This is a genomic window from Curtobacterium sp. 9128 (genome assembly GCF_007673775.1).
Classification (GTDB): Bacteria; Actinomycetota; Actinomycetes; order Actinomycetales; family Microbacteriaceae; genus Curtobacterium.
The window spans coordinates 36,529-148,530 of the sequence record NZ_VEAF01000009.1 but is presented as its reverse complement, the minus strand read 5'-3'; the positions used below and the strand labels follow the sequence as shown (position 1 = coordinate 148,530).

The following is a 112,002-nucleotide window of genomic DNA, read 5'->3' as shown; positions in this document are numbered from 1 at the left end:
GGATCGCCGAGGCCGGCGGCGGCGCCACCGCGGCAGCGGCCGCCGCCAGCCGGCCCGCGGCCGGCCCGCGGCCGGTCAGACCGTGCGGATCAGAACCACTTCTCGGCGCGGTGGTCCGCCTGGATGCGCCGGATGGTGTTCGAGCGCGACCGGAGCACGATCGAGTCCGTGTGGATGACACCACGCGAGCGACGGACACCGTCCACGAGGACACCGTCGGTGACACCCGTCGCGACGAAGAAGGTGTTGTCGCCGGTGACCAGGTCGTCCTGGTCGAGGACCTTGTCGAGGTCGTGCCCCGCCGCGAGCGCCCGCTCGCGCTCCTCTGCGTCCTTCGGCTGCAGCTTGCCGAGGATCACACCGCCGAGCGCCTTGATCGCACAGGCGGTGATGATGCCCTCCGGGGTCCCGCCGACACCGACGCACATGTCGATCTTCGACCCGGGCAGCGCCGCCGAGATGCCACCGGCGACGTCGCCGTCGAGCAGCAGACGCGTCCCGGCTCCGGTGGCACGGATCGCTCGGATGAGCTCGTCGTGGCGGGGACGGTCGAGGACGGCGATCTGCATGTCCTCGATGTCCTTGTGCTTCGCCTTGGCGAGCGCGCGGATGTTCTCCCCGATCGGCTTCTCCAGGTCGAGCACCCCGCGGCCGTCGGGCCCCGCGGCGATCTTGTCCATGTAGAACACCGCGGACGGGTCGTACATCGAGCCGCGGTCCGACACGGCCATGACCGAGATGGCGTTCTGGCGTCCGGCGGCGGTCAGCGAAGTGCCGTCGATCGGGTCGACCGCGATGTCGCACGCGGGACCGTGACCGTTGCCGACGTGCTCACCGTTGTAGAGCATCGGGGCGTTGTCCTTCTCGCCCTCACCGATGACGACCACACCGTCGAAGTTCACCGTGCCGAGGAACTTGCGCATCGCGTCGACCGCGGCGCCGTCGGCGAGGTTCTTCTCACCGCGGCCGATCCACGGCTGCGCGCGGATCGCGGCGGCCTCCGTCGCGCGCACGAGTTCGAGCGCGAGGTTGCGGTCGGGCTGCAGGAAGAGGGAACCGGTCTCAGTCGTGGGAGTCACACCTGCGAGCCTACCCAGCACGCACACCGCTGCCCCGCCGCGCGGACGGATGTGCACGCCAGGTCACACTCCGGTGTGGCTGACTACGATCGGACCGGACGCCACCGAGTCGAAGGAGATCCACGTGCCCATCGCAACGCCGGAACAGTACGCCGAGATGCTCGAACGAGCGAAGGCCGGCAAGTTCGCCTACCCCGCGGTGAACGTGTCCTCGTCGCAGACCATCAACGCGGTCCTGCAGGGCCTGACCGAGGCCGGTTCCGACGGCATCCTGCAGGTCACGACGGGCGGCGCCGACTACTTCGCCGGCCACACGGTGAAGAACCGTGCCGCCGGGGCGCTCGCCATGGCGAAGTTCGCGCACGAGGTCGCCAAGAACTACCCCATCACGGTCGCGCTGCACACCGACCACTGCCCGAAGGACGCCCTCGACGGCTTCGTGCTCCCGCTCATCGCGGCGAGCGAGGAAGAGGTCCGCCAGGGTCGCCACCCGATCTTCCAGTCGCACATGTGGGACGGCTCGGCCGTGCCGCTCGACGAGAACATCGAGATCGCGCGCACCATGATCGAGAAGACCCGCAACATCAACGCCGTCCTCGAGGTCGAGATCGGCGTCGTCGGTGGCGAGGAGGACGGCGTCCAGCACGAGGGCACGAACGACGCCCTCTACACGACGCCGAACGACGTCGAGAAGGTCGTCGAGGCCCTCGGCCTGGGCGACCGGGGCCGCTGGATCGCCGCGCTGACCTTCGGTAACGTGCACGGCGTCTACAAGCCGGGCAACGTCAAGCTCCGCCCGGAACTGCTCGGCGAGATCCAGGACGCGATCGCCGCGAAGCACGGCACCGGCGAGAACCCCCTCGACCTCGTCTTCCACGGCGGCTCCGGCTCGACCGACGACGAGATCCACGAGGCGGTCCGCAACGGCGTCATCAAGATGAACATCGACACGGACACGCAGTACGCGTTCACGCGCTCGATCGCCGGCTCGATGTTCACGGGCTACGAGGGCGTCCTGAAGATCGACGGCGAGGTCGGCAACAAGAAGCAGTACGACCCGCGCGCCTGGGGCAAGGTCGCCGAGACCGCCATGGCGGCGCGCGTCGGCGAGGCCGCGAAGGTCCTCGGGTCCGCCGGGCACAGCCAGAGCTGACCGCACCGCACACCGCCTGGAGGCTCGTGGCGGCGCCGCCACGAGCCTCCCGTGCAACGATGGTCGGGTGACCGCCGACGCCATCGCCTCCGAGTTCGCCCAGTTCGTCTCCGCCTCGCCGACGGCGTTCCACGCCGCCGCCGTGACCCGCGACCGCCTGGTGGCGGCGGGGTTCACCGAGCTCGCGGAGCGCGACGCCTGGCCGTCAGAACCGGGTGCGTACGTGGTCGTCCGCGACGGCGCCGTCATCGCGTGGCGCACCCCGGCCCACGCGACGGCCACCACGCCCTTCCGGATCCTCGGCGCACACACCGACTCCCCCGGGTTCCGGGTCAAGCCGAACCCCACCGTGCGGGTCGGCGGCTGGGAGCAGCTCAACGTCGAGGTCTACGGCGGCCCGATCCTGTCGACCTGGTTCGACCGCGACCTCCGGATCGCCGGCCGCGTCGTGCACACGGACGGCTCCGTGACGCTCGTCGACACCGGCGCGGTCGCACGGATCCCGAACCTGGCCATCCACCTCGACCGCGGTGTCAACAACGGGAACGAGATCGACCGGCAGCGACACACCCTGCCGATCGTCGGGACGGACGGGTCCGAGGCCGGCGGCGTCGACGCCCTGACCTGGATCCAGGGCCGCGTCGGCGAGACCGCCGTGTCGTGGGACCTGTTCCTCGCCGACACGCAGGCGCCGGCGCGGGTCGGGATCGACGGGTCCTTCCTGGCCGCCGGCCGGATGGACAACCTGACGAGCGTGCACGCCGGACTCCGCGGGATCGTCGATGCACCGACGGATGCGGACCACATCCCGGTGTTCGCGGCGTTCGACCACGAGGAGGTCGGTTCCGCGACCCCGTCGGGAGCCGGTGGCCCGTTCCTCGAGGACGTCCTCGCCCGCGTGCAGGAGGGCCTCGGGGCGACCCGGTCGGAGGCGGCGAGGGCTTTCCGCGGCTCGTGGCTGCTGTCGAGCGACGCCGGACACCTGGTGCACCCGAACTTCGCGGAGAAGCACGACCCGACCAACCGGCCGCGACCGGGCGGTGGACCGCTGCTGAAGATCAGCGCGAACCAGCGCTACATGACCGAGGCGAAGGGCGAGGCCGTCTTCGCCGCCGCCTGCACCGCAGCCGGCGTGGCGTTCCAGCCGTTCGTGAACGTCAACACGATCCCCGGTGGTTCGACGATCGGTCCGATCGCGGCGACCCGCCTCGGCATCCCCACCGTCGACATCGGGGTCGGGCTGCTCTCGATGCACTCGGTGCGGGAGCTCGTCCACGTCGACGACCTCGCCGCGCTGCACGGCGCGGTCGCCGCCTTCCTGGCCGGCTGAGGTCGGGCGGGCGCCTGTCGACGTCGGCAACGCGCGGACAGCCGCGTCGCCGTCGCCGACGGCGCCGCCGCCGCCGTCAGAGCGTCACGACCACCTTCTGGGCGGACACCCCGCGGCGCTGGAGGTCGAGCGCACCCTGCACCGCCTCGAGCCCGGAACCGGCGACCATCGGCTCGGGGACCGGTCGGATCGTGCCGTCGGCCAGGCCGGTCGGCAGGAACGCACCCCAGAGGCGCGGCCCGACCTCGTCGTCGCGGAGGCTGCTCCCCCAGATGAAGCCCGTGCGGACGCCGGCGAGCCGCGCGCGGACGGTCAGCGCGACCATGGAGAGCCCGATGCGGGTGAAGACGGGGAGCATCGCCGGGAACAGCCGCCGGCGACCGGCGAGCCGGTCGAGGGAGACCGCGGTGCTCGCCATCGCGAGGGCCGTCCCGCCGGTCCGTCGGAGGACGCGCAGGCACGCGTCGGCCGACCCCGAGCCGAACGCGATCGCCCCGACCACCGGGCGCCCGGCGATGCCGGCGACCAGGGCGTCGACGGCCCCGCGGTCGTGGTGGTCCACCACGACGTCGGCTCCGAGCGACCGCACGAACGCCGCGTTCTTCGGCGAGGCGGTGCTCACCACGTCGTAGCCGGCGGCGTGCGCGAGCTGCACCGCGTTCGCTCCGACGCTCGTCGAGCCGCCCCACACCACGACGACCCCGCCGGCCGCGGGGTCGGGCACGCCGTCGGCACCCGGCATCCGGAGCCCGAGGTGTCGCTGCTGGAACAGGCCGCACGCGGCGGTGGACACGGCGAGGGGCAGCACCGCGGCCCGCTCGTCGGACATGCCCTCCGGGACCGGCGCGGTCAGTCGCTCGAGCAGCGCGGTGTACTGCTGGAAGGCGCCCTCGTGGCGGCTGTCCCGTCCGCGGTCGGTGCCCGTCGCGAGCCCCACCACGCGGTCCCCCACCGCGAAGCGGGTGACCTCGGTGCCGACGGCGACGACCTCACCGGCGACGTCGGAGCCGAGCACGGCGGGGGTCGTGAGCCAGCGGTACGTCACGGAGCCGGTCCCCTGGATGATCCAGTCGACCGGGTTCACCGCGACGGCACCGACCCGGACGACCACCTCGTCCGCGGCGGGCGAGGGGACGTCGGCGTCCTCGACGACGAGCGCGGACCGGGGAGCGCGGAGGACGGCGGCGGAGTTCTCGGACATGGTGACCCTTCGTGAGATGCCACCATCGTGATGACATGCAGTGTCGTCAGACTACGCCCTGACGACACCCGGTGTCATCATCTATGCTGACGTCATGCCTCGATGGACCCCCGGCGCGCGGGAGCGCCTGCGCACCGCTGCGCTGGAGCTCTTCGCCGAGCGCGGGTTCTCCGCCACGACCGTGCCCGACATCGTCGACCGCGCCGGGCTCACCCGACGGACGTTCTTCCGGCACTTCAGCGACAAACGCGAGGTCTTCTTCGGGGACGACGAGGTGCCGGCGATCGCCACGCGCCTGCTCGCCGAGGCCCCGGCCGACCTCCCACCGATGGTCATCGTGCAGGAGGGGCTCCGGACGCTCGGGGAACGGCGGTTCGACCCGCGCCGCGCGGAGATCCGGGCGGCGCGACGGGTCATCGACGCCGAGCCCGCGCTGCTCGAACGTGACCTCCGCAAGCAGGCGGACCTGCGTCGGGCGGTCCGCGACGGCTTCGTCCTCCGTGGGGCGGACCCCGTCACGGCCGAGACGATCGCGGCGGTCACCGCCGAGGTGTTCCAGACCGCACTCCTGACCTGGCTCGACGACACACGAGACGCCCCCTTGGCCGAGCACGTCGACGCCGCCGTCGACCGGATGCGGACCGTGCTCGGGGTCAGCCGCCCGCGTTCTGCATCATCCACGCCACGAACTGACCGTCCTGCATCAGCACCGTGACGAACGCGACCATGGTCACCACCGACGCGACGACCCCGCCGAGCAGCGGGACCCACACGGTCCGCTTGCGCTGACGGAGCCGGACGATGGACCACCACACGACGAGCACGAACACGACGATCCCGCCGACGGCGCTGACGATCGCGGCCGTGGTGAGCGCGCCGGGGTCGGCGAGCGTGGTCGACCGGCGCTCGATCTCCCGACGGAACTGCGATGCGACCGTCCCGACGGCGAGCGACTGGACGACCGAGACGAGTCCGAACGCCAGCAGCAGCACGGTGAGCAGGAAGTCACCCGGTGTCCTGCCGAAGCGGGCCAGCGCCGGCGTGGACGCGTCGACGCCCGGGCGACCGGGGCCGACGCTCCCGGGGCCGGTGCTGCCGGAACGGGCAGTGCCAGCACGGGTGCTGCCGGGGCGGTCGCTGCCGACGGCCGCGGCGGACCGTGCGGCGACCGCGGCCTCGTGCGACTGCCGCTCGCGCTCCTGCCGCTCCTGTTCGACGAGGACCGGGTTCACCCAGCCCTCGGGCGCGTACTCGCCGTACTGCGGTGCGGGGCGGCCGTGGACCCGACCGTCTGCGTCACCGGCACCGGTCGTGGCGGACGCGGGTCGGGCCTCCAGGACGGCGGGGTCGGGGTCGGCTCCGCGATCACGGGACGGCACCGACGACCAGTCACGCGCGCTCACCGGCGGCGCCCGCCGAGCGCACGCGTCGGGTTGCCCGACGCGTCGGTGCGGAGCTCCTTCGGGAGCGAGAACATCAGGTCTTCGTGGGCGGTGACGACCTCTTCGACGGAGCCGTAGCCGGCGTCGGCGAGCTGGTCGAGGACCTCGCGCACCAGTTCTTCCGGCACGGACGCGCCGCTCGTCACGCCGACGGTCGCGACGCCGTCGAGCCACTGCTGCTCGATCTCCTCCGCGTAGTCGACGCGGTGCGCAGCCCGGGCACCGTGTTCGAGGGCGACCTCGACCAGACGGACGCTGTTCGACGAGTTCGCCGAGCCGACGACGATCACGAGGTCCGCCTGCGGGGCGACCTTCTTGATCGCGACCTGGCGGTTCTGCGTGGCGTAGCAGATGTCGTCCGAGGGTGGGTCCTCGATCGTGGGGAACCGCTCGCGCAGCCGCCGGACGGTCTCCATCGTCTCGTCGACGCTCAGCGTGGTCTGGGACAACCAGACGAGGTTGTCGGGGTCGTCGACGACGAGGTCGGTGACGTCCTCGGGGCCGTTCACGAGGATCGTGCGTTCCGGGGCGTGCCCCATCGTCCCCTCGACCTCTTCGTGGCCGGCGTGGCCGATGAGGATGATCGTGCGCTCGGCACGGGCGAAGCGGGTGGCTTCGCGGTGCACCTTCGTGACGAGCGGGCAGGTGGCGTCGATGGCGTGCAGGTCGCGGTCGGCGGCGCCGGCCACCACGGCCGGGGACACGCCGTGCGCGCTGAAGACGACGTGCGACCCACGGGGGACTTCGTCGACGTCGTCGACGAAGACGGCTCCGCGCTGCTCGAGCGTCGACACGACGTGCACGTTGTGGACGATCTGCTTGCGGACGTAGACCGGCTCGCCGTACTGCTCGAGGGCCTTCTCGACGGCGACGACCGCACGGTCCACGCCGGCGCAGTACCCGCGCGGGGCGGCGAGCAGGACCTTCTTCGTGCCGGTCACGGGGTCGTTCCGCAGCCGGCCGCGCGGCGCGGGCATGCGCGGCGGCGCGAGTGGGACCGAGTGGCCGTTGGTGATCGTCACGTCCCCGATGATAGGTGAGCGGGACCGACGCGGGCTGGGTACGGACGAGCCGGTGGAGAACCCGGTGTCGGCGGTGTCCGGCCGGGCGGCGGACGCCGCGCACCCGTACCGTCGGCGGTGTCCGGCGGAGTGGCGGACACCGCGCACCCGTACCGTCGGCGGTGTCCGGCGGACGCCGCACACCCGTACCGTCGGCGGTTTCCGGCACGATGGGACCCGCACCACCAGGAGGAGCAGATGGCGATCGAACAGGGACCCCCGACGGCCGACAACCCGTGGCCCGTCGCGCTGCTCGGCGCGAAGCTGCGCGACTGGATCGACCGCCTCGGCACCGCGTGGGTCGAGGGCGAGATCACGCAGTGGAACGTGGCGGGCGGCAACGTCTACGGCAAGCTCAAGGACGTCGAGGTGGACGCCACCGTGTCGTTCTCCATCTGGTCGAGCGTCCGCTCCCGGGTGCCGGCGGACCTGAAGCAGGGCGCCCGGGTGGTCGCCGCCGTCAAGCCGAACTACTGGGTCAAGGGCGGCTCGCTCACGATGCAGGTCGTCGAGATGAAGCACGTCGGCCTCGGGGACCTCCTGGAACGACTCGAACGCCTGCGCAGGACCCTCGCCGCGGAGGGCCTGTTCGACGTCTCCCGCAAGAAGCGTCTGCCCTTCCTGCCGCACCGGATCGGGCTCGTCACCGGCAAGGACTCCGATGCCGAGAAGGACGTCAAGCGCAACGCGCAGCTCCGCTGGCCGCAGGTGGAGTTCCGCACGGTGCACACCGCCGTGCAGGGTGAACGTGCGGTGCCCGAGGTGACCGCCGCCATCCTCGAGCTCGACGCCGACCCCGAGGTCGACGTCATCGTCATCGCCCGCGGCGGCGGCGACTTCCAGAACCTCCTCGGCTTCAGCGACGAGGGACTCGTCCGGGCCGCGGCAGCCGCGACGACCCCGATCGTCTCGGCCATCGGCCACGAGGCGGACCGGCCGATCCTCGACGAGGTGGCGGACCTCCGGGCGTCGACCCCCACGGACGCGGCGAAGCGGGTCGTCCCCGACGTCGCCGAGGAGCTCGCGAACGTGCGCCAGGCCCGCGCCCGACTCGGCCTCCGGCTGTCCCACACGCTCTCGGTCGAGGCCGACCGCATCGCGGCCCTGCGTTCGCGCCCGGCACTGGCGTCGACCGCGTGGCTCGTCGACACCCGTGCCGAGGAGGTGGCGCGGGACCTGTCCCGCGCCCGCGAGCTCCTCGACCGCCGCATCGAGCGTTCGCACGCCGACGTCGGCCACCTGACCGGGCGGCTCCGGACGCTCTCACCGCGGGACACCCTGCGGCGCGGGTACGCGATCGTCCAGACCGGGGACGGCGGTGTCGTGCGGGCGGCGGCCGACCTCGACGGCGCCACCGACGTGCGCGTGACGCTCGGCGCCGGCACGGCCACCGGCACGCTGGAGCCGGACGGCCCCGGCCCGGACGGCGAGGGCTGAGCGCCGGTCCTCCACAAACCGCAGCCTCCGGTGGCGTCTGCACCGGTCGCAGTGCCCGGCCTGCTGGTCGGTGCGCCTCGGTACAATCGAGGCGTGTCATCCGAGGAACAGCCCGCGACCACGCCGACCGGGCAGGCAGACGTCCGGTCCCTGAGCTACGAGGCCGCGCGCGATGAACTCGTGCGCGTCGTCACCGAGCTCGAGCAGGGCTCCGCGACGCTCGAACGGTCGCTGTCCCTCTGGGAGCGTGGCGAGGCCCTCGCCGCACGGTGCGAGGAGTGGCTCGTGGGCGCCCGTGCAAGGCTCGACGCCGCGCGCGCCGCGACCGACGACAGCGCTGCCGAGGCCTCCCGATGACCGATCCGGACACCGGCCGGCCGATCGTCGCCGAGCTCGGCCGCCCCGAGACGGCGGAGGAGACCTGGGCGCGGAAGGACACCGCTCGCCGCGCCCGCCGGCAGCACCAGACGGCGTTCAACCTCGTCCTCGCGCTCATCGCCTCGTTCGGCATCGTGCTGTTCCTGGTCGCGGTGGTCGCCCGCCCGGAGAGCACGGTGGACCGCGACGTCGACTACCGGCAGGTCGCGTCCCAGGCCGACGTCGCCGGCGTCACCCTCGCAGCCCCGCCACTGCCCCGCACCTACAGCGCGAACCGTGCCGACTTCACGGACAAGACCGCCGACGGCGTGCGTATCTGGACGGTGGGCTTCCTGACCCCGGACAAGCAGTACGTCGGCCTCCACCAGGGCATCGACGCCAACCCGACCTGGGTCGCGAACCAGCTCGACCAGCACGCCGCGACCGGCACCAGGTCGATCGGCGGCACGAAGTGGACCGTGTACGACCGCCGCGACGAGGGCCGCGACGCCGGCAACCAGGCCTACTCCCTCGTCGCCACCTTCGGCCGGAGCACCGTGGTCCTGGCCGGGACCGCCGACGACGCCTCGTTCCGCACGATCGCCTCCGGCGTGGCGGAACAGCTCGCGACCAGCTAGCACCGTCCCACCACCCGCCGCGCCACCCCGGGCCTCGTGCCGGCGCGACGGGGCACCAACCCGAAGCAGCACCGAGGAGCCGAACCCATGACCGACCGCGCAGCGAGCACCCCCGCCGACGCCCTCCGACTCCTCGTCGAGGGCAATGCTCGGTTCGCCGCCGACAAGCGCCGCACCGGCCGGATCGACCCCGACCGTCGCAACGAGCTCGCCGGCTCACAGGCTCCGTTCGCCACCGTCCTGGGCTGCTCCGACTCCCGCGTGCCGTTCGAGCACGTGTTCGACGCCGGCATCGGCGACGTCTTCGCGATCCGGAACGCCGGACAGATCGTCGACGACGTCGTGCTCGGGTCGATCGAGTTCGCCGTCGTCGCGCTCGGCACGCCGCTCGTCGTCGTCCTCCGGCACACCAAGTGCGGCGCGGTCGCCGCCGCACGCTCCGGTGAGCCGGTCCCGGCGCCGCACCTGCAGGCGCTCGTCGACGCGATCGCGCCGAGCGTCGAGCGGGTCCGTGCCACCGACGCCGACCTGCCGCAGGAAGCCATCGGGGCGGCGCACCTCGAGTCGACGCTCGGGGCGATCCTCGAGCGTTCCGGCGCGGTCTCCGACGCGATCGCCGAGGGTAGATTGGCCGTGGTCGGGGCGACCTACGACCTCACCACGGGCGAAGTGTCCATCGACACCGTCGTCGGCGCCGCCTGACCACACCGGGCACCGCCGCCTCGGCACGACCCCGCCACGACCACCACCCGGCCGCGACCGCGACGGGCGCACCACCAGGAAGGACCACGACGACGTGACCGACACCACCGCGACGACCCCGACCGAGACCGACGGCAGCACCGACGGGTTCCGGATCGAACACGACACCATGGGCGAGGTCCGCGTGCCCGCCTCGGCGCTGTACCGGGCCCAGACCCAGCGCGCGGTGGAGAACTTCCCGATCTCCGGGACCGGCCTCGAGTCGGCGCAGATCGTCGCCCTCGCGCGGATCAAGCGCGCGGCGGCGATCGTCAACGGACAGCTCGGCATCGTGGACCAGGCCGTCGCCGACGCCATCGTGGGTGCGGCGGACGTCGTGATCGCGGGAGCGCACCACGACCAGTTCCCGGTCGACGTCTACCAGACCGGCAGCGGGACCTCGTCGAACATGAACATGAACGAGGTCCTGGCCACGCTGGCGTCCCGGACCGGCACGGCCGTGCACCCGAACGACCACGTCAACGCCTCGCAGTCCTCGAACGACGTCTTCCCGACCTCGGTGCACGTCGCCGTGACGGACGCCCTGATCCGGTCCCTCGTGCCATCGCTCGAGCACCTCGCCGAGGCGTTCGAGGCGAAGGCGACGCTGTGGGCCGACGCCGTCAAGTCCGGTCGGACCCACCTGATGGACGCCACCCCGGTCACGCTCGGGCAGGAGTTCGGCGGGTACGCCCGGCAGATCCGCCTGGGGATCGAGCGCGTGACCGCGACGCTCCCCCGCGTCGCCGAGGTCCCGCTCGGTGGCACCGCGGTGGGCACCGGGATCAACACGCCGACGGGCTTCCCGCAGCGGGTCATCGCGCAGCTCGCCGAGGACACCGGCCTGCCGATCACCGAGGCACTCGACCACTTCGAGGCCCAGGGCGCGCGCGATGCCCTGGTCGAGGCGTCCGGAGCGCTCAAGGTCCTCGCGGTCAGCCTGACGAAGATCAACAACGACCTGCGGTGGATGGGGTCGGGTCCGAACACGGGGCTCGGCGAGCTCCACATCCCCGACCTGCAGCCGGGCTCGTCGATCATGCCCGGCAAGGTGAACCCCGTCATCCCCGAGGCCACGCTGATGGTCGCGGCACGGGTGATCGGCAACGACGCGACGATCGCCTGGGCCGGTGCGTCCGGCGCGTTCGAGCTCAACGTCGCGATCCCGGTGATGGGCACCGCCCTGCTCGAGTCCATCCGCCTGCTCGCGAACAGCTCGCGCGTGCTCGCCGACAAGACGGTCGACGGGCTGGAGGCGAACCTCGACCGCGCCCGCGCGTTCGCCGAGTCGTCGCCGTCGATCGTCACGCCGCTCAACCGCGTCATCGGGTACGAAGCCGCCGCGAAGGTCGCCAAGCACGCGGTCGCCGAGGGCATCACGGTGCGCGAGGCCGTCGTGGCACTCGGCTTCGTCGAGCGCGGCGAGGTCACCGAGGAGCAGCTCGACCAGGCCCTCGACGTGCTGAGCATGACGCACCCGAGCTGACGGCGCGCACGCCACACGACGGACGGGAGGCCCGGTGCCAGCTGGCACCGGGCCTCCCGTCCGTCGTGGCGGTCCCGTTCCGCTACACCAGGTCGGGCGAGTCGAGCATCTCGGTCACCAGTGCGGCGATCGCCGAGCGCTCGGAGCGCGTCAGCGTGACGTGCGCGAACAGCGGGTGCCCCTTGAGCCGTTCGATCACCGAGGCGACGCCGTCGTGCCGACCGACGCGCAGGTTGTCCCGCTGTGCGACGTCGTGGGTCAACACGACGCGGGAGTTCTGCCCGATGCGCGAGAGCATCGTCAGCAGCACGTTGCGCTCGAGCGACTGGGCCTCGTCCACGATGACGAACGCGTCGTGCAGCGAGCGCCCGCGGATGTGGGTGAGCGGGAGCACCTCGAGCATGCCCCGCTCGACGACCTCGTCGAGGACGTTGTCGGACACCAGGGCACCGAGCGTGTCGAAGACCGCTTGCGCCCACGGGTTCATCTTCTCGTTGGCGTCACCCGGCAGGTACCCGAGCTCCTGACCGCCCACGGCGTAGAGGGGCCGGAACACCATGATCTTCTTGTGCTGCTGTCGTTCGAGCACGGCCTCGAGCCCGGCGCAGAGCGCGAGCGCGGACTTGCCCGTGCCGGCGCTGCCGCCGAGGGAGACGATGCCGATCTCCGGGTCGAGGAGGGCGTCGATCGCCAGACGCTGCTCGGCGGACCGGCCACGGAGCCCGAAGACCTCGCGGTCGCCGCGGACCAGGGCGACGGATCCGATGGTGTGCACACGGCCGAGGCCCGAGCCGCGCTCGGAGTGGATCACGACACCGGTGTTGACCGGGACGCCGTCGAGTTGCGCGGAGCGGATCTCCTCCTTCTCGTACAGGTCCGACATCTGCTCGCCGGACACCTGGAGCTCGGTGATGCCCGTGTAGCCGGAGTCGACGGCGAGTTCGGCGCGGTACTCCTCGGCGGCGAGGCCGATCGACGCCGCCTTCACCCGGAGCGGGAGGTCCTTCGACACCACCACGACGTCGAGCCCGTCGCCGGCGAGGTTCGACGCGACCGCCAGGATCCGCGAGTCGTTGTCGCCGAGCTGGAGCCCGGACGGCAGGACGGACTGGTTCGAGTGGTTCAGCTCGACGCGGAGTGACCCGCCGGCGCCGACGGCCACCGGGAAGTCGAGGCGCTCGTGCTCGATGCGGAGTTCGTCGAGGATCCGGAGTGCCTGCCGGGCGAAGTACCCGATCTCCGGGTCGTTCCGCTTGGACTCGAGCTCGCTGATGACCACGACGGGCAGCACGACCGCGTGCTCGTCGAAGCGGAACAGGGCCCGCGGATCACTCAGCAGCACCGAGGTGTCCAGCACGTAGGTGCGCTGGTCCGTGCCGGTCGACCGTGCGGCCGGAGCCGAGGTCGACGCTGCTGACGAGGTTCCGTGGGAGACGTTCTGGGAGGTCACGACCACTCCATCCCCGGGCCGCGCTCGGCCCGGTCCTTGTCCTCGACACGGCCACGGAGCTGGTCCCGAAGCACCGTCTGTGGCCGCTTCGATCGGGCGCGGTGCCCGATGCCGCCAAGCTACGTCGGACCTCCGACAGGACGCCAGCGACACGCGCATCCCTCGGTTACGGTTCCGTGAACGCGACCTGAGCGTCGCGCGGCACCCCCGGCGACAGAAGCGCGGTAGCCCGGGCGACAGGAGCGCGGCGGCCCCGGCGTCAGAAGGACGTGGCGGTGGAGATGCAGGCGTCCCGGAACATGTCGAGCGTCTCGTCCGTCGTCGACGCGAAGACCGACACGCGGACGGTCCCCAGCCGGGTGGACGCCGTGACCCCGTGGTTGTGCAGCGCCGCGACGAGGGCGGTGAGGCGGCCCTCGGCAGGTCGGAGCACCACGATCCCGGCACGTTCGGCGGGGTCGCGGCTCGACTCGACCTCGATCCCGAACTCGTCGACGATCGCGAGGACCCGCTCGACACGGTCGGCCACCCGCGCCTCCACGGCGGCGACTCCGACGGCCGTCAGCCGTTCGAGCGCCACCGCGAGCCGGGCCTGGGCGACGGGGTCGATCCGCGTCATGCTGAAGCCGGCGGCCCCTGGACGCACCGAGGGCACCTCGACGGGCCAACCGGTCGTCCCGTGCGGACCGGAGAGCGCCGGCTGCAGCCGATCGAGCGCACGGTCGGTGAACGACACGAAGCCCGTCCCCCAGCCGGCGTGGAGCCACTTCTGCCCACCGGTGGCGACGACGTCGGCGGCCTCGTACGCCGCGTCGACGACGCCGAACCCCTGGATGGCGTCGACGATGAGCAGGCGGTCCCCGACGACGTCGCGGAGCGCGGCGAGGTCGGCGCGGTACCCGGTCCGCCAGTCGACGAGCGACACCGCCACGGCCGTGACGTCGTCGGGCGCGGAGTCCAGTCGGGCCGCGACGAGCTCGGGCGTCATCCAGCCGGCGCCGGACTCGATGACGACGGGACGGACCCGGCCGCCCGTCGAGGACGCCGCGCTCGCCAGTGCGAGCGGCATCGCGGGGTAGTCGTCGGCGGACACCAGCACGCCGCCGGTCAGGCCGAACGCCGTCTGCAGCAGGCCCGGGGTGGTGGCGGTCTGCGAGGCGACCTGGTCCGCACGGACGCGGACGAGCCGGGCGGCGACGGCACGGACGCGGGCGTCCTGCTCGTCGAGCGTCTCCATCGCACCGAAGCGCATGTGCTCCTGGATGGTCCCGAGGACGCGCTGCTCCTCGAGCACGGCGGTCTGCACCGGCCCGAATGCGGCGTGGTCGAGGTACCCGGGCTCCTCCGCGAAGCCGGCGGCGTACTCGTCGATCGTGGTCACAGGGGCACCTTTCAGAGGAACAGAACCCTGTGAGTGTACTGGGACCGCGGCCAGCGCCGGAATCGACCGGTCCGCAGCGCGGGAATCGACCCGGTTCAGCCCCCGAAGCGCCGCGAGCGGCGCCCGAAGTCGCGCACCGCCCGGAGGAAGTCGACCTCGCGCAGGTCCGGGTAGAACGCCTCGACGAAGTAGAACTCACTGTGCGCGCTCTGCCACAGCATGAAGTCGGACAACCGCTGCTCGCCGGATGTACGGATCATCAGGTCCGGGTCGGGCTGCCCCTGCGTGTACAGGTGGTCGCCGATCAGCTCCGGCGTGAGCACCTCGGCGAGGGTGTCGAGCGTGCCCCCGCCCTCTCCGTGCGCCCGGACGATGCTCCGCATGGCGTCCGCGATCTCGCGCCGTCCGCCGTACCCGACCGCCAGGTTGATGTGCAGCCCGGTGTTGTCCGCGCTGCGGGCCTCGGCCTCCGTCAGTTCCCGGACGAGTTCGTCGGGCAGACCGTCGTTCGACCCGACGTGCTGCACACGCCAGGACCCCTGCCGGGACAGGCGGTCGGCGAGGGCACCGATGATGGCGATGAGCTCCTCGAGCTCCTCGCCCCCGCGGCCCTTGAGGTTGTCCGCCGAGAGCAGGTAGAGGGTCACCACCTGGACGTCGAGGTCCTCGCACCAGGTCAGGAACTCGGGGATCTTCGCCGCACCCGCCCGGTGTCCGTGGGCTGCGGTCTCGAGGCCGAGCTGCTTCGCCCAGCGGCGGTTGCCGTCCACGATCATCGCGACGTGCTTCGGCGTCGGGGCTCCGTCGATCTGCCTGCGGATGCGCTGCTGGTAGGCGCGGTAGAGGATCCCGCGTCCTTCCCGTCCCAGCCTGCCGGTCACGCAACGACTGTAGTGCACGGTCGCTCGGTGCCGACTCCCAGCCGTCGGTGTGCTGCGCCGTCCTATCGTCGGGGCATGGACCACCCCCGGGACACCGACACCATCCCCCACGTCCCGTTCACGGAAGAGGCCGCGACGACCGTCGAGGCACGTCCGGCATGGCGGGGCTGGATCCACCTGGGCACGTTCCCGTTCGCCATCGCGATGGGCATCGTGCTCGTCACCCTGGCGGCGACCCCGGCCGCGAAGGCCGCGTGCGCCGTGTTCATGGCGACGTCACTGATCATGTTCGGCGTCTCCGCGACCTACCACCGCTTCCCGTGGGGGCCGGTGGTCAAGCGGGTCCTCAAGCGGATCGACCACACGAACATCTTCCTGCTCATCGCCGGCACGTACACGCCCGTGGCGGTCTGCGCGCTGCCGCACCAGGTGATGGTCTGGGTGCTCTGGGTGATGTGGGGCGGCGCGCTCCTCGGCATCGCCTTCCGGGTGTTCTGGATCGGGGCCCCGCGGTGGCTGTACGTCCCGCTGTACCTCGCGCTCGGGTGCGCGGCGCTCGGGATCCTGCCGCAGCTCTTCGCCGCGAGCGTGCCGATGACCGTGCTCGTGCTGTCCGGCGGCCTCGCCTACGTCGTCGGGGCGCTCGTGTACGGCTTCAAGCGACCGAACCCGTCCCCGACGTTCTTCGGCTTCCACGAGGTCTTCCACGCCCTCACCGTCGCCGCGTTCGCGGCGCAGTGGGCGGGCATCCTGCTGGTGGCCCTGCACCCGGTCCGCTGACGGACACCGGACTGGAGGCCCGTGGCGGGGTCCGGCAGGAGCCTCCAGTGCGCTCGGTCGGTGACCGGCGTCAGAGCCGCCCGGTGCCGTCCCCGACGTCGTCACGGCCCGGCTCGGCCGGGTCGTCCGGGTCGTCCGGCGTCTCGCCGCGGGCCTCGGCCTCGAGGCGCTCCCGGATCTCCGCACGGTAGCGGGTGCGCCGGATGCGCCGGGTCATGTCGATGATGAGCAGGATCGTCAGGACGGCGACCGCCGCGATCGCGATGAACCCGGCCACGCCCGGCGTGACGTCCACGTCGGGGACGGCCGATGTCGGGCTGGGACTCGGGGTGGCGGCGAGCACTGCCGCGAGGGTGATCACGCGTTGAGGTCCTGTTCCGGTGGGATCCCCGCGAAGAGGTCGGACTCCGGCAGGTCGGTGGGCACACGTGCCTCGACGAGCTGGTAGTCCTCGGTCGGCCACACCGTCGCGAGGAGGTCGTTCGGCCAGTAGAAGAAGGCGCTGTCCGGGGGCACCTGGCTGGCGTGGGCGCGGAGTGCCGCGTCCCGCGCGTCGAACCACTCGTGCACGTCCACGTGCGTCGTGGCGAGGTCCGGACGGTCGGCGAACCGCTCGACCCACTCGCGGAGCTGCTCGACCGCCGGGCTGTCCGGGTCGCGTTCCTGCAGGGCCTCGAAGACGGTGCGGAAGCGACGCGGGTTCATCGTGCGCTCGTAGTAGAGCTTCGCGATCTCCCACGGTTCCCCGGCGTCCGGGTACTTCGTCGGGTCACCGGCGTCACGCCACGCGGCCATCGAGACCTCGTGCGTGCGGATGTGGTCGGGGTGCGGGTAGCCGCCGTTCTCGTCGTAGGTGACGAGCACGTGCGGGCGGAACCGGCGGACCACGCGCACGAGCGCCTCGGTCGAGTACTCCAGCGGCACGGTCGAGAACGTGCCAGGGCGGACGCTCTCGCCCTTCTCCGCGTCGGGCAGGCCGGAGTCGTGGTACCCGAGCCAGACGTGGTCGATGCCCAGCGCGGCCTGCGCCGCGGCCATCTCGCTGCGGCGGAACCCGGCCATGTCACGGTGGGCACGGCTCGTCGCCGGTTCGCCGAGCTGCTCGTTGAGGATGTCACCCGCCTCACCACCGGTGCAGGAGACCACGAGGACCTCGTTGCCCTCGGCCACGTACTTCGCCGCGGTGGCCGCGCCCTTGCTCGACTCGTCGTCGGGGTGCGCGTGGACGGCCATCAGGCGGTACGGCACAGGTGTTCCTCACTGCTGGCGATCCAGGGACGCGGGTGGCGCACGGCACACGTGAACTACCCTGGGATCAGGATAATCACCCCGGGAGCCCCGAACTGTCCGAACAGCTGAACCCGACCCCCACCGGAGCCACCGCGACGGCGACCCTCGACGACCGCTACGGCCGCACGCCCGGCCGGAAGCGTCGCGCGCGCCTGCTCGCCGTCGCCGCGGCGGCCGCGATCGTGGTCGTGTTCGGCGCGTGGGTCATCTGGGCGGGTCCGGGGCAGACGTCGCACGGCCTGGACACCGAGGACGTCGGGTACGAGATCGTGTCCGAGCACCACGCGGTCGTGCACTCGCAGGTGTCGGTCGACCCGGGGACGCGGACCGAGTGCACCGTGCAGGTGCTCGACAAGTCGTACACGATCGTCGGCTGGAAGACCGTGACGCTGCCCCCGGTCCCCGAGCGCACCCGGACGATCACGACGGACGTCAACACGACCACGCGTGGCGTGACCGGCTTGATCCACACCTGCTGGGTTCCCTAGACTGCCGTGATTCGCCTGACGAGACCGACCGCTCCGGTCGGTCTCGTTCTTTCATGGCCGAAGGGAATGACGTACATGAGCAACGACACGCAGGCCACCTGGCTCACGCAGGAGGCGTACGACCGCCTCAAGGCGGAGCTCGAGGAGCTGAGCGGCGAGGGCCGTGCCGAGATCGCCCGCCGCATCGAGGCCGCGCGCGAGGAAGGCGACCTCAAGGAGAACGGCGGCTACCACGCCGCCAAGGACGAGCAGGGCAAGATCGAGGCCCGCATCCGCGTCCTCACGAACCTGCTCAAGACCGCCACGGTGCGCGAGGCCGAGTTCGACGGCACCGTCGAGCCCGGCACCGTCGTCACGGCCACGATCGCCGGGGACCCATCGACCTTCCTCGTCGGCAGCCGCGAGATCGTCGCGGAGGGGTCGGACCTCACCGTGTACAGCCCGGTCAGCCCGGTCGGTGCGGCGATCGTGGGCCTCCGTGCCGGCGATGCGACGACCTACACGGCGCCGAACGGCAAGGAGATCGCCGTCGAGGTGACGAAGGTCGAGCGCTACGAGCCGTAGCCGCACGCGCACGGCGGGCACGCGCACGCGGGCACGCCACAGCCCCCCGGAACGGACACAGCACCGCGGAACACCGCGGTGCTGTGTCCGTGTCGGGGTGTCGTGCACGACGGGTCCGCCCCGGGCGTCGTGCACCGCGGGTCCGCCCCGCGGTGTCGTGCACGACCGTGGGGGTCAGCGCAGGAGCTGCTCCGGGCGGAACCCCGCCTCGTGGAGCCGCTGGATGACCTCTTCGGCGTGCTCGGGACCGCGGGCCTCGATCGACAGGTCGAGCGCGACCTCGTTGATCACCAGCCCCTGCCCGTGCCGGGTGTGCAGCACCTCGACCACGTTCGCGCCCGCGTCGGAGATGACCTGGGCGACGCGCGCGAGCTGCCCGGGACGGTCCGGCAGCATGATCCGGATGCCGATGTACCGCGAGGCGGCGACGAGGCCGCGGGTGATCACCCGCTCCATCATGAGCGGGTCGATGTTGCCGCCGCTCAGGAGCACCACGGTCCGCCCGGTGTCGCGCACCGAGCCGGCCATGATCGCGGCGACGCCGACCGCGCCCGCCGCCTCGACGACGAGCTTCGCCCGCTCGAGCAGCACCAGGAGCGCGCGGGCGACGTCGTCGTCGGACACCGTCACGACCTCGTCGACCAGGTCGCGGATGATCGGGAAGTTCAGCTCGCCGGGCCGTGCGACGGCGATGCCGTCCGCGATGGTCGGCGTCGTCTGGATCGTCACCGGCTCTCCGGCGTCGAGCGAGTCCGGGTAGGCGGCGGCGTTCTCCGCCTGCACGCCGATCACGCGGATCGGACGACCGAGCCGCTCCGCGAGGCCCTTCACGGCGATGGCGATGCCGGAGATCACGCCGCCGCCGCCGATCGGCACGACGACGGTGTCGACGTCGGGTACCTGGTCGAGGATCTCGAGGCCGAGGGTCCCCTGCCCGGCGATCACGTCGGGGTGGTCGAACGGCGGGATGAACACGGCGCCCGTCCGGGCACCGAAGTCCTTCGCCGCGGACAGCGCCTCCTCCACCGAGTGGCCGTGGAGGACCACCTCGGCGCCGTAGTGCCGGGTCGCCTGCAGCTTCGGCAGCGCCACCCCGACCGGCGTGAAGATCGTCGCCGGGATGCCGAGCTCGCGCGCGGCGAGGGCGACGCCCTGGGCGTGGTTGCCGGCGCTCGCGGCGACGACGCCCGCCGCGCGCTGCTCCGGGGTCAGGGCGGCGAGCCGGTTGTACGCGCCGCGGACCTTGTACGCCCCGGTGCGCTGCAGGTTCTCGCACTTCAGGTGCACCGGGGAGCCGAGGACCTGGGCGAGGAACTGCGACGTCTCCATGGGCGTCACCCGGGCGACCCCCGCGATGGTCACCCGTGCCGCCTCGATGTCGGCGAGCGTCGGGGCCTGGGGAGGAGCGCTGGTGTCGGTCACTCCCCCATCATCGTCGGTCAGGGGCCCGACCCGCGAACCGATGACGTCGGCGCTGCCGCTAGTTCGTGCTGGCGGTGCCCTCGGCGGCGGTGGGTTCCTGGTCGCTCCCCGGAGCCGGCACGTCGTCACGGGTGGTGTGCCGACGCCGACGCATGAGCTGGAGCTCCCCGTGCTGCCCGCGCTTCGGTGTCGCCTCGAGCACGTGGTCGGAGTCGAGTCGACGCCAGCGACCGCTCGCGATGGTGGTGACCATGGCGTTGAGGGTCGCGATGAGCGGCACCGCGAAGAACGCTCCGGCGATGCCGGCCAGGCCGGATGCCGCGGTGACGCCGAGGACGACGGCCAGCGGGTGGACCTTCACCGCGTTGCCCATGACGAGCGGCTGGAGGATGTGCCCCTCGATCTGCTGCACGAGCAGGACGACCGCCAGGACGAGCACGGCGGCGACCGGCCCGTTGAAGATGAGCGCGACGAAGACGGCGAGGAAGCCGGTGACGATCGCACCGACCACCGGGATGAACGCGCCGAGGAACACGAACGCGGCGATCGGGATGACCAGCGGCATGCCGCCGAAGAACAGCCCGACGATCCAGGCGCCGAGGCCGATGCCGACCGCGTCGACGAACGCGACGAAGATCTGCACGCGGATGAAGCTCGTGAGGGTGATCCAGCCAGCGACACCGGCACCGTCGACGGCGGCACGGGCCTTGCGCGGGAACAGCCGGACCGTCCAGCGCCAGACGTTCTTGCCGTCGATGAGCAGGAAGATCGTCGTGAACAGGATGATGAACAGCGCCTCGAACACGTGGGTCGCGCTCGACCCGGCGCTCGCGACGCCGGAGAGGATCGACCCGGAGTTGTCCTGCAGCCACTTCGTCGCGTCGTTCAGCCAGCCGTTGACGTCCTTCTGGGTGATGCCCAGGCCGGAGTTGAGGACGAAGTCGCGGATGGTGGCGTACTGCGAGACCGTGCGGTCCCGGAGCGACGGGTAGGACGCGATGATCTGGTCGACGACGAGCCAGATGAGTCCACCGAGGGCGGCGATCCCCGCGAGCAGACTGACGATGACGGCGATCCACTTCGGCACGTGGTGGCGCTGCATCCAGTTCGAGAACGGGACGAGCAGCGCCGAGATGACGATGCCGATGAGGAACGGGATGAGGATCTCGCTGAAGATCGTCATCAGCCAGATGAAGAGCGCGATCACGCCGACGACGACGAGCACCCGCCAGGACCACGCGCCCGCGATCCGCATGCCGACCGGGACCGTGTCGTCGACCACGGGGTCCGGAGGTGTCTGCTTTTGTCCCCATGCCATGCAGGGAAGTGTATCCGCGGCGGACGCATTGCGTTCCAGATGCGGCATATGGGCTCGTCACCTCGGGTCCGACGTCGTCGGTGGGCGTCGGTAGGGTCGTCGGCATGGTCAGGACGTCGCTCTCCGCTGTGGAGTCCCGCCGCGTCGCCCTCGCCGCGCAGGGCTTCGGTCGCGCGCCGGCCGAGGTGGTCGGCACCCGTGCCCTCCGTGCGGGCATCGACCGGCTCGGCCTGCTGCAGATCGACTCGGTGAACGTGTTCGACCGCAGTCACTACCTGCCGCTGTTCGCGCGCCTCGGCGCATACGACCGCACCGCGCTCGACCGGTTGACCTTCGCCGCGCGTGGGCCCTACCGGGAGTACTGGGCGCACGAGGCGGCGTTCATCGCGCAGGACGACCTCCGGCTCTTCCGCTGGAAGATGGACGCGATGCGCGAGCGCGACGCCGCTCCCGCCCGGGTGGAGCACGTCACGAGGACCGAGTCCGTCCGCCGCGAACTGCACGCCATGCTCCGTGCCGAGGGGCCGATGCCGGCGAGCGCCGTCGAGCACGAGTCCAACGTCCGGCGCGGTCCGTGGTGGGGGTGGAGCGACGTCAAGCTCGGCCTCGAGCTCATGTTCCGCTGGGGCGACGTCGTCAGCGCCGGGCGATCGGGCTTCGAGCGGGTCTACGCCCTGCCGTCGCAGGTGCTGCCCGACGGGTTCCTCGAGACGGCACCGGCGCGGCCGGACGCGATCCGGCAGCTCGTCGCGCGGGCGTCCCGGGCGCTCGGCGTCGGCACCCGCGCGGACATCGCCGACTACTGGCGGCTGCGCTCCGACGACACCGCCGCCGCGATCGCCGACCTCGAGGACGCCGGCGAGCTCGTGCCGGTCCGGGTCGAGGGCTGGCGGGAGCGGGCGTGGATGCACGCGGAGGCACGGGTCCCCCGCGCGATGACGGCGAGCGCGGTGCTCAGCCCGTTCGACCCGGTCGTGTGGTTCCGGCGGCGTGCCGAGCGGATGTTCGGCTTCCACTACCGGATCGAGATCTACACACCGGCGCCGAAGCGGGTCTTCGGGTACTACGTGCTCCCGGTCCTGCAGGACGACACCCTGGTCGGACGGGTCGACCTGAAGAGCGATCGGCAGCGCGGGGTGCTCCGTGTCCGGACGGCGTGGCAGCAGGACGGCGCCGAGCTCGACGCCGGACGCCTGGCCGACACCCTGCTCCGCGCTGCGGCCTGGCAGGGACTCGACGGCATCGAGGTGACGGACCGCGGCACGGCTGCGGCGTCCCTCGCGGGTGCACTCGGTGTCCCGCTCGTGGCGCACGTCGCAGCGGACGACGCCGATGCACCGGCAGCGGCGAGACCCGGAGCGGACGCGACCGCCTGAGCGTCAGAACTGGACCCGGGGCGGCTCGGCGATCGCCGATGCCTCGTTCGTCTCGAAGAAGCTCGCCTCGTGGAAGCCGCGGCTCTTCGCGAACGACGAGTTCGGGAAGACCTTGATCTTCGTGTTCAGCTCGCGGACACCGCCGTTGTAGGAGCGGCGGGCGGACTGGATCTTGTCCTCGGCGTCGACGAGCTCCGTCTGCAGCTGCAGGAACTCCTGGCTCGACTGCAGCTGGGGGTACCCCTCGGCCACCGAGAAGACGCTCTTCAGCGCCTTCTGCATGTGTCCCTCGGCGACGGACGCCTGGGTCGCGTCGTCGGCTCTCAGGGTCTCGGTGCGGGCCTTCGCCACGGCTTCGAAGACGGACTTCTCGTGGGTGGCGTAGCGGTGCACCGTGTCGACGATGGTCGGGACCAGGTCGGCGCGACGCTGCAGCTGGACCGCGATGTCGCTCCAGGCCGAGTCCACGCGGCCCTTGAGCGTCACGAGTGCGTTGTACGTGACCCACAGGTAGATCCCGATGACGACGAGCACCACGACCACCACGCCGATGACGATGAGGGTGGTGGTGAGTCCGGTGTCCATACGGGAGTGCTCCTTGTCGCGTCGGGGTGCTCGCGGTCGTCGCCCGACGCGTGCTGCGGGGCCGGACAGACCACAGGAGATTCTATCGACGCCCCGTGGGACGTTCCGAGCGAGCCTCGGGGTTCTCGGGTGATTCCCCAGCCACGCACACCCCGCGTTCGGGCCGGCGTCCGATCCGTGGATCATCCGCGAGGTGTATTGACCGATCGGCCTCCATCACATGGGATGGAGGGACATGAACACGCGCGGGGAGTACGTGGACACGAGGGTCGTCGGGGGCGACGGCCCGGTTCGTCGAACCCGACGGCGGGGACGTCCGGCCACCCGGAGGGGCGCACAGACGGGTGCCAGGAGGCCCGCGCGGGCGACGGTCGTGGCGACCGCGGCCGCCGCCCTGGTGGCCGCGCTGCTCGCCCTCGCGGCGGCCCCGGCCGCGGCGGACGCCACCGGCCGCGCCCAATCGGCGGACGTCCCCGCCGCCGCGACCACCGCAGCCGCCACCACCGCCGAGGACGTCCCCGCTGCCGACAGCCGGACCGACGTCGCCGGCACCGAGCGCGCCGCACCCACCGCCGCACCCACCGCGACCCCCACGCCGCCCCCCGGCCTGCCGCAGTCCGGGCTGTCCCCGGCCCCGACCCCCTCCCCCGCGCCCTCGGACCCGCCGACGTCCGCTCCCGCGGTCGACCCGACCATCGCCGACCCCGGGGACGTCACGAGCGCCACCGGGCGGTTCTCGGGCACCGCGACGCCCGGACACGGCGTCCGCGTGATGGACCCCGCCGTCGCGAGCCGCTCGGTCTGCACGGCGACGGCGGACGCGAACGGCGCGTGGTCGTGCCTCGGCCGGGTCCGCACCGGTCCGCACCAGGTGTTCACCGTCCAGGACACCTCCGACCCCGCGCGGCACACGGCCGACGCCCCCGCCGCCGACGTCGTCGTCCCCCCGACGATCCGCCCCGACGGCCCGACCGCGGGCAACGTGTCCGGCACCGGCGACGCGGGCATGACGGTCACGGTGTCGGTCACGGGGAGCGCCGCGCAGGGATCCGCCACCGACCGCACCGCCGTGGTGGGCCCGGACGGGCGCTGGATCGTCTCCTGGTCGACCGGCGCCTCCCCGCGGCCGGACGGCACCGTGTCGATGACCGCCACGCAGACGGCCAGCACCGCCCTCGGCTTCAGGTCCGATCTCCGGAGCGCGGCGTCACAGCCGGTCGCGGTCACGATCGACCGGACGGCGCCGGACGCGCCGCGCGTCACCGACCCGCGCGCCGGGTCGCGCGTGACGTCGCAGCCGCTGACGATCCGCGGGCAGGGTGAGCCCGGCGCGACGCTGACCGCCTACGTCGACCGTGCGCCGGTGTGCGGCGCGACGGTGCGGCAGGACGGCTCGTGGTCGTGCACCGCCGAGCGCACGACCCTCACACCGGGTCGGCACAGCGTGAGCGCGCTGCAGCACGACGCCGCTGGCAACCACTCGCGGCCCTCGGACCCCGTGCCGGTCACGGTGTCGGCGACGGCGACGAGCACACCCGGGTCCGCGTCACCGACACCGGGCAGCGGCGCGACGGGTGGCGCGTCCGGCACCGGCATGCCCGGCCCGGGCGGTGCGAGCGGCAGCGGGACGCCTGGCACCGGCGCACCCGGCAGCGGGACGGACGGCACCGGGACCGGTGGCAGCGGTGCGGACGGCGGAGCGTCGGGAACGACCGGGTTCCCCGGCGGCCGCGACTGGTCCGGGCCCGCCGGCGACTGGTCGGCCGCCACCGCCTTCGACCAGACCGTGCCGACGATCCAGTCCTCGTTCTCCTGGCGCACGCTGGTCGTCGCCGTGGCCGTCGTCGCGGGTTTCCTGCTCCTGGTGGCCGGCCCCGCCCGGCTCGTCGCACGGTCCCTCCGCGGTCGGACACCGTTCCGCCTCGGCTCGGTCACCGGGCGCAACCGTCCCCGTGGTGAACGCAGCAGAGGCGACGACGCCCTGCCGTCGTGGGCCTCCGTCGCGCTCGCGGTGCCCCTCGCCGCCCTGCTGACCCTGCTCGGCGTCGGTGTCGAGCTCGAGGCCCGCTACGTCCGCCTCGCGATCGCGGTCCTCGTCGGAGCCGCCGTGCTGGCCGCAGCGGTCGTGCTCGCGACCCGGTGGGCGGCCGGGGCCGATCGGCACACCGTGCGGTTCCGGGTCTCGCCGTGGCTCGTCCTCGCCGCGCTCGTGGCCTGCGGCGTGACGCGTTCGGCCGACCTCTCGCCGGCCCTGGTGGTCGGGGCGCTCATCGTGCCGGCGGGACGTGTCGACGTGGACACCGCGGCGATGCGCCTCGGCAGCGACGTCGCCGCGTGCGCTCGCAGCGCCACCTGGCGGTCGCTCGCACTGCTCGTCGTCGCCGTCGCCGGGTGGGTCCTGCACAGCCTCACGCCGGGGAGCGGGTTCTGGGTGTCGCTCGCCTCCGAGTTCGCGATCACGCTCTGCGTCGGTGGGCTCGGATCGCTCGTCGTCACGCTGCTGCCCCTGACGCGGTCCGCCGGCAGCGCCCTCTGGTCGCACTCCCGCGTCCGCTACGCGTCGATCGCAGCCGTCGGCGTCGCCCTCGCCGCCGCGGTCTACTCGGGCTCCGCGGGGACGCACCTGCCGCCCGTCGCGGTCGGTGTCGCAGCGGTCGCGTGCGCCGCGACCGCGGTGGCCGCGTGGCTCTGGGTGCGGGTGGCGGGCCGGGACGCGCGCGCCTGAGCCGAGCCGAGCCTCCCGTCCGGTGCTCCGGTCTGGAGGCCCGCCCCGCCCCCGCCGACGCTGTCCGGTCCGCGACGGCGTGCGTCGGAGCGCGCGGCGCGCGTCCGCCGGATCGGCTCGCCGATTACGCTGACGAGCGGTGCGTCGGAGCACCGCACGAGCACATGGGAGCACTGATGACGGAGACCCGATCCGACTACGACCCGACCCGTTTCCGCGAGGTCTTCGAGGGCAGCTACACGTACGCGAACGGCTTCGCCCGCAACACGCACCGCTTCGCGAACCGCCCCGCGCTCCGCGACCCGGACGGCGACCGGTCGTGGACCTACGCGGAACTCGGCGCGGTCGTCGACCGGGTCGGCGGCTGGCTGGTCCGTCACGGCGTCGGTCGGGGGTCGGTCGTGATGGTCGAGCTGTTCAACTCCCCGGAGTTCGCGATGCTGTACCTGGCGTGCCACCGGATCGGCGCGGTGTTCTCCCCGACGAACTTCCGGCTCGCCCCGGACGAGGTCGCGTTCATCGTGGACGACTCCGCTCCGGTCGTGCTCGTCCACGACACGGACCGCACCACCGAGGTCGCCGCGGCGCTCGCCTCCGCGACGCACGCTCCCGCGCACGTCGTCGCGGTCGGGGACGGGCCCGGCGTCGACGGTGCGCTGCCCTTCGCCGACCTGACCGCCGCCGACGCCGTCACCGCCGCCGAGCTGGCCGTGTCCGAGCCGCGGAGCACGTACGACGAGACCACGCGCCTGTACACGTCCGGCACGACCGGTCGGCCGAAGCCGGTGCCGCTGCCGAGCCTGGTGGAGGTCCTCAGCGCGCACGACGTGATCATGCACTTCCCGCTGAGCCCGTTCGACAAGACACTCAACATGTCCCCGCTGTTCCACCGCGGCGGCCTGTACTCCGGCGGCCCGAACCCGGTGTTCTACGTCGGCGCCGAGCTCACCACGCTCCGGCACTTCGACGCCGAGCGGGTGCTCGACCTGGTCGAGTCGGAACAGCTGACGTTCCTCATCGGTGCGCCGCCGAACCTCGTGGCCCTCGCCAATGCCCAGGAACGTCGACCGCGTGACCTGTCGTCGCTGCACGGCATCGTCACGATGGGCGCACCGCTCGACCGGGCCGCGGCACTCCGGTACCAGGAGCTCCTCACGCCGCGCATCTTCAACGGCTACGGCACGACCGAGACGTTCTGGAACACGTTCCTGCGGCCGGAGGACCTGCCGGACGGCGCCGGGTCCACCGGCCGCGCCTCCACCGACGACGACGTCGCCGTGGTCCGGGTGTACGCGGACGAGCTCGCGGACCCGACGGACACCGTCGCGAAGGACGGCTCCGAGATCGGCGAGTTCGCCGTCCGCACCGTGAAGTCCGGCTACTCGTACCGCAACCCGGGGCTCGAGGCGGAGAAGTTCGCGAACGGCTGGTTCTACCCCGGCGACCTCGCGACCTGGGACGAGCACGAGCGGGTCACGATCGTCGGGCGCAAGGACGACATGATCATCTCCGGCGGCGAGAACGTGCACCCCGTGCAGGTCGAGGCGGTCCTACAGGAGCACCCGGGCGTCGCGGACTCGATCGTGACCGGGGTCCCCGACGAGCGCTGGGGCGAGGTCGTCACCGCCTACGTCGTCCGCGCCGAGGGCGGCCTGCCGGAGTCGGAAGCAGAGGCTGCTGCCGCGCTCGAGGAGTGGACCGGCGCGCACCCGGGCCTCGCCCGCTACAAGCGGCCGCGGCGCTACCGCTTCGTCACCGAGCTCCCGTACAACGCGACCGGCAAGAAGGTGCACTACCTGGCGAAGGCGACCGCCGCCGAGGACGACCAGGCGGGGCGGCTCCTCGAGCCGTAACCACTGCGGGCCGGACGTGGGACCGCCGGACGGGAGGCACGGGTCGGGCCCGGCCCCAGCCTCCCGTCCGGTGCCGGCCGCGTTGCGCCGCTGGTCAGTGTGTCGGGCCCGTCAGTGTGTCGGGCCCGTCAATGCGACGCGCCGGTCAGTGCGACGCGCCGGTCAGTGCGTCGGGGCGTTCCGCGCGAACAGGCCGGGCAGGAGGCCGCCGATCTTCGTCCCGACGCACAGGCTGACGAAGGTCGCCAGCGGCGTCGCGAGGGACTCCGGGTCGAAGGTGGCGACCGCGACGAGCCCGACCGTGCCCGGCACGAGCAGCAGGAACGCCGGCAGGAACGACACCGTGGCGGGGATGACCGGCACCAGCCGCTCGAGGAGCCGCGTCGCGACGAACAGCACCGCCGCCGCGATGCCCGTGCCGACGACGCTCCCCACCAGCGGCGCGAGCCCGGACACCAGCGCGTAGGCACCGATCATGACGACGATCGAGGCCACGGTGAGTCGCCAGCCGGCACCGAAGACCAGTCCGATCCCCACCGCGAGCACGGCCACCGCGACCCACGACACCCAGTAGGCGGGCACCGCCTCCCAGCCGCCGCGGTCGGTGCCGACGCCGGCGACCTCGCCGACGAGCGCGGCCGACCTCGGGTCGACCCGCAGTCCGGTCAGGGCGCTGCCGGACGCGATGCCCGCCGCCATGAAGCCGAGCATGATGAGCCCCTGCATGAGCCGGGCGGAGCCGGTGACGATGTCCGCCGCGGTCAGCTCGAGGAGCGCGTTCGTGATGAGCGCGCCGGGGACGAACACCGCGACGGGCGCGCACACGGCGTAGAGCGGCACGTGGTCGAACCCGGTGGACGCGGCGACGAGGCCGACGACGGCGGTGGAGACGAAGGCGGCGAGGAACGGCACGACGGCGACGGCCTCGCGGAAGCGACGGAGCAGCAGCCCGATGACGCCGACGACCGCGCCGACGCCGAGCACCACGAGGACCGCCCACCACGGGCAGCGGAACACGACGGCGAGACCCGCGGCGGTGAGGGCGTTGCCGAGCACCCACGGCAGCGGGGCCGGAGGTCTGGTGCCCGCACGGATCGCCCGGACGCGCGCGGGGATCTCGGCGAGGGCGATCGAGCCGCTCTCGAGGCCGAGGACCAGGCGGTTCGCCCGCGCGGCCTGCCGGAAGGACAGTTCGATGCCCTCGGCGTTGACGATCGTCGCGGAACCCGTGGCGGTCTCGCTCACGATGACGAGCGCCGGCAGCACGCCGACGGCGAGGTCCGGTCCGATGCCGGCGGCCTCCCGGGCCTTCTCGAGCGCCGACCGGACGTCCGTCACCGAGCTCCCGGCGTCGAGCAGCAGGGCCCCGAGGGTCCCGAGCAGCATGCCGACCGGGACGGTCTCGCCGTCGACGGTCTCGACGTGCGACTCCGGCTGCCGGAGGACGCCTCGGAGGTTCGCGAGCGCACTGCCGAATCCCACCACCGGAGCATGCTAACGGTCGGACAGCCGGTCGTCGTGCGCGGTGGTGCTCGGCGGTGCTCGACCGTGTTGCTCGTGCGCGGGCGCGCTCGTGGTTCGCGGCGGGGCCCGGTGTCAGTGCTCGGTCTGCACCGCGCGGGTGCGCCAGCGGATCTCGTTCGTGAACCCGTCCGTCTCGGGGTGGAGTTCGTCGTCCGGCGCCGACTGCACGAGGACGCCGATCGCCGGGGCGAGCATGAGGCTCGCCGTCGTCGCCATCCCCCACCGGTCGACAGTGGGGACGTGCACGGTGTCGGCGAGCCCGGCCTGCGCCAGTGCCGCTGCGTACTCGAGCACGGCGTACGCCGCGTCGTCCGTGGTCAGGACGGAGGCCAATCCGTAGATGATGTGCTTCACGGTCGGGGACCTCCGGGCCCTCCAATCGCCACAGAACGGGGGACGACCTCCGCCCGAACGGTACGCGCCTCCCACGGTGTGCGCTCAGGTTCGCCCCTTAGGTTCCATGCAACCGCATTCGCGGGAACTCTGAGTACGGCCGAAGGGCTGTTCCTGATGGAAGCAGCCTCCATGCCGTCTTCATCGACCCTCTACCGCCCCACCACCCCCCGGGTCGCCGGTGCCGCGACGCCGACCTCGACGTACAAGGACCTCCTCGAGGAGGTCCGCGCAGCCGGGCTCCTCGAGCGCCGCGTCGGGTTCTACTGGGCCGTCTTCGGCTCGCTCGTCGCCCTGGTCGCCGTGTGCTTCGTCGCCGTCGCGATGCTCGGTGGCTCCTGGTTCCAGCTCATCCCGGCCGCTGTGCTCGGTGCGCTCTTCACGCAGTTCGCGTTCCTGTCGCACGAGGCGGCGCACCGCCAGGTGTTCGCCTCGCGGAAGTGGAACGACAACGCCGGCCGCATCCTCGGCACCTTCATCGTCGGCCTGTCCTACACGTGGTGGATGAACAAGCACAACCGCCACCACGGCAACCCGAACACCATCGGCAAGGACCCCGACATCGCGCAGGACACCGTGTCCTTCATCGAGGAGGACGCCGCCGAGCGGAAGGGTCTGCTCCGCGCCCTCACCCGCGTGCAGGGCTGGGCGTTCTTCCCGCTGCTGACGATGGAGGGTGCGAACCTGCACTTCCTGGGCGTCAAGGCGCTCGTCACCGGCCAGCACATCAAGGGCTCCGGTCGTGACCGCGTGATCGAGGGCATCCTGCTCGTCGCGCGCTTCGGCCTGTACTTCTGGGCAGTGTTCGCGTTCATGCCGTTCCCCGTCGCCGCCGCCTTCATCGGTGTGCAGATGGCCGTCTTCGGGGTGATGATGGGCGGCTCGTTCGCCCCGAACCACAAGGGCATGCCGATCATCGCCGAGGGTGCCCGCATCGACTTCCTCTCCCGCCAGGTGCGCACGTCGCGCAACATCACCGGCGGGCTCTGGGCAGACCACCTCTTCGGCGGCCTGAACCACCAGGCGGAGCACCACCTGTTCCCGAGCATGGCGCGCCCGAACCTGCGTCTGGCGAAGCCGATGGTGAAGGCGCACTGCGCCAAGCACGGCATCCCCTACACGGAGGCCAGCATCGGCAAGTCCTACGCGATCGTGGTGGCGTACCTGAACCGCGTCGGGCTCGCAGCTCGCGATCCGTTCACCTGCCCGATGGTCGCCTCGTACCGACTGCACTGAGCACGGTCCGTCCCCGGACGACGAAGCGGCGCGGCCCCTCGGGGTTGCGCCGCTTCGTCGTGCGGGGGGGGTGTTCGGGGGCGCGGCGGCGGGCGGTGGCGGGGCCTGCGCCGCACGGTGCGCCGTTCGCGGCTGGTGCGGCGTTGGCCGCCCCGCACGGAGCGCCGTTCGCGGCTGGTGCGGCGTTGGCCGCCCCGTGCCCCGCTACAGCCCCGCACCACGCGGCTGAACCGGCACCGGGCCACGCGGCGGCACCGGACGGTGCGCCGCTCGCGGCGTCCGGCCCGCCCCGCACCGTGCGCCGTTCGCGACTGGTTCGGCGTTGGCCGCCCCGTGCCCCGCTACAACACCGCACAACGCGGCCAAACCCGCACCGGGCCATGCGGCGGCACCATCACCGGACGGGAGGCTCGCCCCGCGACGCACGCAGCGCCTCCCGTCCGCCGCACCGTGCGCCGTTCGCCGCCGCGCCCCCCGCGCCGCACGGTGCGCCGTTCGCGGCTGGTGCGGCCTTGGCCGCCCCGTGCCCCGCTACAACCCCGCACCACGCGCCTGAACCGGCACCGAACTAGGCGGCGGCGCACCGGACGGGAGGCGCGCCCCGCGACGCGCGCAGCGCCTCCCGTCCGCCGCACGGTGCGCCGTTCGCCGCGGCCGCCCGCCCCGCACGGTGCGCCGTTCGCGGCTGGTGCGGCCGTGGCCGCCCCGTGCCCCGCTACAACCCCGCACCACGCGCCTGAACCGGCACCGGGCCGGGCGACCGCGGCGGCACCACCGGACGTGAGGCTCGCCCCGCACGGTGCGCCGTTCGCGGATGGTGCGGCAATGGCCGACTGGTGCGGCGCCACAACCCCGCACCACGCCGCCGAACCCGCACCAGGCCGCCACCGCGCCGCGCACCCCGCGCCAGTACCCCCGGTGGGACTCGAACCCACAACTCAGCGATTTTAAGTCGCGTGCCTCTACCGATTGGGCCACGGGGGCGGGCCGGACCAGCCTACCGACGACGACGGCGGCCACCCGGAAGGGCGGCCGCCGTCGTGCTGCGGAGCGAGAGGACTACTTCGAGTCGGCCTTCACCGGCTCGGCGTCCTTCGAGACGTCCGCGGCCGGCTCGCCGTAGACCGGACCGGCGGCACCGGCGGCCTTGCCCTCCTCGGGCGACGGCGCCACGGCCTTCGGCTCCTCGGACGCGGCCGGCTTCGGGCGCGATGCCCACGCCTCGAACGCCGCACGAGGGGTCTCGCGGTCGTCGAGCGACGCGATGTCACGGCCCAGGAAGAAGCCGCCCACCCAGTCGCCGATGACGCGCCACTTGCGCTCCCACGACGGCATCGCCATGCCGTGGTACCCGCGGTGCGCGCCCCACGCGAGGAAGCCCTTCATCGCGAACTTGCCCGACTGGAAGACTCCGATGCCGACGCCGAGGCCCGCGACGGCGCCGAGGTTGTCGTGCTTGTAGTCGACCGCGGCCTCGTTGCGCATCGTGGCGACGAGGTTCTTCGCCAGCCGCTTGGCCTGACGGACGGCGTGCTGCGCGTTCGGGACACACATGCCGCCGACACCGCCACCCGTGAGGTCCGGGACGGCTGCGACGTCACCGCAGGCCCAAGCGTCGGCGACGACCTCGTCCTCGTTCACGACGCGGAGGTCGGGCTGCACGGTGATGCGGCCGCGGGGCTCGAGCGGGAAGTCGGTGCCCTTGACCATCGGGTTCGCCATGACGCCGGCGGTCCAGATGATGAGGTCGGACTCGATGGTCTCGATCGACTCGTCCTTGGCCTTGAGCTGGCACACGCCACCGACCGCCGACGCGAGCTGCGTCTCGAGGTGCACCGTGGCCCCGCGCTGTGCGAGGTTCTGCAGCACCCAGTGCGAGGTCTCGAGCGACACCTCGGGCATGATGCGCCCCATCGCCTCGACCAGGTGGAAGTGCGTGTCGTCGAAGGACAGCTCCGGGTAGCTCTTCAGCAGGTCGGAGACGAAGGAACGGAGCTCCGCGAACACCTCGATGCCGGCGAAGCCGCCACCGACGACGACGACGGTGAGCAGGCGGTCGCGCTCGGGGCCGGCCGGGAGGTTCGACGCCTTCGCGAAGTTCGTGAGGATCTTGTCGCGGATCGCCGCGGCCTCCTCGATGGTCTTCAGACCGATCGCCTCGTCGGCGACGCCCGGGATCGGGAACGTGCGCGAGACGGCACCGGCGGTCATCACGATCTGGTCGTAGGTCTCTTCCCACGCGTCACCGACGGCCGGGGTGATCGTCGCGGTCTTCGTCGCGTGGTCGACCTTCGTGACCTTGGCCGTGACGACCCGGGTCTTCTTGAGGTGCCGACGGTGGGAGACGATCGCGTGGCGCGGCTCGATGGAGCCGGCGGCGACCTCGGGGAGGAACGGCTGGTACGTCATGTACGGCAGCGGGTCCACCATCACGACATCGGCTTCGCCCGGGCGAAGGTGCTTCTCGAGCTTCCAGGCGGTGTAGAAGCCGGCGTAACCGCCGCCGACGACGAGGATCTTGGGCACGGGGGATGATCTCCTTGGAGTGGGGGTGGTAGCCGAACGGCTGGTCAGAGTTCGCCGCCACCCGCCCCGACTCCGGCGTCTGCTCCTTCATCATACGCCCGGCATGTGCACCGGTCGGGCGACCAGTCCACGCGCTCGAGCGCGAGGTCGCCGATGGGGTTGACGCCGGGTCCGGCGGCGAGTGTGTGACCGACGAGGGCGTGCAGGCACTTCACGCGGGTGGGCATCCCACCGGCGCTGATGCCGTCGATCTCGTCGACGTGCTCGATGGACTCGCGGTCTGCGAGGTAGGCCTCGTGGGCCGCGCGGTAGCGTTCGGCGACGTCGGGGTCGTCGAGCAGTGCGGCGAGCTCCGGCATGACCTGGTTCGCCTCGAGGGTGCTGATGGCGGCGGTGGCCGCCGGGTCGCACAGGTAGTACAGCGTGGGGAACGGGGTGCCGTTCGACAGTCGCGGCTTCGTGGCGACCACCGTCGGGTTCCCGCAGACGCACCGTGCGGCGATGCCGATCACGTCCCGAGCGGGGCGGCCGAGCTGGGCCGAGACCACCTGGATGTCGCGGTCGGTCGGCGGGTCGAACGGAGGGGTCGTCACGGGTACAAGAGGCTACCGGAGTTCCGCGGTCGCCCGCACCGGTGTGACGACCACGACGGCCGCGGTGTCACTTCGCGGCGGAGCCGGTCCCCGACACGTCCGGCGCGACGAGCTCCTGCTCGGTCTTGTCGGTCAGACCCGACTGCAGCACGGACGACAGCATCGCCTGCACCCAGTCGACCTTCGGGGTCTGCACCTTCGCGCTCACCGGGGTGCCGGAGTCCGTCTTCGGCGTGGCCTGCGCGGTGGAGGACCCCTCCCCCATCACGAGGAAGCTCTGCTCGCCCGGGTAGACGTAGAGCAGCCGGTCACGTGCCTGCGCCTCGATGTACGCGGGGTCGTCCCAGCGCGCGACGTCCTTCTTCTTCTGCGCGACGTCGGCCTTCTGCTCGGCCACCTGGTGCTGCTTCTGCGAGATCTGCTCCTGCTGCTGGATGAGGGTCCGCAGGGACGGCGCGAGCACCACCACGAAGAGGACGATGATCGCGAGCATGAGGAGGCTGAATCCGGAGAACCGGAGCGAGCGGTACCACGGCTGCTCGGCACGGGCGCCGTCAGGCATCGCCACGGGGACGCGGCGGACGCGGGGCTTCTCGCTGGGCACGACACGACGATAACCCGGGGCCGTGCGCGTCGGACGCCGCCGCGCTGCGGTTCGGGACCCTCTCAGCGAGCGAGGGGAACGCAGGACGCGCCCCGGGCCTCCTGGACGGGAGGCTCGGGGCGCGTCACCGGAACCGGTCAGGCCCCGCAGGTGGTGCGGTTCAGAGCGATGCGGAGCGCGGGAACGCGCTCCGGCCGGCGTAGACCGCGGCGTCGCCGAGCTCTTCCTCGATGCGGAGGAGCTGGTTGTACTTCGCGACGCGGTCCGAACGGGCCGGAGCGCCGGTCTTGATCTGGCCGCCGTCGACCGCCACCGCGATGTCGGCGATGGTGGTGTCCTCGGTCTCGCCGGAGCGGTGCGAGAGGATCGCGGTCATGCCGTGGCGCTGCGCGAGCGAGACGGCGTCGAGGGTCTCGGTGAGCGTGCCGATCTGGTTCACCTTGACCAGGATCGAGTTGCCGGCCTTCTCGTCGATGCCGCGCTGCAGCCGCTTCGGGTTCGTGACGAAGAGGTCGTCGCCGACGATCTGGAGCTTGTCGCCGAGCTCGGCGGTCAGGTGGGTCCAGCCCTCCCAGTCGTCCTCGGCCAGCGGGTCCTCGATCGTGGCGAGCGGGTAGTCGCGGGCCAGGTCGACGAAGTACTGCGTGAACTCCTGGCTCGAGAGCTGCTTGCCCTCGAACGCGTACTTGCCCTCGGCGAAGAACTCGGTCGACGCGACGTCGAGCCCCAGCGCGATGTCCTTGCCCGGGGTGAACCCGGCCTTCTCGATGGCGGCGAGCAGGAAGTCCAGCGCTGCGCGGTTCGACGCGAGCTCCGGCGCGAAGCCGCCCTCGTCGCCGAGGCCGGTCGCGAGGCCCTGCTTCTTCAGCTCGCCCTTGAGGGCATGGTAGGTCTCGACACCCCAGCGGAGGGCCTCCGAGAAGCTCTCGGCACCGTAGGGCACCAGGAAGAACTCCTGGATGTCGACGTTGGTGTCGGCGTGCGCGCCACCGTTGACGACGTTCATCAGCGGGACGGGCAGCGTGTGCGCGTTCGGGCCGCCGAGGTAGCGGAAGAGCGGCAGGTCGGCCGAGTCGGCGGCCGCGCGGGCGGTGGCGAGCGATGCACCGAGGATGGCGTTCGCGCCGAGGCGGGACTTGTTCTCCGTGCCGTCGAGCTCGATGAGCGCGGCGTCGACCAGGCGCTGGTCGGTGGCGTCGAAGCCCTCGAGCGCCGGACCGATCTCGTCGAGGACGGCTTCGACGGCCTTGAGCACGCCCTTGCCGCCGTAGCGGGCCTTGTCCCCGTCGCGCAGCTCGTACGCTTCGAAGGCGCCGGTGGAGGCGCCGGACGGGACGAGCGCTCGCGAGACGACGCCGTCGTCGAGGAGGACCTCGACCTCGACCGTCGGGTTGCCTCGGGAATCGAGGACTTCGCGTGCTCCTACGGCATCGATCACGGCCACGGGGTACTCCCTACACGTTGCGGTTGTGGTTCTTGCGGGATCGATCCTACCGACGCCCGCGTCCACGTTCCGCGCGCCGGGATGAACCGGTGGAGAACTCAGGAGAGCGGGCGGAACTCCACACCCTCGAGCGACTCGGTGTCCGCACCGACGGTCGCGAACGAGCCGAAGCCCTGCGCGGCCAGGCCGGCGAGGAGGTTCTTCGTGTTCTTGGTCCGCTTCTCGAGGCGCACGCGCTGGTGCCGGTCGAGCGCCTCGGCCTTGAGCGCTGCCAGGCGGACCGGGTCGACGTCCCTGTCGTAGACGAGCACGACCGCGTCCGACTCGGCGGACTCCGGCAGGGTGACGAGGTCGACGAGCCGCTCGAAGCCGAGCGAGAAGCCGACGGCGGGGACGTCCTGCCCGAGGAACCGGCCGATCATGCCGTCGTAGCGCCCACCGCCGCCGAGGCTGTACCCGAAGTCGGGGTGGGCCACCTCGAAGATCGTGCCCGTGTAGTAGCCCATGCCGCGCACGAGGGTCGGGTCGAACCGGAGGTCCACGCCGGGCAGGGCCTCGCGCAACCGGAGCAGGTCGGCGAATGCGTCCTGGTCGAGCCACGCCGAATCCCGGACGCTGTCCCAGTCGGCGCGCTCGAGTGCACCGATGGTCGACGCCAGGTCCGGCAGGTCGAGCCCGAGCACCTCGCCGAGTTCGCGGGCCACACCGTCGGCACCGATCTTGTCGAGCTTGTCGATCGTGATGAGGGCGCGGTCGGCGGCAGCGGGGTCGGTGACGCCCCACGACGCCAGCAGCGCGACGAGGATGCGGCGGTCGTTGATGCGGATCGACGTCCCCGTCACGCCGAGGGCGTCGAGCGCGGCCGTCGTCGCGGTGATGAGCTCGATCTCGGCGAGCTGCCCCGGCTCACCGAGCACGTCGATGTCGCACTGCACGAACTGCCGGTAGCGGCCCTTCTGCGGGCGCTCAGCTCGCCACACCGGGGCGATCTGCACGGCACGGAAGACCGTGGGAAGCTCGGCTCGGTGTGTGGCGTAGAAGCGCGCGAGCGGGACGGTGAGGTCGAACCGGAGCCCGAGGTCGGCGAGGTCGAGCGGGGCCTCGGCGCTGCGGAGGTCCTCAACGGAGAGGCCACGTCGGAGCACCCCGAAGGCGAGCTTCTCGTTGTCGCCACCGAGGCCGGAGTGGAGCCGCTCGGCGTCCTCGACCACGGGGGTCTCGATCTCGTCGAAGCCGTGCCGGGCGTAGACCCCCCGGATCACCCCGAGGACGTGCTCGCGACGAGCCTTGTCCGCGGGGAGGAAGTCACGCATGCCACGGGGTGCCGTCACGGTCGTCGCCATGGCTCAATCCTGTCAGATCGAGGATCGGACTTGCGGAGCAGCCGATCTACCCATATTCTAGATCCAGAACCTCGGTCCGACGGGTGCCTGATCCACCCGACGGGCCGTTCGCGGGGGCACCGTGCTGCAGAGTGCCCCGCGGTTCGAGCGGGCGTCCCTGCCGGCGTGACCACCCCTGGGTGCGCCGTCTGCCCGCTCTGCGGGCGTCCTCGTTTTTCGGGTTACGAGGACGCCCGCTCTCTCATGTCCGGTCGCCCGGCCCGCGCTCGGCCCCCGTCGCTCAGGGGGCTGCGCGGCCCGCAGCAGCTCGGTCGTCGTGTGCTCGGTCCTCGACAGCCCTCCCGGCGGACTCGAGCCGAGCGACCGCCGCGCGGAGACCCGCGACCGGATCGATCCCGTCAGCGAGTGCCCCGGCGACCGAGCCGAGGACGGCGAGTCCCCACGCCGTCTCGGGGTCCGTCGTGTCGGAGCCCGCTCGCGCCCCCGGCGCTGCCGCCGACCCCGTGACGGACGCGACCACCGTGTCGGCGTCGCCCCGTTCCTCCAGACGTTCGAGCAGCTTCACGGCGCGCTCCAGCGGCGGCATCGCACGCGGTACCCCGTCGAACACGCTGGTGCGGTCCGCCTTCTCGGCGGCCTTGGCCGCACGCCACACCCGGACGACGTCCTCGACGGTGTCCGCGTGCTCGTCGCCGAAGACGTGCGGGTGCCGTCGCACCATCTTGTCGCGCACCCCGGCGGCGACGTCCTCCAGGGCGAACCGCCCGTCGCGCTCGGCGATCCCGGCATGGAGCACGACCTGGTAGAGCACGTCCCCGAGCTCCTCGCGGAGGTCGTCGTCGTCCCCGTCCTCGACGGCGTCGACGAGCTCGTACGACTCCTCCACCGCGTAGCGCGCGAGCGTCCGGTGGGTCTGTTCCCGGTTCCAGACGCAGCCGCCCTCGGGTGCGAGCAGACGGTCGACGACGGCACTGAGGTCCTGCATGGCGCTCATGTCGCACATGGTCGCACGGCAGCACTCCGGTACCATGGTCGAGGCGTGTCGGGAAGTCTGGTCGACGACCTGTTCCCCGACCCCTCACGGAGATCCATGCCGGCATTCGTCCGTTCCCCCCGTTTCAGCGCCGTCGCCCTCCTGGCTGCCGCGGTCCTCGGCCTCGTCCTCGCGAACACCGCGATCGGTCCCGGCCTCGAGCACGTGCTCGACGCGCACTCGCCGTGGGGTGCCGTCGGGCTCGACCTGTCCGTGGCGCACTGGATCAGTGACGGGCTCCTCGCGGTGTTCTTCCTGCTCGTCGCCATCGAGCTCAAGCACGAGCTCGTCGCCGGGGAGCTGTCGAACCCGAAGACCGCGGTCGTGCCCGCCGTCGCCGCGGTCGGCGGTGTCGTCGTCCCGGCCGGGATCTACCTCGCCGTGACTGCGGGGACGCAGTACACCCACGGCTGGCCGATCCCGACGGCGACCGACATCGCGTTCGCGCTGGGGGTGCTCGCCGTGTTCGGCCGCGGCCTGCCGTCGACGCTGCGGGTGTTCCTGCTGGCGCTCGCGGTGCTCGACGACCTGATCGCCATCGTCATCATCGCGGTGGTGTTCGCCCACGACACCGACTTCCTGGCGCTCGGCGGGGCCGTCGTCCTGCTGGTCCTCTTCTGGCTGCTCGGTCGGATGCTGCGTCCAGGGCGTACCGGGCAGACGACGATCATCGTTGCGATGGTGGTCGTCGGCCTGCTGGTGTGGTGGCTCGTCCTGCAGTCGGGCGTGCACGCGACCATCGCGGGCGTCGCGCTCGGCCTGGTGCTCCCCCGGCGTCCGGGGCACACCCTGCACGGCAACGTCGAACCGTGGTCGAACGCGATCGTGCTGCCCGTCTTCGCCTTCGCGTCAGCGGCGGTCGTGGTCCCGGCCGTCGGCATCGGCGAGCTCTCCCCCACGTTCTGGGCCGTCGTGCTGGCGCTCCCGGTCGGCAAGGTCGTCGGGATCACCCTGTTCGGCGCTGCGGCGACGCGGGTCTTCCGCGGGCAGGGGCGGCCGTCACTGTCGTTCTCGTCGATCGTCACGGTCGGGGTACTCGGCGGCATCGGGTTCACCGTGTCGCTGCTCATGAACGAGCTGGCGTTCGCCGGGAGCGGGGAGGTGGTCGACGAGGGCGTCCTCGCCGTGCTCGTCGGGTCGGGCATCGCGATGGTGGCCTCGGCCGTGGTCGTGAGCGTCAAGGCACGTCGGCACCGTGCGCGTCGTGCGCTGTCGGAGGCGGAGTAGGCGGAGTAGGCGGGGGGCGCGAGCCGGGTCGGGCCCCGGGTCGGTTCGGGTCGTGCGTGCGGGGTCGAGGGCGGTCGACTCAGAACGACACGGTCGACGTCGCACGACAGCGACGATGTCGCTCCTTGCACGCGCAACGACCCGCCGCCGCCCGAGTCGACTCCGAACGACACGGTCGATGTCGTACGACAGCGACGTCGTCGTTCGGGGTCGACCGGGCAGCGGGGGCCCGGCAGCGCGGGCAGCGGGCAGCGCGGCAGCGCGGGCAGCGCGGCAGCGCGGGCAGCGCGGCAGCGCAGCCCGCGCAGCGCCCGCCCCGTCAGACCGCGGGCGCCTCCGCGGGCGTCGTCGCGCCGTACACCGCGGTGAGGATGCTCTCCACCCACTGGATCAGCGCGTCGTCGGGCAGTGCCTCGCCGTGGGGCCGCGGCATCGGGATGCTCGACGCGTTCTGCTGCGGGAACCACCGTGCCCCGGGGAACATCCGCTTCAGCCGCACCTGCGACGAGTCCGCGAGCTCCTTGCCCGCGACCCGCAGGTTCGACCCCATGACGACGACGTCCGACAGCCCGACCTGCTGGGCCATCCGGCGGAGCCTGGAGACCTCGACGAGTGTCTGCACGGCCTGCGGCGGCTGCCCGTAGCGGTCGGTGAGCTCCTCGATCACCATGTCGATCGCGTCGTGCTGCGCCGTGGGCGCCGAGGCCGCGGACAGCTTCTGGTAGGCCTCGAGCCGGAGCCGCTCGGACTCGACGTAGTCCTCGGGGATGTGGGCGTCGACCGGGATCTCCAGCCGGAGCTCGGTCTGCCCCTCGGCGACGTCCCCGCGGAACTGCGACACGGCCTCGCCGATCATGCGGAGGTACAGGTCGAAGCCGACCCCGGCGATGTGGCCGGACTGCTCGCCGCCGAGCAGGTTGCCCGCGCCGCGGATCTCGAGGTCCTTCATCGCGACCTGCATGCCCGCGCCGAGCTCGTTGTTCGCCGCGATGGTCTCGAGGCGGTCCTGCGCGGTCTCGGACAGGGGCTTGTCGGCGTCGTAGAGGAAGTAGGCGTACCCGCGTTCCCGTCCGCGTCCGACACGGCCGCGGAGCTGGTGCAGCTGCGAGAGCCCGTACTTGTCGGCCCGGTCGATGATGAGCGTGTTCGCGTTCGCGATGTCGAGACCGGTCTCGATGATGGTCGTCGACACGAGCACGTCGAAGCGGCGTTCCCAGAAGTCGACCATGACCTGCTCGAGGGTCTGTTCCGACATCTGCCCGTGCGCGACGGCGATACGGGCGTCCGGGACGATCTCGGCCAGGTGTGCCGCGACCGACTGGATGTCCTTCACCCGGTTGTGCACGTAGAACACCTGACCCTCGCGGAGCATCTCGCGCCGGATGGCCGCGGCGACCTGCAGGTCCGACTGCGGCCCGACGAACGTCAGGATGGGGTGCCGGTCCTCCGGCGGGGTGGCGAGCGTGGACATCTCCCGGATGCCCGTGACGGCCATCTCGAGCGAGCGCGGGATCGGCGTCGCGGACATCGCCAGGACGTCCACGTTGGTCTTGAGCTTCTTCAGCTGGTCCTTGTGCTCGACGCCGAAGCGCTGTTCCTCGTCGATGATCACCAGACCGACGTCCTTGAACTGCACGCCCTGCGACAGGATCCGGTGGGTGCCGATGACGATGTCGACGGTGCCGTCGGCGAGGCCCGCCATCGTCTCCTTCGACTCCTTCTCGGTCTGGAACCGGCTGAGCGCGCGGAGGTGCACCGGGAACCCGGCGAAGCGTTCCTGGAACGTCTCCATGTGCTGGCGGACCAGGAGGGTCGTGGGGACGAGCATCGCGACCTGCTTGCCGTCCTGCACGGCCTTGAACGCGGCGCGGATCGCGACCTCGGTCTTGCCGTAGCCGACGTCGCCGGAGAGCAGACGGTCCATCGGGATCGGGCGCTCCATGTCGCGCTTGATCTCGTCGATGGTGGTCAGCTGGTCGGCGGTCTCGGCGAACGGGAACGCCTCTTCGAGCTCGCGCTGCCACGGGGTGTCCGGGCCGAACGCATGCCCCTTCGACGCCATGCGCGCGGAGTACAGCTTCACGAGGTCGACGGCGATGTCGCGGACGGCCTTGCGTGCCTTCGACTTCGCCGACGCCCAGTCCGAGCCGCCCATCTTCGACAGGGTCGGCGACTCGCCGCCGACGTAGCGGGAGAGCTGGTCGAGCTGGTCGGTCGGCACGAAGAGCTTGTCGCCGGGGTAGCCGCGCTTCGACGGCGCGTACTCGAGCACGAGGTACTCGCGCTGCGTCTTGACGGCGTTGCGCCCGCCGCTGGACACCTCGCGCGAGACGAGCTCGACGAACTTGCCGATGCCGTGCGTGGCGTGCACGACGACGTCGCCCGGCTTCAGCTGCAGCGGGTCGACGACGTTCTTCCGCCGACTCGCGAGCTTCTTGACGGTGCGGGCACCCTGCTGCGCGGTCCGTCCGTAGAACTCGGCCTCGGACAGCACCGCGATGCGGGGGTCCGGGATCGAGAAGCCGTTCTCGACGGCGGCGGTCGTGACGATGGCGACGCCGGGCTGCGGCGGCGCGGTGACGGCCTCGGCGCGGGCGGCGACACCGGCGTCGGCGAGGACCTGCACGGCACGCTCGACGAGCCCCTGCCCCTGCGCGGTGACGACGACGGCCCAACCGTCCTCGGTGAGGGCCTTGACGTGGGCGACGGCCCCGTCGGCACTGCCGGCGAAGCTCGGCACGGCGTCGGCGCGGACGCGGACGTACTCCCCCGCCTCGGCCGCGGCGTCGGCGTCGCTGAGCGGCTCGTCGGCGCCGCTGTCGAACGGGGAGATCGTCCACCAGGTGCGCTGCCCGCGGGTCTGCTTCAGCTGCGGCACGGTGAGGAAGTTGCCGGCGTCGAGGTCGATCGGGGCCTGGGCACCGGCGACGGCGGCACTCCATGCGGCCTGCAGGAACTCCTGGTTCGTCTCGGCCAGGCTGTGCGCGCGGGCGGTGACCCGCTCGGGCGAGAACACCGCGATCGTCGCGTCGTCCGGCAGGTACGTGGTCATCGGCACGAGTTCCGGCACGAGCGCCGGCGCCAGGGACTCCATGCCCTCGACCGGGATGCCCTCGGCGACCTTGGCGAGCATCTGCGACAGGTTCGGGAACTCGTGGAGCATCTCGCGGGCACGCTGTCGGACGTCCTCGCTCAGCAGCAGCTCGCGCGACGCGGTGAGCTCCACCGCACCGAGGTCGTCCTCGGTCGTGCGCTGGTCGGCGACGGAGAAGGCCTTGATCGCCTCGATCTCGTCGCCGAAGAAGTCGACCCGCACCGGGTGGTCGGCGGTCGGCGGGAAGACGTCGAGGATGCCACCGCGGACGGCGAACTCCCCGCGGCGGGTGACGAGGTCGACCCGGGCGTACGCGAGGTCGACGAGCTGTGCGGCGATGGCGGCGAGGTCGTTGCCGCGCGAGTCCGTGCGGAGCACGATCGGTTCGAGTGACGTCAGGTTGCCGGCGATCGGCTGCAGGGCCGCCCGCACGCTCGCGACGACGACGGTGGTGGCGCGGTCGGCGGCCGGAGCGGCCTGCCACTGCTGCAGCGCCCGGAGCGTCGCGATGCGGGTACCGACGGTCTGGGCACTCGGCGACAGGCGCTCGTGCGGCAGGGTCTCCCACGCCGGGAACTCGAGCACCCGGGCATCCGGCAGGTAGCTCGTCAGGGCACCGCGCACCGCCTCGGCTTCACGACCGGTGGCGGTGATCACCAGGACGCACTGCGCACCCTTCCGCTCCGCCATCAGGGCGGCGAGCAGCGGGACGCGCAGGCCGTCCACGACGGAGAAGTCGGCGTCGCGCGGGGCCGCGCGCAGGACGCGATCGAACGCGGAGGCGCGCGAGAGCGCAGGGATGATGCCCGAGATCGTCACTCAGGACATGGTACCGGCGACGCCCGACACCCACCGGGATGTGCGCGGGCTGCGAACACCGGGACAGCGGGCGACGAACACCGGGACAGCGGGCCGCGAACGGCGCAGCCCGTGGACACGACCCCGTCAGGAGGGCGCGTGCACCCGCTGCTGCGCGGCGAGCAGCCCGAGGTCCGCGATCGCCTCGACCGCGTCGGCGGCGTCGGCGAGCAGGTTCGGCAGGGTCTTCTTCTCGGTCGGCGAGAAGTCGCGCAGCACGTAGTCGGCCGGGTCCTGGCGTCCGGGCGGGCGGCCGATGCCGACGCGCACCCGGGCGAACTCGTGCGTGCCGGTGGCCTTGATGATGTCGCGCAGCCCGTTGTGACCGCCGTGACCGCCGTTGCCCTTGAGCCGGATCGTGTCGAACGGCAGGTCGAGTTCGTCGTGCACGACGACGAGGTCGGCGGGGGTCGCGCTGTAGAAGCCGAGGACCGAGGAGACCGGTCCGCCGGAGGTGTTCATGAACGACCCCGGCTTGGCGAGCACCAGGCGGGGCCCCCCCGGCACCAGGCGCCCCTCGGCGACCTGGTTCGGGGTCTTGTGCTTCTTGAACGCCGCGCCCATGCGGGCGGCGAGTTCGTCGAGGACCATCTGGCCGACGTTGTGACGGTTCCCCGCGTAGTCGGGCCCGGGGTTCCCGAGCCCGACCACGACGAGGAGACGATCCGCCATCAGCGTCGACCAGACGTCCGCGACCAGGTGTTACTCGGAGACCGGCTCGGAGCCGCCCTCGGCACCGGCTTCGGCGCCCGCCTCGGCCGAGGCCTCGTCGGCGGCGTCGTCGTCGGCGGTGCCACGCGGGGTGACGATCGACACGACGAGGGTGTCGCCTTCGGTCTCGAGCTCGGCGCCGGCCGGCAGCTCGATGTCGCTCGCGCGGATCTGCGCGCCGTCCTCGAGGCCCTCGACGCTCACGACGACGTGCTCGGGGATGTCGGTCGCCTCGACCAGGAGCGACAGGGTCGACTCGTCCTGGACGTGGATGGTGCCGGAGAAGGACTCGCCCTCGACGACGACGGGCACGGAGACCGTGACCTTCTCGCCGCGGCGCACGACCACGAGGTCGATGTGCTCGATGACCTGGCGCACCGGGTCACGCTGGACGTCCTTGACGAGGACGAGCTGCGCGGCACCGTCGATGTCGAGGTCGACGATCGCGTTCGCGTGACGGACGAGCAGCATCGTCTCGTGGCCGGGCAGCGTGACGTGCTGCGGCTCGGTGCCGTGGCCGTAGACGACCGCCGGGATCTTGTCGTTCGCACGGATCTTGCGGGCAGCGCCCTTGCCGAACTTGGTGCGGAGCTCCGCCTGGAGCTTGGTGTGGTCGGCCATGGTGCCTCCTGGTCTCGGGGACGACACCGGTTCGCCGGCGTCGTGGGGTCTGTGGTGTTGCAACTCGAACGCGTGCACGCGTGAGGAACGCTCCCAGAGTGTGGCCGGGTTCTCCCACTGCGTCGATCACGGCCGCGCATGCGCGGCCCTCGCCGAAGTCGTGCACAACTCTACCAGCACCTGTCCGGGCGTGTCGCCACCGATCCGGACGTCGCGCAGACGGACGGGAGGCCCGTGGCGGGGTCGCCACGGGCCTCCCGTCCGTCACTGGACCGGTCAGTGTCCGGCGGCCACGGCCTCCTCCGGCACCTTCAGGAAGCTCAGGACCACGAAGGCGGCGACGTACAGGCCGACGAAGGTCCAGACCACCCCACCGGCGCCGCCCCACGGCAGCACGACGCTGACGACGGCGTTGCCGAGGAAGGTCGCCCCGCCGGCCGCCGTGGCGTACATCGCCATCGCGGCGCCGCGACGCTCCTCGCCGGCGAAGGCGGGGACGATCGCGCCCATCGGCGTGAAGCCGGCGAGCATGATGCCGAACAGGGTGCCGGCGGCGGTGGCGAGCCAGAAGCCCCACTCGGAGCCGGCAGGCACGAGGTGCGGGACGTACCACCAGGCGAGCAGGCCGATCGCCGAGGCACCGATGCCGAACCACTTCACGGTGCGGATCCAGCCGATGCGGTCGCCGAGCGCCCCGAAGAACGCGTTGAACAGGATGTTGCCCGCGTACACGATCACGGTCATGGTGAGCCACTTCGACTGCCCCCAACCGAGTTCGGTGCCGATGATCGCGGGCATGATCACGAACATGCCGAACTCCGGCGCGGTGTTCACGAGCCGGATGAGCACGGCGAGCAGGACCTTCGGTCGGCGGATGCAGACCTCGATGCCGCTGGCGATCACCCGCGCTGCGGAGTGCTCCCGCGGGGCGATGCGCCCGAGGCCGGTGCGCTCGTGCACACCGAACCGGACGACCGCCCAGCCGGCCACGACGAAGAGCAGCGACAGCGCCATCGACCGGGTCTCCCCGAGCTGGCCGCCGCCGAACGCGGGGATGGTGCCGATGGCGATGAGGGACCCGAGGGTCGGCAGGCCGCCGGTGAACACGACGTAGAACCAGCCGACGGCGGTGGCGTTCCGCTCGCGGGCGACGGTGTGGTTCACCCAGCAGAGGAACGAGAACGCGAAGAGCGGGAAGCCCAGTCCGCGGAGGAAGTACGTCAGGGCGATGAGCCCCACCGACCCCGTGGGCAGTGCGGCGAGGAAGGTGATCTGGAAGACGACCCAGATCGCGGCACCGATCGTCATCACCCGGCGCGGCCCCCAGAGCTCGGAGAGGACGCCGGCGAAGTAGGACGCCACGAGGACCGCGACGCCGTAGATCCCGATCACCATCGCGGCACTGTCGGTGCCACCGGACCCGAGGGCCGCGCCGATGTGCGGGGAGATGAAGTTCGACTCGATCCCGTCGCCGGTCATGAAGACGAGGACGCCGAGGAAGCCCCAGCGGAGCGGGTGCGGGATGCCGAGGCGGGCGACGAGTCCCTCGCGGGCGGGCTCGGTGTCGGCGGTGCCGACCGGGTCCGGTGCGGTGTGTGGGGCGGGGACCCCGTTCGGTGGGGTGAGGGTGGTGCTGTGGTTCCGGTTGACGTCCGACATGCGTCGTCTCTCCTGAAAGCGGGCCCCCGGAGTGCTCGACCCGGCATCGCGGCATGTCTCCGGGGTGCGCCGCGCACCGGTCCCGACGTGCCTGCGCTGTGGCTGCGGGCGTCGTCGGAGGTCGGCGATGATGCGAGTCCTGTACCCGGGTCCGCACCGTGCTGCTGTGGGGCGCGTGCCCGGCGGGCCATCGCCGGCCCGAAGCATGGTGCCCGAGATTAGACCGCTCCAACGACATCCGTCAAGAACGACAACTGTTGTGTAACGATCCGGACTGGAGGCGCGGTTCGATCCTGCGACGAGCGGTGCGTCCGCGTGCGCCGCACCGGACGGGAGGCGCGATGCGCGTCCTGCACCGAGCCTGGCGTCCATGGTCAGCGCGCCGGGCGCGGGGCGCTCCCCCCACGGCAGCTCCCCACGCCGGCGCGGGTCGGTGGCGGCGCGCCGGGTGTCCGCGGCCGCCGTCGCTCACGCGACGCCGTCGGGCGCCGCCGGCGCGAGGCGCGCGATCGTGGCGTCGAGGCGGGCGTCCAGCTGCGGCTGCCGGGTCGAGCCCCGCCGGAGCGCAGCGGCGTCGGACGCGGTGACGTGCAGCAGGCGCTGCCACTCCGCGTCGTAGAGCGCAGCGCGGTACCCCGAGGACTCCTGGCAGGCGACGTCGCGCTCGGCGACGGCGACCTCGCGCTTGCTGATCTCCTCCTGCAGCACGACCACCGCGGAACCGTCGTGCCCGAGGACGCGCATCGACGTCGTCGGCATCCCCTCCGGGGCATCCGGCAGGTCGGTCACGCCGGCGGGCCGCATGCACGTGCGCCACTTCGCCGCGGCGCGCACCACGGACTCGTCCGAGCGAGCGTCGACCGCGGCGAGGTGGGTCAGGCGCTGGGCGAGGTCGGACGCGGTCTGCTCGGCTCCGCTCTCGCCCGACCCGAGTGCCTTCCGGGCGTCGTGCCAGCACCGGTCCACCGCCGCCTGCTGCGAGGGCGACAGCGCCGCGAACGCCGCGTTCCGGTCCGGGTCGAACGCCCAGGCACGCATCCCCTCACGGTTGGCTCCGTCGGTCGACGGTCCGTGGTACCCCCGGGTCTCGGCGAGCGCTGCGGTCAGCGGCCTCGTCGTCGCGAGGGCCGGCGAGGGGTTCGCCCGGGCCGCGGTGTCGCTGGCGTCGTCGTCGGCCTGGAGCCCGGCGGCGGTGGCCCACGGGGGCGGGTCGTCGATGCCGACCTCCCGCAGGCACGGTTCGACGACGAGGTCCTCCGCGTAGCTGGTCTTCGCCCCGGCGGGGACGGCGTAGGCGTCGAGCGGCATCGACCAGGCGCCCGGGTCGCGTTCGACGGTCGGTTCGATCGTGACGTCCGCGGGTTCCGGCAGCCCGTGGACGACGCCGGCGGCGAGCCCGATGACGACGAGTGCGAGTGTGCCGGTCTTCGCGGCGCGGGTGGTGATCTGCATGAGTCCCCCTGTGACCTGTGGGTTCGTGGCTCGGCGCCGGTGGATCAGGCGCGGACGAGACCGCGCTCGTGGGCGGTGATGACGACCTGGATGCGGTTGCGGAGTCCGAGCTTCATGAGCACGGCGCGGACGTGCGTCTTGACGGTGGCCTCGCTGAGGTGGATGCCCTCGGCGATCTCGGCGTTGCTGAGCCCCTTCGCGGCGAGCAGGAACACCTCGCGCTCCCGGGCGGTCAGGGCGTCGAGGACCTCGTCGCGTCGGGTGCTCTCGACGCGGATGCCCTGGGCGCGGAGGAGGTCGAGCGCCTCGGCCTCGGTCGGTGCCGGGCGGCCCTCGTGCACGTCGCGGATCGTGCCGGTGACGACGTCGGGCAGCGCGTCCTTCGTGAGGAACGCGGCAGCGCCGGCGCGCAGTGCGGCGAGCACCGCGTCGTCGTGCCGGATGGTCGTGAGGGCGACGACGCGGGGTCGGTCGTCGGCCGGCGGCTCGTCCCCGGTCCGTGCGGGTCCGGCGGCGCTCAGTCGTGCGAGGGTCTCGATGCCGTTCATCACCGGCATCCGGAGGTCGAGGAGCAGCACGTCCGGGCGCTCGGCGGCGCAGAGGTCGAGTGCCTCGGCCCCGTTGCCGGCCGTGCCGACGCAGGTCATGTCGGGTTGCGCGTCGACGAGCATCTGCATGCCGGATGCGAAGAGCCGCTGGTCGTCGACGACCGCGACGCGGATGGCGCTCACCGTGCGACCTCGAGGTCCGCCGTGGCCGGGACGGGGAGCCATCCGGTGACGACGAACTCGTGTTCCTCGTCGCCGGCTCCCGCTCGGAGCCATCCGCCGGCGAGCCGGGCACGCTCCTGCATGCCGACGATCCCCGAGCCGGTCCCGTCGAGTTCGACGAGGGGTGTCGCACCCCGTGAGGACACGACGACGCCGAGACCGGGTCCACGCCAGTCGAGGACGACCCGGGCACCGGCCGTGCGGCCCTGGTGCTTGAGGACGTTGGTCAGGCTCTCCTGCACGATGCGGTGGACGGCGCCCCCGACCTCCGGCGGGACGGCGACGGGCGTGCCGTGCTCGTCGAAGCCGGCGTCCATGCCGAGCTCGCGCATGTCCGTGACGAGCTGCGGGACGTCGGCGAGCCCGTGGTCGGCGGCCGGGCCGGCCCCCTGGATCCGCTCGACCAGTGCGCGCACGTCGCCGAGCGCCGAGCGACTCACCTCGGCGATGTCCTGCAGTGCCCGCGCCGCGTGCTCGTCGCGGACCGCGATGGCCGCAGCGCCCTGCGCCTGCGACACGACGACCGCCAGGGAGTGCGCCAGGGAGTCGTGCACGTCGCGGGCGATCCGGGCGCGTTCCTGTTCGGCGCGGAGCTCGGTCGTGGTCGTCTCGGTCCGCCGCTGCGCCTCGACCATGCGGACCCGTGCCAGACCGATCCGCCACGTGGCACCGATCGCGACGCCCACGGCCCAGGCGATCCCGCTGATGCCGACGAACGCGAGCGTGATGGTGACGAGGCTCGACCGTGTCCCGCCCGTCGACCCGACCCAGTTCGCCCAGACGTCCTGGTCGGCTGCCGTCGGGACGACCATCGCCCACGCCGCGGCCGCACTCGCCACGCCGATCGCCGGGATCGCGAGCCAGCGGAGGAGGTCCGACCGTCCCGCTCCGACGATGCCGACGACGATCGCGATGGCGAGGTAGGCCGGCCAGGTGGTGTCGGTCGGGCGGTGCAGCAGCCGGAGGGCCTGCAGCAGCGGGACGACGACGACCAGCGCGAGGGCGGTCGACGGCATCCAGCTCGCCAGACCGATCGCGACCGCGAACGCCGAGACGATGATCACGTGCTCGACGAGTCCGGAACGACCCGCCTCGGCCACGATCCAGAGCACGAGGTAGACGGCACCGGCGGCGGGGGCCAGCAGGTGCCGGAACCGGCGGAGGGTGGAGGTCATGACGCCGAGCGTAGGGGGACGCTCGTCGCCGCAGCGAGCGGTCGGGCCCGTTCTCATCCGAGGTGATGAGTCCCCCGTTCGTCGACGCCGGTCGGCTCAGCGCCCGAGGGAGCGCCGGTGCTGCTGGGCCGCAGCGAGGACCTCGCGGGCGCGGTCGCTCGCGGTCTCGGCGTCGTCGCGGACCCGTTCGAGACGTTCGAGGTGCGCGGTCGCGTCCTCGAGGTCCGTGGCGGCGCGCTCGAGCTCCGCCCGCAGCCGCTCGACCGTGTGCTGACGGTCGGCACGGCGCTCCTCCGCGGCCTCGAGCTCCGACGTCGCAGCGTCGAGGGCGGCGTCCGCATCGCGGGACTCGGTCCGCGCCGTCGTCTCCGCCTGGCGCGCGGCCCGGCGAGCGGCAGGCGGGTCGGCGGCGGGGGCCGGTTCGGAGTCCGCCTGGTCGGCGGCCGTGGCCGGATCGGCGGCGGTCCGATCGGCGGCGGTCGGGTCGGGCCGGGAGGCTCGGCTCGGCTTCCGGGGTCGTCGCGCCCGTTCGATGGGGATCGGCGGCGCGTCGCTGCCGGACCACGCGTCGGGTACCGCGTCCTGGACGGCGAGGGCACCGTCGAGGTCGACGTCGTCGAAGCCGGCGCTCTCGAGGGGCCGGACGAGGAGCCCGGAGCGGGCGGCGGCACCCGCGTGCGGATCCGCCATCGCCGCCTCGATCGTCGCGCGGACCTGGTCGAGCACGGTCGGCGTCACGGGGTGGCCGGCGTCCTCGGCGAGGGCGGCCCCGGCCTGCACGAGCGCACGGACGACACTCGACCGTCGTCGCCGGAGGGTCGCGATCTCCCGCGGGTCGGCGTCCGCCTGCGCCTGCCGGAGTGCCGGACCCATCTCGACCGCCTCGTCGAGTGCGCCGTCGTGGGCGAGGAGGTCGACCACCCACGCTGCCGGTGCCGGCTTCCGGATCGCTCCGATCGCGGTGGCGAGCTCGCGGTCGTCCTCCCGACGCTCCCGCTGCCGCGCGGTGCGCTCCCGGACGAAGTCAACCGGCGGCTGCAGCAGCAGGGCGCGGGCGTCGTCGGCGAGCGTGTCGATGTCCACGCTCGCCGACGCTACCCGCGCACCCGTCGCGTCACGCCGGTGTCACCAGTCGTGGACGGTGCCGTCGGCAAGGCGGTTGAACGGCAGGTAGGCCTGCTCGTACGGGTACTTGCCCGCCTCGTCGACGTCGAGCGTCACGCCGAGGCCCGGCTCGTCCCCCGGGTGCAGGTACCCGTCGGTGAACGTGAACGTCTGCCGGAACACCTGGTTCGTGCGGGCGCCGTGCTGCATGTACTCCTGGATGCCGAAGTTGTGGATGGCGAGCCCGAGGTGCATCTGCGCGGCGAGGCCCACCGGCGAGATGTCGGTCGGCCCGTGGAAGCCGGACTTGATCTGGTACATCGCCGCGTAGTCCATCGTCTTCTTCAGCGGTGTGACCCCGCCCATGTGGGTGACGGCTCCGCGGACGTAGTCGATCAGCTGGTCGCGGATGATGTCCTTGAAGTCCCAGATGGTGTTGAAGACCTCGCCGATCGCGAGCGGGGTCGTGGTGTGCTGACGGACGAGCTTCAGCGCCTCCTGGTTCTCGGCCGGGGTGCAGTCCTCGAGCCAGAACAGGTCGTACGGTTCGAGGCTCTTGCCGAGCTTGGCCGCCTGCAGGGGCGTCATCCGGTGGTGTCCGTCGTGCAGCAGGGGGAGCTCCGGCCCGAACTCGTTCCGGACGGCCTCGAACACCGTCGGCACGTGCCGCAGGTACGCCCGGGTGTCCCAGTCCTCCATCGCCGGGAACGCCCCCCGCTGCGCCGGCTCGAAGTCGTACCGGACGCCGGCGTTGCCCTCGGTGGTCCGGTTCGACGCGATGCCGTAGATGGACTCGAGTCCGGGGACGCCGGTCTGCACGCGGATCGACCGGTAGCCCTCGTCCTGGTGCGCCCGGATCGAGTCGAACAGCTCCGGCAGCTCCTTGCCGGAGGCGTGCCCGTACGCCATCAGCCCCGTCCGGGAGGCGCCGCCGAGCAGCTGGTACAGCGGCATCCCGGCGACCTTGGCCTTGACGTCCCAGAGCGCCATGTCGACGGCCGCGATCGCGGCCATCGTCACCGGGCCACGACGCCAGTAGGACGAGCGGTACAGGAACTGCCAGGCGTCCTCGATGCGACTGGCGTCCCGGCCGACCAGCAGCGGCACGACGTGCTCGGCGAGGTACGCGGCGACGGCGAGCTCCCGCCCGTTCAGGGTGGCGTCGCCGAGGCCGGTCACGCCGTCGGCGGTCGTGATCTTCAGCGTGACGAAGTTCCGGTCGGGGCTCGTCACGATGACCTCGGCGCGGTCGATCAGCTGCCCGCGGTCGGCGCTCGCCCAGGTGTCGGGTCGCCCGCTGGTGGCTCCGTCTGCGCCACGGTCGTCCGTCGCGCCGGGGACGGGCGCCGCCGGGTTCGTCGTGGCGGTCTGGTCGTCGGTCATGCTGGTACTCCTTCGGGGGAACGGCTGCGGGCCGCTCGGATGCGTTCGGCCGCGGCCGTGACGGCTGCGACCACCGGGGTGGTGTCGAGGTCGGGGGCGATCACGGCGAGGACGTCGTGCACGTCCGAGCCTGCTCCCGGTGCGCCCTGGTCGTGCACGAGGTCCGGCTGGGTGCTGACGTGCAACCACCACGCGGCGATCAGGGTCGCGGCACCGGGGCCGATCCCGGCGTCCGGGTCCCGCGCCAGACGCCGTCGGAGCACGTCGACCACGCGCACGGGCAGCTTCTCGGAGCCGCCCGCGGCGATCTGCACGAGCGTGTGACGGATGCGCGGGTTCGCGAAGCGCTCCACCAGCGCCGCCCGGGCCGCGGTGACCTCGGCCCCGGGCAGCGGCAGCTCGGTCGCGGCTTCGTCCCAGAGCTGCTCGACGGCGGCGCGGCACACCGGGTCGGCCATCGCGTCGGCGACGGTCGCGTACCCGAGCTGGAGCCCGAGGTACGCGAGCAGGGAGTGCGCCCCGTTGAGCAGCCAGAGCTTCCGCTGCTCGTACGGGGTGACGTCGTCGACGATGCGGACGCCGGCACTGGCCCAGTCCGGGCGGTCGATGCCGTCGAAGCGGTCCTCGACGACCCACTCGGCGAAGGGCTCGGTGACGACGGGCACGCGGTCCCCGGGGAGCGCCCCGTCGAGGTCGGCGAGCGCCGCGACGTCGGCGTCGGTCGTGGCCGGGGTGATGCGGTCGACCATCGAGCTCGGGAACGCCACGTGGTCGGCGATCCAGCCGCGGAGCGCGTCGTCGGCCGCGGCGTCGAGGACCGCGTCGCGCAGCACCGTGCCGTTGTGGGTGAGGTTGTCGAGGCTCAGCAGGGCGATGCGCCCCGCACCGGCGGCACGACGGGCGGCCAGCCCGGCGACGAGTCGCGCCGGCACGTCCGACCCGGCGCGGTACCCGTTCTCGGTGACGGTGAGCGTGACGATGCTCGTCGCCGGCGACGCGACCGCGGCACGGAAGGCGGCGTCGTCGCTGCCGGGGTGCGCCGCCACGATCGTGTCGATCACCGACGCGACGTCGCCGTCCGCCGCGCGGGTGACGAGCGTGTACCGGCAGTCCTGCGCCGACAGGGCGTCGGCGACCGCGGGCGACCTGCCGGTGAACGCGGTGATCCCCCACGGCTCGCCGTCCGAGCGCTGGGTGTACCACGCGAGGTGGGCACGCGCGAACGCCCCCACCCCGACGTGGACGATGCCGGCGCGGCGACCGGTCATGCGGACACCGGGACGAGCGAGCGGAGGTAGGCCAGGTTGTCCGCCGTGCGGGCCTCGAGCGGGAGGTCGGTGGAGAAGTCCTCGATGGTGACCCAGCCGTCGTACCCGTGGGTCCGGAGGGCGTCGAAGTAGTCGGACACCGAGGCCTGACCGGTACGGAGCGGCGCCCACACGTTCTGCCAGATCGCGCTGCCGTCGGCACGGGTGTCGCCGGTGTCGACCCAGCGGGCGTTCTTCACGTGCACGTGCGCCAGGTACGGGCCGAGGAGCTCGAAGGCGGCGAGGTGGTCCTCGTGTCCCTCGATCACGAGGTTGCCGAGGTCGTGGATGACGCCGACGTGCTCGGGGTCGAGCCCGTCGACGAGGCGGAGCGCTGCCGAGGCGGACGGCGTGATCGTCATGTGGTGGAGCTCGACGAGCGCCTTCACGCCGAGCTCGGTCGCCCGGGAGACGGCCCACTCCAGGTCGGCCCGGGTGCGGTCGAACAGCTCGGGGTAGGTCTCGCCCGTACGGTCCCGCTCCTGCCGGTAGTTCGGCATCGCGACCCGGACCTGCCGAGCCCCGAGCTCGCTCGTGACGCGGAGCATCGTGTCGACGCCGTCGTGGTCCGCCGCCTGCTGGTAGCCGCCGATGCCGGAGTACTCCAGCCCGGCCTGGTCGGTGACCCGGGCGATGTCCCCGACGCGGTCCTGGATGCCGGTGAACTGCCACGTCGAGCGGTTGCCGACCCAGAACGACCGGTCGGCGGGCACGGTGGTGCCCTCGGTCGGCAGGTCGTCGACGACACGCCACTCGATGCCGTCCCAGCCCTGCTCCGCGAGCGTGGTCGCGGCCTGCTCCGGGGTCCAGTCGGGGGTGGACGCGGTGAACACGGAGAACTTCATCGGGTGGCTCCTCCTGCTGCGGCGACGACCGGCACGACGTCGTCGTACCGGCCCTCGATGACGTCGTCGATCCGGACGGGTTGCCCGAGCGTGGCGCTGATGTAGAGGCCGCGGACGGTGGCGAGCGACACCAGGGCGGCGTCGACGGTGACCCCCGGCTCACGGCCGTCGCGGATGGCGGCGACGACGTCCGCGTACTGGCGACCGTGGCCGGCGAGGAAGTGCTCCGGCTCCTGCGGGCCGCCGACCACGTGCTCGGGGGCGACCACCTCGGACTTCTGGTCGACGGCGTCGGCGACGGCGGTGGTGTTCGCCGTGGTGGACGCGGACTCGAGCGTCGCCGCGTCGGGCGCGACGTGGAAGTACGCGAGCCGGTCGTCGTCGACGATCGCGGAGCCGTGCGTGCCGTAGACGGCGTAGCGGGCCGACAGCCCCGGGTACGCGGCGGTGGTGCAGTGGATGACGCCGAGCGCGCCGGTGTCGAACCGGACGGTCGCGACGGCGGTGTCCTCGACCTCGATCCGGTCGTGTGCCAGGAGACCGATCTGGGCGGAGATCTCGACCGGACGGCCGAGTGTCCACACGAGCAGGTCGACCGTGTGCACGCCCTGGTTCATCACCGCGCCGCCGCCGTCGAGCTCCCAGGTGCCGCGCCAGTCACCGGAGTCGTAGTAGCCCTGTGAGCGGTACCACGCGACGCTCGCCACGCCGGAGGTGACGCGACCGAACCGGCCGTCGTGCGCCGCGGACGCGACGGCCTGGGACGCCGGGTCGAACCGGTGCTGGCTGATGACGCTGACGACGAGCCCGCGCTCGCGGGCGTCGGCGGCGAGCCGGGCGATCTCGCGGGCCCTCGGCATCGTCGTGTCGAGGGGCTTCTCGATCACGACGTGCTTGCCCGCGGTGAGCGCTGCCCGTGCCAGGTCCACGTGCATGCCGGACGGCGAGCAGATGGCGACGACGTCGACGTCGGTCTGGGCGATGGCCTGCTCGATGGTCTCCGTGGTCAACGGCCGCGGCGCACCCGACGACTCGATCTCGTCGGCCGCGCTCGTGGCCGCGGCGGGGACGGCGTCGACGAGCGCGACGACGTCGAGGTCCGGGTTCGCGAGGGCGACCCGGGCGTGGTGGCGCCCGATCACGCCGGCGCCGACGACTGCCAGCTTCAGTGGGGTGGTCATCGCAGGGTGACTCCGATCTGGTCGGTGAGGCTCCGGAGGGCTCGTCCGGCGCGGCCGAACGCGGCGGGCCCGGAGAACCCGCCGAGGGAGGTGAAGTCGCTGAGGTGCGGTTCGAGGGAGGCGTACCCGGAGTACCCTGCGTCGCGCAGGGCCGTGAGCGTGCGCAGGAGTTCGCCGTCGCCCTCGCCCGCGGGCACGACGGAGTGGTCGGCCGCCAGGGCGTCCTTGACCTGCAGGTAGTCGACGTAGGGCGCGAGCTGCGCCCAGCCGTCGGTGAACGGCCGGACGCCGCACTGCACGTAGTTCGCGTTGTCCCAGGCGAGCCGGAGCGCCGGTGAAGCGACGCTCTCGACGATGTCGAGCACCCGGGACGGCACGTCGCCGTAGATGTCCTTCTCGTTCTCGTGCAGCAGCGTCACGCCCTCGCGCTCGGCGAGGTCGGCGAGCTCCCGCATCCGGACCAGCACGTCGTCGCGGACGGCGTCGGGGGTACGCCCTTCGAAGTAGAAGGAGAAGATCCGGATGTTCGTCGTGCCGAGTGCGTGCGCCGCGGCGATCGCCCGGCCCAGTCGCTCCACCTCGTGCTCGACGGGTTCGTCCACGGACACCTTGCCGATCGGCGAGGCGATCGCGGAGACGGTCTGGCCGCGCTCCTGGAACAGCCGGTGGAGCCCGGCGAGCTGGTCCTCGTCGAGGTCGACGACGTTCACCCCCCACGCGCTCCGGACCTCGATCGCACTCGCGCCGAGCGCCTGGAGGACCGCGACCTGGATCGCGGGGTCGGCGTCGATCTCGTCGCCGAAGCCGCTGAGCTCCCAACTGGGCTGTGCGGACGTGGGCTGGGTCATCTCGTTCCCTTCATGGTGACCAGGGTGACCGACGCGGCGGACGCGCGCCGGGCCTCCAGTCGGATCTGTGGACAACGCGCGCTACTTCACCGAGCCGGCGGTGAGACCACCGACGAGGTAGCGCTGGAAGATCAGGTACAGCGCGACCACCGGAGCCGCACACACGATCGAGGCAGCCATCATCTGGCCGTAGATCGGGACCGCGCCGCCCTCCTGCGCGGTGCCGAGCACCTGCAGCACCACGGCGACGGTGCGCGTGTTCGGGGTCGTCATGATCGTGGAGAACAGGACGTCGTTCCAGCCGAGCAGGAAGGCGAAGATCGCGGAGACGACGATGCCCGGCCAGGACAGCGGCAGGACGATCCTCGTGAGGATGGTCGTCGAGGATGCGCCGTCGATGCGGGCGGCCTCCTCGAGTTCCTTCGGCAGGCCGCGCAGGTAGGTGACCATCACCCACGTCGAGAACGGCAGGGCGAACGTCAGGTAGGTGACGAAGAGCCCCCAGCGGGTGCCGATGATCTGGACGCCGGTCGCGCTCGCGATGTTCGAGAAGACGACGAACACCGGCAGCAGCAGGAGCGTGCCCGGGATCGACTGGAGCGCGAGCAGGCCTCGGAGGAACGTCAGGCGACCGAGGAACCGGAAGCGGACGAGCACGTAGGCGGTGCAGACGGCGAGCGCCGCGCTCGCGACGGCGACCGCACCGGCGGTGAGGATGCTGTTGAGCAGGCCGGTGCCGAGGGCGACGGTCGACCAGATGTCCGCGTAGTTGGCGAGCGTGAACTCGGTCGGGAAGTACTCGCCCCGTGCGACGGCGACGTCCGAGTTCACCGAGCCGAACACGATGTAGAGCACCGGGACGGCGATGAACGCGATGATGACGGCGATCACGACGACGAGCAGCCAGCGCGGCAGCAGCCGGGTGACGTCGGTGTCGTAGGGGCGCTTGTGCCGCTTCGTGCTCCCCTGGCTCGTGATGCTCTCGGTGAGGGTCGCCGTGGCACGGGTCCTGGTGGCGCTGTAGCCGCTCATGCGCGGGCCCCTTCGATGTCGGCGGCCGCGGGCGCTGCCACGGCTGCGGTGTCGAGCGTGGCGCGGTCGGCGCGACGCTGCTTGCGGCTCGGGCCGGCGTCGTCCCCGGTGTCGAGCTGGACCGCGCGCAGGTAGACGAACAGCGGGATCGCGACGATCACGAGGGAGCAGATCGCCATCGCCGCGGACAGGCCGAAGCGGAACGACTGGAAGCTGGCGATGTAGGTCAGGACCGGCATCACCTCGACGCTCGAGGGCAGCGGGATGCCGAACAGCACGAACGGCAGCGTGAAGTTGTTGATGTTGTGCAGGATCGCGATGATCACCGCCAGGCTGAGCGGCCCCCGCAGGTAGGGGAAGACCACGTAGCGCAGCTTGATCCACCAGGTCGCACCGTCGAGCGACGCGGCTTCGTGGACCTCCAGGTCCACTGCCTGGAGGCCCGCCAGGCTGAGCAGGTACACGAACGGCCACGACGTCCAGACCATGACCGCGGCGAGCGCCCAGTAGGAGGCGCTCCCGTTGAGCCAGAGCACGTCGGTGTGGAAGACCGCGTTGACGACGCCCTGCGGCTGCAGCATGGTGCGGAAGAACGTGCCGACGACGAACGCGGGGAGCACGTACGGGATCAGGTAGATCGAGCGGACGAGGCCACGGCCCGGGAACCGGTTCTGCGTGGAGATCGCCGCCGCCACCCCGATCGGCACGGTCACGGCGGTGACGAGCACGGCGAGGGAGGACGAGATCCAGATCGAGTGCAGCAGCGGCGAGTCCGTGACGGCCTCGGCGAAGTTCGCGAACCCGACGAACGGGGCGCTGAACCACTGGCGCAGGGTGTACTGGTCGAGGTCGAGCATCGCGATGTACACGCCGACGAGCAGCGGCACCACGATGATGGCGATCATGAGCACGCCGCCGGGGATGAGCATCCAGAGCGGACGCTCCTTGCGGTACAGCGGGGTCGTGCCGTGCGGTCGCACGGTGTGTTCCTGCGCGGCGGCCGGTCTGGTCTGCGTGTCGGTCATCACAGACCTCCGTTCTTCTGACGGTTCAGGGTGGACTGGGCGTCCTTCTGCGCGTCCTGGAGACGCTTCCGGAGCTGGTCGTCGGTGACCTCGCCGCTCTTCAGCGACGGGATCGACTGCACGACGACGTCGACGAGCGACAGCTGGATGTCCGACCACGCGCCGGTGAAGGCGGTGGGCTTCGAGAGCTTCCCGGCGTCGATGATCGGTTTCAGGGTGGGTTCCTGCGCGGCGAGCTCGGCCGCGGCGGCGGCGTTCGTCGGCAGCTGGCCGAACAGCCGGTAGTACTCGAGCTGGGCCTGCTTCGAGGTCGTCTGCTTGACGAACTGGAACGACAGGTCCTGCTTCGTGCCGTAGTCGGCGACGACGAAGTTGTCGCCGGACAGGATGCTCGCGGCGTCGATGCCGTCGGCCGGTCGGGTGGTCGCACCCGGGGGGACGGTCGGCAGCAGGGCGAACGCGTACTTGCCGTCCACCGCGGTGTCCTTGAACGAGTTGATGGCCGTGGTCGTGGTCATCGGGAAGAACGCGGCCTTGCCGTCGGCGAACTGCGCCAGGGCCTGTGCGTTGTTCCAGCCGATGGCCGCCTTGTCGACGACGCCGTCCTTCGTCACCCAGTCGAAGTAGGTGCGGTAGGCGTTCTGCACGGCCTCGGCGTCGATCTCGGCCTTCGTGCCGTCGACGATCGTGTTGCCGGCGTTCTCGGCCATGCCCCAGACGAACTTCCACGGGTCGAACCCGTCGGCGTAGGCGATCGCCATGCCGTAGTGCCCGTCGCCGGTGGTGGCCTTCGCGTCCGCGGTCAGCTGGTCCCAGGTCGTCGGCATCGCGGTGATGCCGGCCTGGGCGAGGAGGTCCTTGTTCACTGCCATCACGAAGGGGCGGCTGGCGAGCGGGATGCCGATCTGCTTCGTGGCGCTCGGGCCGGAGATGCCGAGCGACGCCGGGTCGAAGCGGTCCTTCCCGCCGACGGCGTCCCACTCCTTCTTGCCCATCTCGACGAAGGCGCCGGTGGCGTAGGCGGTGGGGGTGAACGTGGTGCCGATGGCGTAGACGTCGGGGCCCTGCCCGGAGATGACGCTGGTCTGGATGGCGGTGAGCTCCTCCTGCGCGGACGAGTAGGTCTCCCACTGGATGTCCGCGCCGGTGGTCCGCTTGAACTCCGCGGCGGTGTCCTGCTGCCACTGCTTGCGCTGCTGGGGGTAGGTGGTGTCCGCGCCCATCATCACGCGGAGGGTGTTCGGGTCGTCGCCGCTGCCGTTCACGACCGCACAGCCCTGCAGGGACAGTGCGGCGAGGGCGACCACGACCGCGGAACCGATCAGGGTCCGTCGCTTCATGGGGGTTTCCTCCTCGAGACCTCCCCCGGGCGGCACTGCCCGGGTGACCCGGACCTCGCGGCCCGGATGACCACCACTGTCCCGCCCGTGGCAACAGGCGGCAACCGGTTGCCACTTGTTGCCAGAGCCGAATAGCGTCGGCCGCATCGGCGCTCCGACGCGTCGGGTCCATCGGCGCACCGACGCGTCGAGTCCGAGTCGGGCCGGGGAGGTACCGTGAGCGAGATCGACACCACACGCCGGGTCACGATCCGGGACGTCGCGGACGCCACCGGGGTCGCCCCGTCGACGGTCTCGCGCGCACTCTCGCTCCCGGACCGGGTCAACCGCGCCACGCAGCAGCGCATCCAGCAGGCGGCTCGCGAGCTCGGCTACGTCCCGAACTCCCAGGCCCGGGCACTCACGTCCGGGCGGACCCGGGCGGTCGCCGTCCTGGTGTCCGACATCACGAACCCGTTCTACTTCGACGTCATCCGTGGCACGCAGCACCAGCTCGCTGCCGCCGGGTGGACGCAGCTCCTCGTCGACACCCAGGAGTCCGCCGAGGCCGAGATCGCCGCGCTCACCGCCGTCTCCGCGAAGGCCGACGGCGTCGTCCTCACGGCGTCGCGCCTGTCGGACACGCAGATCGCCCGGTACGCGGAACGGATCCCGCTCGTCGTCGTCAACCGCCGACCGAACGGTGTCCCCTCGGTCCTCATCGACACCCCGGGAGGCGTCGAACAGGCCGTGCAGCACCTCACGTCCCTCGGACACCGGGACGTGCTGTACGTCGCCGGCCCGGACAGCTCGTGGTCGAACGAGCGGCGCTGGCGGGCCCTGGTCCGGGTCGCGCGACGTCTCGACGTCCGGGTCGCCCGGATCGGCCCGCACGCCCCGTTCGTCGACTCCGGTGCCGCCGCCGCCGACGCCGCCGTGAACGCCGGCGCGACCGCGTGCATCGCGTTCAACGACCTCATCGCGATCGGGATGCTCGGCCGCCTGCGGGAACGGGGCGTGCGGGTGCCCGAGGACATGAGCATCGTCGGCTGTGACGACATCTTCGGCGCCGACTTCTGCAACCCGCCGCTCACCACGATGTCGTCGCCGATCGAGCGCGCGGGACGGGTCGCGATCACCATGCTCCTCGGTCGCCTCGGCGCGACCGGGGCGGACGAGGTCCCGGGCGGTCGGACCGGCGCGGTCGCGCTGCCGACGCATCTGCGGGTCCGCGAGTCCACCGGGCCGGCGCCCGCCGGGCCGCCGCCCGTCGGGCAAATGTCCGCCGGGCCGGCGCCGACCGGGCCAGCGTCCGCCGGGCCGGGGTCCGTCGGGCCAGCGCCGACGTCGGCGGCGTCAGCACGGCCTCCACGGGATGCACCGCCACCGCGATCCACGCAGCGTCCAGGTCCCCCGGCAACGCAGCCCCCGTCAACGCAGCCTCCGTCCACGCAGTCCCCGTCCATGCAGTCCCCGTCCGCGCGAAGGAGCCGACCATGACCGCCACCGAGATCGCCGCCGCCCCGCTCGCGCCGCACCCCGATCGGCTGTTCCCCGCCGACCCCGCGACGACCGCGGTCGCCCGCACCGTCTACGAGGCGGTGCGGGACGCACCGATCATCTCCCCGCACGGACACGTCGACGCGTCGATGATCGCCGCGGACGAGCCGTTCCCCGACCCCGCGGCGCTCCTGATCACGCCCGACCACTACGTGCTCCGCCTGCTGCACGCGAACGGCGTCCCGCTCGAGGCACTCGGCCGTGACCGCGACCACATGCCGTCGGGTCGGTCGATCTGGGGGCAGCTCGCCGCGCACTGGGACGACTTCCTCGGCACGCCCGTCCGCTCCTGGTTCGAGACCGAGCTGCACGACGTCTTCGGGCTCACCGAGGCCCCGTCCGCCGCGAACGCGGACGCGCAGTACGACCAACTCGCCGCGGCGCTGCAGGAGCCGGCGTTCCGACCACGCGCCCTCTTCGACGCGTTCGGCATCGAGGTGCTCGCCACCACCGACGGCCCCGCCGACGACCTCGCCGCACACGCCCGGCTCGCCGCGGACCCCGGCTTCACCGGGCGGGTGCTCCCGACGTTCCGCGCCGACGCCGTGTTCGACCCGTCCCGGTCGGACTGGAGGCTCGTGGTCGCGTCCATCGGCGAGGCCGCCGGGATCGACACGGGAACCCACGACGGGCTGCTCGCCGCGCTCCGCGCTCGACGTCGCTACTTCATCGAGCACGGGGCGACCGCCACGGACACCGGGGTCCTCGACGCGGGCTCGACACCGCTGCCCGCTGCCGACCGCGAGCGCATCCACGCGGATGCGCTCCGCGGCGAGGTCTCGGCCGCCGACGCCGTGGCCTACCGGCACGACATGCTCTTCCGGTGGGCGGAGATGAGCGTCGACGACGGCCTCGTCATGCAGCTCCACCCGGGAGTGATCCGGAACCACCACACGCCGACACTCGAGCGGTTCGGTCCCGACACCGGGCACGACCTGCCAGCGGTGGGCGCCTTCACCGAGCCGCTGCGTCCGCTCCTCGAGGCGTTCGGCACGGCACCGGGGTTCCACCTCGTGCTGTTCACCGTCGACGAGACCGTGTTCTCCCGCGAGATCGGTCCGCTCGCGGGCTTCTACCCCGCGGTGTACGCCGGTGCTCCCTGGTGGTTCATCGACACCCCTGCCGCGATCGGTCGGTACCGCGCGGCCGTCACCGACTCCGCGTCGTTCACGAAGACCTCGGGGTTCATCGACGACACCCGGGCCTACTGCTCCATCCCGGCGCGTCACGACATGGCCCGTCGCGCCGACGCCGCGTACCTGGCGTCTCTCGTGGTGACGCACCAGATCTCGGAGGAGGACGCCGTCCGCACCGCCCACCGCATCGTGTCCGACATCCCGAGGGCGACCTTCAAGCTCTGATCGTCAGGCGGGGGTGACCCCGGTGCCGAGCCGCGCGGCGATCGCTCCGACGTCGTCGAGTTCGCCCTCGGCGATCGCGACGATGAGGTCGTACGCCTCGTCGTTCGACAGCGTCAGAGTCCTGCCGTTGACGCCGAGGAACACGACCAGGAGCATCAGTCCGAGCCGCTCGTCCCCATCGACGAGTGCGTGGTTCGGGACGACGGAGTGGACCAGGGCCGACGCCTTGTCGACCAGCGTCGGGTAGGCGTCCTGACCGTCGACGGTCGTGGCCGCCCTGGCGAGTGCGGCCTCGAGCAGGCCGGCATCCCGCACGAGCACCTCGGGTCCGATCGTCCGGCGCGCGACGTGGAGCGCCTCGGCCAGGGTGAGGTGGATCATCGCGCCAGTCGGTCGAGCGCTTCCGCGTACCGGGGCAGCTCGCGGTCGAGGATCCCGTCGATGAGGTCGCCACGACTGTGGCGCTCGATGTACTCCCGGACGGCTTCACGAGCGACGTCCTGCATGGAGCGTGACTCGAGGTCGGCCCGCCGGCGGAGGGCGGCCGATTCGTCGTCGTCGAGTCGGAGTGTCATCGCCATGGACGTGATGGTATCAAGAGCGGTATCAGTGCGGAGGAGGACGGTCATGCCTGCCACCCGGGCGTGGCGAGGCCGGTCTCGTAGGCGAAGACGACGAGCTGCGCGCGGTCACGGGCGCCGAGCTTGATCATCGCCCGGGAGACGTGGGTCTTCGCGGTGGCGGAGCTCACGAACAGCCGCTCCGCGATCTCGGTGTTCGTGCACCCCGCCGCGACGAGGCGCATGACCTCACGCTCGCGGTCGGTGAGGACGTCGAGCTCCGGGGACAGTGCGGTCGGTTTCGCGTGGGTGGCGAACGCCTCGACCAGGGAGCGGGTGGCCCGCGGCGAGAGCAGGGACTCCCCCACCACGACGGTCCGGATCGCTCGGAGGAGCTCAGCGGGCTCGGTGTCCTTCACGAGGAAGCCGGCCGCGCCGCCGCGGATCGCCTCGAAGACGTAGTCGTCCTCCTCGAAGGTGGTGAGGACCACGACGTGGACGTCGGCGAGCGCCGCGTCGGCGGAGATGCGCCTGGTGGCGTCGAGCCCGTCGCTGCCGGGCATCCGGATGTCCATGAGGACGACGTCCGGACGTTCGCGGGTGACGACCGCGACGGCGGCGTCCCCGTCGCCCGCCTCACCGACGACCGTCATGCCGGGCTCGGCATCGACGAGTGCCCGGAGCCCGGCACGGACGAGCACCTGGTCGTCGACGAGCACCACCCGGATGTCCGACACGGTCGGTGATTCGTTCATCCTCGGTGCTCCGGATCGGTCTCGGGGTGTGCTGCGGCCGCCACGGGGTGGTCCGCTCCTGGGCTCGCTCCGGCGGCCGGCGCCGGTGCCACGACACCGAGCTCGGGTTCGCCGATCGGCAGGCGGGCCCGGACGGACCATCCGCCGTCCGGTGTGGGCCCGGCGCGCAGCGTGCCGCCGACCGCCGTCGCCCGCTCCCGCATGCCGATGATGCCGTTCCCGGTGGCACCGACCCCGGCGCTCGAGGGCGCCGCACCCGTGGGGACGTCCGGTGCTGCCGGTGCGTCCGACACCGTCACCTCCACCACCTCGGCACCGACGTCGACCAGCACGCGCGCCCGGTGGTCCTGGGCGTGTTTCATGACGTTCGTCACCGACTCCTGGACGATGCGGAAGGCGTTGCGGTCGACGATGCCCCCGACGGCGTCGAGGTCGCCCCTGACGTCGAGGTCGACGTCGATGCCGGCCGCCCGTGCACGGTCGACCAGGTCGGCGACGCGGTCGAGACCAGGGGTCGGGTTCCGTTCGGACGCACCCGCGGCACCGTCGACCGACCGGAGCACGCCGAGGATCGTCCGGAGCTCGACGAGCGCCTGTCTGCTGGAGTCGCGGATGTTCGTCAACGACGCACGGGTCTGCTCGGGCAGTTCGTTCCCCAGGTGCAACGCCACGCCGGCCTGCAGGTTGATCAGGGACATGCTGTGTGCCACCGAGTCGTGGAGCTCGCGGGCGATGCGGACCCGTTCGTCGTCCGCCCTGGCTCGCTCCGCTGCCGCCCGGGCACGACGTGCCTCCGCCGCGCGGGCGACGCGGACGCGCACGAGTTCGGTGAGCGCGATGGTCGCGGTGAGCCAGGCGAGACACAGGGTCAGCGTGGTCACGGACGTGAACGGCGCTCGGCCGGTGAGCGTGTCGGCCGACGGCAGCACGACCTGCGCGATCCCGGCAGCGACGTAGACCGGCACCCGGTGTCCGCGGAACCACGCGTTCGCGATCGCCATCGTCAGCGCCGCGACGAACGGCCCCCGTGGGGTGACCACGAGCGCGTACCCGATCGTTGTTGCGAGGGTCACCGCGAGGACGACGGTCGGCCAGCGGTACCGGAACGGCAGGGCGAGGACACCGGCGACGAGCAGTGCCAGTGCCAGCGGTCCCAGCACGATCGGGTCAGGCGTCGCCCCGTCCATGCCGTGTCGGGCCCACGGCGGCCCGGTGCCGTCGGCGAAGCCGCCCGACCACCGGGAGACCACCAGCGTGCCGACGACCTGGACGAGGGCGATCGGCAGCACCCGTCCGACCCGTGCGAACCGCCGGTGGGGCGGTCGGTGCGGGTCGGTGTCGGAGATCGCGGAGTCCATGGGCTCGAGCCTAGGGTCGGGCCCGACGCCGGTCATCCCGCTCGCGCAGGAGCTGTGGACTACTCCCCGGGGAGTAGCCGGCTGTGGAGGAGAACCCGCCCTACGACTGCGGGAGCAGGCGGAAGTGGGGCTCGCCGGCGGACGCGTGAGGAGCCTCCAGACCGGAGCCTTGGAGGGTCGCAACCGCGGCACCGCAACCCACCCAGGAGGTCCCCATGCTCACCACCCTCGCGACGGCCGCACCCTACTTCCACGGCGGCGGCTTCCCGTTCTTCGTCTTCCCCGCGTTCTCCTTCCTGTTCCTCGTCCCCCTCGTCGTCTTCGCGGTGTCCCGCCGCGGCGGCTGGCGGGCGGTCGCCGACGCACGCGCGGTCCTCGCCGACCGGTTCGCCCGCGGCGACATCAGCGCCGAGGAGTACCGCGCACGCCTGTCGGAGCTGAGCCGGAAGTAGGACAGTCCTCCACCGCTCGGGTGTGGGTGAACAGTGCCCACAGGTTGCACCCACACCCGTGCGGATCCAGGCACCGGATCGTAGGTTGGGGTCGGAACGGCAGGACAAAGGAGACCCACGTGCCAGACAGCAACGAACAGGCGAACATCGGCGTCATCGGCCTCGCGGTCATGGGATCGAACCTCGCGCGCAACCTCGCCTCGCGAGAGGGCAACACGGTCGCGGTCTACAACCGCACCTACGCCCGTACCGAAGAGCTCATGCAGGAACACGGCGACGCCGGGTTCATCGCGTCCGAGGACATCGACGGCTTCGTCGCGTCCCTGTCGAAGCCCCGGACCGCGATCATCATGGTCCAGGCGGGCAAGGGCACCGACGCCGTCATCGGGCAGCTCGCCGAACGCTTCGAGCCGGGCGACATCATCGTCGACGGCGGCAACGCGAACTTCCACGACACCATCCGGCGCGAGCACGACCTGCGTGAGAAGGGCCTGAACTTCGTCGGCACCGGCATCTCCGGCGGCGAGGAGGGCGCGCTGAAGGGACCGTCGATCATGCCCGGCGGGTCGGACGAGGCCTGGGAGACACTCGGCCCGATCCTGAAGTCCATCGCCGCCGTCGCCGAGGGCGAGCCGTGCGTCACGCACATCGGCACCGACGGCGCCGGACACTTCGTCAAGATGGTGCACAACGGCATCGAGTACGCCGACATGCAGCTCATCGCCGAGTCGTACGACCTCCTCCGACGTGCCGGTGGGCACAGCGTCGACGAGCTCGTCCAGATCTACGAGCAGTGGAACGAGGGTGACCTCGAGTCCTACCTCATCGAGATCACCGGTGAGGTCCTCAAGCAGCAGGACGCCGACACGGGCAAGCCGCTCGTCGACGTCATCCGCGACGAAGCCGGATCGAAGGGCACCGGCGTCTGGACCGTGCAGAACGCGGTCGGGCTCGGCATCCCGGTGTCCGGCATCGGCGAGGCCGTCTTCGCCCGAGCGGTGTCGTCGAAGCCCGCGCAGCGTGCAGCCGTCCAGCAGTCCGTGCAGCACCGACCCGACGTCGTGCAGGTCCCCGACACCTTCGAGGACGACGTCCGCGCAGCGCTCTACGCGTCGAAGGTCGTCGCGTATGCGCAGGGCTTCGACCTGATCATCGCCGGGGCCAAGGAGTACGGCTGGGACATCAACCTCGGCAACATCGCGAAGATCTGGCGCGGCGGCTGCATCATCCGCGCTCAGTTCCTGAACCGCATCGTCGAGGCCTACGACAATGACCCGGAACTCGCGTCGCTGCTCGTCGATCCGTACTTCGCCAAGGCCGTCGCCGAGGGTGAAGCGGCGTGGCGACGCATCGTCGGCATCGCTGCCGCGTCGGGCATCCCCGCTCCCGGGTTCTCCTCGGCGCTGTCGTACTTCGACTCGCTCGCGTCGGACCGGCTGCCTGCGGCGCTCATCCAGGGGCAGCGCGACTTCTTCGGGGCGCACACCTACCAGCGGGTCGACAAGGACGGCACGTTCCACACGCTGTGGTCCGACGACGACCGCCGCGAGGTCGAACAGGAGCCGTCGACGCACTGACGCTTCCACGACCACGACGAGCGGGTCCCGCCACGCCGGCGGGGCCCGCTCTCGTGCGCGCGGGGTGCGGTCAGGCACGCAGATGCGCGCAGGCGCAGAGGCGCGCCCGGCGCGCTCAGGCGACGAGGTGCGCTCAGGCGACGATGCGCTCCCGCGCGAGCTCCGCGAGCAGCCGCTCGAGTTTCGGCCCCCGCCCGAGCAGTCGTCGCGAACCAGGGGCCGTCCGGACGTGGAAGGACGCGACCGCGATCGAGTCGTCCGGACGGACGTAGTGCAGCACGACGGCGCAGGCTCCTCGGTCGCGCGGTGCCGGGACGTCCTCGAGCCCGACGTGCATCACCCGACTCCACCGGATCACGAGCAGCCGGGTCGCCCGGCGGTCGTCGAGTTCCCACAGCGAGGCCTCCGTCGCACCGAACGCCCAGGTCACCCGCGGCCCGAGCTCGACGTCGGAGCGGTCGCCCTCGACCATGGCGCGGAGCTCGGCGGTGGGTGCCGCCGGCACGAGCCACACGGTCGGGTCGATGCGGCGGATCGCCAGTGCGAGCGACTCGTCCTCGCGTCGTCGGCGGAGACCCTGCATGCGCAGCATCCCACCGAGGATGACGCCGACGCCACACGCGATCACGGCGATCTCCGCGATGCCGAACACGGTGAGGTCGGCCTGCGGGCTCCGCGCGACGACGATGATCCGGGCGACGAGGAGCGCGGCCCACACCCCGACCACGACCCAGCGCACCACGGCGAGGCGTCGCGCCGGGGACATCGGCCGTCGCGCACGACCGTGGTGCGGAACGCGGTCGGGTCGGGTCGGCACCCTCCGATCCTCGCACGGCCCGACGAGCAACTCCCCCGCAGGAGGTGAACGCACGGCAAGCCCCCGAGCGGGCACCCCGAGCGGGCCCCCGAGCGAGGCCCCATGCGCGCGCCCCAGGAGTGAGCGCCACGCGGGCCCACCACCCATCCCCGCGGGTACGGCGACCGCGCTCACAGCCCACGCACCTACCATCGGCACGTGCCCTCCAGCGGATCCCCGTCGCGGCCGAGACTGCTGGCCGCATCGGCCGGCGTCGTCGCCGCCCTCGCCTTCCTCGCCGCAGCCGAACTCGCCGCGCTCGTGCTCGGCGGTGCCGGCAGTCCCCTCGTCGCCGTCGGCTCGGCCGTCATCGACCTGGCACCCGCCGGGGCGAAGGACCTCATGGTCAGCCTGTTCGGCACCGGCGACAAGGTCGCCCTCTTCGTGCTCATGGGCGTGCTCATGCTCGCCGTCTCCGCCGGTGCCGGGATCCTCGAACGTGCCCGACCGCCGTTCGGTGCCCTCGTCTTCGCCGCTGGCGGTGCGCTCTCCCTGCTGGCCGTCACGACCCGCTCGGACTCGGGGATGCTCGACGGGGCCCCGAGCGTCGTCGGTGTCGCCGCCGCGATCATCGTGCTCCGACTCGTCACCGCCCGGCTGCGTCGGTGGGAGGCCGTGGCCGCCACCCCCACCCGCTCCGAGGCGCCGCTGCCGGAACGGCGCGCGTTCCTCGGGTGGACCGCCACGGCCGGCGCGCTCGCCCTCGTCGTCGGCACCGGTTCCCGGCTCGGGTCCGCCGCCGTGCAGCGCGCGGCCGCGGTCCGGCGCGCGGTGCACCTGCCGAAGCCGGTGAACACGCCGCCGACGGTGCCCGCCGGTGCGTCGCTCGACGTCGCGGGCATCACGCCGTACGTCACCCCCAACGCCGACTTCTACCGGATCGACACCGCGCTCCGCGTGCCGTCGATCGACCCCGCCGACTGGAGCATCCGCATCCACGGTGCCGTCGAGCACGAGGTCACGCTCACCTGGGACGAGCTGCTCGCCCTCCCCCTCGAGGAACATCTGGCGACGCTCAGCTGCGTGTCGAACGAGGTCGGCGGTGACCTCATCGGCAACGCCCGCTGGCTCGGCTACCCGATCCGCGAGCTCCTGGCCCGCGCGGTGCCGAAGGCGGGCGCCGACATGGTGCTGTCGCGGAGCATCGACGGGTTCACCGCCGGCACACCCCTCGACGTGCTGCAGGACGACGGCACGGACGCGATGCTCGCCGTCGGGATGAACGGCGAGCCGCTGCCCGCTGAGCACGGGTTCCCGGTGCGCATGGTCGTCCCCGGCCTGTTCGGGTACGTCTCGGCGACCAAGTGGGTCACCGAGATGGAGGTCACCCGCTTCGCCGACGCGCAGGGGTACTGGACGCCGCGCGGCTGGTCGGAGCGCGGCCCGGTGAAGCTCGAGTCCCGCATCGACACCCCGGCGAGCGGCAGCAGCGCCATGGTCGGCGACCGGGTCGCGATCGCGGGCGTCGCCTGGCAGCCGCACACCGGGGTGAAGGCCGTGCAGGTGCAGATCGGCGATGCCGCGTGGCAGGACGCTGAGCTCGCCGACTCCGTCTCCGCGGACACCTGGCGCCAGTGGGTGTTCCGCTGGACCGCGACGGCGGGCGAACACCAGGTCCGGGTCCGCGCCGTCAGCGCCGACGGCGAGGTGCAGACGAGCGTCGAACGGCCGCCGGCACCGAACGGTGCGACGGGCTGGGACACGATCACGATCTCGGTGCGCTGACCGCACGGACACCGCGGCCAGACGCGGACCGGAGGCCCGGCGCGCGTCAGTCGCGACGGGTCGCCACCACGCAGGTGCCGTCCACCGCGTCGTCCCGCTCGACGCGGGCGTCGAAGCCCGCCTCGTGGAACGCCGCCGCCGAGGCGTCGGCCTGCCCCGTCGAGACCTCGATGACGACGGCCCCGCCCGGACGGAGCCACGCCCCCGCCTCCGCGGCGATGCGGCGGTGCAGGTCGAGCCCGTCGGCGCCGCCGTCGAGCGCGACGCGGTGCTCGTGGTCGCGGGCCTCGGACGGCATCGTCGCGACGGCGTCGGTCGGCACGTAGGGGGCGTTCACCGCGATGACGTCCACCGCGCCGCGGAACCGGGCCGGCAGCGCGGCGAAGAGGTCACCCGCGACGACGATGCCGCGGTCGCCGATGTTCTCCGCGGCCACGTCGACGGCGTCCTGGTCGATGTCCGACGCCACGAGGTCGAGCGCGCCGACCCGTTCGAGGAGCGCGACCGCGATCGCCCCGGCACCGCAGCACAGGTCGACGACCCGGTCGTACCGGTGCAACAGCCGCGCTGCCTGCTCGACCACGATCGTCGTCCTGGTACGTGGGACGAACACGCCGGGGGTGACGCGGATCCGGTGCCCGTCGAACGCGGCCCAGCCGAGCACGTACTCCAGCGGTTCGCCCGCGAGCCGACGCTGCACGAGCGTCCGCAACCGCACCGGATCGCCGTCACCGGCGTCGAGCAGCAGGTCGGCCTCGTCCTCGGCGAAGACGCTCCCCGCCGCCCGGAGTCGACCGGCGAGGGCGTCCCGTGCGGGGTGGATCAGGCCGCCCCGTCGAACATCGAGGTGACGGAGCCGTCGTCGAAGACCTCGTGGATGGCGCGGGCGAGGAGCGGGGCGATCGGCAGGATCTCGAGCCGGTCCCAGCGCTTCTCGACGGGCACCGGCAGCGTGTCGGTGACGACCACCCGGTCGATGAACTCGCTCTGCAGGAGTTCGGTCGCCGGGTCGGAGAACACCGCGTGCGTGGCCGCGACGACGACGCCGATCGCACCGGCGGCCTTGAGGGCCTCCGCCGCCTTGGCGATCGTGCGGCCCGTGTCGATGAGGTCGTCGACGAGCAGGCACCAGCGTCCGGAGACGTCACCGACGATCTCGTGCACGGTGACCTGGTTCGGCACGAGCGGGTCGCGCCGCTTGTGGATGATCGCGAGCGGCGCCCCGAGCTTCTCGGACCAGATGTCGGCGACGCGCACACGGCCCATGTCCGGCGAGACGACCGTCAGCGTCGACGGGTCGAGCGTCTCCTTGAAGCGCTCGAGGAGCACCGGCATCGCGAACAGGTGGTCGACGGGGCCGTCGAAGAAGCCCTGGATCTGCGCCGCGTGCAGGTCGACGCTCATGATGCGGTGCGCACCGGCCGCCTTGAACAGGTCGGCGACGAGGCGGGCCGAGATCGGCTCACGCCCGCGGCCCTTCTTGTCCTGGCGGGCGTACGGGTAGAAGGGAGCCACGACGGTGATGCGCTTCGCCGACGCACGCTTGAGGGCGTCGACGATGACGAGCTGCTCCATGAGCCACTCGTTGATCGGCGCCGTGTGCGACTGCACGACGAACGCGTCGCAGCCGCGGACCGACTCGTCGAAGCGGACGTAGAGCTCACCGTTGGCGAAGGTGCGAGCATCGGTGGGGACCAGATCGACGCCGAGCTCCTCGGCGATCTCCGCGGAGAGCTGCGGGTGTGCGCGCCCCGAGACGAGGACGAGTCGTTTCTGGCCGGTTGCCTTGATTCCGGACAAGTGCCGTGCTCACTCCCTGACCCCGTGGGGCCGTGTGTGTCGAGAGCCCGAGTCCGAGCCCTCTGCTGACGACCGAGGGCCGTCGAGAAGGTGTCATTCGCCTCGCGCGCGCCGAGCTGCCTCGGCCGCCGGCGTACCGGGCCGGTGTTCGTCGACCCATCCGTCGGTGTTGCGCTGTGGGGCGTAGCTGATCGCGAGCGACCCGGCCGGCACGTCCTTGCGGACCGTCGTGCCTGCACCGGTGTACGCCCCGTCACCAATCCTAACCGGGGCGACGAACACGTTGTGCGAGCCTGTACGCACGTGCGACCCCACTTCGGTCCGGTGCTTGTGCACGCCGTCGTAGTTCGCGGTGATGGTGTTCGCCCCGATGTTGGAGTCCTCCCCCACCTCGGCGTCGCCGATGTAGGACAGGTGCGGCACCTTGCTGCCCCGACCGATCACGGCGTTCTTCGTCTCGACGAAGGTGCCGATCTTGCCGTGGTCGCCGAGCACCGTGCCCGGACGGAGGTACGCGAAGGGACCGACCGACGCGCCGTCGCCGATCACCGCGAGGGTGGCGTCGACCCGGTTCACCGTCGCCCCGGCGCCCACCTCGGTGTCGCGGAGCGTCGTCCCCGGCCCGACGACGGCTCCGGCGGCGATCGCGGTCGCCCCGACGAGCTGGGTGTCCGGCAGGATCTCGGCGTCCGGCTCGATCGTCACGTCGAGGTCGATCCACGTCGAGGCGGCGTCCTGGATCGTGACGCCGGCACGCTGGTGGGCGCGGACGATGCGGGCGTTGAGCTCCCGACCCGCGTCGGCGAGCTGTGCGCGGTCGTTGATCCCCGCGACGAGCCACGGGTCGGCGAGGGTGACCACATCGATGTGGCCGCCCCGTGCCGCGATGAGTGCCGGGGCGTCGGTGATGTACTTCTCCCCCTGCGCGTTGTCGGTCGTCAGGGCCGGCAGCACGGCGCGCAGGTGCGCGACGTCGAACGCGTAGATGCCGGCGTTCGTCTCGGTGATGCCGAGCTGGGTCTCGTCGGCGTCCTTGTGCTCGACGACGCCCACGAAGGCACCGGCGTCGTCGCGCACGATGCGGCCGAGCCCGGTGGGGTCCGGGGCGATCGCACTGACGAACGTGACGGCGTTGCCGGCGGCGCCGTGCACCTCGGCGAGCTGCCGGAGGGACACCGCGTCGAGCAGCGGCACGTCGCCCGAGAGCACCACCACGGCACCGTCGAAGTCGGCGGGCAGCGCCTGCACGGCGACCTCGACGGCGCGCCCGGTGCCCGGGACGTCGTCCTGGTCCACCACGAGGGCGTCCGGCACGCGCTCGGTCACCTCGGCCGCGACCAGGTCGCGCTCGTGGCGGACCACGACGGCGATGTGCTCCGGCGCCAGCGACTCCGCCGTCCGCAGCACGTGTGCGATGAGGGGCAGGCCGGCGAGCCGGTGCAGCACCTTCGGGGTGGACGACTTCATACGCGTGCCCTGCCCGGCGGCGAGGACGACGACGGCGATGCGCTGCTCGGTCATGTCCCCATCCTGGCACCCGCCACCGCGGCGCCGACGCACGCGGTGGACAGCGGGCCGCCGGGAACGACCGGTGGAGGAACGAGGCGACCGCCGGTGGGACCGAGCCACCCCCGGAGGCACGGTGCGCGCCCGACGCGCACCGCGCCTCCCGGCAGGTGGTCGGTCAGCCGGCCTGCGGGGCCGGGCGGTCCTCGCGCCGCACGAAGGCCATCAGGACGAGTCCGACGACGAGGACGGCCACGATGCCGATGATCCCGAACCGGGTCGACCCGGTGACCGTGACCGCGATGCCGAACATCGCCGGCGCGATGAACGCGGCGGCGCGCCCGGTCGTGGCGTAGAGGCCGAAGAGCTCGCCCTCGCGGCCCGGGGTCGCGACGCGCGCGAGGTAGGCCCTGGACGATGCCTGCACCGGGCCGACGAACACGCAGAGTGCGAGCCCGAGCACCCAGAAGCCGATCTGCGCCGTACCGACGACGAGCACCGCCGTGCCGCAGACCACGAGCCCGACGAGCGAGGTCACGATGACCGCGCGGGACCCGAACCGGTCGTCGAGCCGACCGGAGAGCGCCGTCGCGACGCCGGCGACGACGTTGGCGACGATCGCGAACAGGATCACGCCGGAGGCACTGAAGCCGAAGACCTGCGCGGCGATGATCCCGCCGAAGGTGAAGACCGCGCCGACGCCGTCACGGAAGACGGCGCTGGCGACGAGGAACGCCAGGACGTTCCGACGCTCCCGCCAGAGCCGGGCCACGTCGCGGCCGAGGTCGCGGTAGGCGGAGAGCAGTGTGCCGCGCTGTCCCGGGACCGGTTCGGCCTCGGGGACGACGAGGAACAGCGGGATCGAACTGACGGTGAGCCAGATCGCCGCGATGCCGATGGCGACACGGACGTCCCACTGCCCGCTCGCGACGGTGGCCGGCAGGTGCAGGAGCCCGCCGGTGTCGCCGCCGCCGAAGTCCTGGATGCAGAGCACGAGCAGCACCACGAGCAGCACGATGCCGCCGAAGTACCCGGCCGCCCACCCGATCGCGGAGACCCGACCGGTCCGCTGGCCCGGCGCGACCTGGCCGAGCATCGCGTTGTAGCCGACGGTGGCGATCTCGTACGCGACGGTCCCGATGCCGATCAGGGCGGCGCCGAGCACGAGGAACGGCTGACTCGGGGCGACGAAGACCATCGCCCCGATCGACAGCGCGACACCGATCGTCGCGACGAGCACGGAACGACGACGGTGCCCCGACGAGTCCGCGAGCCGCCCGACCGCCGGCGCCACCAGGGCGACGACGACGCCGGCGATCGTCAGCGCGGTCGACACCACCGCGGCGTTGTGCGCGAGCTCCCGCTCGACCGCCGCGGCGGCCGCCGCGGTGGTGTCCTCGGCCCGGACCAGGGCCGGGTCGACGAAGGCACGACTGGCGAGGTACGTGCTGAACACGAACGTCGTGACGACGGCGTTGAACGCCGCGGAGCCCCAGTCCCACAGCGCCCACGAGACGAGGGCGCGGCGGTCGGTGCGCTGCGGCGACGGAGCGACGGTCATGGGCGAACCGTAGCGCGTCCGGGTGACGCGCCGGTGCCCGCGGACCGCGTCACGACGCCTCTGGTACGCCGTTCGGGTAGACGACCGACTTCAGCGACTCCGGGTCGGTGTCGCTCTCGAGCGCCTCGCGGACCTCGTCGAGGCCGTACCGACCGGTGACGAGCGAATCGAGGTCCACCTGGCCGGACGCGACGAGCCCGATCGCGACGGGCCACGTGTTCGTGTACCGGAAGATCCCGGTCACGGTGACCTCGAGGTTCTGGATGTGCTCGACCGGCAGCGTCATCTCGGCGTTGCCGAGCCCGACGAGCACGGCTGCGCCGGCCGGGCCGACCGCGCGGATCCCGTCGGCGACCGCCCGCGGCGCACCACTGGCGTCGATGAAGGCGTCGACCGGGGCGATGTCCGACGCGACGGACACCACGGTGGGGTCGACGACCTCGGTGGCGCCGTACTCCAGGGCCCGCGTGCGACGCTCCGGCACGAGGTCGCTGACGACGATCCGGGTCGCGCCGAACGCCCGGGCGGCCTGCGCGCAGATGATCCCGATCGGCCCCGCACCGGCGACGAGCACCGAGGAGCCCGGCACGATGCCGGCCTTGCGCACGGCCGCGATCCCGACCGACAGCGGCTCGAGGAGCGCACCGGCCTCGAACGACACCGAGTCGGGCAGGGTGTGGGCGAACTCGGCCTCGATGGTCACGAAGCCCGCGAAGGCACCGTCGACGGGCGGCGTCGCGTAGAAGCGCATGTGCGGGCACAGGTTGTACCGGCCGGCGAGGCACTGGGCGCAGCGGTGGCAGGGGCGCTGCGGCTCGACGGCGACGCGCTCCCCCACGCGGGCGGGGTCGACACCGTCGCCGACCGCCACCACCGTGCCGGAGAGCTCGTGCCCGAGGACGAGCGGCGACTCGACGACGAAGTCGCCGATGCGTCCGTGGCGGAAGTAGTGCACGTCGGAGCCGCACACGCCGACGGCGGCGACGCGGACGAGCACGTCCCCCGGGTCGACGGCGGGGATCGGACGGTCCTCGACGACGAGGTCGTCCTGGCCGAGGAGGACGCTCACGCGCTGGGTCTGCTGGTCCGTGGTCACGGAGTACTCGCTCTCTGTCGTTCGGATGGTCGGGCGGCCGCGGTGCGGGCCCGGGTCGGGTGGTCGAGCAGCGTGCGGAAGCCGATCTCGGCGGCACCGCGGAGCAGGACGTCCGCGCCGAGCTCGGCGGGGACGATGCGGACGCGGTCCACCATCGCGGACATCGACTGCGCGCGGACGGCGTCGAGCACGCGGTCCCCGACGTGCCCGAGGAGCACGCCGAGGAACCCGCCGAGCACGACCACCTCCGGGTTCACGGTGTGGATGGCGTTCCGGAGCCCGGTCGCCAGCGCGGCCACCTGCCGGTCCACCACGCGCTCGACGTCGGGACCGCCGTCCGCCAGTGCCGCGGCGAGCGCCGGCAGGTCGTCCGCGGCCACCCCCGTGACGGCGACGAGTGCGGCGCGGGAGGCCTCGGTCTCCAGGCACCCGACCGCGCCGCAGTGGCAGCGGATGCCGTTGTCGGCGACGAAGGTGTGTCCGAGCTCCCCGGCGTACCCGTCGGCCCCGCTGAGCGGTCGTCCGGCGCTGATCACCCCGCCGCCGATGCCGCTCGCGCCACCGTTGAGGTAGACGAGGTCGGTCACGCCGCGGCCGGAGCCGTAGAGCCGTTCCGCCCAGGCGCCGAGGTTCGCGTCGTTCGCCACGCGGACCGGCAGACCGGTGGCCGCGGCGAGGGGCTCGGCGAAGGCCTCGTCGTGCCAGCCGAGGTGCGGGGCGTACCGCACGAGCCCGTCCTCGACCCGGACGGTGCCGGGGATCGCGACGCCGATGCCCACCGGCACTGCCGCAGACGGTCGGTCCGCGAGCTCCTCGAGGAGCCGCGCCACGATCCGGACCGCGTCCTGGGCGGACGGTCGGTCGTCGGTGTGCTCGGTGACCCGGTGCCGGATGCTGCCGTCCAGCCCGACGAGCGCGGCCGTCACGGCGTCGATCTCCACCGTCACCGCCGCGGCGACCACGTCGGCGGCGGCGCGCACCACCGGGCTCGGTCGGCCGACGCGGTTGGCGCTGCCGTCGTCGGTCTCCGACGCCAGGCCCAGGTCGACGAGTTCCCCGACGAGTGCGAGCGTGGTCGAGCGGTTGAGCCCGGTGGCGCGGGTCAGCTCGGCGCGGGTGAGCGGCCCGTCCTCGTGCACCAGGCGGAGCACGCGCACGAGGTTCCGGTTGCCACCGGTCGGCGTGACGCTCACCACGAGTCCGGCCGGGCTCCTGCCGGGACGAGTTCCGGCCGCTCCACACGCGAGCCGACCTCGACGACGGCGTGGGCGTGGGCGGCGGTGGTGATGGCCTCCATCACCTCGAGGACGTGGAACGCGAGGCTGCCGCTCGCCCGGTGGGGACGGTCGGTGGCGATCGCGTGGGCCATGTCGGCCAGCCCGTACCCGCGACCGGCGTCGGCGTACCCGGCGGTGACCGGCAGCTCGCGGAAGGTCCGGTCCGCGGCGGTGGCGACCTCGACGGTGTCCGAGAACCGGTTCGGGTCCGGCACGGCCAGGGTCCCCGCGGTGCCGGTCACCTCGAACAGCGGCGCCCGCGTCGCCCACACCTCGAACGACACCGTCACCGTCGACACCACCCCGGAGACGTGTTCCAGGACCGCGGTGACGTGGGTGTCCACGTCGACCGGGATCGGCGTGCCCGCGGCCGGACCGGTCGCGATGGTGCGCTGGCGGGTGGACCGGGTCGCGGCGCCGCTGACCCGGGCGACGGGACCGAAGAAGGTGACCAGGCTGGTGAGGTAGTACGGGCCCATGTCCAGCAGCGGGCCACCACCTGGCTGGTAGTAGAACGCCGGCGCGGGGTGCCACAGCTCGTGCCCTGGCGCACTCCACGACACCGCCGCGGCCACCGGCTCCCCGATCAGGCCGTCGTCCAGCGCGGCGCGGGCGGTCTGGATCCCGGTGCCGAGGACCGTGTCCGGGGCGCTGCCCACGCGGAGGCCCGACCGGTCGGCGAGCTCGAGCACCGGCCGCGCCTCGGCGATGGTCAGGGCGAGGGGTTTCTCGCCGTAGACGTGTTTGCCCGCGGTCAGGGCTCGGGTGGCGACCTCGGCGTGTGCGGCCGGGATCGTCAGGTTCACCACCACGTCCACGTCCTCCGCGGCGAGGAGCTCGTCCACGCCGACCCCGCGGACCCCGTGTGCCGCACCGACCGACTCGGCGCGGGCCACGTCGATGTCGGCCACCGCCGTCAGGGCCAGGTTCGGCAGCGCCGGCAGGTGGTCGAAGTACTGCTGGCTGATGTTCCCGACCCCGACCACTCCCACCCGGAGCGGGCGCTCGCTCACCGCGCTGCCCACAGCAGCCCCCGTTCGATGACGGTGCGCAGCGGCTGGGACTCCACGACCTCGAGCCGGTGGCCAGGTGCGGACACGAACACCCGGCCCTGGCCCCACTGCCGCGTCCAGATCGCCGGCGCGGTCACTGGTCGGTTCCATGCGTCGAAGTCACGGGCCTCCTGCGTGGTGGTCGCGAGGACGTCGTTGTACTCGTCCGAGAGCACCCAGTACTGCTCGGTGACGAGGTCGAAGTCCTCGATCCCCCGGGTGATCTCGTGCTCCCGACCGAGGTCGGTGATGTGCACGGTGTACGGGATGTAGTTGTCGGACTGCTCGCCCGTCCGTTCCGCCGGGGCCTTGCCCGCGTGGTGGGCGAACTGGCCGCCGATCATGTGCAGGTAGTCCGCGGAGTTCCGGAACGCGTCGGCGATCCCGCCGTGCCACCCCGCGAGGCCCGTCCCCGAGCGCACGGCCCGCGAGAGTCCCGCGAACTCGTCGTCGGCGATGGTGGACATCGTGACGATCTGCACGATCAGGTCCAGGTCCGCCATCGCCTCGGCGTCCGCGTAGACCGCGGTGCCCTCCTCGACACGGACCGTGAACCCCTGCTCGCGCAGGAACGGGATGAACAGGTCGGTGGTCTCGACGGGCATGTGCCCGTCCCAGCCACCGCGGACGACGAGCGCCTGACGCATGGGTTCCTCTCGGTTGTCGTGCTGGTCCGTTTCGGTCGGTCCGGCGGTCACGGGATCGCCGTCCAGCTGCTGCCGTCGGCGGCGCTGCGTTCGACGGCGTCGAGCACGCGCTGCACGTGCAGCCCCTCGGTGAAGGACGGTTCGGGATCCGCACCGTCGGTGATGGCCGTGACGAAGTCCGCGACCTCGTGGGTGAACGTGTGCTCGTACCCGATGAGGTGCCCGGTGGGCCACCACGCCGCCATGTACGGGTGCTCCGGCTCGGTGACGAGCACGCGCGTGAAGCCCTGCTCGCCGGCCGGAGCCGTGGCGTCGTGCACCTGGAGCTCGTTCATCGCCTCGAGGTCGAACCGGATCGCGCCGCGGGAGCCGCTCAGCTCGATCGTCAGACCGTTCTTCCGACCGGTGGCGTACCGGGTCGCCTCGAACGAGCCGACGGCGCCGTCCGCGGTGCCACCGGTGAGCCGGCCGAGGAACCAGGCGGCGTCGTCGACGGTGACCTGACCACGCTCGGTCGAAGCGGTGCCGGACAGCCCGACGCCCTCCGCCAGGAGCGGCCGCTCACGGACGAAGGTCTCGAGCGTGCCGGAGACGCTCGTGAGGGTCGCCCCGGTGATGTGTTCGACGAGGTCGACGGCGTGCGCGCCGATGTCCCCGAGCGAACCGGAACCGGCCTGCTCGCGGTCGAGGCGCCAGGTCATCGGGCCGTCCTCGTCGGCGAGCCAGTCCTGCAGGTAGAGCGCGCGCACCTGCCGCACGGTGCCGATCCGGCCCGCCTGCACGAGCGCCCGCGCCTGCGCGATCGCGGGCACCCGGCGGTAGCTGAAGCCGACCATCGCCCGGACGCCGTGCGTGGCGGCCTCGGCTGCGGCCGCGGTCATCGCCTCGGCGTCGGCGACCGAGTTCGCGAGCGGCTTCTCGCAGAGCACGTGCTTGCCGGCCCGGAGCGCGGCGATCGCGATCTCGACGTGCGAGGAGCCCGGTGCGCAGACGTCGACGACGTCGATGTCGGGGTCCTCGACGACGGCGCGCCAGTCGGTGGCGGCGCGCTCCCAGCCGAGGTGCTGGCGGGCGGCCTCGGTCCGCGCTGCATCCCGGCCGACGACCACCGCCATCTCCGGCTCGACCGCCAGGGGGAAGAACCGGGCGACGGTGCGCCACGCCTGGGAGTGCGCGGCCCCCATGAAGCCGTGTCCCACCATCGCGACCCGGAGTCGCTGTGCTGCCATGTGTCCGCTCCCTTGCGAAGACCACTTGCCGGTACCACCTTGCCATGACCAACCCTACCGTTTATGTTGGGCGCGGCAACATTTTGTTTCGACGACGAACGGTGATTCCCATGGCAGCGACGCCCACCCGTGCAGACAAGTTCTCCTTCGGTCTCTGGACCATCGGCTACAACGGCTCGGACCCCTTCGGTGGCCCCACCCGCCCCCAGCTCGACGTGGTCGAGGCGGTCGAGAAGCTCGACGAGCTCGGCGCCTACGGCCTGACCTTCCACGACGACGACCTCTTCGCGTTCGGCTCGACCGACGCGGAGCGACAGACCCAGATCGACCGCCTCAAGGGCGCCCTCGAGTCGACGGGCATCGTCGTGCCGATGGTCACGACGAACCTGTTCTCCGCCCCGGTCTTCAAGGACGGCGGCTTCACCTCGAACGACCGCCAGGTGCGCCGGTTCGCCCTCCGCAAGGTCTTCCGCAACGTCGACCTCGCCGCCGAGCTCGGCGCGAAGACGTTCGTCATGTGGGGTGGCCGCGAGGGCGCCGAGTACGACGCCGCCAAGGACGTGCAGGCGGCGCTCTCCCGCTACAAGGAGTCCGTCGACCTGCTCGCGCAGTACGTCACGGACAAGGGCTACGACATCCGCTTCGCCATCGAGCCGAAGCCGAACGAGCCCCGCGGCGACATCCTGCTGCCGACGCTCGGCCACGCGATCGCCTTCATCGACACGCTCGAGCGTCCCGAGCTGTTCGGCGTGAACCCCGAGGTCGGCCACGAGCAGATGGCCGGGCTGAACTTCACCGCCGGCATCGCGCAGGCGCTGTACTCCGGCAAGCTCTTCCACATCGACCTCAACGGGCAGCGCGGCATCAAGTACGACCAGGACCTGGTGTTCGGTCACGGCGACCTGCAGAACGCATTCTCCCTCGTCGACCTGCTCGAGCACGGTGCGCCGCAGGGTGGCGTCGCGTACGACGGTCCCCGGCACTTCGACTACAAGCCGAGCCGCACCGAGGACATCTCCGGCGTCTGGGACTCGGCCGCGGCGAACATGCGCATGTACCTGCTCCTCAAGGAGCGCGCGCAGGCGTTCCGCGCCGACCCCGAGGTCCAGGCAGCACTCGAGGCCGCCAAGGTCGACGAGCTCTCCACGCCGACGCTCGACGAGGGCGAGACCTACGACGCGTTCCTCGCCGACCGTTCCGCGTTCGAGGACTTCGACGCCGACGCGTACTTCGGCGGCAAGGGCTTCGGCTTCGTCCGGCTGCAGCAGCTGGCCGTCGAGCACCTGATGGGCGCTCGTTGAGCCTCGTCGCCGGGGTCGACTCGTCGACCCAGTCCTGCAAGGTCACCGTCCGTGACGCGGCGACCGGTGCGGTCGTCCGGGAGGGACGCGCCTCCCACCCGGACGGCACGTCGGTCGACCCCCGTCACTGGTGGGACGCGCTCGGTGCCGCGATCGCTGACGCCGGCGGTCTCGACGACGTCGCCGCGATCGCGATCGCCGGCCAGCAGCACGGCATGGTCACGCTCGACGCCGAGGGGCGCGTCGTCCGCGACGCCCTGCTCTGGAACGACGTCCGCAGCGCCGACGCGGCCGCACAGATGGTCGCCGAACTCGGCCAGGAGGCATGGGTCGCCCGCACGGGACTCGTCCCGGTGGCCTCGTTCACCGGGACGAAGCTGCGCTGGCTCCGCGACGCGGAGCCGGAGCACGCGGCCCGCGTGGCGGCGGTCGCACTCCCCCACGACTGGTTGTCGTGGCGGCTGCGCGGCTTCGGCCCCGCGGACGAGAGCCCGCTCGGACCGGACCTCGACGCGCTGGCGACCGACGGCTCCGACGCCAGCGGCACCGCGTACTGGGACCCGGCGCGCCGGGAGTACGACACCGAGCTGTTCGAGCTCGCGCTCGGCCGGCCGATGCGCGTCGCCGGTGACGGGTCGTCGGACGCCGTCGTCGTGCCCCGCGTCGTCGCTCCCGACGCCGCGATGAGCACGCTCGAGGCCGACGTCACCCTGCCGGGTGGCGCCGTCGCTCCGCAGGGACTCGTCGTCGGTGCCGGGACCGGCGACAACGCCGGTGCCGCGCTCGGCCTGGGTCTCGGCTCCGGTGACGTCGCGGTGTCCCTCGGGACCAGCGGGACCGTCTTCGGCGTGACCGACACCGCGCTCGCGGACCCGAGCGGGACCGTGGCGGGCTTCGCGGACGCGACGGGGGCGCGCCTCCCGATCGTCACGACGCTCAACGCGGCGCGCGTGCTCGAGGTGATCGGCGGCCTGCTCGGCGTCGACCACGGCGAGCTCGGCGAGCTGGCGACGGCTGCGCCCGCCGGCGCGGACGGTCTCGTCCTGGTTCCCTACTTCGTCGGTGAGCGCACTCCGAACCGCCCGGACGCCACGGCGTCCCTGGTCGGGATGACCCCGGCGACGACGGACCGGGAGCACCTGGCCCGTGCGGCGTTCGAGGGCATGCTGTGTGCGCTCGCGGACGGGCTCGCGGCCGTCGAGGCGACGGGCGTCACGGTGGAGCGACTGCTGCTCATCGGTGGTGCGGCGCGCAACGAGGCCGTCCGGACGATCGCCGCGCAGGTGTTCGGGCGTGACGTGCAGCTGCCGGAACCGGGTGAGTACGTCGCGGCCGGCGCCGCACGGCAGGCAGCGTGGGCGCTCACGGGTGCACTGCCGAACTGGCCGCTCGCGACGACCACCGTCGCCGCGGATCCGCGCCCCGAGGTGCTGGAGCGCTACCGCGCCGCCGTCGCCGCGTCCTGATCAGCGGGCCGCGACCCGGTCGACACGCCCCCGGTACCCGATCGTCGGGGACCGGGGGCGTCGTCGTCCGGCCGGTCGCCCTCGTCCGACCCGTCGCCCTCGTCGGGCTCGGGTCGGCTGTGCAGGGAGCGTCCGGTGGCGCGGTCGTTCCACTCGGCACGCCCGCCGTCGTCACCGGAGCGGTGCAGCCCCTCGTGGCCGGCCGGCAGCACGCAGCGCCACCGGTCGAAGGTGCTGCGGCACCCGCGCCGATGCTGCGGATCGTGGGCGGGCTGCCCGCTGACGGCGTCGTGCTCGTGGTCCATGCATCCCTCGGTCGTCGGTCTCCACTCGTACAGACGTGTCGAGGACGTGATTCGTCACGGAACTCCGCGGGCTGCTCAGTGTCGGGTGACCGCGCGAGCGCCGAGGTCGGAGGTGAGCATCGCCTCCATGGCGTCGTCGACGAGGGCGTCAGCCCGCGCTCGCGGGACCCGGCCACTGGCGACCAGGGCCGCGATGCCCTGCATCGACGCGGCGAAGAGCAGCGTGAACCGCTCCCGCGCGCCCGTGCCGTCGTCGGGGTCGGCCGGGCCCATGGCGGCGTCGAGCGTGCCGAAGAGCCGGGTCGCCGCCTCCCCGACCGCCGCGGAGGCAGCGGCGGTCTTCGCCTGGAACATGAGCTCCATGAGCGCGGCGTCGTCCACCGCGAAGTCGACGTAGGCGTGCGCGACCCGGTCGAACTGTGCACGGAGGGGCTCGTCGTGGGCGAGCGCCCGCTGCACCGTGGTCGTCAGCCGGGCGAAGCCCCGTTCGGCGAGCGCGTCGAGCAGTGCCTGCCGGTCGGCGAAGTGACTCCGCGGCGCCCCGTGACTGACCCCGGCTCGGCGGGCGAGGTCGCGGAGGGAGAGGCCGTCGACGCCGTCCTGCCGGAGCACCGCCTCGGCCTCCTCGAGCAGGACGGCCCGGAGGTTCCCGTGGTGGAAGGGCCGATCGGTCATGTCCCCATCCTAGATCCGGACTAGTCATTGACTACTTTGTAGGCAGCGCCTAGATTGGCGTCATGACCTCCTCACAGACATTCCTGGTGTTCGGCGGCACCGGCCAGACCGGCCAGCACTTCGTCCGGATCGCACTCGAGCAGGGGCACCGCGTCCGCGCCCTCGCCCGCACCCCCGCCAAGTTCACCGAGCACCACCCGGACCTTGAGGTCGTCCGGGGATCAGTCACGGAAAGCCCCGACCTCGACGCCCTGCTGTCGGGGGTGGACGCGGTCGTCGCCATGCTCGGCGACGTGACCGCCCAGCAGGACCGGATGATCAACACCGAGTTCGTGCGACAGCTCGTCCCGGCGATGCGGCGGCACGGGGTCAAGCGGTTCCTGTACCAGGCTGGCGGTTTCAGCGCGGCGCCGGGCCGACCGCTGCCACTGCCGCTCCGGCTCGTCCGCGCCACGATCGCCCGCTCCTACCTGGGGCAGCACCGCGACAACGAGGCGGTGATGCGCTACCTCACCGACGAGGCGGACGACATCGAGTGGATGGTGCACCGCGCCGGCATCGGTTCCGACGGGCCGTCGAAGGGCGTCCTGGAGCGGTCGTCCCGGGCGATCAGCATCGGGACCTTCCGGGACTGCGCGGACTACACGCTGCGCACCGTGCTCGACGACGCCGCGGTGCACACCTGCGACCCGAGCCGGTACGCCCGCGCCTGAGCCGCCCGCGGGGTGCGGCGGGGCGGCGGGGTGCGTCGCGGGGTGCGGCGGGTGTCGCGCGGTGCCGACTCGGAACGACAACGCCGATGTCGTACGACAGCGACCGTGTCGCTCGTTGCGCGTGCAAGTTCCGCCGCACGCCGAGAACGACAACGTCGACGTCGTACGACAGCGACCGTGTCGTTCCGAGTCGGTAGGCGGGTCGCGTCACCGCCCGAGTCGGCAGGCGCCCGCCCGCCCGCACCCGAGCGTCACCGCCCGAGCAGGTCCGCCGTCCACGCCGCGAGCGCCCCGGTCGCCGCACGAGCCAGCCGGGACCGCGGCGCCATGCTCGTGAAGCCGTGGAAGGCGCCCGGCCACACGTGCAGCTCCGTCGGCACGCCGGCGGCCCAGAGTCGGCTGGCGAACGCGACCGTCTCATCGCGGAACACCTCCGCGCTGCCACAGTCGACGTACGTCCTCGGCAGGCCGGTGAGGTCCTCCGCACGGGCCGGGGCAGCCGCGGCGGACACCGCGGCGGTGCCACGCCGGTCGCCGAGGTAGGCGTCCCACCCGAACCGGCACAGTGCACGGTCGGCGACCCCGACGCCGTCGAACTGGTGCGCGGACACGGTGTCCAGGCGGTCGTCGAGCATCGGGCTGACGAGCACCAGGCCGCACAGCGCGGGCCCACCCCGGTCGCGTGCGAGCAGTGCGGTGCCGGCGGCGAGGCCTCCCCCGGCGCTCTGCCCGACCAGGAACAGCCGCTCGGGGTCGATCCCGAGCTCGTCGGCGTGCTCGGCGACCCACACCAGGCCCGCGTAGCAGTCCTCCACGGGGTACGGGTCCGGGTGCTCGGGCGCCAGGCGGTAGTCCACGCTGACGAGGACCACGTCCTCGGGGAAGAGCCACTCGTCGAAGGAGTCGAGGTTGCCGAGGTGGTGGCCGAAGACCATGCCGCCGCCGTGCATCGAGTACGCGCACGCGGCGGTACCCGTGCGCCCGACGTGCTGCACGACCGCGAGTCGGATCGGGTCGCCCCGGTGTCCCGGCACGGTGATGCTGCGCCGTTCGAGGCCCTTCGCGTGCAGGACGGCGTCGAGGTCCGCCTCGGTGGTGTCGAGGGCGCGCATCGCGGGGAGCATCTCCGGCGTCAGGACCATCGGGCCGCGTGCGTGCAGCGCCTGCAGGAACGGCTCGTACTCGGGGTCGAACGGCGGGCGGGCGGTCGCGGTGGTCTCAGGCACGGGTGGCCTCCTGGTCGGTGACGGGGACGGTGGTGGTGGTGGTGCTGGTGCTGGTCGAGGGACGATCGGCTCCGCGGCCGAGGACGAGTCCGGCCACGACGAACAGCGCCGCGAGGACGGCCAGGCCGAGCCCGGAGACGGTCATCGCGTCCTGGAACCGCACCAGCTGCGTCCCGGCGAACCGCGCCGAGGTGATGCTCCCGGCGACGAGCGCCGCGACGACGGTCCCCGTGACGGCGACTCCGACGCCGCTCGCGAGTTCGCTCGCGGTGTCCACGAGCGCCGCACCGACCGACGTGCGGTCCTCGGGCAGCCCGGTCAGCACGCTGGTCCCGGCTACGACGCCGACGACGCGCATCCCCGCGGCGACGAGCACCAGGGCGACGACGACCCACCCGTACCCGAAGCGGCTCAGCGCCCCGAACACGGCGAGCCCGAGCACGACGGCGGTGGCGCTCGTCCAGGCGGCACGACCGAGCCCGAGCCGCCGGACCAGCGGCCCGACGAAGCGGCCTCCGGCGAGCAGGACGACCACCTGCGGCAGCATCCCGACGGCGGCGAGCGCGGGCGGCCAGCCCCACGCGAACTGCAGCTGCAGGGTCACCAGGTAGGACAGGCCGGCGACGGCGAGCCCGGAGGCCGCCTTGTGTGCCAGCCCGCTCGCGACGAGCGGGCGCGCGACCGTGCGCAGGTCGAGGACGGGGTGCCGGGCGGTGGTGACGCGGAGGACGAAGCCGACGACGGCGGCGAGGGTCGCGACCGACGCGACCAGCGCCTCCCGGGAGGCTGCGCCCGCCTCCACGACGACGGTCGGGGTGAGCAGGATGCCCACCACGGCGGCGGTGCCGAGCAGCGCGCCGCTCACGTCGACGGGGTCGGGCCGCAGGTCCGACGCACGGTCCGCCGGCACGCCGACGGCGATGCCGACGAGCGCGAGCAGTGCGACGGGGACGTCAGCGAGCAGCAGGACCTGCCACGGTGCGACCGCGAGGACGAGCCCGCCGACGGTGGGCCCGACGGCGAGGCCGACGAGGCCGGCGGTGGAGATGACGGTGAGGGCGCGGACACGCAGGTCCTCGGCGGCGAAGAGCCGGAACGCGAGCGCCATCGATCCAGGGGTCGTCATCGCGGCGGCGACGCCCATGAGCACCCGGACGGCGATGAGGGCGGCGGTTGAGTCGACGAACGCCGTGGCAGCGCTGGCGAGGGCGAGCAGCACGAGCCCGAGGAGCATCACGCGCTTGCGTCCGAACCGGTCGGCGACGGCACCGAAGAGCAGCATGAGGCCACCGAAGGCGACGGAGTAGGCGCTGGTCACCCACTGCAGGCCGGTCGTGGAGGCGTGCAGGTCACGGCCGATGGTGGGCAGCGCGACGTTCAGCACCGAGTTGTCGAGCATCTCGAACAGGAACACGGCGGACAGGCCGGCGAGGGCGATGCCGGCGTCACGCAGGCGGGGTGGCCGGGCCGGGGGCGCGGCGACGCCGGAGGGACTGGTGGACACGGGAGGACTCCTTCACGGTGGTGAAGTGGCGACCCGGGTGGGCCACGTGTCCTCGTGCACCGGACGAGCGGTGCGCGTTTTTCCCTCAGTGGTGGGAACGGTAGCCGAAGTCCAGGGCGTCGTCCAGTCGGCAAGGGCGAGTGAGGTGAGCCTACCCTGACAAACCCCAGGTCAGGGCAGCCTTTCCTGGCTGGCGGACTCGTCCCTCGAGTGCTTTCCTTGGTCCATGGCCACCATCTCCGTCCCCGCACTCCCGAGTGTCGAAGCCGCCGAGTCCACGTCAGCGGCACGGTTGAACTGGTTGCGCGCCGGGTTGCTCGGCGCGAACGACGGCATCGTGTCCGTCGCCGCGGTCGTCGTCGGCGTGGCCGGCGCGGGCGCGTCCGTGGGCCCGGTCCTCGCAGCGGGTGGGGCAGCACTCGTCGGTGGTGCCGTGTCGATGGCCCTCGGCGAGTACGTCTCGGTGAGCGGTGCGCGGGACGCCCAGCGCACCGGGCAGACCGCTCGCGCGGCACGGCGCGCGACCGACGCGGCGCAGTCCGACGACATCGCCGCCGCCTACCGGGCGATCGGCGTCTCCGAGGACACGGCCAGGACGATCGCCGACGAGCTCGGGCGCCCCGAGGTCCGCGAGCGCTGGATCGCCGCCGAGGAGCAGGCGGCCGAGGACGACGTGGTGAGCCCCTGGCGCGCGGCCTGGGTGTCCGCCGCGACGTTCACCGTCGGCGGCCTGCTGCCGTTCCTCGCCACGCTGCTGGTGCCGGAGTCGGTGCGGGTCGCCGTGATCGTCGTCGCCGTCCTGCTCGCGCTGGCGGCGACGGGCACCACGGGCGCGGTGCTCGGCGGTGCCCCGCGAGGCCGGGCCGCCCTCCGCGTGGTCATCGGTGGCGCCGCTGCGCTCACGGCGACGTGGGTCGCCGGCACCCTGCTGGGTGCGCACGGGATCTGATCCTCAGGCGCTGCACCGTTCCAGGGCGAACGACGCCGGAGCGCCGAAGCCGCGGGCGCCCGAGCCACCGCGGACGCCGGACCCGGACATGGTGCTCCCCCACCGGTGCACGACCGTGCAGCCGAGGTCGGCGGCCGCCTGGCGCACCGGGTCGTGGGCACGAGCGCTGGACGCCACCACCAGGAGCCGCGTCCGACCGCTGTGCACGAGGGCCTCGACACCGGCGGTGGTGAACACCGCGACCTGGCCGGAGAAGCCGCCGTCGGTGAGGACCTCGTCGCCGGTCGTCTCGATCACGTCCGCGGAGATCCGCCACGAGTCGTCGAGGAACAGCGGGCCGCCGTCACGTCCGCCGCCGTCCCGCTGCGCGTCGGCGACCAGCGCGGCCTCGTCGGCGGAGAGCCGCACGTGGCCACCCACGACGTCCGGCGCCGACACGTGGAACGTCTCGGGCACCGCGCTCCGCAGGCCGAACGCCCGGCCGCCGAACTGCGAACCCGCCGCGCGTCCGACCGAGGCGTCGCCGCCGCTGCCGTCCCGCGCGGCGTCGAGCGCCTGCAGCGAGAAGCACGCCGGCCCGGCGACGACCGCCGCCACGAGCAGCCCGGCCGCCACCCGACGGCCACGGACCCCACCGCCCGGCCACGAGGGGGAACCGGTCCGGCCACCGACCACGAGCACCGCGACGAGCGCGACGAGCGTGAGTCCGACCGCCAGGCTGCCGAGGAGCACCGGCTCGTCGCCCGACACGGCGAGCCACGTCCACCACGCACCCTGCACCACGAGCAGTCCGACCGGGACCGTGAGGAGCCGACGGTCCGCCGCGGTGACGCAGCGCGCCGCGCCCCACCACCCGACGCCGGCGAGCACGGCGAGCTGGACGCCCACCGCGGCGACGTAGGCGGTGTGCGGGAGCCGCAGGACGGACAGCACCACCACGGCGGTGGCCAGCCAGACGACCACGGTGAGGAGCGTGGCGGCGGCGGGGCGGGCCTCCCGGTGGGCGCGGTCCCGCCACCAGCGGACGGTGCCGACACCGATCCCGGTGAGTGCCGCGGGCCACGACCAACCCACCTGCGGGGCGTAGCGCGGGCCGAACAGCTGCAACAGGTCGCGCCCACCCTGCTGGCCGCCGCCGAAGTGGCGAGCCGCGCCGCCGACGACGTGGGCGGCGGCGTGCCCGACGGCACCGAGCGCACCCACCGCGCCGGGCCAGGCGCCGGGCAGGAAGCGGTCGACACCGTTGTACCCGAAGACCATCGCGAAGACGTCGTCGTCGGTGGAGCCGTCGATGTACGGACGGGCCGTCGCGGGCAGGAGCTCCAGCACGACGGACCACGCCAGCGACGCCACCACCGCCGACACCAGGAGCACCGCGGCGTGCGCGAGCCCGCGACGCCACCGTCGCGCGGCGCTCCCGGCGCTCCCGGCGCTCCCGGTGTGCCCGGCGGGTGCCGCGCCGGCGGCCACCAGCGTGCCGACGACGAGCGCGGGCAGGACGAGCCAGGCCTGCAGCATCTTCGCCTGGAACCCGACGCCCACCGCCAGACCGGCGAGGAGGAGCGGCCACCAGGTCCCCGCGAGCGCGGCGCGCTGCCACCACACCAGGGCGACGGCGAGCGCCATCGTGAGCAGGCCGTCCTCCATCGGGTGGCCGAACATCGACACGAAGATCGGGGTCGCGGCGGCCAGGGCAGCGGCGACGAGCCCCACGCGGGACCCGACCCACCGCAGACCGACCAGGGACACCGCCCAGACGGTGACGACGCCCTCGAGGACCTGGGGCAGGGCGAGCGACGCCGTCGAGAAGCCGAACAGCCGCACGCTCAGCGCCTGGGGCACCGCGAACCCGGCGAGCTTGTCGAGGGTCACGGTGGCGCCGGGGTCGAACGCCCCGCTGAGGAACGCGGGCCACGACTCGGACATCGACCGTGCCGCGGCGGCGTAGAACTCGGAGTCACCACCGCGGGCCAGGTTCCAGCTGGTCAGGACGGCTCCGAGGACGATGATCGCCGCGAGCACCGCGCGCTCGCGTCCGGGCTGGTGCGTCCAGCGCGCCGTGGTCCTGCCGAAGCCGTCGATCCGGGTCATGCAGGAACTGTCGCGCCGGATCCGGTGAGTCAGCCGGTGAAGTCGGCGGCCGCTCCCTCCGGTCCGTTCAGGCGGCGCTCCCCGGGTCCCCCGCGGCGTTGCGGTACGCCGACGCCGCGGCGGTCGGGACCCTGGTCAGCGTCCCGTCCGGCTGTTCCTCGAGCCGGACGAGCCCCATCCGCCGCAGGTACGGCGTCTTCCGCGCTGAGCCCGCGCGCTCGGCCAGGACGTCCGCGGCGACGGCGAACTCCTCGACGTTCCGACCACCGGACGCGTACGACCAGTCGACGAAGTCGAACACCGGCCACCACGTCCACCCTCGGACGTCGACGCCGGCGTCCGCGAGTGCCCGCACCGCCGCGACGGACTCGGCGACCCATGCCGACCGGACGGCGTCGCTGCCCTCGATCGACGTCTCGGTCACGACCATCGGCAGCCCGTACCGCGCCCCGAACCGGGTGAGGGACTCCACGAGCCCCTCGGTCCATCGGTCGTACGCGTGCTGCACCGTGCCGTCGGGCCCGTCCTCGAGTCGCCGCGGTGTCAGGTCGGGGTAGTAGTTCACGCCGAGCAGGTCGATCGTGACCGCGCCGTCGACGAGCTCGTCCAGCGTCGCTGCCGACGCGCCGTGCGCCAGCAGCCAGGCGTGCCACGGGTGTCCGGCGTCGACACGGCCGAGCACGAGGTCGGTCGGCAGGAACCCGAGGCCCTCGAGCATCGAAGCCTCGGCCACCAGTCCCGGCGACGCCGGTGCCGCGCTGACGAGCGACGACGCCTCGACGTGCACGACCACCGCGTCGGCGTTCGCCGAACGGACGGCGGTGACCGCGTGCTGGAACCCGGCGGCGATGCCGAGCACCACGCGCGTCCACCCCTCCCAGCCGTGCAGGGCCGGCGGCCAGACACCGCGGAGGCCCGCGAAGGACGCCGTGGTGATCGGCTCGTTGAGCGGGGTGACGTGGTCGACCGTCCCGGCGTACCTGCTGGCGAAGGCACCGGCGAACGAGGCCACCGCGGCTGGGTACCCCGGGTCGGCGAACGACCCCTCGAGCCAGGTCGGCGTGCCGTAGTGCACCAGGTCCGCGATGACGGTCAGGCCGAGCGAGGCAGCATGGGCCAGACGGGCGTCGAGGACCGCCCAGTCGAACACCCCGGGGGCCACGTGCACCCGCGGCCAGTCCACCCCGTAGCGCAGGGCGGTGGCGCCGAGCGCGGCCACCGTGTCGAGGTCCTCCCGCCAGGTCACGTCGTGTCCGGTCAGCTCGTGCTCGTCGAGCGGAGCCATGGCGAACTGCGCGGGCGGGTACACGCACGTGTCCTCGATGCCGGCCACGAACGTGAACGTCCCTGCGGCGAACGCCCGGACGTGCGGCGCGACGTCCGGTCCGGTCCGGAGCGGCTCGCTCACTTCAGCCCCGTCGTGGCGACGCCGGCCACGAAGTACTTCTGCGCGAAGAAGAACCCGACGGCGATCGGCACGAGCGAGATCACGGCGCCGGCGAGCAGTACCGCGTGGTCGGTGACGTGGGCGCCGCCGAACAGCGTCAGGCCGGCGGGGAGCGTCAGCATGTCGTTCGAGGTCGTCACGACGAGCGGCCAGAGCAGGTCGTTCCAGAGGGCCATGCCGTTCAGCACGGCGACGGTGGCGATGGCGGGCTTCGCGAGCGGCAGGATCACCTGCCAGTAGATCCGCCAGTGTCCGGCGCCGTCGATCCTGGCGGCCTCGTCGAGCTCCACGGGGATGTCGATGAAGAACTGCCGGAACAGGAAGATGCCGAACGCGCTGGTCGCGCGCGGGATGATGAGCCCCTGGTACGTGTTCAGCCAGCCCAGGTGGAACAGCTCGACGAACACCGGGATGAGCGTCACCTGGAACGGCACCATGAGCGTCGCGATGACCAGCACGAACGCCACGTTCCGGCCGGCGAACCGCATCCGCGCGAGGGCGTAGGCGCACATCGAGTCGAAGAACAGCGTCAGCACCGTGGTCACGACGGTGAAGACGAACGAGTTCAGCAGCAGGCGCAGGAACGGCAGCTGCTGCCAGACGCCGACGTAGCCGTGCAGCGTGACACTCGTCGGGAAGAGGCTCGCCGGATGGCCGAACAGGTCGGCCTCGGAGCGGAACGATCCGCTCACCATCCAGATGAACGGCACGAGTGCGAACACGAGACCGATGCCGAGGTACACCCACTTCAGGACGGACGCGGTCCGCGCGGTGCCGTTCCGTCGCCCGTGTCGCGTGGGCCGGGTGGTGCGATCCGGCCGGGAGGCACGGGTCGGCTCCGCCAGGGGCGGTCGCCGGGTCGCGGCGTCAGTCGACATCGTCGTAGCGGAAGAGTCGGAGCTGCAGGAGGGAGATGAGCATGATGATCACGAAGAGGACCCAGGAGATGGCCGACGCGTAGCCGGTCTGGTAGTTGACGAACCCGTCGCGGTAGAGCAGGTTCACGAGCGTGTCCGTGTGGAAGACGGGGCCTCCGCCGGTCATCACGTACACGAGGTCGAACACCTGGAACGACTGGATCGTCAGGATCATCGACGTGAAGAGCATGGTCGGGCGGATGCTCGGCAGGGTGATCTGCCAGACCGTCTGCCAGCGGGTGGCACCGTCGAGCTGAGCGGCCTCGTACCGTTCGGCCGGCACGCCCTTGAGGCCGGCGACGAACAGGATCATGGCGAAACCGATGCTCTTCCAGACCGACACGAAGACGATCGTCGGCAGTGCGAGCGAGGTCGACTGCAGCCACGCGACGCTGGGCAGTCCGAGCATCGTCGTGATGCCGCCGACGAGCCCGATGTCCGGATCGAGCAGGAACTTCCAGACGAGGCCGATCGTGACGAGCGACACGATCGTCGGGAAGAAGAAGACCGACCGGACGATGCGGTTCGCCAGCGTCTCGCGTTGCAGCAGCAGCGCCGCGACGAACCCGAGCACGACGAGGAGCACGACCGACGCGACCGTGTACTCGAGGGTGATGCCGAGCGCGTTCCAGAACTGCCCGTCGTGGAACAGCTTCACGTAGTTCCCGATGCCGACGAACGGTTGCGAGGTCGCGCCGACCGTCCAGTCGAAGAACGAGTACCAGAGCGACCGCAGGATCGGGAAGACGACGAACGCACCCAGGATGAGCAGGGACGGCGCCATGAAGAGCCAGGCCGGCTGGAACCGGTGCCGACGGCGGCGGGTGGGCCCGGCCTCCAGGCCAGACCGCGGGGCGGCCCCGTCGCGCACCGTGCGCGACGGGACCGGACCGGTGAGCTGGTCGGTCACTTGCTGCAACCGGTGAGACCGTCGATCGTCTGACCGGCGCTCTTGGTGGCGTCCGCGATGGACTTGCCGCGCGTGACGTCACCGATGAGGGGGACGTAGCCGTCGGAGTCGACCTTCGTGGCGTTCGGCACGTGCGGCAGGTACAGGCGCGAGTTGCCGACCTGGCTGGCGAACACCGACACCGTCGGGTCGGCCTTGAGCTTCGCGTCGTCCGACAGGTCGGTGCGGAGCGGCGGGAAGCCGGTCTGCAGCGAGAACTTCTGCTGCGCGGTCTTCGACGTCCAGTAGGCCAGGAACTCCTGCGCCTGCTTCGGGTACTTCGTCTTCGCGGAGATCGACAGCGGGGCGATCGAGCCGAGCGTGGTCGACTTGCCGTCGACGCCCGTCGGGATCGTGGCGATGCCGAGGTCGATGCCGGCCGACGTGTAGCCCGGTGCGGCCCACGGACCGTTGATCTCCATCGCGGCCTTGCCCGCCGAGAACAGCGAGTCGGCCTCGGCGCCGGTGAGGCCGACCGGGCTGACCTTGTCGTTCGACACCAGGTCCGCCCAGGTCTTCAGGGACTGCTGCCCGGCGCTCGTCTGGACGACGCTGCAGTTCCCGCTGTTGACGATGTCGCCGCCCTCGAGCCACTGCAGCACGGGCCACATCTGGATCGTCTGGTTGTCGGCGAGGGCGATGCCGTACGTGCCACCGCTCGTCAGCTTCTTCGCGTCCGCGGCCATCTCGGCGACGGTCGACGGCGGGTTCGCGATCCCCGCCGCCTGGAAGAGCTTCTTGTTGTAGTACAGGCTCAGCGTGGCGAAGTTCGCCGGGACGCCGTAGAGCTTGCCGTCGTAGGTGAACTCCTTGACGGTCCCCGGGGCGAACTCGGACGTGTTGATCTTGCTGCTGCCGCTGCCGGTCATCGTGATGGGCAGGACCGAGTTCGTCTTGACGTACTGGGCGACCGCGTTCGGGTCGGAGCTGACCGCGGCGACGTCCGGCCCCTGACCGGTGAGCCAGGCGGACGGCAGCTTCTGCTGGATGGTGTCCCACGGCTGCACGGTCATGTCGACCTTGATGTCGGGGTGGGACTTCTCGAAGTCCTTGACGATCGTGGCGTAGCCGGGGCGGTCGCCGCCGGTGAACCCGGTCCAGACCTTGAGGGTGGCCGGACCGTCGGTGCTGGCGTTGCCGCCGGCGGAACACCCGCTGAGGGTGAGGGCCGCCACGGCCGCGATCGCGCCGATCGCGAGGGTGGTGCGTGCGTGCTTCATCGGGGAACGCTCCTTTGCGCTGCTGTGCTCGCCGAGGAGACCGGGCGGGGGTCCGGTCTCGGGTTGTGGCTCGGCGAGGTGGTGCCGGGGTGGGTGTGGGTCGTCGGGAGGGGTGGGTCGTCGGGGGTGGGTCGTCGGGCGCGCGTCCGGTCAGGTGCGGACGCGTTCCGCATCGGGTTCGCAGCCGCAGGACGCGCGGACGACGAGCTCGACGGGGAGTTCGGTGCGGGCGGGCTGGCCGCCGCGGTGGTCCACGAGGTCGAAGAGCCGCTCGGTCGCGATGCGGCCCATCTCCTCGGCGGGGACCCGGATGGTCGTGATGCCCGGGGTCGTGACGCGGGCGAGACCGAAGTCGTCGAAGCCGACGACGGCGACGTCCCCGGGGACGTCCACGCCGGCTCGACGCAGTGTGTGCAGCCCGCCGACGGCCATGTCGTCGTTGGCGAAGACCACGCCGTCAGGGCGCGCTCCAGATGCCTGCAGCAGCTGCTCCGTCGCCGCCGCGCCGGAGGCCTCGGACAGATCGCCCTCGATGACGGTCACGTCGGTCAGCCCGTGCCGTTCGGCGGCGGCCAGGAAGCCCCGACGACGGTCGAGCCCGGTCCGGTGGTCGAGCGTGCCGGTGACGTGGACCAGTCGGCGACGGCCGTGCACCTCGACGAGGTGGTCCACCAGTCGCTCCGTCGCGCGCACGTCGTCGATGCCGACCGTCACGGCGTCCGCGAGGTGCGGGTAGTTGCCGATGAGGACCGCCGGGAGGCCGCTCGCGACGAGGGCCTGCACGTGGTCGTCGTCGACCGCGGCGCTCGTCACGATCGCGCCGTCGGCCGTCCGGGAGCGCATCACCCGTTCGTACGCGACGTCGCCGGAGCTCGTGTCGGCGTTCGTCGACACGATCACCTGGGCATCGTGGGCGTTCGCCGCGGTCGACATGCCGGTGAGGACGTGCATGAAGTACAGGTGGCCGAACACGTGGGCCGACGAGTTCGGCACGATGAGCGCCACGGCGTCCGCGCGCTGGCTGCGGAGCGCCCGACCGGCCGAGCTCGGCACGTACCCGAGCTCGTCCGCGGCACGCTTGACGGCGGCACGCGTCCGCTCGCTGATCCGCTCGTGCCCGGACAGCGCCATGCTCGCCGCCGCGGACGTGACGCCGACCTTGGCGGCGACGTCCTTCAGCGTGACGGACTTCGCCATGGGTGCCTCCGGTGCTTTATCGATTAACCACGCCCATCATGCACCTGCTTAATCGATGAAGCAAGCACTTTCTCTCCATCGTGCGTCGCCCGCGGCCGAAGTGGACAGCTGGGCGCTCCGCGCTGCGGCAGGATGCAGGAGTGGGACGACGACGGGTGTACCGGGGCGACGAGTGGGACGTTCGCGTCTTCGTCGACCACGCCGAGAGCAGGTGAAGCGGAGCCCCTGACGTCGCCGGTCACGGCCAGGAGGCCCGGCGCCAGCTGGCACCGAGCCTCCTGGCCGTCACGCGGTTCAGTTGAAGCTGAACACCTGCGGCGCCTGGTTGTTGCAGTCGTACAGCTGCAGCGGCGTCTGGTTCGCGGTGTTGCCCGACGGGACGTCGAGGCACCGACCTGACTGCGGGTTCAGCACGGAGCCGTTCGCCTGCGGTACCCACTGCTGTCCGCCGACGCCGTTGCACGTGTACAGCTCCAGGTGCGAGCCGTTCGCGGTGGCGTTGCCGTCGATGTCGAGGCAGCGCCCGAGCGTCCGGATCGTGTGGTCGGCCTGGTTGTAGGCCCACTGCTGGTCGGTCGTCTGCTCGTCCGTCAGCAGCGTCTGGCAGTCGTACACCTGGACCTGCTGGCCGTTCTGCTGCAGGTCGTTGCCGGCGACGTCGACGCACTTGGAGCCGATCGTCTTGATCGGGACCGCGGCGACGAACTTCTGCGCCTGGTTGCCGTTGCAGTCGTAGATCTGCAGCGCCGTGCCGTTCGCGGTGTTGCCCGACGGGTCGTCGAGACAGCGTCCGGACTGCGGGTTCTTGATCGACCCGTCCGGCTGCACGACCCACTGCTGGCCGCCGACGCCGTTGCAGTCGTAGAGCTCGACGTGGGTGCCGTTCGCCGTTTCGTTGCCGTTGATGTCCAGGCACCGGCCGAGCGTGCTGAGCGTGTGCGCGCCGTACACGTTGCCGAGCCAGTGCTGGTCGGCCGCGAGCGTCTGGCAGTCGTACAGCTGCACGACCGCGGTGTTCCCACCGGTGTCGTCACCGGCGACGTCGACGCACTTGCCGCCGGGTCCGGTGATCGGGGCCCCGGGGCCGCCTCCGGTCGAGACTCCCTGGTAGTTCTGCGCGACCACGTTCGCCTGCACGGCGTTGTCCGCCGCGTCGGTCGAGTAGCCCGAGGTCATGACGCCTTCGAAGAACGACTCTGTGCCGCGGTTCGAGTTGTCCCCGCCGGCACCGAGCACGATCGAGCCTTCGAGCTTCATCGGCGTGTACCCCTGGCCGTCGCCGTCCTTGTCCGTCGGCAACGCCCCCTCGTACCACTTCGACAGGGACCCGGACTGCGCGTTCCCGCCCTTCAACGCGAAGTTCGCGACGCCGTCGTTCTTGAGCAGTGCCGTGACGAACTTCGAGGTGTTGCCGGTGTTCGCGGTGTTGATCGCGGTCTTGCCTTCGTAGACGCCGTTCTCCAGGTCGGCCTGCACCCACGGGCCGCGACCGGCGCTGCCCGTGCCGTTGAGCATCGACAGGTTGAGGGCATCCATGTGCCCTTTGCCGGTGTCCTTCTCCTGGGTCTCGACGTTGCCGAAGTCGGAACAGCAGCCGTGGTTCGCATTCGTGCCGCTCGCGACCTCGTACATCGACTCCGGGCTGGCACCGCGCGCCGTGCCCTTCGCCAGGGTGCTCGATATCCGGTACGCGACCCCGGGCGGCATGTAGATGCCGTACGCCTCGTGTCCGGCGACGGTGATCGGCAGTGCGGTGGCGTTCGCCGCGACGTCCGCGCCGCCGGCGTCACCGGCCGGTGCGACGGTCAGGTCGTTGTGGTTCGACGACTGATCGTAGATCTTGGGGATGGTGCACGTCGTGCCCGAGCAGAACGTGTCCTGCGTCTGCGCGTTGGCGTACCCACCGGCAGCCAGGAGTCCGACGTTCGTGGTCGCTCCGTCCGAGGCGCGCTGGACCTGGTAGAGCGGTCCGTTGTACGACGCGTACAGCGCCCTGCTGGAGCTGTACGCGGCGACACACGAGGTGCCGGCACCGGCGTAGGTGTCACAGGGACCGTTGGTTGCGGCAGCAGCGCTGCCGACACCGGCCGTCGTTGCGAAGAGGCTCCCGGTGACGAGAGCGAGGGCTCCGAGTGCCGCGGCGACGAAGCGCCGTGGTCTGGAGATCGACCCGATGTGCATGTGTGGTTCCTTCCGAGCGTCGTTGCTTGGGGATGCGGTCGATCGTCGGGTTCAGCACGAGTGGTGAACCCATGCTTAATCGATTAACCGCAACAAGGATACCGTGCAGGGCGACCCGAGCACCAGAGCGCGTGGAACGGACAGCACCCGGGTCGGGCGAGCCCGGGCTGCTGCTGGGAACCCAGCACATCGGTGCTGCGCCAGCGGTCGCAAACCCGACCGTCCGTGAACGCGAGCACCTGCACGTCGCGGATCACGGTGGAGCGCCTGCCACCGTGGCACAACCGCCCGTGACGGGCGGCGCGCCCGGGTCAGTGATCCGGACCGGTCCCGTCCGGCACCGTCCTCGCTGACAGCGCTCCGGTGTCCGGGGAGTAGGTCGTCACGCGCCAAGCGGCAGCTCCGCCGTCGTCGATCCGCTCGAGCTCCACGAGCCGCGCGCCCGGGTACTCCTCGCCGGACGACTGCGCTGCCTCGAACGCGCTGACGTCCGTCGGAGCTGATTCGGCATCGGTCAGCGTGACGTCGTGTCGCCGCACGAGGGCGAGGCTCGTCGCGTCCACCAGCGCCTCGACTCCGTCGTCGGGGTCCGCGGGCGCCTCCCCCAGCAGACCGTGCGGCCCCGCGTCCACGCTCCGGAGACGCCAGACCCAGCGATCCGCCACGAACTCGAGGCGCAGGCCGACGACCCGGCCGGTCACGGCCTCGGACTCCCCGGACACCGCGTCGATCCAGTCTGTCGACCACCGCACCGAGCCCGGCACGCCGGTGGCGGGCCAGCCCTGCCCGACGGCGTCGGGGGCGGCCGGGAAGGACGCGCAGCCGGACAGCACGAGGGCACCCGCCGTGACGACCGTCGCGACCCAGCCGGACCGTGCTCCCCTGACCATGTTCCCCCTGACGTCATCACCGTAGTCGAGCGCGCCGGACGGCAGGACACCGCAGCCGGTGTCCGGGGCCTGGTGGATCGCGTGGCGACCCGCCATGCTCGTGGTCGATGACCGACTCCGAGCAGACCGTTCACGTCCGCCGTGCCACACCTGCGGACGTCCCGCTCCTGACCAGCTGGACGGCGGACGAACCCGTGGCGTGGATCGACGCCGGTCGCCTGACCGACGAACTCGCCACCGGCAACTACCGACCGGATTGGTCCTGGATCGCCGAACGGGACGGGCGCCCCATCGGTCGTGCGCTCTGGTGGGGCAGCGCCGATGCCACCCGACCCGTCACACTCGACTGTCTCACCACCACTGCGCGAGGCAGCGAGGCCGAAGCCGTGGGCACCGCACTGGTCCGTGCCGGGCTGCAGGCGTTCGGGGCGGGCACACCCCTCGAGTACAACGTGGACGTCGCGCCGACCTGGCGGGACGACCCGGCGACGGTCGAGGCGGTGCGGTGGCGCCACGAGGCTGCGCGCCGCGGTGGGTTCGCCCGCACCACCGAGCGGGTCAGCTCCGCGCGCACCACCACCGACACGGCGGCCCCACGCTCCTCGCGGCTGCACTTCGCCCCCGCCGACGACCCGACGTTCCGGGCGCTGTTCGCCGCCGTCGCACCGGGCTCGCTCGACGCGCACACGGTGGACATGGTGGCCCGCGAGGGCATCGACGCCCTCGCCGACGACGACCTCGAGTTCTACCGTTCCCTGCCGGGCGAGCGAGCGGCCTGGCGGACCGCGCACCTGCCGGACGGCACCACGGTGGGGTTCGTCATCCCGACCAGGACCGCCTACGACGCGAGCATCAGCTACCTCGGCGTGCTGCCGGAGCACCGCGGACACGGCTACGTCGACGACCTGCTCGCCGAGATGGTCCGCGTCCACCAGGACGACGGCGCCGACCGGATCGTCGGCACGACCGACGCCGCCAACACGCCGATGCGGGCCGCGTTCGCGCGAGCCGGGTTCGTCGTGACCCGCGTGCGCATCGTCCACGCGCAGCAGTGACGGGCCCACTCCGGGCGCGCTGAGCGCGCCACCCGGGCCGACGCGGATCTCGTGCTGCGACGGTCGGCCCCGTGCCCTGCGCGTGCGCCTCCGTCGGGGATGCACCGGGCCCGGTGCCGACCGGCACCGGACCTCCCCTGCGTCAGCTGGTTCGGTCCACCGTCCACGTCACCAGCCGGGGGTCGCCCGTCCCGACCAGGTACACGTCCCCGGTGACCCGGACCTCGGCACGGTCCGTGGCGGAGCCGGGCACGGGCTCCGGAGCCACCCCGTCGCCGACCGCGACGATCCCGCCGGAGTCGAGCGGGCCTCCCGGCCGGGAGGCAGCCGCGTGCGACGCGACCCAGACCTGGACGTCACCGGGCTCGACCACCTTGCGCAGCTGCCGGTCGGTGAAGGCGAAGCGCTGCACCGGCACGCTGAAGCGGACCCGCGCGCGCTCGCCGACGTCGAGGGCGACGCGCGCGTAGCCGAGCAGCTGGGCGACCGGTCGGGTGACGCTCGCGGCGACGTCGTGCCCGTACAGCTGGACGACGTCCTCCCCCGCACGTTCCCCGGTGTTCCGGACGGTCACGGCCACCGCGAGGGTGCCGTCGCTGGCAACGGTCTCGTCGACCACGAGGTCCTCGTACGCGAACGACGTGTAGGACAGGCCGAACCCGAACGGGCGGACCGGTGTCGAGTCCGTCGCGGTGACGTCGGACGGTCCGCCGAGTCGCGGGTGCAGGTACGTGTACGGAGCGGCGCCGGCGGAGCGCGGCAGCGACACGGGCAGGCGCCCGGACGGGCCGACGACCCCGGTGAGCAGGTCGGCGACGGCGAGACCGCCACCCTCCCCGGGGAAGAACGCCTGCACGACCGCGGCCGGACGCGCCGGGCCGTCGAGCGCCCACCCGATCGCGTACGGACGCCCGGTCAACAGCACGACCACGGTCGGGGTGCCGGTGCCGACGACGGCCTCGACGAGCTCCCGCTGCACGCCGGGGAGTTCCAGCGAGTCGGTGTCGTTGCCCTCGCCGACGGTGCCGCGGCCGAAGAGCCCGGCCTGGTCGCCGACGACGACGACCGCGACGTCGGACGCCGCGGCGAGCGCGACGGCGGCGTCGATACCGGACCGGTCGGTGCCCTCCACGGCGCAGCCGACCGCGGACGACACGGTGCCGCCGAGGGACTGCTGCAGGGCCTCGAGGACCGTCGGGATCGCGAACCCGAGGGGCAGGTCCGGGTGGGTGGCGAGCACGTGGTTCGCAAACGAGTAGCAGCCCTGCAGGGCCTCGGCGCGGTCGGCGTTCGGGCCGATCACCGCGACGCGGCCGGATGCGACCGTCTGCGGCGCCAACGGCAGGGTGCCGTCGTTCCCCAGCAGGACGAGCGACTCGGCGGCGAGGCGGCGGGCGAGGTCCCGGTGTTCGGGGGTGTCGAGGTCGACGTCGGTGGGGGCGTCCTCGGCGAAGGCGTCGGGGTCGAGCAGGCCGAGCCGTTCCTTCTGCCGCAGGACGCGGAGCACGGCCCGGTCGACGAGCGCCTCGTCGACGAGCCCGGCGCGGACCCGGTCGACCAGCGGTGCGAGGTAGGCGTCGCCGGTGGGGAGTTCGACGTCGATCCCGGCCTCGAGCGCCATCGCGGCGGCCTCGCCACGTTCGGCGGCGGTGCCGTGCATGACCTCGAGGAACGCGATCGAGAAGTAGTCCGCCACGACGGTGCCGTCGAAGCCGAGTCGGCCGCGCAGCAGCTCGGTGAGCAGTGCGGTGTTCGCGGCGACGGGCACGCCGTCGATCTCGGCGTACGAGTTCATCACCGAGCGGGCGCCGCCGTCGAGCAGCGCCATCTCGAACGGGGGCAGGAACACGTCGGCGACCTCGCGGGGACCGGCGTGCACGGGGGCGTGGTTCCGGCCGGCCTGCGACGCCGAGTACCCGAGGAAGTGCTTCAGCGTCGCGTCGACCCCGGCGCTCTGGACGCCGCGCACGTAGGCGGTGCCGACGGTGCCGACCAGGTACGGGTCCTCGCCGATGCACTCGTCGACACGGCCCCACCTCGGGTCGCGGACGACGTCGAGCACCGGCGCCAGGCCCTGGTGGATGCCGAGCTGCCGCATCGAGCGGCCGATGGCGGCGCCGACCTGCTCCACGAGCTCGGGGTCGAACGCCGCTCCCCAGGCCAGCGGGGTGGGGAAGGTCGCCGCCTTCCACGCGGCGAGGCCGGTCAGGCACTCCTCGTGCACGAGCGCGGGGATGCCGAGCCGGGTCTCGCGCTGGAGTCGGCGCTGCTCCGCCCACAGCCATGCGGCGCGCTCGTCCGGTTCGACGGGCCGGGTGCCGTACACGCGGGTGAACTGGCCGATGCCGTGGCGCGTGATGTCCGCGAGCGTCGTGCCGTCCTGGGTCGCCGCCATCTCGCCCTGCATGGGCGCGACGACGCCGTTCTGGTCGAGCCAGTAGCCGACGAGCTGCGCCGTCTTCTCCTCGAGCGTCATCGCGGCCAGCAGGGTGGTGACGCGGTCGGACGGGAGGCCCGTGGCGGCGTCGCCACGCGGCTCGCGTCCGCCGGTGGTCGCGTCGGCCGTCGTCGACGACGCGGGGCGGGCCTCCTGGCCGTCGGTCGCCTGTTGGAGCGTGCTCATCCCTTCACCGCCCCGGTCAGACCGCCCACGATGCGACGCTGGAAGACGGCGAAGAACGCGAGCGCCGGGATCATCGACAGTGACGTGAACGCCAGGACCCGCGCGGTGTCGACGGAGTACTGCGACGAGAACGCCTGCACGCCGAGCGGGAGGGTGTAGTTGGCGGCGTCGTTGAGGATGAACAGCGGGAGGATGTAGCTGTTCCAGCTGCCGATGAACGCCAGGATGCCGGTCGTGACGACGCCGGGCAGGGACAGCGGGACCACCATCCGGAAGAAGAACCCGAGGCGGCTCGCACCGTCGATGGCCGCCGCCTCCTCGAGCTCGTCGGGGATGGCGCGGAGGAACGGCACCAGGATGATGACCGTCGTCGGCAGGGCGAAGGCGATCTGCGGCAGGATCACGCCGGCCAGGCTGTTCGTGAGACCGAGGTCCTTCACGAGCAGGTAGAGCGGCGTGATCGCGACGGTGATCGGGAACATCAGCCCCGCGGCGAACAGGGAGTACAGCACGCCCTGGCCGCGGAACCGGTAGCGGGCGAGGACGTAGCTCACCATGAGGCCGAGCACGACGACGCCGACCGTGGTGGTGATCCCGGCGATCAGCGAGTTGCCGAGCTCCTGCCAGAAGACACCACTGCCGAGCACCTCGGCGTAGTTGGCGAAGTTCCAGGGCGCCGGGAGGCCGGCGGGGCTCGCGGTGATCTGCGCGTTGGTGCGGAAGCCGCCGAGCACGATGTAGGCGACGGGACCGATGCAGACCGCGATGAACAGCAGCGCGATGAAGTACGTGCCGAGGTTGCGCTCGCGCCGCACCGGGCCGGCGCTCGGGCGCTCGTGTCCGCGCCGCGGGGCGACGACGGACGCTGTGGCGGTCATCGTGTGGCCTGCTCGGTGCGGACGGCGGCGGTCGTGGTGGCGATCATCGTGTGGCCTTCTCGGTGAGCGCGCCGGCGGTGTCGCGACGCAGGACGAACCGCTGGTAGACGAGGGCGATCACCAGCGAGATGAGGAAGATGACCACGGCCACGGCGTTGCCGTACCCGTAGTTGCCGGAGTTGCGACCGTTCGCGACCATGTACGTCGCCATCGTCGAGGTGCCGGCGGTCGAGGCGATGTACTGGCCCCAGATGATGTAGACGAGGTCGAACAGCTGCAGGGAGCCGATGATCGACAGGAACGCCCAGATGCGGATCGTCGGGCCGAGCAGCGGCAGCGTGATCCGCCGCTGGATCTGCCAGTAGCCGGCGCCGTCGAGCTGTGCGGCCTCGAACAGCTCCTCGGGGATGCTCTGCAGCCCGGCGAGGAACAGGATCACCGCGAAGCCGATGTACTTCCACGAGATGATCGCCAGGAGCGTCCAGATGGCGATGTCCGGGTTCGACAACCAGTCGTTCCGGAGTGCGCCGAGGCCGAGCGTCTGCAGGAGGTCGTTGGCCGCGCCGCTCGTGGAGAGCATGAGGCTCCACCCGGTGCCGACGATCACCTCGGAGATGACGTACGGCACGAATATGAGCACGCGGATCAGGCCGCGACCGCGGATGCGTTGGTTCAGCAGCAGCGCCAGGATGATCGCGATCGGCCCCTGCACGATGAGCGACCCGATCACGATGAACGCGTTGTGGAGCAGGACACCGCGGAAGTCGGGGTCGGTGAAGATGATCTTGTAGTTGTCGAGCCCGACGAAGTCCGTCGGCGCCCCGTAGCCCTGCCACTTGTAGAAGCCGTAGTAGGCGGCGAGGACGACGGGCAGGATGACGAACCCGACGAACATGATCGTCGCGGGTCCGGCGAGCAGGGCGATCTCGACCCGCTTGCGGACGTCGGCGACCGGCTTCTTCCGGCCGCGGCCGGCCGGGGCCGACGGCGCAGTGCCGCCGGCCCCGGTCAGGTCCTTCCCCGCGGCCGTCTGCTCGTCGGAGCTGGACGGACGGGGGGCGACTGAGGTGGCCATGGGTCGGGTCAGCCCTTCGCCGCGGCCTGGTTGACGGTCGACACGATGTCGCTCACGTCACCCTTGCCGGCGAGCAGGTCGACGACGCTGGTGTTGAGCGCGTTGCCGACGTTCTGCCCGTAGAGGGTGTCGAGGTAGTTCGACACGTACGGCGCCTTGTTGTAGGCCGCGAGCACCGTCTTCAGGTAGGGCTCGGTGACGACGGACTGCGCGGACTGGTTCGCCGGGATGGCGTTGAACGCCTTGTAGTAGGCCTCCTGCACGGGCTTCTCGGTCATGTAGTTGAGGAACTCCGTGCACTCCTTCTTCGGCGCCTTGGCAGAGCAGGAGTACCCGTCGACGGCGCCCATCATCGCGCCTGGTGCGCCCTTGCCGCCGGACACCTCGGGGAACGGGAAGAACCCGAGGTCGCCGAGGGGCTTGCCGTCCGGGGTGAGCGAGGAGATCACACCCGGGTCCCACGCCCCCATGAGCTCCATGGCGGCCTTGTGGTTGGCGATCAGACCGGCCGAGCTCCCGGCACCCTGCTGTGCGGCGGTGGTCAGGTAGCCGTCGTTGAACGGCTTCGTGGCGAAGAAGTCCTTCGTGTCCTGGCCGGCGGTCTTCCAGCACCCGTCGGTGAACTTCAGGTCCTTCGCGGTGTTGTTCAGCGTCTTCTCGCTGCACGCGCGGAGGGCGAAGTTGTAGTACCAGTGCGCGGCGGGCCAGGCGTCCTTCGCGCCGACGGCGACCGGTGCGATGCCGGCGGCCTTGAGCTTGGCGATGTCGGCGTTCAGCTCGTCCATCGTGGTCGGCGTGCCCTCGATGCCGGCCTGCTTGAAGAGGTCCTGGCTGTACCAGATGCCCTCGGGGTTGACGTCGACCGGCATCGCGTAGGTCTTGCCGTCGAGCTGGTAGCCGGAGAACGTGCCCGAGCTGACCTCGGACTTGGCGTTCTTGCCGATCGAGCCGCCGATGTCCATGAGCTGCCCGGCCTTGACCATCGCGGCCATCTTGCCGCCGCCGCGCTGCAGGAACACGTCGGGCGCGGACCCGGAGTTGAGGGCGGTCTGGAGCTTGCCGTCCAGGTCCTCGTTCTGGATCGCCTGGATCTTGATGGTCACGTTCGGGTGGTCCTTCTCGAACGCCTTGACCGTCGACACCCAGAAGGCCTTGCCCGGTCCGGTGGTCGAGTTGTGCCAGAAGGTCATCGAGACCTTCCCGTTGCTGTCTGCCGCGTTGCCGCCGGCGGAACAACCGGCTGCCGTGAGTGCGGTGGCCCCGATCAGCGCGATGGCTGCCGCGGCCCGGATCTTCCTCGTCATCGTGGAACTCCTGAAGTGTCGTCGTTGACCTGCGCGACATCCAGTGCCGCTGCGGAGAGCGTGCCAGGCGCTGCCCCGCCTTGTCAATCGATATCGATAACGTTTTCTTTCCGTGACCTCCGGGTCCGTCGCGCGGCGGATCGGCGGTACGGTGAGCACATGGAGACCGCTCCCGACGTGGACAGCAGCCCCGGGCGGGTGACGATCGGGGACGTCGCGCGGGCCGCGGGCGTCTCGATCCCCACGGTCTCCAAGGTCGTCAACCACCGCGACGGTGTGGCCCCGGCGACGATGCTCCGCGTGCAGGAGGTGGTCGAGCGCCTCGGCTACGAGACCTCCCTCGTCGCCAGGAGCCTCCGCAGTTCCCGCACCGGTGTGATCGGCATCCTCGTGCCCGAGTTCGAACCGTTCTCCACCGAGCTGCTCCGCGGGATCTCCTCGGCGACGACCGGCACCGGGTACGAGCTGCTCGCCTACGCCGGCCTCGTCACGGGCACGAGCCAGCCCGGGTGGGAGCGGCGGTCGCTCTCCCGACTCTCCGGCACCCTCATCGACGGGGCCATCGTCGTCACGCCGTCGGCTGCGCTGCCGAGCTCGTCGATCCCCGTCGTGGCGATCGACCCGCACACCGGACCCGAGGGCCACGCGACGGTCGACACCGACAGCGAGGGCGGTGCGCGGATCGCCGTCGAACACCTGCTCGCACTCGGGCACACCCGCATCGCGCACATCCACGGCCGCGCCGACCTCGCCTCCGCCCAGCTGCGTGAGGCCGGGTACCGGGCGGCCCTCGGCGCCGCTGGCATCGCCGTGGACGAGACGCTCCTGCTCGCCGGTGACTACCAGGAGGACCAGGCCGCCGAGGTCGCCCGCGCGCTGCTGTCCCGCCCCGACCGTCCGACCGCGGTGTTCGCGGCGAACGACTCCTCGGCGATCGGTGTCCTGCACGCGGCCGCCGACCTCGGGCTCCGCGTCCCGGAGGACCTCTCCGTGATCGGCTTCGACGACGTCCCCCAGGCGGCGATGACGACACCGCCGCTGACCACGGTCGCGCAGCCGCTGACGGAGCTCGGCGCGAGCGCGGTGGCGATGCTGCTCGCGATGCTCCGGGGCGAGCCGACGAAGGACCACGTCCGCCTCGACACGACACTGCACGTCCGGCGGAGCACCGCGCGGCCGGCGAGCTGAGCGCCGGTCGTCGGCGTCAGCGCCGGATCGTCTGCTTGGGGTACTCCCCGAACCGCTCCACGTAGGCGGCGGAGAACCGTCCGAGGTGCGCGAAGCCCCACCGCTTGGCGACCTCGCCGACGGTGTCGGACTGCGCGTCGGCGTCGAGCAGGTCGTGGCGGACTCGGTCGAGTCGGAGCTCCCGCAGGTACGTCAGCGGTGAGACGCCGAACACCCGCGCGAAGGACTCCTGCACCGAGCGCACGCTCAGCCCCGCGACGTCGGCGAGTTCGGTGACCGCGATCGGCTCCTGGACGTGGGCGTGCAGGTACTCCACCGCCGCCCGCAGCCGGGCGTTCCTGGGGTTCGACAGCTCGGCGGGCAGCGCGTCCACCCGTGGCGGGAACATTCCCAGGAACGCGTCGGCGGCGGCGCGCTTGGCATCCACCCACGCCCGCGAGTCCACGCCGTCCCGCAGCGCTCGGGACAGCGCACCGAGGGCGTCCCGCCAGGCGGACGACGCGCCCGTGCCGCCTGCTCGTGTCCGCTCGAGCACGAGGTGCTCGGGGAGGGTGGCCCAGCGCTCGGCCGCGACGGTCCGGATGAACGACCGAGCGAGGTGCACCGAGCGGTGGTCGTGGTCGGCGCCGACGAAGACGTACTCCTGGTCGGACGGCGCCAGCACCGGTTCGTCGTGGCGGAGTTCGGACCGCGTGTCCGTGGCGTCGATGACGACCGACCCGGCCGTCGTCCACTGCACCACGTGGTCCGGACCAGGGACCACGACGCCCCGGAGCAACCCGTGGATCCGTGATCGACGGACCGTCAGCTCGTGGTCACCGACGGCCGTGTAGCGGAACGAGTAGCGGTCGCCGGAACGACGGGACGTCCACTGCCGACCGATGCCCACCGCCGCGAGTTCGCGGACCGCCGACTCCGGATCGGTGGCGGAGACGTCGATGCGGATCAGCCGTTCCATCGGCCCGCCGCCCGCCACGCCGCCGGGCGGCCTCCACGACGATCTTCGCGATCTGGATACGCTGAGCGGGCGACACCGGCGTACCCTGACGCCGAGTCGCATGTCGCAGAGGAGGCCTGCCCGTGACGGCCAGCGAACCCGACCTGGACCTCGACGCCGCGCTCACCCGGCTCGAGGCCACGGCCTCGTCGCTCCGCGGACGCCTGCGCGACCACATGGGCATCGGTGGCGTCGACCTGACGGTCGTGCAGTTCGTCTCGCGAGCCGAGTCCGCCGGACGGCCGGTCCGGGTGAAGGACCTCGCGTCCCACCTCGGCATCACGGGTCCGGCGGTGACCACGGCGGTGGACCGGCTCGAGCGTTCGGGGCACCTGCAGCGCCGACCCAACCCGGACGACGGCCGCAGTCGACTGATCGAACTGACCGCCACCACTCGCGCACGCTACGCCGCCGCCATGGACAGCACGAACGAGCACCTGCACGAGCTGATGGCCTCCTTCTCGGATCGGGACAGAGCCAGGTTCGTGCGCATCATCGACAGCGTGATCGCGGCGCTCGACGGCGGCGTCCCCAGGCCCTGAACGGCAGAGTAGAGGGACCCAGCGCTCCGGCCCGTCCGATTGTCCACGGAGCGCAACAAGGTAAGACTTCTACCTAGATCCGGACGGCCGTGCGCCCCGCGACGTAGCCTCCCCGAGGGGACTCCAGAGGCACACGGATCAGGATCGGAAGGACCATGAGCAGCTACGACACGAGCAGCTACGACACCGAGCCGGGCATCGAGCCGGTCCGCATCACGACGTTCCGGCGGATGCGTCGCAAGTGGAAGTTCGGCGAGGAGCAGACCGACGAGCCCGGCCTGTTCGAGGACCTCTTCACGGAGACGACGCAGCAGCGCTGAGCGCGGCGATCCCGCGGCGGGCATGCCCGATCAGGACGGCGAGGTTCCGCAATTGCGGAACCTCGCCGTGCTGACCGGGTGATTCGTGGGACCTCGGCGGACCTGAGCGGCGAGTCGTGGAACCCCGTTCGCCGCGGGTCCCGCCATCGCCGCCGCTTGCCGGTGTTTCCCCGCCGTACGGGCGGCGGAAACCTGTACGTCAACTCAGGTGTGTCAGATGTCCGAGGCTCCTGCCCGGAGCCTTCGACAGAAGGACACCATGACCCAGCAGCACACCGCCCGCCTCCGGCGCCGCGGCCGAGCCGTCGGAGCAGCCATCGTGGCCGTCGCCGCGTTCGCCGCCACCACGTTCATCGGCCAACCCCACGCCGCATCCGCCGCCGAGGCACCGCTCGTCGAGTCCGGCGCGACGACCTGGCAGTACCTCGAGGACGGCAGCGACCCGGCACGAGGCAGCGACGAGCGCACGTCCTGGACGACCGGCGCCCTGCCGGACGGCGACTGGAAGCGCGGCGCCGGTTCGTTCGGCGCGAAGAACGGCACGGCGACCGGCATGGGTGGCGGACACATCGTCGACACCCTGCTGTCGCAGTACCTCGCGAACGGTGACGACGTCCCGACCTACTTCTTCCGGACCTCGTTCACCGCGGACGCCGCCGACCTGCGCTCCTGGAAGTCGCTCGTCGGTGAGGTCACCTACGACGACGGCCTGGTCGTGTACGTCAACGGCACGAAGGTCGCCGGGTACGAGGACGCCGCCGTCACGCAGAACCTCCAGTACGCCGGCGACAACGGCTCCGACCCGGACACGAGCACGTTCTCGGTCGACGCGTCCCTCCTGCACGAGGGCTCGAACGACGTCGCCGTCGCGCTCTACCAGGGCCGCACGAACAGCTCGGACGTCTACTTCGACATGGAGTCCCTCGTCCCGGTCGCGGCCGACGTCCCCGCGACGATCTCCGACGTCGTGATGACCGTCGGCGCGGACGAGTCCGAGCGGAACCTCGCCTGGTACACGGACTCGACTGACGACCAGGTCGCCCAGGTCGTCCCCGCCTCGGCGATGACCGGGGATGCGTTCCCCGCCTCCGGCGCGACCACCGTGCCGTCCACCTCGGGCGTCGCCACGGACGGGCAGCGCTTCCACCACGCCACCCTCGCCGGCCTCGCACCGTCGTCCGGGTACGCCTACCGCGTCGGTAGCGAGACCGACGGCTGGAGCGAGGTGAGCCGCTTCACGACCGGTGACGGCGACGGCGACTACTCGTTCGTCTTCGTCGGCGACCCGCAGATCGGCGCGTCCGGTGACGCCGCTCGCGACACCGCGGGCTGGATCGACACGATGGACGTCGCCGCGCGCGAGTTCCCCGAGTCCGAGATGGTCTTCTCCGCCGGCGACCAGGTGAACACCGCGTCGAACGAGGACCAGTACGCGGGCTTCCTCGCCCCGTCGCAGCTGCGCACCACGCCGCTCGTGACGAATATCGGCAACCACGACGTGGGCAGCCTGGCGTACGAGCAGCACTTCAACCTGCCGAACGTCTCGACGGAGTTCGGCAAGCCGGACGCCGCGCGCGCCGGCGGGGACTACTGGTTCGTCCACGGCGACACGCTGTACATCTCGCTCAACTCGAACGACAAGGACGACGCCCGTCACGCGGCGTTCGCCGAGCAGGTCATCGCGGAGCACGGCGACGAGGCCAGGTGGAAGGTCGTCACGTTCCACCACTCCGTCTACAGCGTCGCATCGCACTCCACCGACTCGGACATCATCGCCCGCCGCGCCGACCTCCCGCCGGCGATGAGCGCCCTCGACGTCGACCTGGTGCTCATGGGACACGACCACGTCTACGTGCGCAGCTACCTCATGGACGGCGTGACCCCGGTCGACGCCGACGCGCCCGTCACCGACACCGTGACGCCGACCGACGACGAGGTGCTGTACGTCACCGCGAACTCGTCGTCGGGCAGCAAGTACTACGACGTCCGGGAGGACATCGACTTCGACTTCTCGGCCGTGCAGAACCAGGAGTACACGCCGAACTTCACGAACGTCGAGGTCACCGCGGACAGCATCGCGATGACCACGTACCGCACGGCGGACATGACGGTCGTCGACGCGGTCACGCTGCACAAGCCGGCAGACGAAACGACGCCGACCGACCCGACGGACCCGGGCACCGACCCGACGGACCCGACCGACCCCGCCGACCCGGGCACCGACCCGACGGACCCGACCGACCCCGCCGACCCGGGCACCGACCCGACGGAC

The 112,002-nt window shown here is 72.1% G+C and carries 96 protein-coding genes, 1 tRNA gene and 1 pseudogene; 30 read left to right on the top strand and 68 right to left on the bottom strand.

The window, feature by feature from the left end:
- Positions 1-89 precede the first annotated feature (89 nt).
- Entirely contained in the window at positions 90-1,079 is a 990-nt protein-coding gene (gene glpX / locus FS641_RS17730; protein ID WP_144766279.1) for a class II fructose-bisphosphatase, read from the bottom strand.
- A gap of 124 nt (positions 1,080-1,203) precedes the next feature.
- On the opposite strand from glpX, the gene fbaA reads away from it, so the two are divergent.
- Together fbaA and FS641_RS17720 are read left to right on the top strand one after the other, a co-directional pair.
- Positions 1,204-2,232, top strand: coding sequence for a class II fructose-bisphosphate aldolase (fbaA, locus tag FS641_RS17725; RefSeq protein ID WP_144766277.1), 1,029 nt, complete (start codon positions 1,204-1,206; stop codon positions 2,230-2,232).
- Positions 2,233-2,299: 67 nt separating this feature from the next.
- A complete protein-coding gene (locus FS641_RS17720) occupies positions 2,300-3,562 on the top strand; it encodes a M18 family aminopeptidase (RefSeq protein ID WP_144766275.1) in 1,263 nt (420 codons plus the stop codon).
- Between the two features lie 76 nt (positions 3,563-3,638).
- Here the strand turns inward: FS641_RS17720 and FS641_RS17715 are convergent, their stop codons facing one another.
- Positions 3,639-4,763, bottom strand: coding sequence for a zinc-binding alcohol dehydrogenase family protein (locus tag FS641_RS17715; RefSeq protein ID WP_144766273.1), 1,125 nt, complete (start codon positions 4,761-4,763; stop codon positions 3,639-3,641).
- Between the two features lie 94 nt (positions 4,764-4,857).
- On the opposite strand from FS641_RS17715, the gene FS641_RS17710 reads away from it, so the two are divergent.
- Complete coding sequence (locus tag FS641_RS17710) at positions 4,858-5,478, top strand: TetR family transcriptional regulator (RefSeq protein WP_144766271.1); 621 nt, start codon at positions 4,858-4,860, stop codon at positions 5,476-5,478.
- Here FS641_RS17710 and FS641_RS17705 read toward each other — a convergent pair.
- On the bottom strand, positions 5,417-6,166 hold the full coding sequence (locus tag FS641_RS17705) for a DUF6264 family protein (protein WP_144766269.1): 750 nt from the start codon (positions 6,164-6,166) through the stop codon (positions 5,417-5,419). The genes FS641_RS17710 and FS641_RS17705 overlap by 62 nt on opposite strands.
- Complete coding sequence (locus FS641_RS17700) at positions 6,163-7,182, bottom strand: 4-hydroxy-3-methylbut-2-enyl diphosphate reductase (protein ID WP_144766310.1); 1,020 nt, start codon at positions 7,180-7,182, stop codon at positions 6,163-6,165. The genes FS641_RS17705 and FS641_RS17700 overlap by 4 nt, the downstream gene beginning before the upstream one ends.
- Before the next feature lie 282 nt (positions 7,183-7,464).
- Here FS641_RS17700 and xseA point away from each other — a divergent pair, with 282 nt between their 5' ends.
- From xseA to FS641_RS17675, 5 genes are all read left to right on the top strand, one after another.
- The gene (xseA, locus tag FS641_RS17695; RefSeq protein ID WP_144766266.1) at positions 7,465-8,703 is read left to right on the top strand and encodes an exodeoxyribonuclease VII large subunit; all 1,239 of its coding nucleotides are present in this window, start codon (positions 7,465-7,467) and stop codon (positions 8,701-8,703) included.
- A gap of 93 nt (positions 8,704-8,796) precedes the next feature.
- Positions 8,797-9,060, top strand: coding sequence for an exodeoxyribonuclease VII small subunit (locus FS641_RS17690; protein ID WP_144766264.1), 264 nt, complete (start codon positions 8,797-8,799; stop codon positions 9,058-9,060).
- The gene (locus FS641_RS17685) at positions 9,057-9,698 is read left to right on the top strand and encodes a DUF4245 domain-containing protein (protein ID WP_144766262.1); all 642 of its coding nucleotides are present in this window, start codon (positions 9,057-9,059) and stop codon (positions 9,696-9,698) included. The genes FS641_RS17690 and FS641_RS17685 overlap by 4 nt, the downstream gene beginning before the upstream one ends.
- Positions 9,699-9,785: 87 nt before the next feature.
- Positions 9,786-10,400 (top strand): carbonic anhydrase, encoded by a 615-nt coding sequence (locus tag FS641_RS17680; RefSeq protein ID WP_144766260.1) that lies wholly within the window; start codon positions 9,786-9,788, stop codon positions 10,398-10,400.
- A 94-nt stretch (positions 10,401-10,494) separates the two neighbouring features.
- The gene (locus tag FS641_RS17675; protein WP_144766258.1) at positions 10,495-11,925 is read left to right on the top strand and encodes a class II fumarate hydratase; all 1,431 of its coding nucleotides are present in this window, start codon (positions 10,495-10,497) and stop codon (positions 11,923-11,925) included.
- A gap of 82 nt (positions 11,926-12,007) precedes the next feature.
- Here FS641_RS17675 and FS641_RS17670 read toward each other — a convergent pair whose 3' ends face one another.
- The 3 genes from FS641_RS17670 to FS641_RS17660 all read right to left on the bottom strand — a co-directional run bounded on the left by FS641_RS17670 (position 12,008) and on the right by FS641_RS17660 (position 15,637).
- Positions 12,008-13,381 carry a PhoH family protein gene (locus tag FS641_RS17670; RefSeq protein ID WP_186317837.1) on the bottom strand — a complete coding sequence of 458 codons (1,374 nt, stop codon included), beginning with the start codon at positions 13,379-13,381 and terminating at the stop codon, positions 12,008-12,010.
- Positions 13,382-13,634: 253 nt separating this feature from the next.
- Positions 13,635-14,756 carry an aminotransferase class V-fold PLP-dependent enzyme gene (locus FS641_RS17665; protein ID WP_144766256.1) on the bottom strand — a complete coding sequence of 374 codons (1,122 nt, stop codon included), beginning with the start codon at positions 14,754-14,756 and terminating at the stop codon, positions 13,635-13,637.
- Positions 14,757-14,851: 95 nt separating this feature from the next.
- Positions 14,852-15,637 carry an isoprenyl transferase gene (locus FS641_RS17660; protein ID WP_144766254.1) on the bottom strand — a complete coding sequence of 262 codons (786 nt, stop codon included), beginning with the start codon at positions 15,635-15,637 and terminating at the stop codon, positions 14,852-14,854.
- A gap of 75 nt (positions 15,638-15,712) precedes the next feature.
- Between FS641_RS17660 and FS641_RS17655 the strand changes: the two genes are divergently transcribed.
- A complete protein-coding gene (locus FS641_RS17655) occupies positions 15,713-16,417 on the top strand; it encodes a hemolysin III family protein (protein WP_144766252.1) in 705 nt (234 codons plus the stop codon).
- Between the two features lie 70 nt (positions 16,418-16,487).
- On the opposite strand, the gene FS641_RS17650 is transcribed toward FS641_RS17655, so the two are convergent.
- A complete protein-coding gene (locus tag FS641_RS17650; RefSeq protein WP_144766250.1) occupies positions 16,488-16,778 on the bottom strand; it encodes a hypothetical protein in 291 nt (96 codons plus the stop codon).
- Positions 16,775-17,665: a mycothiol conjugate amidase Mca gene (mca, locus tag FS641_RS17645; protein WP_144766248.1), complete on the bottom strand. Its 891-nt coding sequence runs from the start codon at positions 17,663-17,665 to the stop codon at positions 16,775-16,777. Before mca ends, FS641_RS17650 begins: the two co-directional genes overlap by 4 nt.
- Before the next feature lie 35 nt (positions 17,666-17,700).
- Here mca and FS641_RS17640 point away from each other — a divergent pair, with 35 nt between their 5' ends.
- On the top strand, positions 17,701-18,195 hold the full coding sequence (locus FS641_RS17640; protein WP_186317836.1) for a DUF4307 domain-containing protein: 495 nt from the start codon (positions 17,701-17,703) through the stop codon (positions 18,193-18,195).
- Positions 18,196-18,270: 75 nt separating this feature from the next.
- On the top strand, positions 18,271-18,759 hold the full coding sequence (greA, locus tag FS641_RS17635; protein WP_144766244.1) for a transcription elongation factor GreA: 489 nt from the start codon (positions 18,271-18,273) through the stop codon (positions 18,757-18,759).
- Between the two features lie 174 nt (positions 18,760-18,933).
- Here the strand turns inward: greA and ilvA are convergent, their stop codons facing one another.
- On the bottom strand, positions 18,934-20,181 hold the full coding sequence (gene ilvA, locus FS641_RS17630) for a threonine ammonia-lyase (protein WP_144766242.1): 1,248 nt from the start codon (positions 20,179-20,181) through the stop codon (positions 18,934-18,936).
- A 58-nt stretch (positions 20,182-20,239) separates the two neighbouring features.
- Positions 20,240-21,499: an AI-2E family transporter gene (locus FS641_RS17625; protein WP_260855920.1), complete on the bottom strand. Its 1,260-nt coding sequence runs from the start codon at positions 21,497-21,499 to the stop codon at positions 20,240-20,242.
- Positions 21,500-21,603: 104 nt separating this feature from the next.
- Here FS641_RS17625 and FS641_RS17620 point away from each other — a divergent pair, with 104 nt between their 5' ends.
- Positions 21,604-22,875, top strand: a complete 1,272-nt coding sequence (locus FS641_RS17620; RefSeq protein WP_144766240.1) for a winged helix-turn-helix domain-containing protein — start codon at positions 21,604-21,606, stop codon at positions 22,873-22,875.
- 3 nt (positions 22,876-22,878) lie between these two features.
- Here the strand turns inward: FS641_RS17620 and FS641_RS17615 are convergent, their stop codons facing one another.
- Positions 22,879-23,460, bottom strand: coding sequence for a LemA family protein (locus FS641_RS17615; protein WP_144766238.1), 582 nt, complete (start codon positions 23,458-23,460; stop codon positions 22,879-22,881).
- Between the two features lie 373 nt (positions 23,461-23,833).
- On the opposite strand from FS641_RS17615, the gene FS641_RS17610 reads away from it, so the two are divergent.
- The gene (locus FS641_RS17610) at positions 23,834-26,185 is read left to right on the top strand and encodes an Ig-like domain-containing protein (protein WP_144766236.1); all 2,352 of its coding nucleotides are present in this window, start codon (positions 23,834-23,836) and stop codon (positions 26,183-26,185) included.
- A 176-nt stretch (positions 26,186-26,361) separates the two neighbouring features.
- Entirely contained in the window at positions 26,362-28,038 is a 1,677-nt protein-coding gene (locus FS641_RS17605; protein ID WP_144766234.1) for a class I adenylate-forming enzyme family protein, read from the top strand.
- A 162-nt stretch (positions 28,039-28,200) separates the two neighbouring features.
- Here FS641_RS17605 and FS641_RS17600 read toward each other — a convergent pair whose 3' ends face one another.
- Positions 28,201-29,523, bottom strand: a complete 1,323-nt coding sequence (locus tag FS641_RS17600) for a threonine/serine exporter family protein (protein WP_186317835.1) — start codon at positions 29,521-29,523, stop codon at positions 28,201-28,203.
- Between the two features lie 111 nt (positions 29,524-29,634).
- Entirely contained in the window at positions 29,635-29,916 is a 282-nt protein-coding gene (locus FS641_RS17595) for a hypothetical protein (RefSeq protein WP_144766232.1), read from the bottom strand.
- A gap of 171 nt (positions 29,917-30,087) precedes the next feature.
- Between FS641_RS17595 and FS641_RS17590 the strand changes: the two genes are divergently transcribed.
- Positions 30,088-31,191: an acyl-CoA desaturase gene (locus FS641_RS17590; protein ID WP_260855918.1), complete on the top strand. Its 1,104-nt coding sequence runs from the start codon at positions 30,088-30,090 to the stop codon at positions 31,189-31,191.
- A 910-nt stretch (positions 31,192-32,101) separates the two neighbouring features.
- On the opposite strand, the gene FS641_RS17585 is transcribed toward FS641_RS17590, so the two are convergent.
- The 7 genes from FS641_RS17585 to FS641_RS17555 all read right to left on the bottom strand — a co-directional run bounded on the left by FS641_RS17585 (position 32,102) and on the right by FS641_RS17555 (position 38,695).
- Positions 32,102-32,175: transfer RNA gene (locus tag FS641_RS17585), tRNA-Leu, on the bottom strand.
- A 75-nt stretch (positions 32,176-32,250) separates the two neighbouring features.
- Positions 32,251-33,717 carry an NAD(P)/FAD-dependent oxidoreductase gene (locus FS641_RS17580; protein WP_144766228.1) on the bottom strand — a complete coding sequence of 489 codons (1,467 nt, stop codon included), beginning with the start codon at positions 33,715-33,717 and terminating at the stop codon, positions 32,251-32,253.
- Positions 33,718-33,761: 44 nt separating this feature from the next.
- On the bottom strand, positions 33,762-34,310 hold the full coding sequence (locus FS641_RS17575) for a DUF501 domain-containing protein (RefSeq protein WP_144766227.1): 549 nt from the start codon (positions 34,308-34,310) through the stop codon (positions 33,762-33,764).
- A 67-nt stretch (positions 34,311-34,377) separates the two neighbouring features.
- Entirely contained in the window at positions 34,378-34,914 is a 537-nt protein-coding gene (locus tag FS641_RS17570; RefSeq protein WP_144766226.1) for a septum formation initiator family protein, read from the bottom strand.
- A gap of 160 nt (positions 34,915-35,074) precedes the next feature.
- Positions 35,075-36,358: a phosphopyruvate hydratase gene (gene eno, locus FS641_RS17565; protein ID WP_144766225.1), complete on the bottom strand. Its 1,284-nt coding sequence runs from the start codon at positions 36,356-36,358 to the stop codon at positions 35,075-35,077.
- 98 nt (positions 36,359-36,456) lie between these two features.
- Complete coding sequence (gene hisS / locus FS641_RS17560) at positions 36,457-37,701, bottom strand: histidine--tRNA ligase (RefSeq protein ID WP_144766224.1); 1,245 nt, start codon at positions 37,699-37,701, stop codon at positions 36,457-36,459.
- A gap of 280 nt (positions 37,702-37,981) precedes the next feature.
- The gene (locus FS641_RS17555; RefSeq protein WP_260855917.1) at positions 37,982-38,695 is read right to left on the bottom strand and encodes a MazG family protein; all 714 of its coding nucleotides are present in this window, start codon (positions 38,693-38,695) and stop codon (positions 37,982-37,984) included.
- Between the two features lie 96 nt (positions 38,696-38,791).
- Between FS641_RS17555 and nhaA the strand changes: the two genes are divergently transcribed.
- Complete coding sequence (gene nhaA, locus FS641_RS17550) at positions 38,792-39,961, top strand: Na+/H+ antiporter NhaA (protein ID WP_144766301.1); 1,170 nt, start codon at positions 38,792-38,794, stop codon at positions 39,959-39,961.
- A 319-nt stretch (positions 39,962-40,280) separates the two neighbouring features.
- Here nhaA and mfd read toward each other — a convergent pair whose 3' ends face one another.
- The 16 genes from mfd to FS641_RS17470 form a co-directional block, all read right to left on the bottom strand.
- Positions 40,281-43,874, bottom strand: coding sequence for a transcription-repair coupling factor (mfd, locus tag FS641_RS17545; RefSeq protein WP_144766222.1), 3,594 nt, complete (start codon positions 43,872-43,874; stop codon positions 40,281-40,283).
- A 126-nt stretch (positions 43,875-44,000) separates the two neighbouring features.
- On the bottom strand, positions 44,001-44,585 hold the full coding sequence (pth, locus tag FS641_RS17540) for an aminoacyl-tRNA hydrolase (RefSeq protein ID WP_144766221.1): 585 nt from the start codon (positions 44,583-44,585) through the stop codon (positions 44,001-44,003).
- A gap of 30 nt (positions 44,586-44,615) precedes the next feature.
- Positions 44,616-45,245 (bottom strand): 50S ribosomal protein L25/general stress protein Ctc, encoded by a 630-nt coding sequence (locus FS641_RS17535; RefSeq protein WP_144766220.1) that lies wholly within the window; start codon positions 45,243-45,245, stop codon positions 44,616-44,618.
- Between the two features lie 276 nt (positions 45,246-45,521).
- Complete coding sequence (locus tag FS641_RS17530; RefSeq protein WP_144766218.1) at positions 45,522-46,904, bottom strand: RbtT/DalT/CsbX family MFS transporter; 1,383 nt, start codon at positions 46,902-46,904, stop codon at positions 45,522-45,524.
- A gap of 468 nt (positions 46,905-47,372) precedes the next feature.
- Complete coding sequence (locus tag FS641_RS17525) at positions 47,373-48,356, bottom strand: hypothetical protein (protein ID WP_144766216.1); 984 nt, start codon at positions 48,354-48,356, stop codon at positions 47,373-47,375.
- Between the two features lie 44 nt (positions 48,357-48,400).
- Positions 48,401-49,087, bottom strand: a complete 687-nt coding sequence (locus FS641_RS17520) for a response regulator transcription factor (RefSeq protein WP_260855916.1) — start codon at positions 49,085-49,087, stop codon at positions 48,401-48,403.
- Positions 49,084-50,301 carry a sensor histidine kinase gene (locus tag FS641_RS17515; protein ID WP_144766212.1) on the bottom strand — a complete coding sequence of 406 codons (1,218 nt, stop codon included), beginning with the start codon at positions 50,299-50,301 and terminating at the stop codon, positions 49,084-49,086. Before FS641_RS17515 ends, FS641_RS17520 begins: the two co-directional genes overlap by 4 nt.
- 96 nt (positions 50,302-50,397) lie before the next feature.
- Complete coding sequence (locus FS641_RS17510; protein ID WP_144766210.1) at positions 50,398-51,384, bottom strand: hypothetical protein; 987 nt, start codon at positions 51,382-51,384, stop codon at positions 50,398-50,400.
- Between the two features lie 42 nt (positions 51,385-51,426).
- On the bottom strand, positions 51,427-52,788 hold the full coding sequence (manD, locus tag FS641_RS17505; RefSeq protein WP_260855915.1) for a D-mannonate dehydratase ManD: 1,362 nt from the start codon (positions 52,786-52,788) through the stop codon (positions 51,427-51,429).
- Positions 52,785-54,056, bottom strand: a complete 1,272-nt coding sequence (locus FS641_RS17500; RefSeq protein WP_144766208.1) for a mannitol dehydrogenase family protein — start codon at positions 54,054-54,056, stop codon at positions 52,785-52,787. Before FS641_RS17500 ends, manD begins: the two co-directional genes overlap by 4 nt.
- The gene (locus FS641_RS17495; protein WP_144766206.1) at positions 54,053-54,940 is read right to left on the bottom strand and encodes a sugar phosphate isomerase/epimerase; all 888 of its coding nucleotides are present in this window, start codon (positions 54,938-54,940) and stop codon (positions 54,053-54,055) included. The genes FS641_RS17500 and FS641_RS17495 overlap by 4 nt, the downstream gene beginning before the upstream one ends.
- A complete protein-coding gene (locus FS641_RS17490; RefSeq protein ID WP_144766204.1) occupies positions 54,937-56,121 on the bottom strand; it encodes a Gfo/Idh/MocA family protein in 1,185 nt (394 codons plus the stop codon). The genes FS641_RS17495 and FS641_RS17490 overlap by 4 nt, the downstream gene beginning before the upstream one ends.
- Complete coding sequence (locus FS641_RS17485; RefSeq protein WP_144766202.1) at positions 56,118-56,969, bottom strand: sugar phosphate isomerase/epimerase; 852 nt, start codon at positions 56,967-56,969, stop codon at positions 56,118-56,120. Before FS641_RS17485 ends, FS641_RS17490 begins: the two co-directional genes overlap by 4 nt.
- Positions 56,970-57,050: 81 nt before the next feature.
- Complete coding sequence (locus tag FS641_RS17480; RefSeq protein WP_144766200.1) at positions 57,051-58,001, bottom strand: carbohydrate ABC transporter permease; 951 nt, start codon at positions 57,999-58,001, stop codon at positions 57,051-57,053.
- On the bottom strand, positions 57,998-59,026 hold the full coding sequence (locus FS641_RS17475; protein WP_144766198.1) for a carbohydrate ABC transporter permease: 1,029 nt from the start codon (positions 59,024-59,026) through the stop codon (positions 57,998-58,000). The genes FS641_RS17480 and FS641_RS17475 overlap by 4 nt, the downstream gene beginning before the upstream one ends.
- Positions 59,026-60,366, bottom strand: coding sequence for an ABC transporter substrate-binding protein (locus FS641_RS17470; RefSeq protein ID WP_186317833.1), 1,341 nt, complete (start codon positions 60,364-60,366; stop codon positions 59,026-59,028). The genes FS641_RS17475 and FS641_RS17470 overlap by 1 nt, the downstream gene beginning before the upstream one ends.
- Before the next feature lie 216 nt (positions 60,367-60,582).
- Here FS641_RS17470 and FS641_RS17465 point away from each other — a divergent pair.
- Positions 60,583-61,599 (top strand): annotated as a pseudogene (locus FS641_RS17465) (LacI family DNA-binding transcriptional regulator); the annotation flags it as partial.
- Between the two features lie 242 nt (positions 61,600-61,841).
- Positions 61,842-63,266, top strand: coding sequence for a glucuronate isomerase (uxaC, locus tag FS641_RS17460; RefSeq protein WP_144766195.1), 1,425 nt, complete (start codon positions 61,842-61,844; stop codon positions 63,264-63,266).
- A gap of 3 nt (positions 63,267-63,269) precedes the next feature.
- Here the strand turns inward: uxaC and FS641_RS17455 are convergent, their stop codons facing one another.
- The 4 genes from FS641_RS17455 to FS641_RS17440 are packed head-to-tail and all read right to left on the bottom strand — an operon-like array spanning position 63,270 to position 65,939.
- Complete coding sequence (locus FS641_RS17455; protein WP_144766193.1) at positions 63,270-63,647, bottom strand: type II toxin-antitoxin system death-on-curing family toxin; 378 nt, start codon at positions 63,645-63,647, stop codon at positions 63,270-63,272.
- The gene (locus tag FS641_RS17450; protein WP_260855914.1) at positions 63,644-63,895 is read right to left on the bottom strand and encodes a hypothetical protein; all 252 of its coding nucleotides are present in this window, start codon (positions 63,893-63,895) and stop codon (positions 63,644-63,646) included. The genes FS641_RS17455 and FS641_RS17450 overlap by 4 nt, the downstream gene beginning before the upstream one ends.
- On the bottom strand, positions 63,892-64,581 hold the full coding sequence (locus FS641_RS17445) for a response regulator transcription factor (protein WP_144766191.1): 690 nt from the start codon (positions 64,579-64,581) through the stop codon (positions 63,892-63,894). The genes FS641_RS17450 and FS641_RS17445 overlap by 4 nt, the downstream gene beginning before the upstream one ends.
- Positions 64,578-65,939 carry a sensor histidine kinase gene (locus tag FS641_RS17440; protein WP_186317831.1) on the bottom strand — a complete coding sequence of 454 codons (1,362 nt, stop codon included), beginning with the start codon at positions 65,937-65,939 and terminating at the stop codon, positions 64,578-64,580. Before FS641_RS17440 ends, FS641_RS17445 begins: the two co-directional genes overlap by 4 nt.
- Positions 65,940-66,154: 215 nt before the next feature.
- On the opposite strand from FS641_RS17440, the gene FS641_RS17435 reads away from it, so the two are divergent.
- Together FS641_RS17435 and gndA are read left to right on the top strand one after the other, a co-directional pair.
- Complete coding sequence (locus FS641_RS17435) at positions 66,155-66,391, top strand: SHOCT domain-containing protein (RefSeq protein WP_144766187.1); 237 nt, start codon at positions 66,155-66,157, stop codon at positions 66,389-66,391.
- Between the two features lie 119 nt (positions 66,392-66,510).
- Positions 66,511-67,968 (top strand): NADP-dependent phosphogluconate dehydrogenase, encoded by a 1,458-nt coding sequence (gene gndA, locus FS641_RS17430; protein ID WP_144766185.1) that lies wholly within the window; start codon positions 66,511-66,513, stop codon positions 67,966-67,968.
- A 133-nt stretch (positions 67,969-68,101) separates the two neighbouring features.
- Here gndA and FS641_RS17425 read toward each other — a convergent pair whose 3' ends face one another.
- Positions 68,102-68,785 (bottom strand): hypothetical protein, encoded by a 684-nt coding sequence (locus FS641_RS17425; RefSeq protein WP_144766183.1) that lies wholly within the window; start codon positions 68,783-68,785, stop codon positions 68,102-68,104.
- Between the two features lie 198 nt (positions 68,786-68,983).
- On the opposite strand from FS641_RS17425, the gene FS641_RS17420 reads away from it, so the two are divergent.
- Positions 68,984-70,549: a molybdopterin-dependent oxidoreductase gene (locus FS641_RS17420; RefSeq protein WP_144766181.1), complete on the top strand. Its 1,566-nt coding sequence runs from the start codon at positions 68,984-68,986 to the stop codon at positions 70,547-70,549.
- A gap of 46 nt (positions 70,550-70,595) precedes the next feature.
- Here FS641_RS17420 and FS641_RS17415 read toward each other — a convergent pair whose 3' ends face one another.
- From FS641_RS17415 to FS641_RS17375, 9 genes are all read right to left on the bottom strand, one after another.
- Complete coding sequence (locus tag FS641_RS17415) at positions 70,596-71,372, bottom strand: putative protein N(5)-glutamine methyltransferase (RefSeq protein ID WP_144766293.1); 777 nt, start codon at positions 71,370-71,372, stop codon at positions 70,596-70,598.
- The gene (locus FS641_RS17410; protein WP_144766179.1) at positions 71,372-72,349 is read right to left on the bottom strand and encodes a ribose-phosphate diphosphokinase; all 978 of its coding nucleotides are present in this window, start codon (positions 72,347-72,349) and stop codon (positions 71,372-71,374) included. Before FS641_RS17410 ends, FS641_RS17415 begins: the two co-directional genes overlap by 1 nt.
- Before the next feature lie 93 nt (positions 72,350-72,442).
- The gene (glmU, locus tag FS641_RS17405; protein WP_144766177.1) at positions 72,443-73,870 is read right to left on the bottom strand and encodes a bifunctional UDP-N-acetylglucosamine diphosphorylase/glucosamine-1-phosphate N-acetyltransferase GlmU; all 1,428 of its coding nucleotides are present in this window, start codon (positions 73,868-73,870) and stop codon (positions 72,443-72,445) included.
- 163 nt (positions 73,871-74,033) lie between these two features.
- Positions 74,034-75,416, bottom strand: coding sequence for an MFS transporter (locus FS641_RS17400; RefSeq protein WP_144766175.1), 1,383 nt, complete (start codon positions 75,414-75,416; stop codon positions 74,034-74,036).
- A 49-nt stretch (positions 75,417-75,465) separates the two neighbouring features.
- On the bottom strand, positions 75,466-76,512 hold the full coding sequence (locus tag FS641_RS17395; protein WP_144766174.1) for an NAD(P)-dependent alcohol dehydrogenase: 1,047 nt from the start codon (positions 76,510-76,512) through the stop codon (positions 75,466-75,468).
- On the bottom strand, positions 76,509-77,705 hold the full coding sequence (locus tag FS641_RS17390; protein WP_260855913.1) for an ROK family transcriptional regulator: 1,197 nt from the start codon (positions 77,703-77,705) through the stop codon (positions 76,509-76,511). The genes FS641_RS17395 and FS641_RS17390 overlap by 4 nt, the downstream gene beginning before the upstream one ends.
- Positions 77,702-78,802, bottom strand: a complete 1,101-nt coding sequence (locus FS641_RS17385; protein WP_260855912.1) for a Gfo/Idh/MocA family protein — start codon at positions 78,800-78,802, stop codon at positions 77,702-77,704. Before FS641_RS17385 ends, FS641_RS17390 begins: the two co-directional genes overlap by 4 nt.
- Positions 78,799-79,488, bottom strand: coding sequence for a ThuA domain-containing protein (locus FS641_RS18290; RefSeq protein WP_144766168.1), 690 nt, complete (start codon positions 79,486-79,488; stop codon positions 78,799-78,801). The genes FS641_RS17385 and FS641_RS18290 overlap by 4 nt, the downstream gene beginning before the upstream one ends.
- A 47-nt stretch (positions 79,489-79,535) precedes the next feature.
- Positions 79,536-80,717, bottom strand: a complete 1,182-nt coding sequence (locus FS641_RS17375) for a Gfo/Idh/MocA family protein (protein ID WP_260855911.1) — start codon at positions 80,715-80,717, stop codon at positions 79,536-79,538.
- Between the two features lie 110 nt (positions 80,718-80,827).
- Between FS641_RS17375 and xylA the strand changes: the two genes are divergently transcribed.
- Both xylA and xylB read left to right on the top strand, forming a co-directional pair.
- The gene (gene xylA, locus FS641_RS17370; protein ID WP_144766166.1) at positions 80,828-82,018 is read left to right on the top strand and encodes a xylose isomerase; all 1,191 of its coding nucleotides are present in this window, start codon (positions 80,828-80,830) and stop codon (positions 82,016-82,018) included.
- On the top strand, positions 82,015-83,484 hold the full coding sequence (gene xylB / locus FS641_RS17365) for a xylulokinase (RefSeq protein WP_144766164.1): 1,470 nt from the start codon (positions 82,015-82,017) through the stop codon (positions 83,482-83,484). The genes xylA and xylB overlap by 4 nt, the downstream gene beginning before the upstream one ends.
- Here xylB and FS641_RS17360 read toward each other — a convergent pair.
- Together FS641_RS17360 and FS641_RS17355 are read right to left on the bottom strand one after the other, a co-directional pair.
- The gene (locus FS641_RS17360; protein WP_144766161.1) at positions 83,457-83,789 is read right to left on the bottom strand and encodes a hypothetical protein; all 333 of its coding nucleotides are present in this window, start codon (positions 83,787-83,789) and stop codon (positions 83,457-83,459) included. The two genes, xylB and FS641_RS17360, sit on opposite strands and share 28 nt — an antisense overlap.
- 75 nt (positions 83,790-83,864) lie before the next feature.
- On the bottom strand, positions 83,865-84,464 hold the full coding sequence (locus FS641_RS17355) for a TetR/AcrR family transcriptional regulator (RefSeq protein ID WP_144766159.1): 600 nt from the start codon (positions 84,462-84,464) through the stop codon (positions 83,865-83,867).
- A 62-nt stretch (positions 84,465-84,526) separates the two neighbouring features.
- On the opposite strand from FS641_RS17355, the gene FS641_RS17350 reads away from it, so the two are divergent.
- On the top strand, positions 84,527-85,177 hold the full coding sequence (locus tag FS641_RS17350; RefSeq protein WP_144766157.1) for an NAD(P)-dependent oxidoreductase: 651 nt from the start codon (positions 84,527-84,529) through the stop codon (positions 85,175-85,177).
- Between the two features lie 251 nt (positions 85,178-85,428).
- On the opposite strand, the gene FS641_RS17345 is transcribed toward FS641_RS17350, so the two are convergent.
- A complete protein-coding gene (locus tag FS641_RS17345) occupies positions 85,429-86,403 on the bottom strand; it encodes an alpha/beta hydrolase (protein ID WP_260855910.1) in 975 nt (324 codons plus the stop codon).
- Positions 86,396-87,907, bottom strand: coding sequence for an MFS transporter (locus FS641_RS17340; protein ID WP_313957808.1), 1,512 nt, complete (start codon positions 87,905-87,907; stop codon positions 86,396-86,398). The genes FS641_RS17345 and FS641_RS17340 overlap by 8 nt, the downstream gene beginning before the upstream one ends.
- 226 nt (positions 87,908-88,133) lie before the next feature.
- Between FS641_RS17340 and FS641_RS17335 the strand changes: the two genes are divergently transcribed.
- Positions 88,134-88,856 (top strand): VIT1/CCC1 transporter family protein, encoded by a 723-nt coding sequence (locus FS641_RS17335; RefSeq protein WP_144766155.1) that lies wholly within the window; start codon positions 88,134-88,136, stop codon positions 88,854-88,856.
- Positions 88,857-88,859: 3 nt separating this feature from the next.
- Here FS641_RS17335 and FS641_RS17330 read toward each other — a convergent pair whose 3' ends face one another.
- The 8 genes from FS641_RS17330 to FS641_RS17295 all read right to left on the bottom strand — a co-directional run bounded on the left by FS641_RS17330 (position 88,860) and on the right by FS641_RS17295 (position 99,844).
- Positions 88,860-90,947, bottom strand: coding sequence for a glycosyltransferase family 39 protein (locus FS641_RS17330; RefSeq protein WP_144766153.1), 2,088 nt, complete (start codon positions 90,945-90,947; stop codon positions 88,860-88,862).
- A 67-nt stretch (positions 90,948-91,014) separates the two neighbouring features.
- On the bottom strand, positions 91,015-92,355 hold the full coding sequence (locus FS641_RS17325) for a family 1 glycosylhydrolase (protein ID WP_144766151.1): 1,341 nt from the start codon (positions 92,353-92,355) through the stop codon (positions 91,015-91,017).
- Positions 92,352-93,272 (bottom strand): carbohydrate ABC transporter permease, encoded by a 921-nt coding sequence (locus FS641_RS17320; protein ID WP_222122127.1) that lies wholly within the window; start codon positions 93,270-93,272, stop codon positions 92,352-92,354. The genes FS641_RS17325 and FS641_RS17320 overlap by 4 nt, the downstream gene beginning before the upstream one ends.
- Positions 93,262-94,221 (bottom strand): carbohydrate ABC transporter permease, encoded by a 960-nt coding sequence (locus FS641_RS17315; RefSeq protein ID WP_222122126.1) that lies wholly within the window; start codon positions 94,219-94,221, stop codon positions 93,262-93,264. Before FS641_RS17315 ends, FS641_RS17320 begins: the two co-directional genes overlap by 11 nt.
- The gene (locus FS641_RS17310; protein WP_144766149.1) at positions 94,218-95,480 is read right to left on the bottom strand and encodes an ABC transporter substrate-binding protein; all 1,263 of its coding nucleotides are present in this window, start codon (positions 95,478-95,480) and stop codon (positions 94,218-94,220) included. Before FS641_RS17310 ends, FS641_RS17315 begins: the two co-directional genes overlap by 4 nt.
- A 150-nt stretch (positions 95,481-95,630) precedes the next feature.
- A complete protein-coding gene (locus FS641_RS17305; RefSeq protein WP_144766147.1) occupies positions 95,631-96,677 on the bottom strand; it encodes a LacI family DNA-binding transcriptional regulator in 1,047 nt (348 codons plus the stop codon).
- A gap of 294 nt (positions 96,678-96,971) precedes the next feature.
- Positions 96,972-98,858 carry an arabinofuranosidase catalytic domain-containing protein gene (locus FS641_RS17300; RefSeq protein WP_144766145.1) on the bottom strand — a complete coding sequence of 629 codons (1,887 nt, stop codon included), beginning with the start codon at positions 98,856-98,858 and terminating at the stop codon, positions 96,972-96,974.
- Positions 98,859-99,169: 311 nt separating this feature from the next.
- The gene (locus tag FS641_RS17295) at positions 99,170-99,844 is read right to left on the bottom strand and encodes a hypothetical protein (protein ID WP_144766143.1); all 675 of its coding nucleotides are present in this window, start codon (positions 99,842-99,844) and stop codon (positions 99,170-99,172) included.
- Positions 99,845-99,855: 11 nt separating this feature from the next.
- Here FS641_RS17295 and FS641_RS17290 point away from each other — a divergent pair, with 11 nt between their 5' ends.
- Positions 99,856-100,803: an N-acetyltransferase gene (locus FS641_RS17290; protein WP_144766140.1), complete on the top strand. Its 948-nt coding sequence runs from the start codon at positions 99,856-99,858 to the stop codon at positions 100,801-100,803.
- A gap of 142 nt (positions 100,804-100,945) precedes the next feature.
- On the opposite strand, the gene FS641_RS17285 is transcribed toward FS641_RS17290, so the two are convergent.
- The 4 genes from FS641_RS17285 to FS641_RS17270 form a co-directional block, all read right to left on the bottom strand.
- Positions 100,946-103,279 carry a beta-glucosidase gene (locus FS641_RS17285; protein WP_260855923.1) on the bottom strand — a complete coding sequence of 778 codons (2,334 nt, stop codon included), beginning with the start codon at positions 103,277-103,279 and terminating at the stop codon, positions 100,946-100,948.
- A gap of 143 nt (positions 103,280-103,422) precedes the next feature.
- Positions 103,423-104,304, bottom strand: a complete 882-nt coding sequence (locus tag FS641_RS17280) for a carbohydrate ABC transporter permease (protein WP_144766137.1) — start codon at positions 104,302-104,304, stop codon at positions 103,423-103,425.
- Between the two features lie 43 nt (positions 104,305-104,347).
- Positions 104,348-105,379 carry a carbohydrate ABC transporter permease gene (locus FS641_RS17275; RefSeq protein WP_144766134.1) on the bottom strand — a complete coding sequence of 344 codons (1,032 nt, stop codon included), beginning with the start codon at positions 105,377-105,379 and terminating at the stop codon, positions 104,348-104,350.
- An 8-nt stretch (positions 105,380-105,387) separates the two neighbouring features.
- Positions 105,388-106,683, bottom strand: coding sequence for an ABC transporter substrate-binding protein (locus FS641_RS17270; RefSeq protein ID WP_144766132.1), 1,296 nt, complete (start codon positions 106,681-106,683; stop codon positions 105,388-105,390).
- A gap of 159 nt (positions 106,684-106,842) precedes the next feature.
- On the opposite strand from FS641_RS17270, the gene FS641_RS17265 reads away from it, so the two are divergent.
- Positions 106,843-107,871: a LacI family DNA-binding transcriptional regulator gene (locus tag FS641_RS17265; RefSeq protein WP_144766131.1), complete on the top strand. Its 1,029-nt coding sequence runs from the start codon at positions 106,843-106,845 to the stop codon at positions 107,869-107,871.
- A gap of 16 nt (positions 107,872-107,887) precedes the next feature.
- Here FS641_RS17265 and FS641_RS17260 read toward each other — a convergent pair whose 3' ends face one another.
- Positions 107,888-108,829 carry an AraC family transcriptional regulator gene (locus tag FS641_RS17260; RefSeq protein ID WP_186317830.1) on the bottom strand — a complete coding sequence of 314 codons (942 nt, stop codon included), beginning with the start codon at positions 108,827-108,829 and terminating at the stop codon, positions 107,888-107,890.
- Positions 108,830-108,951: 122 nt separating this feature from the next.
- Between FS641_RS17260 and FS641_RS17255 the strand changes: the two genes are divergently transcribed.
- From FS641_RS17255 to FS641_RS17250, 3 genes are all read left to right on the top strand, one after another.
- Positions 108,952-109,410, top strand: coding sequence for a MarR family winged helix-turn-helix transcriptional regulator (locus FS641_RS17255; protein WP_144766127.1), 459 nt, complete (start codon positions 108,952-108,954; stop codon positions 109,408-109,410).
- A 155-nt stretch (positions 109,411-109,565) separates the two neighbouring features.
- On the top strand, positions 109,566-109,730 hold the full coding sequence (locus tag FS641_RS18220; protein WP_186317829.1) for a hypothetical protein: 165 nt from the start codon (positions 109,566-109,568) through the stop codon (positions 109,728-109,730).
- A 259-nt stretch (positions 109,731-109,989) separates the two neighbouring features.
- Positions 109,990-112,002, top strand: a 2,013-nt coding sequence (locus FS641_RS17250) for an FN3 domain-containing metallophosphoesterase family protein (protein ID WP_186317828.1), incomplete at its 3' end; no start/stop codon positions are given.

Coding starts and splice junctions, on each gene's coding strand:
- FS641_RS17715 (WP_144766273.1), bottom strand. CDS start 4,763: ATGTCCGAGAACTCCGCCGCCGTCCTCCGCGCTCCCCGGTCCGCGCTC.
- FS641_RS17710 (WP_144766271.1), top strand. CDS start 4,858: ATGCCTCGATGGACCCCCGGCGCGCGGGAGCGCCTGCGCACCGCTGCG.
- FS641_RS17700 (WP_144766310.1), bottom strand. CDS start 7,182: ATGCCCGCGCCGCGCGGCCGGCTGCGGAACGACCCCGTGACCGGCACG.
- xseA (WP_144766266.1), top strand. CDS start 7,465: ATGGCGATCGAACAGGGACCCCCGACGGCCGACAACCCGTGGCCCGTC.
- FS641_RS17685 (WP_144766262.1), top strand. CDS start 9,057: ATGACCGATCCGGACACCGGCCGGCCGATCGTCGCCGAGCTCGGCCGC.
- FS641_RS17680 (WP_144766260.1), top strand. CDS start 9,786: ATGACCGACCGCGCAGCGAGCACCCCCGCCGACGCCCTCCGACTCCTC.
- FS641_RS17655 (WP_144766252.1), top strand. CDS start 15,713: ATGGACCACCCCCGGGACACCGACACCATCCCCCACGTCCCGTTCACG.
- greA (WP_144766244.1), top strand. CDS start 18,271: ATGAGCAACGACACGCAGGCCACCTGGCTCACGCAGGAGGCGTACGAC.
- FS641_RS17625 (WP_260855920.1), bottom strand. CDS start 21,499: ATGGCATGGGGACAAAAGCAGACACCTCCGGACCCCGTGGTCGACGAC.
- FS641_RS17620 (WP_144766240.1), top strand. CDS start 21,604: ATGGTCAGGACGTCGCTCTCCGCTGTGGAGTCCCGCCGCGTCGCCCTC.
- FS641_RS17615 (WP_144766238.1), bottom strand. CDS start 23,460: ATGGACACCGGACTCACCACCACCCTCATCGTCATCGGCGTGGTGGTC.
- FS641_RS17605 (WP_144766234.1), top strand. CDS start 26,362: ATGACGGAGACCCGATCCGACTACGACCCGACCCGTTTCCGCGAGGTC.
- FS641_RS17590 (WP_260855918.1), top strand. CDS start 30,088: ATGCCGTCTTCATCGACCCTCTACCGCCCCACCACCCCCCGGGTCGCC.
- hisS (WP_144766224.1), bottom strand. CDS start 37,701: ATGGCGACGACCGTGACGGCACCCCGTGGCATGCGTGACTTCCTCCCC.
- FS641_RS17555 (WP_260855917.1), bottom strand. CDS start 38,695: ATGAGCGCCATGCAGGACCTCAGTGCCGTCGTCGACCGTCTGCTCGCA.
- nhaA (WP_144766301.1), top strand. CDS start 38,792: ATGCCGGCATTCGTCCGTTCCCCCCGTTTCAGCGCCGTCGCCCTCCTG.
- pth (WP_144766221.1), bottom strand. CDS start 44,585: ATGGCGGATCGTCTCCTCGTCGTGGTCGGGCTCGGGAACCCCGGGCCC.
- FS641_RS17535 (WP_144766220.1), bottom strand. CDS start 45,245: ATGGCCGACCACACCAAGCTCCAGGCGGAGCTCCGCACCAAGTTCGGC.
- FS641_RS17530 (WP_144766218.1), bottom strand. CDS start 46,904: ATGTCGGACGTCAACCGGAACCACAGCACCACCCTCACCCCACCGAAC.
- FS641_RS17525 (WP_144766216.1), bottom strand. CDS start 48,356: ATGCAGATCACCACCCGCGCCGCGAAGACCGGCACACTCGCACTCGTC.
- FS641_RS17515 (WP_144766212.1), bottom strand. CDS start 50,301: ATGACCTCCACCCTCCGCCGGTTCCGGCACCTGCTGGCCCCCGCCGCC.
- manD (WP_260855915.1), bottom strand. CDS start 52,788: ATGACCGACGACCAGACCGCCACGACGAACCCGGCGGCGCCCGTCCCC.
- FS641_RS17500 (WP_144766208.1), bottom strand. CDS start 54,056: ATGACCGGTCGCCGCGCCGGCATCGTCCACGTCGGGGTGGGGGCGTTC.
- FS641_RS17495 (WP_144766206.1), bottom strand. CDS start 54,940: ATGAAGTTCTCCGTGTTCACCGCGTCCACCCCCGACTGGACCCCGGAG.
- FS641_RS17490 (WP_144766204.1), bottom strand. CDS start 56,121: ATGACCACCCCACTGAAGCTGGCAGTCGTCGGCGCCGGCGTGATCGGG.
- FS641_RS17485 (WP_144766202.1), bottom strand. CDS start 56,969: ATGACCCAGCCCACGTCCGCACAGCCCAGTTGGGAGCTCAGCGGCTTC.
- FS641_RS17480 (WP_144766200.1), bottom strand. CDS start 58,001: ATGAGCGGCTACAGCGCCACCAGGACCCGTGCCACGGCGACCCTCACC.
- FS641_RS17475 (WP_144766198.1), bottom strand. CDS start 59,026: ATGACCGACACGCAGACCAGACCGGCCGCCGCGCAGGAACACACCGTG.
- FS641_RS17470 (WP_186317833.1), bottom strand. CDS start 60,366: ATGAAGCGACGGACCCTGATCGGTTCCGCGGTCGTGGTCGCCCTCGCC.
- uxaC (WP_144766195.1), top strand. CDS start 61,842: ATGACCGCCACCGAGATCGCCGCCGCCCCGCTCGCGCCGCACCCCGAT.
- FS641_RS17455 (WP_144766193.1), bottom strand. CDS start 63,647: ATGATCCACCTCACCCTGGCCGAGGCGCTCCACGTCGCGCGCCGGACG.
- FS641_RS17450 (WP_260855914.1), bottom strand. CDS start 63,895: ATGACCGTCCTCCTCCGCACTGATACCGCTCTTGATACCATCACGTCC.
- FS641_RS17445 (WP_144766191.1), bottom strand. CDS start 64,581: ATGAACGAATCACCGACCGTGTCGGACATCCGGGTGGTGCTCGTCGAC.
- FS641_RS17440 (WP_186317831.1), bottom strand. CDS start 65,939: ATGGACTCCGCGATCTCCGACACCGACCCGCACCGACCGCCCCACCGG.
- FS641_RS17435 (WP_144766187.1), top strand. CDS start 66,155: ATGCTCACCACCCTCGCGACGGCCGCACCCTACTTCCACGGCGGCGGC.
- glmU (WP_144766177.1), bottom strand. CDS start 73,870: ATGACCGAGCAGCGCATCGCCGTCGTCGTCCTCGCCGCCGGGCAGGGC.
- FS641_RS17400 (WP_144766175.1), bottom strand. CDS start 75,416: ATGACCGTCGCTCCGTCGCCGCAGCGCACCGACCGCCGCGCCCTCGTC.
- FS641_RS18290 (WP_144766168.1), bottom strand. CDS start 79,488: ATGCGTCAGGCGCTCGTCGTCCGCGGTGGCTGGGACGGGCACATGCCC.
- FS641_RS17375 (WP_260855911.1), bottom strand. CDS start 80,717: ATGGCAGCACAGCGACTCCGGGTCGCGATGGTGGGACACGGCTTCATG.
- xylA (WP_144766166.1), top strand. CDS start 80,828: ATGGCAGCGACGCCCACCCGTGCAGACAAGTTCTCCTTCGGTCTCTGG.
- FS641_RS17360 (WP_144766161.1), bottom strand. CDS start 83,789: ATGGACCACGAGCACGACGCCGTCAGCGGGCAGCCCGCCCACGATCCG.
- FS641_RS17355 (WP_144766159.1), bottom strand. CDS start 84,464: ATGACCGATCGGCCCTTCCACCACGGGAACCTCCGGGCCGTCCTGCTC.
- FS641_RS17350 (WP_144766157.1), top strand. CDS start 84,527: ATGACCTCCTCACAGACATTCCTGGTGTTCGGCGGCACCGGCCAGACC.
- FS641_RS17335 (WP_144766155.1), top strand. CDS start 88,134: ATGGCCACCATCTCCGTCCCCGCACTCCCGAGTGTCGAAGCCGCCGAG.
- FS641_RS17330 (WP_144766153.1), bottom strand. CDS start 90,947: ATGACCCGGATCGACGGCTTCGGCAGGACCACGGCGCGCTGGACGCAC.
- FS641_RS17320 (WP_222122127.1), bottom strand. CDS start 93,272: ATGTCGACTGACGCCGCGACCCGGCGACCGCCCCTGGCGGAGCCGACC.
- FS641_RS17310 (WP_144766149.1), bottom strand. CDS start 95,480: ATGAAGCACGCACGCACCACCCTCGCGATCGGCGCGATCGCGGCCGTG.
- FS641_RS17305 (WP_144766147.1), bottom strand. CDS start 96,677: ATGGCGAAGTCCGTCACGCTGAAGGACGTCGCCGCCAAGGTCGGCGTC.
- FS641_RS17300 (WP_144766145.1), bottom strand. CDS start 98,858: ATGCACATCGGGTCGATCTCCAGACCACGGCGCTTCGTCGCCGCGGCA.
- FS641_RS17295 (WP_144766143.1), bottom strand. CDS start 99,844: ATGGCGGGTCGCCACGCGATCCACCAGGCCCCGGACACCGGCTGCGGT.
- FS641_RS17290 (WP_144766140.1), top strand. CDS start 99,856: ATGACCGACTCCGAGCAGACCGTTCACGTCCGCCGTGCCACACCTGCG.
- FS641_RS17285 (WP_260855923.1), bottom strand. CDS start 103,279: ATGACGCTCGAGGAGAAGACGGCGCAGCTCGTCGGCTACTGGCTCGAC.
- FS641_RS17280 (WP_144766137.1), bottom strand. CDS start 104,304: ATGACCGCCACAGCGTCCGTCGTCGCCCCGCGGCGCGGACACGAGCGC.
- FS641_RS17275 (WP_144766134.1), bottom strand. CDS start 105,379: ATGGCCACCTCAGTCGCCCCCCGTCCGTCCAGCTCCGACGAGCAGACG.
- FS641_RS17270 (WP_144766132.1), bottom strand. CDS start 106,683: ATGACGAGGAAGATCCGGGCCGCGGCAGCCATCGCGCTGATCGGGGCC.
- FS641_RS17265 (WP_144766131.1), top strand. CDS start 106,843: ATGGAGACCGCTCCCGACGTGGACAGCAGCCCCGGGCGGGTGACGATC.
- FS641_RS17260 (WP_186317830.1), bottom strand. CDS start 108,829: ATGGAACGGCTGATCCGCATCGACGTCTCCGCCACCGATCCGGAGTCG.
- FS641_RS18220 (WP_186317829.1), top strand. CDS start 109,566: ATGAGCAGCTACGACACGAGCAGCTACGACACCGAGCCGGGCATCGAG.